Genomic DNA, 111255 nt, shown 5'->3' on the forward strand with positions numbered 1-111255 from the left:
CGATCAGGGGCAGCCCAACTTCCCCAAGCATATCCTGCCCCAATACCTCAGCGGTATCGGTGTGCCGCATCGCATCGAATACAGGGACACCTATTCGATCGTCACCTCCAAACTGCCGATGGGGGCGACCTATTGCTCACTCTGCTCACGGCTGCGTCGCGGCAATCTCTATCGCATTGCGCGTGAAGAGGGCTGTACCGCGCTGGTGCTGGGCCATCATCGCGACGATAGCCTCGAGACCTTCTTCATGAACCTGTTCCATGGCGGCAAGGTTGCGGCCATGCCGCCGCGCCTGCTCAATGACGAGGGCGACATCGAAGTGTTGCGGCCACTGATTTATTGTGGCGAGGACGACCTGCAGCGGTTCTCCGATGCGATGGCGTTTCCGATCATCCCCTGCGATTTGTGCGGCAGTCAGGATGGCCTTGAGCGCAATGCAATGAAGGCCATGCTGGCCGATATCGAAAAGCGCATGCCGGGCCGCAAGGATGTGATGATCCGGGCGATGGGCAATATCAATGCCAGCCATATGCTCGATACGAAACTGTTTGATTTCAACGCCCTGTTTGACAAGAGGACTGCGACTTGACCTTTGACGTGATGGAACTCGCCAATATCCTGCGTGACGCTGCGCGTGCCGAAGCGCTGCCGCGCTTCCGGCGGCTGGACGCGTCAATGGTGACCACCAAGACATCGGCTATCGATCTGGTCACCGAGGCTGACGTGGCGACTGAAGAGGCCATCAAGGCTGCCGTCACGCAATGGATGCCCGAAGCGCTCTTCGTCGGAGAGGAATCGGTGGCTGCTGATCCGGCGCTACTCGGGCGATTGGCCGACGCAGATCTGGCGGTGGTGGTTGACCCGATTGATGGCACCGCCAACTACGCGGCTGGCCTGCCACTGTTTGCGACCATGGCGGCAGTTGTGTCCAAGGGCGAGACAATTGCCGGCATCATCTATGACCCGATGGGCGATGACTGGATGATAGCAGAAAAGGGCAGTGGCGCCTGGCTGCGCCGACCCAATGGCGAAGCAGTGCGGATCAATGTGGCGCAAAAACTGCCAATGGCCGAAATGGTAGGCACGGCCTCGGTCGGGTTCATGCCGCCTGAGTCGCGGGCGGAAGTGCTCGGCAATGCGATCAAGGTGCGCATGATCGTCAATTACCGGGTGGCGGGGCACGAATATCGCACCTTCGCCTCGGGCCACACGCAGTTCGTTTGCTTCAACAAGCTGATGCCATGGGATCATCTGGCTGGTGTGTTGATCAGTCAGGAGGCCGGGGCCTTTGCGGCGCGGCTGGATGGTCAACCCTATCTACCTCACCATGTCGATGGTGGACTATTGGTGGCAATTGATCGTGATAGCTGGGACGAATTGCGCCGCGAGGTCTTCACCTACTAGGTGGCCCAAACGATCAGGATCGAAGGGTCTTGCAGCTTACATAAGTCTGTGCTTATGTAATGAAATGAGCGAAACAGACATTTTTAAAGTTCTGGCCGATCCGACTCGCCGCGCCGTGCTGGAGCGTCTGGCCAGTGATGAACTGACGGCTACGCAGTTGCGAGAAGGCTTTGCCATTTCGCAGCCGGCGATGAGCCAGCATCTGGCCGTGCTGCGCGGGGCTGGACTGATCAGCGAGCGCCGCGAAGGCCGCTTTGCCCACTATCGCGTGGCGCCCGAAGGGCTGGCGCCGCTGCATGCGTGGATTGCGCGCTATCGTGCCTTCTGGCCCACCCGGATCGACAATCTCAAAGACCTGCTCAAGGAGATGGATCAATGACGTCGGAGACAGACGCGTTGGTGTTTGAATGCAGTCTGAACGCGCCGCCGGAGAAGGTGTGGCGGGCATTGACCATTCCTGAGTATTTGTCGCGCTGGCTCAAGCCCGCTGACGATATCGAACTGGCGGTGGTGACAGCAGAAGAGAACAAGAGCCTGACCTATCGCTGGCGCGAGGCCGGGCAGGGCGCAGTGACCGATGCCGAGGACAGTCTGGTGACGTTCGAACTGACACCGAACGACGATGGCGGCACATGGTTCAAGCTGACCCATGCTCCGATGATCGTACCGGTTGCTGCCAATAGCAATTGCGTCAATGCGCTGCTGATGGCCGCCTAAACCTGAATCAAATCAATGCTGAACGGAGGTTCGCCAATGCGCGACATGATGCAACTCGTCCCTATGGTGGTGGAACAATCGAGCCGCGGGGAGCGGAGCTTTGATATCTATTCGCGTCTGCTGCGCGAGCGGATCATTTTCGTTAATGGCCAGATTGAGGACAATATGGCAGCGCTGGTCTGCGCGCAGTTGCTGTTTCTGGAAGCCGACAATCCCAAAAAGGAGATCTATCTCTATATCAATTCGCCCGGTGGCGTGATGACGTCGGCCTTTGCCATGTACGACACCATGCAGTTTATAACCGCGCCGGTTGGCACGCTGTGCATGGGAATGGCCATGTCGGCGGGTTCGTTCCTGTTGATGGCGGGTGCGCCCGGTGCGCGAGCCTGCCTGCCCAATGCCTCGGTGATGCTGCATCAGCCCAGCGGCGGGTTTCAGGGGCAGGTGACCGACATCATGCTTCATGCGCAGGAGAGTGAACGGGTGAAGCGCCGTTCCAATGAGCTCTATGCCAAGCATTGTGGGCGTAGCTATGAGGAGGTTGTTGCCGCGTTGGAGCGCGACAATTTCATGACGCCGGAACAGGCCAGGGACTGGGGAATCATCGACCACGTCTACCGCGACCGCAGCGAGATCGAGGCGCTGACGCGCCCCGATGCCGAGTAGTACTGCTCCGATTAGTGAGCCATATCGGGGGCTGTGTCGGCATTGGCATACTGCTCGCCAACGCCGAACAGTCTGCCGTTCTCGGCTATCAGAATGCAAATCAGCGACAGGATACCCATGCCGGCATAACCGATGGCCACTGGTATCGTTGTGTTGTTGAACATCTGGCCGACATAGCCTCCGATCACAGCACCGCCGACGGTCTGGATGAAGCCAAAGACTGCTGAAGCAGAGCCCGCAACGGCGCCCAAAGGCTCCATGGATAGCGAGTTCATGTTGGGGGCGGCCCAGCCAAAGCTGAACATGATCACTGCCAGCAGCGGGAAGAACAGCCAGAGCGGCATGAAGCCAGTCAGAGCAAAGCCCAGCCAGATAATGCTGAAGCCCGTGAACGACAGCATGGCGCCGTGTGACAGGCGTCGCATACCAAACCGGCGCACGATGCGTGAATTGGTGAAGGAGGACACAGCCATCAGGCCGGCCATGGCTGCGAACGCCACGGGGAAGTACTCACCCAGCCCAAAGATATCGACATAGATTTGCTGGGACGAGCTGATGAAGCCGAACAGGGCGCCGAACAGGAAGGTGCCCGCCAGGCCATAGGAGATGGCCATCCGGTTTGTGAAGACGATGCGAAAGCCACCGACAATGCCCTTGAAGGTGAGCGGACGACGTTTGTCGAGCGGCAGGGTTTCGGGCAGGCGGAAAAAGGTCCAAAGCCAGGAACCCGACGCCAGAACCGCCATAAAGATGAAGATTGTCTGCCAAGGCCCGGTCATCAACAGCACCTGCCCAATGCCGGGCGCGATGATGGGGATAGCCATGAACACCATGAAGGTGAGCGACATGACCTCGGCCATTTCGCGGCCTGAATAGCGGTCACGCACAGCGGAAGTGACGATAACGCGCACGCTGGCAGCCCCCAGACCCTGGATAAAGCGCAGGACCAGCAGGGTGGTGAAGTTCGGTGCGAACACCGCGATGAAGGCAGCGATGACATAGATGCCCATGCCGACTAGCAGCGGTGCACGGCGGCCAAAACGGTCGCTGAGCGGTCCAAAGACCAGCTGGGCCATGCCCATGCCGATCATGAACGCGGAAATGACGAACTGTCTTTCGTTCTCGCTCGCGACGCCGAGCGCCTCACCCATATAGGGCAAGGCTGGCAGCATCACGTCGATGGCCAAAGCATTGAGGGCCATCAAGGCCGCCATCAGGGCAATGAATTCGGGGCGCGAGAGGACTCGCGTGAAATGATTGGACATGAATTGATCTCGGGAAAGCTGCCGCAGAGCCGCAGGCGCTGTGAGTGTGGTCGGAACATGAACCCGCAAAAGGGCTTTGGCAAGGCTTGATCGTCAGGAAACGATGGTTGCCTGGCGATCTGGTTTTCAGGCGGGCTTCAATGCAAAGCTGGGTGCAGCGCGCTCGTTGATGGGCAGGTGCATGGCCGCCGAAGCCAGGCCCAGCATGATGCCCAGATACCAAACCAGACTATAGGAGCCAGTCATGTCAAACACATAACCACCGAGCCAGACACCAACAAAGGAGCCGATCTGGTGGCTGAGAAAGGCAATGCCATAGAGCATGCCGAGATAGCGGGCGCCGAAGAACATGGCCACAAGTCCTGCCGTTAGCGGCACGGTGGAAAGCCAGAGTACGCCCATAGCAGCCGCGAAGGTGTAAGCCGTCAGTTCGCTAACAGGGAAGAGAAGGAACAGACCGATAGCCAGTGCACGCAGAAAGTAGATAGTGGCCAGCAGGATTTGCCTGGGGAGGCGACCGCCCAGATAGCCGGCCAGCAGCGAGCCGACAATATTGAACAGACCAATGATTGCGATGGTCCAACTGCCCGTCGCTGGCGACAAGCCGCACTGCACCAGATAGGCGGGCATGTGGACGTTGATGAATGCCAGGTGGAAGCCGCAAACGAAAAAGCCGACGACCAGCAGACGATAGGAGCCGTGCCCCCAGGCCTTGGCCAGGGTTTCCATGAATGGCAGATCGGCTTGGCCAATCGGGTTTTCGGTGCGACCGCGCAAGGCGTAGCTGAGTGGTATAATCAGCAGCAATGCCATACCGAGATAGAGCAGGGCAGACTGCCAGCCAAAGGCGTTGATGAAGCCCTGACTAATGGGTGCAAGGGCAAATTGCCCGAAAGACGACGCCGCGGTGGCGACACCGAAGATCAGTGAGCGCTTCTCGGGTGGAACAGCACGGCCAAAAGCGGCCATGACCACGCTGAACGAGGAAATGGCAATGCCCACGCCGGTAATGATGCCGGCGGTCACAGCCATGATGCTGGCATTGGGCGAGATGGTCATCAGGACAACCCCCAACGCGTAGATCGCCGCGCCGATGGCGATTGTGCGGCCCGTGCCCACGCGATCGGCATAGGCGCCAGCAAATGGCTGGGCTATGCCCCATGCCAGGTTCTGGATCGCCATTGCCATGCCCCAACCTTCGCGAGACAGACCCAGATCGGCTGTCATGGGCAGTGTGAACAGGCCAAAGCTGGTGCGGACGCCGTTACCGATCGCGGCGACGGCGCAACCGGCGATGATCAGCACGAGCAGCGGCACGGCTGGGCGAAGGGCTGAGGTGTTCATGACGCACGATCCAATTGCTCGGGCGAATCTTGTACGCCCGCCAAGTCATCACGCAAAACAATAATGCGGAATGGGATGGATCAGCATCATTGATAGCTCGGGAGAGACAAGAACGCCGGACACGAGGCCCGGCGTTGCTGAACAAGTCCGAAGTGCATCGATCAGGCGGTCTGTTTGACCGCTATGCCTGCCGATTCCATGTGGGTCTGCAGTTCGCCTGCCTGGAACATTTCGCGGATGATGTCGGCACCACCAACGAATTCACCCTTTACATAGAGCTGGGGAATGGTTGGCCAATTGGTGTAGGTCTTGATGCCGTCCCGCAGTTCATCGCTCTCGAGAACATTGGCGCTGTCATACGGGACGCCGAGATAGTTCAGAATCTGGACGACCTGACCGGAAAAGCCGCACTGCGGAAAATCGGGCGAGCCTTTCATGAAAAGGAACACGTCGTTGTTCTTCACCTTTTCGTCGATGAAAGCATTGATGTCGGTCATAGCAGAAGCCTTTCTGGAGCCAGGGGGCGGGCCCGAAAATTGTTGGCCCATAAATAGGAGCTTGGTGTGGCGCTGTCGAGGGGTGCATCGGCAATCGCCGATCAAGCTTGATTGTGTGCTTCAATCCAGCCTCGCGGCAATCCAGGGATGGCTGGTGAGGTCTTGAACGGTATCGAACTGGATTGCCTCCCAGCCCGCACGGCGGGCACCGTCGATGACCTTGGGGGTGTCATCAAAAAGGAGCGGTGGTTCGATTTGTGGACCGATGCGTTTTTCTATGAAGTCGAAATAGTCCTGATGTGGCTTCAGCGCGCCTATGCGGGCCGAATAGAACATGTCCTCAAACAACGCTGCAAAGCCCAAATGACTCCAGAGCCAGTTGGCGCGCAAATGCTCCTGATTGGTGGCGATGTAGAGCCGCAGATCAGACCGTGCGCCGAGCTGTCTTACAACGTCGAGAACAGGCTGATTGATCGCGCTGTCATGGCTCAGCCAATAGTTCAGCACGGTCATAGTTGAGCCGTTATAGCCCAGGGCGGGGAGACGCCGCTCCAGCGCCTCGACCAACGAGGTCTGGCCGATGATTACCTTCTTCATGAAGATGTCGTAGATGAACTCTTGCTGAAAGCGCTCCGGATCTATGCCCAGATCTGCCTGTAGGTTGGCGTTCCAGCGATGCTGCTGTGCCTCTGGTCGGGCGTGGTATCCGTCAACCAGCACCCCATCGACATCAAAGAATACCGCCCGCGTCACTGGCGCTTCTCGATTGCGCCAAGTCCGGCAATGACTTCGGGTGGTATGTTGAGGCTTTGAATCACCTCGGTGTGTTGGCGGAAGCCAATAAGCTCGCGTTGTACAAAATAGGCCCAAACCACGCTACGGCCGTGGGCCAATGCTGTGGTGTTGTCGGTGCCTGCTGCGGCCAGAGCGGACATCGCGGCTATGACTTTAGCTTCTGCGGCGCCCAGCGACGAGGCGCGCTCCGCCATGATCTCATTGTCGAGGGCGGCGGTGCCGGCCTCGGGTTTGACCATGGCTATCAGATCAAGCGAGTCCCGGAGCGACACTGGGCTGGCCCGGCTCTAGTCGGGCACGCCGGTTTGGAGCGCGAGCGCATGCAGCGCCCCGCCCATATCGGGCTGCAACGCGGCATAGACCAACTGGTGTTGCTGCACGCGTGACTTGCCGCGGAACTGTTCAGAGATAACCGTGGCGGCCCAATGATCGCCATCGCCGGCCAGATCGCGGATCTCGATATTGGCGTCCGGAATGGCGGCCTTGATGCGACGTTCGATTTCGGTGGCTTCCATCGCCATGGCGCTACTCCTTGAGTGGGTGGCCGTCCGGCCGATTCAGTGAAAGATAGGCCACGCCAGAGGCGGCTTCAATACGGCGCGTTGCTGCCGGCTATTGGGTCGCAGCCGGGGTGAGTTCGGTGGTCACTCCCACGCAGCATTCAGCATCCGCTTCGGTTGAAAAATTGGCGATGATGAAATCAACAATCGGACGGGCCTGCTCGGCCATTGTTGTGTCGAACAGACAGTCGAGGGTGTAGCCGAGGCCATTGGCGACGGTTTCGGTGTGAACAATGGTGAGGGGAATGCCCATTGGCGAGTCGGTGCTGGTGCCCTCATAGATAAGGGCGGCATCACTCTGATATGCGGTGGTGCCCTTGGCCCCCATGAGGAAGCCCGGGAATGTCTCACTCCAGCCCGCCTCGAGATCGGCATCTACCAGCGAGGCGAGGGCGCCTTCAGGTGTCCAGCCGCTGTCGTCAACCGGCACAAAGCTCATATTGCACTGCAGCGGGGCATTGGTATGGTTGATGGTCAGCGGTTTGTCGACGCCGCCCGAGGCTTCCATGGTGTCGGGATAGCTCAGCGTATAGGGCTGATCGGGCAGCACGGATCGCGTGATGTTGATGTTCTGCGCGAAGGCGGCGCTCGGCGCCAGGACCATCGAGAGGACTGCCAGGCAGCCCATTGCGGGTCGAATGATCATTGTAGTCTCCAAAAATAGCAGCGCCGCTCCCGAGGTGCCAGAACACCCCAAAGAGCGGCGATCATAAGGCAGATGCACCGATTAGGCTGCAGCGCCGTCCATGAAATCGGGGAACCAGCCTTCATAGGCTGATTTGAGATCGGCAACCGGGAGCGGTTTTGCTGCACCAAGCACCAGATCGGTGCCGCCTGTGCTGCCGATCCACGGGCAGAATACACCCAGTTTCTCGCCTTCGTTCCAAAGCGCCAGCATCTCATCGCTTTGCGGATCGATATTGACGGTCACCAGGTAGCGACCCTGATCCTCGCTGAAATATTGCAGGATGGGATCGTGGCCTTCGAGATCAACAATCTGTGCGCCGATACCCGAGGCGACGGCCATTTCCGCCAGACCCACGCCCAGGCCACCATCGGAGAGATCGTGACAGGCGGTGACCACGCCGGAACGGATCAGCTTACGCACGAAATCGCCAGTGCGACGTTCATGGGCCAGATCGACAGGCGGGGCGGCGCCATCGCGGCGGTTGAACAGATCGCGCAGATAAATCGACTGACCCAGATGGGTGCCGCGCTTGTCGGGGGAGCCGATCAGCAGGATAGGCTGGTTTTCTGCAGCAAAAGCGATGCGCGCCATACCGGTCCAGTCGGGAAGAAGGCCGACGCCACCAATGGTTGGAGTAGGCAGAATGCCCTGGCCGTTGGTTTCGTTGTAGAGCGAGACATTGCCCGAAACGATCGGGAAGTCGAGCGCGGTGCAGGCTTCCCCAATGCCCTTGATAGCATGGACCAGCTGGCTCATGATTTCGGGGCGTTCGGGATTGCCGAAATTGAGATTGTCGGTTGCGGCTAGAGGTTCAGCACCCGTTGCGGTCAGATTGCGCCAGGCTTCGGCCACAGCCTGCTTGCCACCCTCATAGGGATCAGCTTCGCAATAGCGCGGATTGACGTCAGAGGTGAAGGCCAGCCCCTTGGTGGGGTGGCCCTCAACCCGGATCACGCCGGCGTCACCGCCGGGCAATTGCATGGAATTGCCCTGGATCAGGGTGTCGTACTGCTCATAGACCCAGCGACGTGAGGCGATCTGGTGGCCGCCCACCAGCTTGAGCAGGGCCTCAGCCACGTCCAACTGTGGCACATCATCAGCTGCCAGCGCGGCTGCAGGCGCGGCCGGGGTCCATGGACGGTCGTATTCCGGGGCTTCGTCGCCGAGTTCCTTGATCGGCAGATTGGCGACTTCATCACCCTGCCAGAGCACGCGGAAGCGCAGATCGTCTGTAGTCTTCCCCACGGTGGCGAAATCGAGTTCCCATTTCACGAACACGGCCCGGGCTACCGCTTCCTTTTCGGGATGCAGGACCATGAGCATGCGCTCCTGGGATTCCGAGAGCATCATCTCATAGGCGGTCATGTTGGTTTCGCGTACGGGTACCTTGTCGAGATCCAGCTCGACGCCCAGATCGCCCTTGGCGCCCATTTCGACTGCCGAACAGGTCAACCCTGCCGCACCCATGTCCTGAATGGCAATGACGGCGCCGGTCGCCATCAGTTCTAGGCACGCTTCAAGCAGACGCTTTTCAGTAAAGGGGTCGCCAACCTGCACGGTAGGGCGTTTCTCTTCGATGTCATCGCCAAATTCGGCAGAGGCCATGGTCGCGCCACCGACGCCATCGCGGCCGGTCTTGGCGCCGAGATAGACGACGGGCAGGCCAACGCCCTTGGCTTCGGAGAGGAAGATCTTGTCGGTATCTGCGAGGCCCGCGGCGAAGGCATTGACCAAGATGTTGCCATTATAGCGCGCGTCGAACTCGACCTCGCCGCCAACGGTGGGGACCCCAAAGGCGTTGGCATAGCCGCCAATACCAGCCACGACGCCCGATACCAGATGGCGGGTCTTTTCGTGGTCGACAGCGCCAAAACGCAGGGCATTCATTGCGGCGACCGGGCGTGCGCCCATGGTGAAGACGTCGCGCAGAATACCGCCCATGCCGGTACCGGCACCCTGATAGGGTTCGATGAAAGATGGATGGTTGTGCGATTCCATCTTGAAGACCACAGCCTGACCATCGCCGATATCGACCACACCAGCGTTTTCGCCAGGGCCTTGAAGTACGCGCGGACCCGTGGTGGGCAGGGTCTTGAGCCACTTCTTGGACGATTTGTAGGAGCAGTGCTCATTCCACATCGCCGAGAAGATGCCCAGCTCGGTATAGGTCGGCGTCCGCCCGATCAGATCGAGGATCTTCTGATACTCGTCGGGCTTGAGGCCGTGGTCGGCGACGAGTTCAGGGGTAATGACGATATCGTTGGGAATGCTCATCAGGCTGGGGTTCCGTAGGGCGGCTCTGGAAAATATTCCATGTGGTTCTGGGTGGAGTGGGCGGTGTCTTCGCCGAACAGATGTCCGACCAGCCACAAGGCCATGTCGATGCCGGCCGAAACGCCCGCGCTGGTCACAACATTGCCGTCGTGCACATAGCGCTGGTCGAGAATGTAGGTGTGCGGTGCATGGGCACGCAGGAAGTCGAGCGCGCCGCGATTGGTGGTTGCCCGCCGGCCTTCCAAGAAACCTGCACGTGCCAGCAGGGCAGCCCCCGTGCATACCGAAGTCTGCCATTTTGCCTGGGCCAGGTAGGCGCGCAGTTCGGCGTTGAAACTATCGTCTTCAGCCAGTTGGCGCGTGCCCTTGCCTCCAGGGACAAGAACGACGTCAGCGCGTGGTTTACCGGCAAAGTCATAGTCAGCAATGATCTTGAGACCCTTGGCGCAGTTAATGGTCGTGCCGGGCCAGCCGACCGTGAAGACCTCAAGCGGTGCGCCCAGTTGTTTGGCGATAGAAAACACTTCCCAGGGACCAACGAAATCCAGCTCTTCAACACCATCAAAGACCACTATGGCTATGCTGGCGCGGGGGGCGGCATCAGACATGGCGAACCCTCCAGAGGTGGGACAGGGTGAAGGTGTGGCGCTGCAGACCCGAAATGATGGGCGTGCGGCGCTGGATCATTTCAGGCTGCCTGACCAAGCAGGCCCGCAAACAGCGCTCTGCCATCATCGCCGCCATGTGCGGCTTCAATAAGGTTCTCCGGGTGTGGCATCAGACCGAGAACGTTCTTTTGGTCGTTCAGGATACCCGCGATGTCGTTGAGCGAACCATTTGGATTGGTGCCCTCAGCATAGCGGAAGGCGACCTGGTTTTCGCCTTCAAGCCGGTTGAGCGTTTCGGTATCGGCGAAGTAATTGCCGTCGTGATGGGCCACCGGACAGCGAATGATCTGGCCTTGGCTATAGCCACGGGTAAAATCGGTGTCAGCATTGGTGACTTCGAGCTTGACCTCACGGCAGACGAATTTGAGCGACTGGTTGCGCATCAGGGCGCCGGGCAGCAGGCCCGCTTCGATCAGGATCTGAAAGCCGTTGCAGACGCCGAGCACCTTGGTGCCCTTGGCGGCGCGTTCGCGAACGCGATCCATGATGGGAGAGCGCGCAGCGATGGCGCCGCAGCGGAGATAGTCCCCATAGGAGAAGCCGCCCGGAATGACGACCAGATCGACATCGGGCAGATCGGTGTCCTGGTGCCAGACTATGGCCGGGGCAGTACCCGAAATTTTGGTCAGGGCCGCAATCATGTCGCGATCACGATTGAGACCAGGGAAGACGATGACGGCGGATTTCATCGGCTAGTCCTCGCTATGTCAGGAGTTGCGAGGCTCTTTTGGTGAGTCTTGGCGCAAAAGGCAAGGGCCGAGACATGCATATCCCGGCCCGATCGATTCCACTGCGTTTCGCTCGCTACTCGGCAGGGTTGGCCTGCAGCTGGTCGCGGGGCTTGGCCGTGCCAGGCAGGTGGGCCCAGCGGGGCCGCTCAAACAGGAACTTGCCCAAGCCCGTGCGCTGCACCAGCCAGTACAGAACCAGCGGTGAAGTGATGGCGACAGCCATGGTGATGAAGGTCAGTAAGGTGGGTTCAAGGACGCCGAACTTGATCAGCAGCGTACGCGCAATGCCCATCGGGAGGACGAAGGCCACGTAGATGATCAGCGACTTGCTGCCCATCCAGCGCAGCCAGTCCATGACGGGCAGTCGCGTCAGAAGAGCGGCTATGACGCACAGCGCCGCTGTGCCAGCAAGCGCCAGCACCAGGTGAAGACCGGGCAAGCCAGCCAGACCTATCACGGGGTGAATGGGGTCCATTGCGAAGCCGGGCGAGAAGACCAGCGCTGTGTTCAATATGGCCCAGATCAGCAACCCCACAAGGGCCAGGGCATTATTGGAGGTTGCCCAGGCTGTCAGACGGAACAAATGGGGTGCGAGTACAAAGCCAGCATAGAAGAACACGAAATAGGCGGCGAACTGATCGATGGCATAAGCGCCAGTGTGAATGGCGGCCATTTGCAGAATGGCACCGACGGCGAAGACACCCCAGACCGGCGCTCGCAGCATATGCAAAACCTTGGTCACCGCGCTAACAACGGCCAGCATGTAGATGAACCAGAGCACGCCATATGGCTGCACCACCGCCCAGCCAAGCTGTTCGAGTGCGCCGAAGGGGTTGGTGGCTAACAGCCCGACTTTGAAGACGATATGGATGATTGCCCAGAGGGCGTAGAAATACAGGTAGTGAACCACCCGACGGTCGGCAAAGCCACGCCAGGGGCGATCGATGACCTGAGAGAGAAACAGGCCTGAAATCAGAAAGAATTCGGGCATGCGGAAGGGGGTGGCAAAGGCAATCGCCCAGTGGAAAAGGCTGATGCCACCAGTGTCTTCACCCACGCTGGCTGCCGCATACATCATGACTACCAGAAAGATGGACAGGCCCTTGGCCATATCCACCCAATCGAGACGCTTTTGTAGGATTGCCATTGTCCACACTCCGAGAATTGTGTGGCGCAGCCTAATCGTGCGTCCTCTCAGCGAGGTTACCAGCCGCAGATGGGTTTGAGATAGATGCGCGAGTGGTAAGCATTTGACTAAGCCCGGTCAGTCCACTCGGTAGGCAATCTGCATGCCGTCGTCGAAGTTTTTGGAGCGGGCCAGTTCCGTCGTGGCGCGACCCGCCTCAGCAATGGCGGCCAAGGCAGGCGCGCATTCATTGCAAATCAGCCAATAGGGTGTGGGGGTCGTGCCGAACACCGGATCCACCGCGCCTTCGCTTCGATAACGCCAGTCAACGGGCCCAAGCAGAGCGCCGTTGTTGCCGCTGATATAGGAGATATCGTAGGCAGCAGCGATCGGGGAGAGGTTGTAGTCCTGCCAACCGATCAACTGTCTCGATGGATCAAAGCTGGCGCCGGCATCGGACTGGATTACGGCGTAGAGGTCCGGGCGGTCCCAGACCGGATTTTCCAAGCGATTTTTGACCATGGCAATGCCGGCGACTGCCTGTGGTGTCAGCAGGGCTATTAGGACCCAGCGCTTTGCGCCGGGACCGGCGAGGAGGAAGGCCATGACAGTCATCACCATCATAAAGGCCGAGTGCCAGGGGATTCGCCGTAGACGGCGGCGGCCCCCACGGCAAATAGGATTGTCAGGGCCAGCAGGGTGAGCAGGATGGCGCGCTGGTGCCACAAACCATAGCAGAGCAGCGCAAGGCTGAGAATCGCAGTCGGCCAGGTACGCAGGACTGGCCAGGTCAGCGGCCAGGCAAGGTTGTAAGCAATCATGTCCGCCAGGTGCGCGCTGGATGGCGCACTTTCGGGATTACCCAGACCAGAGACCAGCGCGCAGGCGCCAAAGAACAGGCCCAGTGCTGCGGGCGCCAGCAGGGTGGGCAACCGGGCGCCGCGCTGCAACTGGACAAGCAGCCACAAGGCGAACGGGAAGCCTGCGTAGAAATGGAAACCACAAGCGAGTGCCATGACCCAGCTCGCGGCAGTGGAGCGCCCGTTTCGCTCCAGCAACAGGGCGCCCAGTACCGCGGTCAAGACGAGGCTGTAGGGGCGAAAATGATAGCCCCAGTACTGCATTACAACATGCGAACAGAGCAGCAGCGCCAGGATCAGCACATCGCCACGCAGCAGGCGCGCCAACAAAACAGCGTTCACGATGGCGACGACTAGCGTGAAATAGCGGGCCTGCGAAAAATCAAGGAACAGCGAGAGACCGCGCAGGATCCAATACCACAGCGGCGGGTGCCCCTCGCCAGGTATGATGAGGAAATCGGGCAGGCCCGACAGGTTTTGCGCCCATAGCCAGGCTTGGGCTTCGTCGCGCCAAGGCTGATGGCCAACGGCCAGAACACACTGCAACGCAATGTAGAGCAGGACGATAATGATCGCCGCGACGCGGTCGCCCCGGCTGATTGGCTGGCTGGTTGAGCCAGCGGTCAGGTCAGGCGATGCGGCGTGGGACAAGGCGTTCCTCGATCTTATCGTCGCCGGCAGAGCCGCCCTCATGATACTCGGCATCCTCGTTGACGCCCCAGACGTCGTGAACACTGCTGCCAGCGATGATGTTCTTGGCGGTCAGGATGCCGGTCATCATGGCATGGTCCTGATTGTTGTACTTGTGCATGCCGTTGCGCCCGGCAAGGTGCAGATTAGTGAACTGCTCCTCGAGCCCTTCGGTGATGGTGTCGACATTGATCTTGTAGGTATCGTCATAGACCGGATAGGCCTTGGGCTGGCGAACAACCGAGCCATCGATGATGTCCTGAGGCGCTGCCAGGCCGAGTTGACCGATTTCCTGCTTGGCGCGGGCGATAAGGTCGGCGTCGCTCATGTCCCAGGTGTCGTCGCCGGCATTGCAGAAGTATTCCATGCCGTAGCAGGCCGTATTGGGGTCCGGCACCATATCCGGCGACCAGGATTTGAAGTTCTGAATGCGGCCGACCTTGACGCTGGGATCGTGGATATAGATCCAGTTATCATCAAAGCTCTCTTTGCCGCGCGTGATCAGCCCGATGATCAGGAAGTCGCGATAGCGCAGGCCCTTGGCGGCCGCGGCCACAGTGGGGTCTGCATCTGCGCCCAGCATGCGCACCAGTTCATTGACCGCAGCGGTCGAGACCACATGATCGGCTGTGATCTTGGTTTCCTTGCCCTGGGCATCGGTAACAATGGCGATCCACTTGCCGGTTTCGGCGTGCTGGCTGATCGCCGTGATGGTTGAGCCCATCATTATGGTGCCGCCTTGATCGACAATCTTGTCGCGGGCGCGTTCCCACATCTGACCGGGGCCGAGGCGGGGGTAGCGGAAACTGTTGATCAGGGTTTTGATTACCCCGTCACTGCCGGATGGTTTCTTGCCCAGACCGAAGCTCTGGATGATGGCCTGATAGAGATTGAGGCCCTTGATACGCTGGGCGGCCCAGTCGGCCGAAATGTCCCCGCAATCCATGCCCCAGACCTTTTCGGTATAGGTCTTGAAGAATATCTCAAACAGACGGCGGCCAAAATTGTTGACCACCCATTGTTCAAAACTGACCACATTGCGGTGGGGGCGGATCTGCGCCCAACCATAGGATATTACGCAGCGTAGTGCTTCGACCGGCCCAAGCTTGGCCAGTGCGTCGCCGGCTCGCAGCGGGTAATCAAAGAGCTTGCCGTTGTAGTAGATGCGGCTTGAGCGGGGACGCTGCAGCATCTCGTCGCCCATGATCTCGGTCCACCAGGCCTCGACTTCAGCGCTTTTGGAAAAGAAGCGGTGCCCGCCGATGTCGAAGCGATAGCCCTTGTAGTTCACCGTGCGGGAAATGCCCCCGACATAGACGGGATCGCGCTCGACGATAGCGACGCTATGACCGGCCTTGGTCAGCTCATAAGCTGTTGTCAGACCGGCAGGGCCGGCACCAATGATCAGGGTTTCGACATTCATGGGCGCACCGCCGCCTTGTTTGCGAGAAAAGCCAGAACGCCACCGGCAAACGAAACATGCTTGTGGGCGAGGAATGAGTACAGGACGACTAGTCCCACAGCGCCAAGATGGGCGATGCGTTCCTGTGGTGCGGCCACAGGGAGCTGGTTGAGCCAGTCAAAGATGGACAGGGTGAACAGCATTACCAACGCAAAGGCCACGAGCAGTCGCAGCAGCAGTGTGGTCAGCGAAATGACAAGGAAGCTGGTGAATTGCTCATGGGCGGCGCGATCGTCCGGGGCAAAGACAAAGCGCCGGGAAATGACAAAATTCACGCCCATGCCGCATAGAGCACCCAATGCGATGGCCGCGGCATACAGCGTATGCGCGCCAGCGAACCCTGCCGTCAGTAAAAACTGCACAAGCGCAATGTCGACACACGTCGCTGCGCCTGCAGAGACCAAGTAACGTGGAAAAGCGCCCAATAGAACCGCCGACAACAGCTGATAAGTGTTGTCGGAAGGCTAGCCAGTGTGGGTTAACAAACGGTCAGCGCAATCGAAATAGACAGATGTGTCAGATGATTGCGCTCGCAGTTTTGCTAGACGGGGACGGAAGCATAGGCCGCGAAGAGAAGGCCCAGAGTGGCGAAGAACATGACCGAGAGGGAGATGGTTTTGAGCATAGCAAAGGGTCCGGCGTCACTGCTTGACGCGCTCTATCTATCGCCGTGAGGCGTTAATTTGAGATTTCGATCGCGTAATTTTCGATCACGGTGTTGGCCAGCAGTTTTTCACACATGCTGGTGATCTGAGAACGCGCGGCGGCCTCATCAGTTCCTTCCACGACAAGATCAAAAACCTTTCCTTGCCGGACAGAGCCAACATCGGGGAAACCTAGACCCCTTAGCGAGCCTTCGATCGCCTGGCCCTGTGGGTCCAGAACGCCAGCCTTGAGGGTGACCGTGACGCGCGCTTTCATCCGTATCTGCTCCGGCTACTGAACGAGACGCGGACCAGTGGTCAGCGCATTTTCGGTTTCAACAAGAATGCCAAGTCGCTGAGCGACGTCGCGATAGCTTTCGATCAGTCCGCCAAGGTTTTCACGGAAACGATCCTTGTCCATTTTGGCGCGGGTCTTGACGTCCCACAGGCGGCAACTGTCGGGGCTGATCTCGTCAGCCAGCACGATGCGCATCAGATCGCCTTCATAAAGGCGACCGCATTCGATCTTGAAGTCGACCAGCTGAATGCCGACGCCCATGAACAGGCCAGTCAGGAAGTCGTTGACGCGAATGGCCAGGCTCATGATGTCGTCAAGTTCGGCCGGGGTGGCCCAGCCAAAGGCCGTGATGTGCTCTTCGCTGACCATGGGGTCATGCAGCGCATCGTCCTTGTAGCAGAACTCGATGATGGAGCGGGGCAGCTGGGTGCCAGGCTCAAGGCCCAGGCGCTTGACCAGCGAGCCAGCTGCAAAGTTGCGCACAATGATCTCGAGCGGAATGATTTCCACTTCCTTGATCAGCTGCTCGCGCATGTTGATACGGCGGATGAAGTGAGTCGGGATGCCCAGGCCGTTGAGCTTGGTGAACACGAACTCAGAGATTCGGTTGTTCAGAACACCCTTGCCGTCGATGACTTCATGACGGGCGCCATCACCTGCGGTGGTGTCGTCCTTGAAATACTGAACCAGAGTGCCGGGCTCAGGACCTTCGAACAAGATCTTGGCCTTGCCCTCGTAGATTTTGCGTCGACGGTTCATTGGGAATCCGGACCGTTTGGAGGAGGGGAATTTGGCCGCTTCATGCGCCAGAACGGTGCAAAAAAGCAAGCTCTTTCGCATTCATTGACTGGATAGCGGCGCTGCATCGCATGTTGTCGAGCATAAGGCCGCAACGTTGGAGGGGCCGTTGATTTGGTCGTCTGAACCGCCTATGTCCAATGGCGAGCGCCTGTAGGGCGGCAATGTCAAAGGCAAGCGGGAGAGTCGCATGAGCCAGTTTGAAGATCGGGCGAAGGGGCAGGAAGCCAAGTATGCCTTTGACGCCGAGACCAAGTTCAAGGCGGAAGCCCGCCGCAACAAGCTGCTGGGTATCTGGGCCGCAGAACTGCTGGGCCTGACCGGCGACGCCGCCAACGGCTATGCCGCTGAAGTTGTCGCAGCTGATTTTGAAGAAGCCGGCGATGAAGACGTGTTCCGCAAAGTTTCGGGCGACCTCAAGGCCAAGAACATTGCCGTTGGTGACGACGTGATTCGTGCCAAGATGCTGCAGTTGGCCCAGCTCGCCAACGAGCAGGTCGCTGCCGAGGGCTGATCGGTTCAAGAGCCGGCAAGCACTGTTTAGGGAGCTGATCGCAAGATTGGCTCCCTTTTTGATTCCACTTCTACGTACGGCGCTCCGTAGTGTTCCGAGTTACAAAGTGCAGCGGGGATGGCCTTAAATCCCTCTAGAGAGCAGCCGAACGTTGAGTCCGGCGGACTTGAGGGGGATGGTCATGCAGCACGGGGTAAAGAATTTCGAAGTCGTCGCACCGCGATCGCGGTTTTATCAGGGCGGGTTTGGGCGGATGTTCCCCGATCTCAAGCCGTGGAAGCCAGAACTTGCGGCCGAGACAGCGACCGCTCTTGAGCAACACATGCTCGATTTCGCAAATGCGAAAATGACAGCCGCAGATAACGAGGACACGGACTCCACCCTGCCGGCCGGTTACACCTATTTCGGCCAGTTTGTTGATCACGACATCACGCTGGACGTCACGCCCCTCAGTGATGCGGAGGTCGACCCAAACAGGTTGCACAACTTCAGGACGCCTCGGCTCGATCTGGACAATGTTTATGGATTGGGGCCAGATGCTCAGCCTTATCTGTATGAAAACGTGGCAGGGCGGATCAAACTTCGCGTCGGCAGTATCGACAGCAGATTCAGGGATCTAGCGCGCCTCTCACGTGCAGAGGGCGAAAGTCAGACAGCGCTAATCGGGGACCATCGGAATGACGAGAATGCTGTGGTCGCGCAGGTGCAGTTGGCGTTCATCATGGCGCATAATAGTCTGGCCGACGCGGCTTTCGATCTGGGTCTGCAGGGAATGGCCGGGTTTCAGGCTGCACGCAACACGTTGAAATGGCTCTACCAGTGGGTGGTGTGGAACGACTATGTCGCCCGCATCTGTCAGGCGGAGGTGCATGAAACCGCTCTAAGGCATCATCCAGACGCGGTTGGCGAGGCTGCGTGGGAAGCAGGCTATAAGCACGTCTTTGACTGGCGTAATACGCCATATATGCCGCTGGAATTTTCCGTCGCGGCCTATCGCTTCGGACACTCGCTGGTGAGAGACCGTTATCAGACCAACGTGCTGCATGGATTTGGCAGTTTCATACCGATCTTCGCGCCGAACGGCGCGACCCTGATGGGTTTCCGGGCACTGGAAGCAGATCGGGTGGTGCAATGGGACTGGTTCCTGCCGATGACCAGCTCCAGCAATCCATTTCCCCAAATGACGCGGAAATTTGACCCGCGGCTGGCTCAGGCCCTGACCCATCTGCCGGAGGACCCCGAGCGACCAGGCGACAGTGCCAAGATCCTCAACGTACTGGCGGCCCGCAATCTGGTGCGCGGCGTGCGTATGGAACTGCCGGCGGGCACAGCAGTTGCTAAGGCGCTCAATGTGGCGCCGATTTCCCTGTCGGACACCGAACCGGACGCTCTGTGGTACTATGTGCTGCGCGAGGCCGAACTCGATGGTGGGAATTGCCTGGGAAAAGTGGGTTCGATAATCGTCGCGGCGACATTTGCCGGGCTGCTCAAGGGTGATCCGCTATCGTATTTCAATATCGAGCCCGGGTGGACACCCGCCAAGGACACCCTGCTGAAATCGCTGCAGAAAAAGCTGAGCGCGGCCAATAGATCCGCATTGAATGCGGATGCGCACGTTGAGCCGCGACCGGTGGGACAACCCGACTGGACATTCGCTGCGATCATTCGCCTGGCTGGGTTGCCGGTTCAGGCCGACGATTTCGCTCAGCAGTGACTGACCCTGCCGTCACAGCCGCTGCATCAGACGGGTAAACATCAGCAAACCCTCAGGCCAGGGACCATGACCGGAGTCCAGATTGATGTGTCCTGCGTCGCCTGCCTGATGAAAATCGGAGCCCCAGCAGGTGGCAAATTCAACGGCGCGATCGACTGTGCAGAGGGGGTCGTTGTTGGATGTCACCAACATTGAGGGAAAGGGCAGCGGGTCGCGCTGGATGGGGCGAAAGGCATGCATGGCCTCGGGTGCGGCAGAACTAAGGTCAATATCGGGTGGCGCCACCAGAAACGCCCCACGCACGTTGTCGGGCAGGCGGGTGCCAGCCTGAGCCACAGCAATAACCGCCAGAGAGTGTGCCACCAGCACGACAGGTCGCGCCGTCAGGCGGCATGCCTGATCAATGGTAGCGACCCAGTCATCCAGGTCCGGCTCATCCCAGTCGGCCTGTTCCACGATGGCGGCAGTGCCCATGCGTTCGGCCCAGCGCAACTGCCAGTGGCCGTCTGCCACATTGCCCAAACCGGGCAGGATGAGGATATCGCAATCCGCGAGCTTCATGGACTGATCAGTCCTTGCCGGTGCCGAACACGCGGGCGAAGATCGTGTCGACGTGCTTGAGGTGATAGGCGTCATCGAACATGGCATCGATTTGCGCATCACTCAGAGTCACTTGCGGGTCTTCCTTGAGGTTCTGGGCAAACTGACCAGCGCGATCGCCGCGCATTTCCCAAACCTTCATGGCATTGCGCTGGACGGCGGCATAGCTGTCTTCGCGTGAGTAGCCGGCCTGTGTCAGGGCCAGCAGCATGCGCTGGGAATTGTGCAGGCCGCCAAGCAGGTCGAGGTTCTTGCGCATGTTTTCGGGATAGACCACCAGTTTGTCGATAACACCTGTGAGGCGACCCAAGGCAAAGTTCAGCGTCACCGTGGCATCGGGACCAATCATGCGCTCAACCGAAGAGTGCGAAATGTCACGCTCATGCCAGAGAGCGACGTTTTCCAGCGCGGGCGTGACCATGCCGCGCACCAGGCGGGCGAGACCGGTCAGGTTTTCGGTCAGTACCGGGTTGCGTTTGTGCGGCATGGCCGAAGAACCCTTTTGGCCGGGGGAGAAAAACTCCTCGGCTTCGAGCACTTCGGTGCGCTGGAGGTGGCGGATTTCAACGGCAACGCGCTCGACCGAGCTGGCGACAACGCCCAGCGTGGCGAAAAACATGGCGTGGCGGTCGCGCGGGATCACTTGCGTGGAGACCGGCTCAATGCTCAGGCCCAGCTTTTCGGCAACATATTCTTCGACCTGCGGGTCGATATTGGCAAAGCTGCCAATGGCACCGGAAATGGCGCAGGTGGCGATTTCGGCGCGGGCAGCGACCAGACGGGCGCGGTTGCGCGAGAATTCGGCGTAGGCTTCGGCCAGCTTGACGCCAAACGTAGTTGGCTCAGCATGGATGCCGTGGCTGCGGCCAATGGTGATGGTGTCCTTGTGCTCATAGGCACGACGCTTAAGCGCGGCGAGCAGTGCATCGATATCAGCGATCAGCAGATCGGCAGCGCGGGCCATCTGCACAGACAGCGTGGTGTCCAGAATGTCCGAAGAGGTCATGCCCTGGTGCACAAAGCGAGCGTCTGGGCCGACCAGTTCGCTAAGATGGGTCAGAAAGGCGATGACGTCGTGCTTTGTGGTGCGCTCGATCTCGTCGATGCGGGCGACATCAAAGCCGTAATCGCCGTGCTCGGCCTTGCGGGCGTTCATCACCTTCCAGATGTTTTCCGCCGACTCCTTGGGCACCACACCCAGTTCTGCCAGCTTGGAAGTGGCGTGCGCTTCGATCTCGAACCAGATGGCGAAGCGGGTCTCAGCGGACCAGATGGACACCATTTCGGGGCGGGAATAGCGCGGGATCATGGCTTTTGGCTTTCAGGTTCGAAGAATAAGATCAGGCGAGGCGGGTAGAGGCCGCCGCGCGAATGGCGGAAATGCGGGGAGCGTAGGTGGCAGCATCATTGCCGCCATAGACCGAGGAGCCTGCGACAAAGACGTTGGCGCCTGCTTCGGCTACGGCGCGGGCATTGTCGGCGGTGATGCCGCCATCGACTTCAAGATCAATGGGGCGCGCACCGATCAAGGCGCGGGCCTGGCGCAGCTTGTTGAGCGTCTCGGGAATAAAGCTCTGCCCACCAAAGCCAGGATTGACCGACATCACCAGCAGCAGATCGATGTCTTCGAGAACATGATCAAGCGCTGAAACAGGCGTTGCCGGGTTGATCGCCACACCGGCCTTCTTGCCCTCGGCCTTGATGGCCTGGAGCGTGCGATGCAGATGCGGGCCGGCTTCGGCATGGACGGTGATGATGTCGGCGCCAGCTTTGGCGAAGGCCGGGATATAGAGGTCCACCGGCGCGATCATCAGGTGTACGTCAAAAGGCTTGGTCGTCACCTTGCGCACCGAGGCCATGACCAGTGGGCCAAAGCTGATATTGGGGACAAAGTGACCATCCATCACATCGACATGGATGTAGTCAGCTCCCGCCGCATCAATGGCCGCCACTTCCTCACCCAGGCGGCTGAAATCAGCTGACAGGATTGAGGGGGCGATACGGATCGGGCGCGTGGTCATGGAGATTATACCTCAGCCGAGCAGGGATGGGGCTGGAATATAGCGGGCGGGGGGCGAGGGCAAGGGCGCGGTGTCGCCCTGAGCGGTACCATCGCGGAATTTGAAGAAGGAAGAGGGCACCCTCCGCTGTGCAGGCAGCGGCTTGGATCGATACCGATCCAGCCGAACTAGGCAGTGTCGAGCGCAGGGGACAAATGTTCGGCGGCGCTGCGAACCATGTCGAGATCGGTTTCGAACTTGAGGCGCTCGGTCTCGCGAGCCGCCTGGTCGGGAATGCGCAGCAGATAGGATGGGTGGTTGGTCACAAAAAGGATGGTTCCGTCTGTCATGGGGATAGGCGCGCCGCGCAATGCCGAGATCGTCACCGGCTTGCCAAGCAAACTCTGTGCGGCCGTTGCGCCCAGGGCGACGATGATTCTGGGTCTGACTTGTGCGATCTCCAGATCGAGCCAAAACTTGCACGCCTGAACTTCCCCGCCGTCGGGACGCTGATGGATACGCCGCTTGCCGCGTGGGATAAACTTGAAGTGTTTGACGGCATTGGTGAGGTAGACGCGGTCACGGTCAATACCGACCTTGATGAGCGCAGCGCCGAGCACCTTGCCCGCTGGTCCCACAAACGGTTGGCCGGCCAGATCCTCGTGGTCGCCTGGCTGTTCGCCTACAAACATCAACTGGCCCCGTTCGGGGCCATGGCCAAACACGGCTTGTGTCGCGTGCTCGTGGAGCGGGCAGCGCTGGCAGTTCTGCACCGCGGCCAGGGCGTCGGCGAGGGTGGTGAGCGGCGCAAACGGGGCGCCTGGCTCAGGTAACCTTTCCAGTTTCTGGAGATGGCGAGACGGTGGCTGGCTGGCGTTTCGTTCGATCATCTGCTGCACCGACTCTCTGGCGCCCCGTATCAGTGGGGCAATGAGTTCGGCTTCGGGCAGATTGCGCCAGTATTTGACGGGCATCTCCGATTTCATCATGGCAACCTTGAGCCGGGCGGGGTTGAAGATCGAACTGAAATAGGTCTTCCAGTCATCCTCGACGGCGTCCTCGCTAGGCACGTCCGCTTTGCTGCCACCCTCGCCGAAAGTCAGCTGATTACCGTCCCAGGCGGCAGACCGATAAGGCGTGACGATCGCCCAGTTCATGCCGTCAAATCGGCGAGCGAAGAAGGGGGCCGTTATCTCAAGGCTGAAATGGTCGGGTTCGAACCAAGCCGCGAACCGCGCAATGCCGCTATCGTCCGCAACGGTTTTGAAGCGAACAAAGGCCTTCATCTTGTGACTGTCGCGGCGCACTGCGCTCGCCATTTTGTTCAGCCGTGCCACATCGACATCGGTGGCCAGATCGAGAACATGACGATCGCGCTGCAGCCGCCATAGAACGCTGTAGAGCAGGGCAAAGCGCTGCGGGTCTGAGTGGCTGACAACAGTCTGCGCCAACGCGAGGAAAGCCGGCGGGACTGCATTGACTGGCCGATTGCCATCGGGAAGCGGATCCGCTGTCTCGAACAGTTCCGGTTCGGCATCAGGATCGCGCCATACCACTTCATCTGGCTCTAGTCCGGCGCGCAGTAGGCGCCGCGCCGCCAAACGCCACTCGTCGAAGTCGTTGAGCGCATGCAGGTGAACCAACTGCATCAGAACAGGCTCAATTGCTGTGGCGGTGGCACCAGTCGCGCGCGCAGTTTGCTGTCATCGGTCAAGTGGCCGGGGGACCAATCAGCCGCCTCGATAAACGGGCGCACCTTATCGATTGAACCTGCGATGCGCGCCACGTCGTCCAGCCGCAGGCGGTGGTGACGGCGGGTCACAAGTATACGATCGACGCTGCGCGTACCCAGTCCGGGTACGCGCAATAGCATCTCGCGGTCGGCGCGGTTCACGTCAACGGGAAACAGGGCGCGGTTGCGTAGAGCCCAGGCAAGCTTGGGATCGATATCAAGATCGAGCAGGCCATCGTGGCCGCCAGAAATGATCTCCGGGACATCAAACCCATAAAAGCGGATCAACCAGTCCGCCTGATACAGGCGATGCTCTCGCATCAAGGGCGGCGCCTTGAGCGGCAAGCGAGAGCTGGCGTCGGGGATTGGTGAAAATGCCGAATAGTAGACGCGACGCAATTTGTAGCCGGAATAGAGACCTGCAGCGCGATGCAGGATCGCCCCGTCATCGGCGGCGTCGGCGCCTACGATCATCTGTGTTGATTGTCCGGCCGGGGCGAATTTGCGTGGTTTCGCCTTGGCCTTGCTGTCGGGCGCAGCCTCTTCCAACTTGCCACGCACACGTGCCATAGCCGTACGGATTTCGGCGGGCCGTTTCTCAGGTGCCAAAGCTTCGAGCCCCAGATCGGTTGGCATTTCGATGTTGGTCGAGAGCCGATCCGCCCATAGTCCTGCCTCCGCCAGTAATTCGGGCGTAGCGTTGGGGATGACCTTGAGGTGGATGTAGCCGGCGAAGTGGTGATCCTGCCGCAGGCTCCGCGTCACGCGTACCAGTTCTTCCATTGTATAATCCGGCGAGCGGATTATGCCCGAGGAGAGGAACAGGCCTTCGATGTAGTTTCGCTTGTAAAAGTCCAACGTCAGTCGGACAACTTCTTGTACAGTGAAGCGTGCACGCGGGACGTTGGACGAGGAACGGTTCACGCAATAGATGCAGTCATAAACACAAAAATTGGTCAGCAATATCTTGAGCAGGCTGATGCAGCGACCATCTGGTGCATAGGAATGGCAAATACCGCTGCCTTCAGTTGAGCCAATGCCGCCCGTGCCCGCGCTACTGCGCTTCTCGGTACCGCTTGATGCACAGGATGCGTCATATTTCGCGGCGTCAGAGAGTATTGCCAACCTTCGGCGCATGGTGAGCGCAGCCATAGATGTTCCCTTTATGTTCACATGCAGGGATAGCTGATCCATTGCGACAGCGCGTTAAAAAAAGACATGTGACGGATCTGCAGCGCAAACACTTTTTGGCGAGCGTCACGTGCGCCCGCCTTGCAGTCGTCTCGTAGGTCGATTTCAGGGGTAAGATGCCTTTTGGCGCAGAATTTTGTCTATTGCCTTCCCCTTGGCCAGCTCGTCTATCAGTTTGTCGAGATAGCGGATCTCGCGCATGGTGGGCTCGGCGACTTCTTCGACGCGTACCCCGCAGACCACGCCGGTAATCAGGGTGCGGGCGGGGTTCATCCGCGGCGCTTGGGCGAAAAAATCCTCAAAGCTGGTTGCGCGCGCCAACTCGTCGTCGAGCGATGTCTGGCTGTGGCCGGTCAGCCAGCAGATGATCTGATCGACTTCCGCCTTGCTGCGTCCCTTCTTTTCCGCCTTGGCGCGGTAGAGCGGATAGACGCTGGCGACGCTGACGGCATAGAAGCGGTGGCTGCTCATGACTTTTCTCAGCGCTCCAGAATTCTTTAACCTCAGAGTAGCCGAGTTCAGCGAGCCCGCAAGGTGGCGTTAGCAGGCTCGCGGGATCATCACATCGCGGCGAGGCGACAATGGTGCGCATTGCTTTGTCGGGCCGGCGCGGTAGAACTGCGGCGCAATCGGGGAGCGTGAGCGTTGGAATTTTCTTTGCCTCTGGTGTTTGGCGCGGGCGTGCTGAGCTTTCTGTCGCCGTGCGTGCTGCCGCTGGTGCCGCCCTATCTGACCTATATGAGCGGCGCGAGCTTTGATCAGTTGCGCGATGAAGGCACCAGTGCTGGGGCATTGCAGCGCCGCGTGGCATTCACATCGCTGTTCTTCATTCTGGGTTTCACCGTGGTGTTTGTCGCGCTGGGTGCCACAGCGACGGCGTTTGGTCAGGCATTTCGTCAGTTACTCCCCATCCTGACACCGATTGCGGGTGTGCTGATCATTGCAATGGGGCTGCATTTCCTAGGTGTTTATCGCATTGGACTGCTTGATCGGCAGATGCGCCATCAAGGCCCTGGCGTGGCGAGCGGGCCGCTGGGCGGGTTTCTGCTTGGTCTTGCCTTTGCCATTGGCTGGACGCCCTGCATCGGGCCCGTTCTGGCGGCGGTGCTGAGCGTTGCTGCGAGCAAGTCAACTGCTTGGGAGGGCGCGGGACTGCTGGGCATTTATTCGCTGGGACTGGGTGTGCCATTCTTTCTGGCGGGCATAGCGGTGGGGCCGTTCCTCGCTTTCTTCCAGGGTTTCAAACGACATCTGCATACTGTTGAACGGGTGATGGGCGGTCTGCTGGTGCTGACAGGGGTGCTGTTCCTGACGGGCAATTTCACTCGGCTATCCTACTGGTTCCTCGAAACATTCCCGGTGTTGGCCAATTTTGGCTAGGCCGTAAGACCTGCTTAACCGTGGTCACAGAAGCGTGAATTGTTCTGGTCAAGTTCAGTACTGGTTTACCGGTCCACGGCACACTGCGGCTCATGAGTGGAACCCTGACGCCAGCGCTGGCAAATACGACACCGGTAGCACCAGATATGGCGCCGCGACCGGTGCCTGTCGCCGATGCGCATGGCGCGATCAGTGTCGTGGTGAGCCACGATCTGGCTGAAGTCGAAGCGGTCTGGCGCGAATTGACCGACAAGGCCATCGAGTCGCCCGGTCAAAGTTTTGATTTCATTCGCGCCTGGGTGGCGCATCGCAAGATAGCATCGGCCGACCAGCGCTACGTCGTGGGCCGTGTCGAGGGGGCGGCGGTAGCGCTGTTGCCTCTGCATCGCAAGCGGGTGCATGGCCTGCCAATCATGACCTGGTTTCCCGGCGCCAATGCGGGGTGCTACGCCCCGGTGGCTGATTCCGACAGGCTTGCGGCTTTGGGGTCGGCGGGTCGCTGCGCGTTGTGGACCGAGATGACGAGCGCCCTGGATGGTGCCGATGTGGTCTATCTGCGGTCGATCCCCACCGAGGTGGGAGGGCACCAGGGCCTGTTTGATGAATTGGGTGCCACCCTGGCGGTGGAAACGCTTTACCGTAGCCAATATGGCAGCTGGGAAGAGTGCGACAAGCTGCAGCGCAACAAGTCGCGGCGCAAGCATGACCGGCAGCAGGGCGACCGTCTCACGGCGATGGGGGCGGTCAGCTTCGCCGAGATCAACAATGGCGACGATACCCAATGCGCGATTGAGACCATGTTCCGGCAGCGCTCGGCGCGTTTCAAGGCACAGGGAATTCGCGATACTTTCGTGCAGGATGGTCTGATCAGCTTTTACCACGATCTGGCAGCGGCCGGATCGGGCGTCGATGTGCGGTTGCATGTGCTCCGGTTGGACGACCAGATCGTCGCTGTGCGTTACAATGTGGTGCACAATGAGCGTATGTTCTGCCTGATTTCCTCGATGAGTGACGACGTGGCAATCCAGAATGGCTCCCCGGGCAAGCAGTGCCTGTTGCGGGTGATGCAATCGGTGTTCGACAATGGTACCGCTGTATTTGATATGGGCAGCGGCTTTACCGACGAGAAGCGCCATTGGTGCAATGTGCAGATCCCATTGCAGCAGCACTATATCGGCCTAACCCGACAGGGTGCCCTGATCGTCAAGGCGCATCAGATTTTCCAGAAGACGCGTGCTCGCATTAAGGCAAGCAAACGCCTCAAGTCGGCTTTCCGAAGCGGTCGGCAGCTTTTTGAGCGGCTCAGCGGCGCAGTCCGACCGACCGGTTCGGCAGGTAGCTCAGATTAATTTGAGCCCACGTAGCGACGCGTGCCCGGTTTTGCCAATAATGATGTGATCATGCAGCGTAATGCCTAGTGGCTTGGCGATGTCGTGGATTTCCTTGGTCATCCGCACATCGGCAGATGATGGCGCGGGGTCGCCCGATGGGTGGTTATGTACCAGAATCAATGCCGTGGCTGACAACTCCAGCGACCGCCTAATCACCTCGCGGGGGTAAACTGGTGTGTGGTCAACCGTGCCGGTCTGCTGCACCTCGTCGGCAATCAGCCGGTTCTTCTTGTCCAGAAACAGAATTCGGAACTGCTCGATGGATTCGTAAGCCATCTGGCTTGAGCAGTATTCAATCAGTTGCGACCAAGACGACAGGATAGGCTGCTCGGCATCAATCCTGTCACGGCCAAAGCGTGCCGCGACTGCCTGGATAACCTTGATATGGGCAATGGTGGTATCGCCCAGCCCCTTGATCTTGGCCAAGCGCGCGTGGCTGGCGTTGAACACGCCTGAAAAGGAGCCAAACTCCCGCAATAACGTCTTGGCCAGCGCCTTGGTGTCACGCCGGGGGATCGCCAATTGCAGGGCAAGTTCGAGCAGTTCGTAATCTTCGAGCGCGTCGCCGCCGATTTTCAGAAAGCGCTCACGAACGCGTTGGCGATGGCCAGCATGATCATCGGGAGCAGCGTTGAGCGCTGGGAAACCGGCCTCGGCGAATTCGTCGGGCCGGTCGCTCATCATGCGGCCCGTACGGCCAGCGGGTTGAACAGACCGCCGGGGGAGAGGGTGAATACCTCATTGCCGGTTTCAGTGATGCCGATGGAGTGCTCGCACTGGGCTGACAGGGTTCGGTCACGGGTGACCGCCGTCCAGCCATCGGAAAGAATTTTGACGTCCGGTCGACCCAGATTGATCATTGGCTCGATGGTGAAAATCATCCCGGGCTTCAGCGGCACGCCGGTGCCGGGCTTGCCGAAGTGCAGGATATTGGGCTCGTCATGGAACAGCTTGCCCAGACCGTGACCGACAAAGTCACGCACTACGCTCATGCGTTCGCCCTCAGCCAAGGTCTGGATCGCGTGGCCGATGTCGCCGGTGGTGTTGCCCGGCTTGGCTGCTTCGATGCCAGCAGCGAGGCTGGCATAGGTGACCTCAATCAGGCGTTCCGCCTTGCGGGATATTTCGCCGACCGGATACATGCGGCTGGAATCGCCATGCCAGCCATCGACCACCAGGGTCAGATCAACATTGACGATATCGCCTTCGCGTAGTGCCCGGTCATCAGGGATACCGTGGCAGACCACATGGTTGATCGAGGTACACAGCGAGTGGCGGAAGCCCTTGTAGAATATGGTCGCGGGGACCGCGCCATTGTCGCGCGCAAACTCATAGGCCACCTTGTCGATAGTGGCGGTGGGGACGCCGGGCTCAACATACTCACTGAGGATATCGAGTGCCCTGGCAGCGAGTGCGCCAGCCTTGCGCATGCCCTCAAACCCTTCCGCGCCATGCAGCGGAATGACGCCGGGTGTGCGGCGAGCTTTGGCAGGGGCGTCGACAAAGGTAATCATCAAGAACTCCGGTTGGTGCCAACGAAAATAGTCGCACCGGCGCGCGATTGGAAGGCCAACAGCGTCGCTTGACGTGCTAATCGCTGCGGGGCATTGCTGATCCCCCACCACAGTCAGGGAAATTCCATGTCCAGCGCAGACAGCGTAACCGCCGGCCTTCTGGTAATCGGTGATGAAATTCTTTCCGGTCGTACCAAGGACGTCAATATCGGCGCTACAGCCGATTTTTGCACCGATCTGGGTATCGACCTGATGGAAGTGCGGGTTGTCAGCGACGTAACCGACGACATTGTCGACGCGGTCAACGCCCTGCGGGCACGCTATACCTATGTGTTCACCACCGGTGGCATCGGCCCCACTCATGACGACATCACAGCCGATGCTGTCGCCAAGGCGTTCGGTGTAGCGCTGCCAATCAATGCGCAGGCGCGTGAGATGCTGGAATCGCGCTGGAAGCAGACCGGAACCGAGGTCAATGAAGCACGTCTGCGCATGGCCCGCATTCCCGAAGGCGCTGACCTGATCGTCAATTCTGTCAGTGCCGCGCCGGGCTTCCGTATCGGTAATGTGCATGTGATGGCCGGTGTGCCGGTAATCATGCGCGCCATGCTTGAGGCATTGGTGCCGACGCTTCGAGGCGGCAAGAAGGTACTCTCTGTCACCATCAAGGCTGCGGTCGGGGAGGGGACAGTAGGTGGCCCGCTGGGGGTATTGCAGGAACAGTATCCCGACGTAAAGATGGGCAGCTACCCGCAAATGGGGCATGATCGGGTGATGACTGAACTGGTCTTGCGTTGCTCGGATGCGGCTCAGCTCGAAGAGGCCGCCAACAAGGTTCGGGCCATGGTAGCTGAGGCACATGCCAAGGCTGGTATTGCCGCACCCGCAGAAGACTGATTGGCGTGGGGCGTCAGCTTTGCTAAACAACGCCCTTCCAAATTCAACCGGGCGCACGGCGTCGGTGCAGGAGAGATGATTTGAGCGATCCCAACCAGAAGTCGTTCCCGGTGACATGGGACCAGTTCCATCGCGACAGCCGCGCCCTGGCGTGGCGTCTTGCGGCGCTGGGCCCCTTCGATGCCGTTGTGGCGATTGCACGTGGCGGTCTGGTGCCCGCGGCCATCGTGGCCCGCGAGTTGAATATCCGCACCGTCGAGACTGTCGCCGTCAAAAGCTATGACCACCAGAATCAGGGTGGCATCAAGGTGCTCAAGGAAATCAGCCAGTCGGTTCTGGATCTGGCCAAGACCGGCGCCAAGGTGCTGATCGTGGATGATCTGGTCGACACCGGCTCAACCGCTCGTGTGGTCCGCGAAATGCTGCCCGGCGCGCATTTCGCGACGGTCTATGCCAAGCCAAAGGGCAATGAGATGGTCGACACCTTCATCACCGAAGTCAGCCAGGACACCTGGATTTTCTTCCCGTGGGATCTCGACGTTGCCTACGTCGCCCCGATCAGCGGTGGGACCGACTAGCCGACCCTGGACCCGTGGCGGGCGTGGTGGAATGGTAGACACACCGGACTTAAAATCCGGAGGGGGTATCCCCGTGCGGGTTCAAGTCCCGCCGCCCGCACCAAGGATTAAGAAGCGCTATTAGGCGTGGGCCTGCAATGGCCGGTCGAACGGAAGAATCTCGGCACACTCAAAATCGGCGTCTGCGTCATCTGGAATGTCCAGAATGGGCGCAAGCCCGGCGATTGCGGCGCGCAGGATGACCTCGTCGGACTGGCCCAGATTGCCAAAATCGAGAAGATACAGCATCGCTGCGGCTACATCGTCCAGCGAACGGGCTGGCGGTGGGGTCTGCAGGGCTTCGAGCAGCGGACCGTACGAGCTGCGAACGGCTTCAGCACCATTGGTGCCCTCGCGCATCAGAATGGCATAGCTTGCGACCTCGTCACGGAAGTCGGAGATCAGTTCCGAGAGGTCTTCGTTGATTGGTGCAGTCATGTCGTATCCACCTTTCCTGGTGCGATATTGGCTGTCTCGATGGTCTCGCCAGTAGCCCTTGGAAACAAGTCAGGAAAATCCCCCGCTCCCGGCATGGGCATAGCGGCAGCAAAGGGCTAAAATCAGCCCGAGAATTGTATCGAATTGGCATGCAGCAACAGGATAGCGATCAGATGATTGAGCGGATCGAAACGGGAATTGCGCCATCGTCGGCGCCGGTCAACGACGCCATCAGGGCTGGAAAACAGGTCTGGTTGGTGGCCATTGCCGAGGACCCTGCTAGCGGTGAGATCGTTAGCGGCGGCATTGCAGAACAGACGCGACGCACCATCCAGAACCTGCAGATTGCCGTTGAGGCGGCGGGTGGCTCGCTGGCCAATATTGTTCAGGTGCAGGTTTTTCTAACCGACAGTGCCGATGCCAAGGGCATGAACGCAGTCTATGCCGATTTCTTCAAGCAGCCATTCCCCGTGCGTGCCACGGTCGTGGTCAAGGAATTGCTGGCGGAAGGGCTCAAGGTCGAGATGTTGGCAACTGCGGTGCTGGGCTGATGCTACTCAAGGCTGCGCTTCTCGAGGATATCAAGGCCGGTAGGGTCGATCTGATCTTTCGACGCTGGAGCCGTCCAACGGTGAAGGCCGGTGGGACGCTCAAGACAAAGGTGGGGCTGTTGGCGATCAAGGCGATTGACGACATGTCGCCCGAAGATGTCACTGAGGCAGAAGCCAGACGCGCCGGGTTTGAGGATGTTGCCGATTTCCGCAGATGGCTCGACACGATGAAGCCGGGACATTTGTTCCAGCGCATTGAGGTGGGTTATCTTGGCGAAGCCTAAAAGGGCGTAGGCGCCACGAAGGTCATGAATTCGCCTGATGTGGGATGTGTCAGGCCCAGTTCAGCTGCGTGTAGTTGCAGTCGATCTGCGGCGGCCAGGGTTTCCGCATCCGCATAAAATGCATCGCCCAGAATCACATGGCCGATCGCCTTCATGTGAACCCTGAGCTGGTGGGTTCGCCCCGTGAGTGGGTGGAGGCGAACGCGGGTAGCGTTTGCCTCGCGCTCAAGAACAACCCATTCGGTCTGGGACGACTTGCCGTTCTCATGGTCGACGCGCTGACGCGGCTTGTTGTCCCAATCGGTCGCTAGTGGCAGGTCAACCACCCCGCTATCGCTCTCAATGATGCCGGCAACCCGGGCAATATAGGATTTGGTGGTCTTGCGGTGTTCGAACTGGCTGCCGATGCGGCCATGGGCGCGCTTGTTGAGCGCCATCACCAAAACGCCCGACGTGTCCTTGTCCAGCCGGTGACACATGCCCGCGGTAGGCCAGGTCTTTCTCGCCCGGTATTCCAGGCAATCCCATAGCGAGGGATCCTTGCCCGGCACACTGAGCAAGCCGCTCTGCTTGTCGAGCACCAGTATGTCGTCATCCTGATGCAGGACGTTGAGATAGGGCTCCATGGGCGGGGTATAGTTCAGCAGGGGGGCATGGGTCCGGACATGGCGGCCCTGTAGCAGACCGTCCGGGTTTTGACCAATAGGCTGGTTGGTTTGCGTGACCACAAATTGGAACGTCTTGTGTGCTGGCCCGTTGTGAAAGCAACAACAGACACAGGAGACTCCCATGCACAAAGATGAAGTTGAAGGCGCTGGCAAGCAGGTCAAGGGTTCGGTCAAGGACGCCGTTGGCGGTGCGACCGACAACGAGAAACTCCAGGCCGAAGGCAAGCTCGACAAGGCTGAAGGCAAGCTGCAGCAGAAGGCCGGCGAGCTCAAAGACGACGCGCGCGATGCGCTGAAGAAGTAAGTATCTGCAGATGCGCATATGAGCCGCCCCATGTGGGCGGCTTTTTTGTGCCTGGTGGTTGCAAGGCGCTGGTGTGGCCCTGGCCGGGCACGATAGGATCGCCCGATGGAAACTACGATCTTTCAAACGGCTTTGGGCGCGTTCGGCATTGGCTGGACCGACACCGGCCTTGCGCGACTGCAATTGCCGGGGCTTGAGCCTGATGAACTGGCGACGCGGATCAACCGCGATGGTGGCGTTCCGGGTGTACCGAGCCGGGCGGTCGAAGTGCTCATCAACCAGATTGAAGACTATGCCGACGGCGCTGCGGTGTCCTTTGAGCAGACACGGTTGGATCTGACGGCTGTGCCGTCGTTTCACCGCGCGGCCTATCAGGCGCTGCTGGCCTGCGGATGGGGTCAGACCACCACATATGGCGCTCTCGCCAAGACGCTGGGCGATGCGGCGCTGTCACGCGCCGTGGGACAGGCAATGGGTGCCAACCCCATCCCACTGGTCATCCCGTGTCATCGTGTGCTCGCCAGCAATGGCAAGGCCGGTGGCTTCTCAGCGCCGGGTGGTGCTTTGTCCAAGCTACGGATGCTGGCACTTGAAGGCGTGTCGGTAGGCGCGCCAGTGGGGCAGATGGGGTTTGGATTCTAGCGATGGGCATCGAGATTGAACGAAAGTTTCTGGTGCGCTCGGATGGCTGGCGCGACGGCGTGACCAGTAGTGCAGCACTGCAGCAAGGCTATCTGTCCTCGAACGCCAAGGCGACCGTGCGGGTACGCACCAAGGATGATGCGCATGGCATTTTGACGCTGAAAGGAGTAGCAGAAGGGCTCTCCAGATCAGAATTTGAATATGCCATTCCGATCGAAGAGGCCCGTGAGCTTCTGGAGATGGCGCGACCCCATGTGATCCAGAAGCGTCGGTTTCTGGTGCCGCATGCTGGCTTTGTCTGGGAAGTCGACGTGTTCGAGGGTGCCCATAGCGGCCTGGTAATGGCCGAGGTCGAACTGGAAGCGCCCGATCAGCCTGTTCCCCTACCGGACTGGGTCGGCGCTGAAGTCAGCCACGATGACCGCTATGCCAATGCCAGCCTGTCACGTACGCCCGGCGTTCCAGCATGTGAAGAGGACGTTTTGGCGCCTTCTGACCTGAGCTGAGCGGTACTCTGCGCGCGTAGGAAACGTTATATCAGCGCTGTTGCATCAGTTTTATGTTGCATGGCAATGCGTTGGCGTCGATAGAGCCCAGATGCCCGCATCCAATTCCCGCCTTGCCCTGTTGCTCGCCACATGTGGCCTGTTCTGCCTGATCGCAATGTCGACGATCATCCATGCGGCGACTTCGTCGGCCACGCTCGGACAATTGATCTTCTGGCGCAGTGCTGTCGCTCTGCCGCCCATCGTCATCTATCTGGCACTGCGGGGCCAATTGGGGGTGGCGTTGCGGACCAAGCGGCCTGGCAAGCATCTGTTGCGCGGCGTATTGGGTTGCATCGTGATGGGCCTCAACTTTACGGCACTGGCCTATCTCTCGGTCAGCGTTGCGACCGCTCTAAGCTATTTGACGCCCATCCTGTCGATGCTGGCTGCAATTGTGATCCTGCGCGAGCGCCCCAGTCTGATCGTTGTCGCGGGTGTTGCGATGGGGCTGGCCGGGGTGCTGTTGATGCTTTTTCCAGAGCTGACGGGTGCCGAGATGCGCGACGGCACACTGATCGGCATAGCCGCCGGCGTAGGCATGGCCGCAACGAGTGCCTTGTCGCGTGTGCAGGTCAAAGACCTGACGCGCACCGACCCGCCAGCCAGTATTGCATTGTCTTTTGGGGTGCTCAGCACGCTGTTTGGTCTGGCGACGCTACCATTCGGCTGGCCTGAGCTGCATGGCCAAATCCAGTTGCTGCTGGTCGGCGCTGGTATCCTGGGCGGGCTTGGACATGTGTTCATGACGGAGGCCGTCGCGCGGGCGCCGGTCACGTTGCTGGCCGGCTATGAATATACCGGCATCCTGTGGGCTTTCATGTTCGATGCGGTGCTGCTCAGCGTGCATCTGGATATCTGGACGATCGCAGGTGCTGTTGTGATCGTGTCAGCCGCCCTGACCGTGGCCTATGGCCAGGGCGCCTTCCGGCGCCCCTCTACTGCCAGCGTTTGAAGCTCTTCAGGTGCGTCAGGGACTTGGTCACCGTCTGGGTAATCTTCTCGACGCTGTCGGTGACCGGCACGATGAACACGTTCTCAGTAGTCGGATCAGGTGCCTCAAGCGTGGCGAATTGGCTGTCGAGCAGGCTGGTGGGCATGTACTCATGGCTGCGTCTGGCCATGCGCTCACCGATCACGTCGCGGCTGCCGTCCAGATAGACGAACAGAATTGGTTCGCCCGCTTTCTGGGTCAGAAAATCGCGATAGCTGCGTTTGAGGGCTGAGCACGCGCCGACAGCAGCATCCTTCCGGTCGGCCGCTTCATGCAGTGCGAGGGCAAGCCGTTCGAGCCACGGCCACCGATCCTCATCGGTTAGCGGCGTGCCCGCCCGCATTTTTTCGACATTGGCGTCGGGGTGGTAGCCGTCACCATCCAGAAACGGCACATGCAGGCGGCGGGCGATGGACTGGCCAACGGTCGATTTGCCCGAGGAGCTGACGCCCATGGCAATGATGATGCGGGCAGGGGGCTGGCTCATGGATCAGGCCGTAGCCGAGAAGGCGCCATCCACATACAGGATGTGGCCGTTGATGAAGCTGGCGGCTTCCGATGCAAGGAACACAACTGCGCCGCCCAGTTCCTCGGGCCTGCCCCAGCGTCCCATCGGCGTGCGGGCTTCTAGCCAGCTGTTGAATTTGGGGTCCTTGGACAGACTCTCATTGAGCTCGGTCGCGAAATAACCGGGGGCAATGCCGTTGACGTTCAGACCGTGCGGCGCCCAGTCAACTGCCATGCCGCGGGTTATATTGGCCACTGCCGCCTTGCTGGCCGCATAGGGGGCGATGGCGGCACGGGCCATGCCGGACATCAGGGAGCAGGTATTGATGATCTTGCCCTGGCCGCGCGAGATCATGTGGCGTGATACTGGCTGGCTGACATTGAACACGGAAGTCAAATTGGTAGCGATGAGCTGATCGAACTTTTCGGGCGGGAACGACTCAAGGCTTGAGCGGAACTGCATGCCCGCATTGTTGACCAGAATGTCGATGGGCCCGATTTCATCCTCAATGTGGTTGATCGCTTCATTAATGCTTTCGCGATTGGTCACATCAAAGGCGACGGCGTGCACAGTGGCACCGGTTGCTGCCAGATCCTGCGCAGCGGCGCCCAAGGCAACGGCGTCGCGCGCGTTGAGCACTACGGTAGCGCCGGCCTCGGCCAGAGCCTTGGCCATGGCGAGGCCAAGGCCACGACTGGAGCCGGTAACAAGGGCGCGTTTGCCGGTCAGGTCAAAGGGAGAGGGCATCAAAAATGTCTCCGAACAGAGGACGAGGCGAGAGGGCTTGCTTCAACTAACAAGAAAAACTACCATACAAGAAGGTGAATTTGCCCAAAAATTGCTTGAAAACGGCTTTCTTCGAACGCCGGATTGTGGTCAGGTTCGCCGCCGCGCGGCAGGCGTTGCGCGCATCTTATGCGAAAAATCTTCGGAAGGACTGCTAGTATGTCGACAGCGGATATCGGCCTGATCGGCCTTGCTGTGATGGGCTCAAACCTGGCCCTCAACATCGCCGAAAAAGGCTACACCATTGCTGTCCACAACCGGTCGTCCGGGCGCATTGACGAGTTCGTGGAAGAAGCCAAGGCGCAGGGACTGGATGGCAAGACTGTCCCCAAATACGATCTTGCAGAGTTCGTCCAGGCCGTGAAGAGCCCACGCTCGATCATCATCATGGTCAAGGCCGGCAAGCCAGTCGACGACATGATCGAGCAGTTGCTGCCGCATCTGGACAAGGGCGATGCGATCATCGAGTGCGGCAATTCGCTGTTCACCGATACGCAGCGCCGCTTCGACTATCTCAAGCCCAAGGGCATTGGCTATCTCGGCGCAGGTGTGTCGGGTGGTGAAGAGGGTGCCCGTCACGGCCCATCCATCATGGTGGGTGGCTCCAAAGAACAGTGGCACAATGCCGAGGCGGTGTTGACGGCAATTGCCGCCAAATTCAATGGCGAGAGCTGCTGCGCCTATCTGGGCGAAGGCGGCGCGGGCCACTTCGTCAAGACCATCCATAACGGCATTGAATATGGCGATATGCAGATGATCGCTGAAGTCTATGGCGTGATGCGTGACGGTCTGGGCATGAGCCCGAGCGAATGCGCCGACGTGTTCAAGGAATGGAACAAGGGTCCGCTGAATTCCTACCTGATCGAAATCACCGGTCATGTGCTGGCGGCGGTCGATGGCGACACGGGCAAGCCACTGGTTGAGTTGATTCTCGACAAGGCTGGTCAGAAGGGTACTGGCGTGTGGTCGGCAATTGCCGCGCAGCAGATGGGCGTGCCGGCAACAGCCATCGAAGGCGCCGTGGCTGCCCGTTCGATCTCCTCACGCAAGGAAGAACGCGTCGCGGCTGAAACCATTTATGGCAAACCGAACCGTGCCAAGACCGAAGTGACGCTGGCCGATCTCGAACAGGCTCTGCTGGCTGGCAAGATCGTTTCCTACGCACAGGGCTTTGCCGTTATCGCCAAGGCATCGGAAGAAAACGGCTGGGCCTTGCCACTGGCAACCATTGCCAAGATCTGGCGCGCCGGCTGCATTATCCGCTCGCGCTTCCTTGACCAGATGTCTGCTGCCTATGCCAAGGGTGGTAATGTCAATCTTCTGGTGGTGCCTGACTTCGTGTCGCTGATGAAGGATGCCCACCCATCGCTGCGCAAGGTTGTTGCAGCTGCTGCTGTTGGCGAATTTCCGATGATCTGCCTGTCGGCCGCGCTGAGCTATTTCGACAGCTATCGTCAGGCCCAGGGTACCGCGAACCTGATTCAGGGGCAGCGCGACTTCTTTGGCGCGCATGGCTTTGAAATCGTTGGACGTGGTACCGATCTGCACGGAACCTGGCCATCAACGCTGGGCAAGTAAGCCTCAGGGTGATTAAACGAAAGGCGCTGATCTCCGGATCGGCGCCTTTTGCATTTTGACTGGAACGACCATGGCGACCCGCAGCTTCAAACAGGCGCTCAATCTCCGTTGGCGTCGAATCTGGCTGCCGCGCTTGCGTCGTCGAGCGCTGTTTGTGGTGGGTGGCGTGTTCGTCGGGCTGGCGGCAGTCGCCATGGCCTTCATGGCTGACGGGGCGCAACACCTGTTCCGCATGGCGCAGCACCAGTGGCCCTATTTGCCGTTGCTGATAACGCCCGCCGGTTTCGCCCTTCTCGCCTGGGTAACACAGCGCTATTTCAACGGTGCGCAGGGCAGCGGGATTCCACAGGTAATAGCCGCGCGCCAGATGACGGATCTGAAGGCCAAGCAAAAGCTGGTTTCGCCCAAGCTGGCGGTCGCCAAGATGTTCCTGCTCAGCGCCGGGCTGCTGCTGGGGGCTTCGGCTGGCCGCGAGGGACCCACCGTGCAGGTTGGGGCATCGGTAATGTTCTGGTTGGGCCGGTTCGCGCCGCACCGTCAACCGGGCCTGCTTCTGGCGGGTGCCGCCGGCGGTGTGGCGGCAGCGTTCAATGCGCCATTGGCCGGGATTGTGTTCGGCATCGAAGAGATGAGCCGCTCGTTTGAGCTGCGCACCAGTGGACTGGTTCTGGGCACGGTGATCGTGGCCGGGCTGACGTCACTGGCGATACTGGGCGATTATACCTATTTTGGCCGGTCGGCCGTGACGCTGGAAATCGGGGCCCAGTGGATTGCTGTGCCCGTGGTCGGGCTGGTGTGCGGGCTGGCTGGCGGCGGTTTCAGCCGTGTGGTCATCGCGTTTGCAGTAGGCCTGCCCGGACGCGCCGGCCGTGTGATCAAGAAGCATCCGGTACTGTTTGCCGCCATTTGCGGCATGATCGTCGCTGTTGCGGGTGTGCTGACAGGCGGGGCTGCTTTCGGCACCAGTGCGGAAGAAGCCAAGGCCATTCTGGCAGGTGAAGACATCACGGGTCTGTTTGGACCGCTCAAGTTGATTGCTACCATTGCCACCGCCATCAGCGGCATTCCGGGTGGTATTTTTTCGCCATCGCTGTCGATTGGCGCGGGGTTTGCCACCCTTTTGCAGGGTATGCTGCACATTCCGATCGGCGCCCTGGCGATCATGTGCATGGCGGCCTATCTGGCAGCGGTGTTGCAGGCACCGATTACCGCTTTCGTGATTGTGACAGAAATGACCGGCAATCACGCGTTGATCTTTCCGGTCATGATGTGCGCGGTGATCGCGTCATTTGTGTCCAAGAGCGTGTGCAAGGAGGGCATTTATCATGCCCTGGCGCATCAGATCCTGCGCAAGTCTCACAGTGAACGGAACATCACGTAGCTGTCGACATAGCCATGCTCTGGGTGACGGAACGCCTCGGGCAGGGTGCCGACGATCTCAAAGCCCAGCTTGCGCCAGAGCGCGATGGCGCCGGTATTGGTTGAGACCACATGGTTGAACTGCATGGCGCGGAAGCCACGCTCGCGTGCGCGTTCCAGAGAGTGTTCGCACATGGCCCGTGCGATGCCTTTGCCGCGCGCATTGTGGGCGGTCATGTAGCCGCAATTGGCAACGTGGTCGCCGCCGCCCTGCTGATTGGCCATCAGATAATAGGTGCCCAGGATATTGCCGTCGCATTCGGCCACGAAAACCTCGTGGGTCGGGCCCAGCCAATAGGCGAGAACGGCGGCGTCATCGAGATCGGAGCGGACAGCGTAGGTATCGCCAGCGGCCAGGGTCGGCGCGACGATATCGAGGATGGGATAGGTGTCGTCCTCAGTTGCGGGGCGAATCTGGATTATTGTCATCATCTTCGTCTTCATCGATTGGCGGTACCCGGATCTGACCAGGCGGTGCCATATCCGGAACAAGCGGTTTGTTGGCGATCGAGGGGCGGTGGCCCAGCTCGAAACGCCATGCGGCAAATGCGAAGATCGCCAGAGCCACAACGACGCAGATCGCTGCCGCAAGGAAAGGCGCGCCGGGATAGTAGTTGGCGGCGGTCGGGCTACTGGTGAAATAGGAGAAAATCTGAGTAGCGGCGAGCGGGCCAATAATGGTGGCCAACGAATTGGCGGCGTTGACCGCGCCCTGCAGTTCCCCCTGCGCATTGTCGGGGACCTGACGCGATAGAATGCCGTTGATGGCAGGCGGAGCCAGACCGCTGATCGCGCCGATCATGATGAAGACGTAGAGGTAGAAGACCTCGTCCGTGAAGGCGACGCCTGCAAAGGCTACGGCGGCAGCCAGCAGGCCCAGCATGGCCACGGGTGGTTCGCCCATGCGTTTGACCATGGGCCCGACCAGAACAGCCTGGCTGATGGCAAAACCGATACCGAAGGCACCCAGCGCGCGGCCAATATTGGATGAGGTGAACTGGAACACCTCAACTGTGAAATAGCTGAACACCGTCGGCAGCGCCTGCGCGGCCAGCGAAAAGGCGAACAGCACGCCCAGCAGCCAGACGACCAGCGGATACTGGCGCAGGGCGATGATGGCACCGAATGGGTTGGCGCGCCGGATATCGAACTTGCGGCGCGAATGCTTGGGCAGGCTTTCGGGCAGGACCAGCAGGCCAAACAGGAAGTTGGCGAAGGCCAGTCCGGCGGCGGCCATGAACGGCACGCGCGGGCCGATTTCGCCCAGCTCGCCACCAATTACGGGGCCGATGATAAACCCCAGGCCGAAAGCGGCGCCGATCAGTCCAAAACGATGGGTCCGCTTATGGGGTGGGGTGATGTCTGCCATATAGGCTGTGGCCGTGGCGACGGCGGCGCCGGCGATACCCGCGATAATCCGACCCACAAACAGATACCAGACGACCGGTGCGATCGACATCATGGCATAGTCAAAGGTCAGGCCCAGCAGGGATGCCAAGAGGACCGGGCGGCGCCCGAAGCGATCAGACAGATTGCCCAAGACTGGCGAAAAGACGAACTGCATGAAGGCATAGGCGAAGATGAGATAGCCGCCGATGACCGCGGCATTGGCGACGCTGCCGCCGGTCAGTTCTTCCAGTAGTTCAGGCAGTACCGGCACAATGATGCCAACACCGATCATATCAAGCAGGATCGTCACCAGGATGCAGGCGAGAGTCAGGCGTGAGCGGGTCGCAGCTTGCATACTTGGGCGCTTACTTGTGAAATCCGGGAGGGCCAGTGGGTGTGTCGCGCAGTTGACACAGCCGGTGCGACCAAAGCAAGGCCGAAGGACGCAGGGTATCGATTGTGAGGGCGCGCGGCGCTCACTTATCGAGTCGTTTCAGGCCCTTGCGGTGCGGCGTTGACAAGGTGATTCACTTCGATTTTTGGATCGGCATCATGACCATACAGCCAAGCCAGTCGGCGCAGATGGCCGTGGCTGCCCTGCGCAGCAATCACCAGATCGCGTGCTATGCTCAATGGCCAGGGCATGTGGAAAATCCGGCCATTGGTCGTGCTGGCGGCCGAGACACGAGATACGCGCGGCTGGCGAATGGCTTGATAGCGCGCGAAGGCTTCGTCGGCGCTGGGTTGGCTGATCAGTAGGGGAGCCAGAACTGCGGCGTCTTCAATGCCCATCGCTGCGCCCTGTGCCTGAAAAGGCACCATGGCATGGGCGGCGTCGCCGATCAGGCCGATATTGCCTTCATACCAGTGGGAAGCGTCGACAGTGTAGAGCGGCCAAGGTGTCCAAGTCTCGCCAGCGGCTTTGACGATGGTGGCTATATGGCGGCTGTCGACATTTGTCAGCGGCAGTGGTGTCGCCTTGGTTGGTATGCGTGGCACTCTGGCAAAAAGGGCGACATTGACCTGTCTGCGGTGCGGCAACGGGTAGCAGACCATGTGGTAACCCGGGCCGAACAGAACCGAGACGCGATCGAGCGCCAGTTCATCGGCAACCGAATCGAAAGGCAACAGGGTCCGCCAGGCGACTCGCTTGCGGTCCTGCGCGTGAGGCCCGCCGAGCAGATCAAGGCGGGTTTGTGAGCGGACACCATCGGCGCCGATGAAAGCGTTGCCGCGACTGGTGCGGGTCTGCCCATCCGCTTCGTCGATGGAAACCGTCACGCCGCGCGCGTGGGAAACCACGTCCCAGTTGCGCACGCCGAACAGGATATCGATATTGGCGAAGCGTCGGGTTGCCTTGTAGAGCGCATCCGCCAGATCAGCGCGATGCATGATCACATAGGGAGCGCCAAAACGCTCCTGCATGGTCTGACCGAGCGCCAGCGTGACCAAGGGCCGGGTTTTTCGATATGGGTAGATGTCGATGCCCGCAGGCTCGAGGCTGCGTTTGGCTATGGCCGCTTCCAAGCCGAGTTGGTCGAGAACCCTGCGGGCGTTTGGGCTGACCTGCAGCCCCGCGCCAAACTCGGAGATAACGGCATTGCGCTCGAGTACCACAACAGTGGCGCCAAATTTGGCCAAGGCCAAGGCCAGCGTCAGACCGCTAATGCCGGCGCCAGCAATGTAATAGGTCCTGCCTGTGCCCGGCATTTGCGCGCCGACTTAGGCAGCGTCGGCCTGATAGACAGCCGAAAGCGGGTTCGAGGTGCCTTCGTCCAGACGCGAATTGAACACGTAGTGGGTCGAGCAATATGGGCAGACGATCTCGCTGTCCTTGCCCATATCGAGATAGATATGAGGATGGTCAAACGGGGGCAGGGCGCCAATGCACTGGAATTCCTTGGACCCGACCTCGATCTGACGAAGACCTTCGGTATTGTGGAAGTGAGGCGTTGTGCCGTGTGCCATCGAAAAGAACCCGGTGCGATGATTTGATTTGGCCGGACCTTAGTCCAAGCCTTGGGGCAAGGGAAGGCTCGGACAAACCAATCAGCTATTGATTTCGTGCTTCATTCCCGCGAACAGACCCTAACGGTTCGCACGCGCAGCATCTGGTGAGAAACATGCCCACTTTCCAATCCGACGGCCTGACCCTGAATTACGAGATTGTCGGCGAGGGCCCGCCCGTGCTGTGCATTCACGGATTTGCCTCGAGCGGGCAGGTTAACTGGGTCGATGTCGGCTGGGTCGAGACGCTCGTTAACGCGGGATATTCGGCCATCACGCTGGACAATCGTGGCCACGGCAAGTCTGACAAGCCGCATGATCCCGAGCGCTATCATCCGCAGGATATGGCCCGCGACGCGGTGGCGCTGCTGGATCATCTGGACCTCCAGCAAGCCGCAGTGCTCGGCTACTCAATGGGCGCCCGCATCGCGGCATTCATGGCCTTTGAGCACGAGGAGCGCGTCGCGTGTGTCGTCTTCGGTGGCATGGGGATGAACCTGATCAATGGTCTCAGCGACGGAAATGACATCATTGCCGGTCTGCGGGCGCCCTCACTGGAGGCGCTGACACACCCGACCGCGCGGCAGTTCAGGATCTTCGCCGATCATACCAAGTCGGACCGTGAAGCCCTTGCTGCATGCATGGAAACCTCCCGCGCACCGATGGCGCGTGCCGATGTGCGGCGCATCAATGTGCCGGCCCTGGTGGCTGTGGGCGAAACGGACGCCATGGCCGGGCCGCCAGAGCCACTGGCAAAGTTGATGCCTCAGGGCGAAGCCTTTGTGATTCCCAAGCGCGATCACATGCGCGCCACCGGGGACAAGGCGTTCAAGGCAGCGGGACTGGCATTTTTGAGCAGAACGTTCCCCTCGAACAGCCATTCGTGAACCAAATGGTGTGCCCGGGCTTTGTCTTGCAGGACGAATTGGCCTATATCGGTGCCAGACGATAAAGCGGAGCCCCGCCATGACAACCAGCGCCAAGACAGCAGCCAAAGCTCGAGCAGCGATCAAATCGGTCGATCCGGTGTGGGAGGCTGTGCGGGCAGGGGCGCGGCAGATTGTTGAAGCCGAGCCGTCACTGGCTAGTCTGGCGGTTTCGGCTGTGCTCAACCACGAGACTTTTGAGCAGGCGCTGGCGCACCGTCTGGCGGCGCGCCTTGATCATGAAGACGTTTCCTCGGATCTGATCCGACAGGCCTTTGCCGAGATCCTGCAGGATTTCCCTGAGATCGCCGCCAATGCGCGCGCAGACCTGGCGGCAACGCTGGAGCGTGATCCGGCCTGCCATCGTGCGATCGAGCCCTTGTTGTTCTTCAAGGGTTATCAAGCCATTCAGACACATCGCTTTGCCCATGCCATGTACAAGGCCGGACGACGCGATTTTGCGCTCTACCTGCAAAGCCGTTCAAGCCAGGTCTTCCAGGTAGACATCAACCCGGCCGTGGTGATCGGCAAGGGGATCATGCTCGATCATGGTACCGGTCTGGTGATTGGCGAAACAGCAGTGGTTGGCGACAATGTATCGATCCTTCAGGGCGTTACCCTGGGCGGTACGGGCAAGTCCGATCAGGATCGTCACCCCAAGATCGGCAATGGTGTGCTGATTGGCGCGGGCGCCAAGGTGCTGGGTAATATCAAGATCGGGGACTGCTCGCGGGTAGGCGCTGGTTCGGTAGTGCTCAAGGAAGTGCCGCCACGGGTGACTGTCGCCGGTGTGCCTGCCAAGGTTATCGGCACCGCCGGATGCGCCCAGCCAGCGCTGGTGATGGACCAGATGGTGCTCGTGCACGACGCTGGCAGCTAGCGCTGCAAGGCGGCGCTGGCAGTTGTCACCGCTAAAATGCCATTTATCAGGGGTTGTATGCAGGGCGTTGGTGACTAGATTGCCGGCTCAACCCAAACCAGCAGGACATCGACAGTGAACCAACCCGAGATCATCAAGCTGCAGAAGTTCCTGCAGGTGAAGTTCAACAATCCCAATATTGATGTGCGGCCCCGCCCCAAGCTCAACGACTCGGTTGAGGTCTATATCGGCGAGGAATCGGTGGGATTGATTCACCTGGACGACGAAGACGGGGACAAGTCCTACATCTTCAACATGTCGATCCTGGATATTGATCTGGACGATATCGAATAGCGATCAATATGCGCCGATGGTTGTGAGCCAGCGCTCGATCTCGGCATCAAACTGGCGCCACGATTGCAAAACCGTGGCGTCAAACGCGTAAATGGCGGCCATGCCGCTGGGCAGATAGACGGTGCGCACACATTGCTGCGTGCCCTCTGCCGCCACAGCCTCAAGACATTTTGCCACGAACGGGTTGGGTGAGATGGCGTCATACCAGACGCTCTCGCCGGAAAAGCCATTGCTGTCTTGCATGGGCTTGCCCACCAGTCCGGGCACGCCAGTCAGCGTCTCATCGGTAAATTGATGCAAATACACGCCGTCGAGCAGGCTGGCGCTGGTGCGCGCCCGGCTGCGTGGCAGCAGGGTCACGTCCACGGGCATGGCCGCGCCATCGTTGCCGGTGAGCATGACGCGCAAATCAATCTGATTGGTGAAGCCGCTGCGGATCTGCTCCCCGAAGCGGAACCACGCTGTGGGAATAGCCAGTTCGCGACCGGATATGGTTTGGGTGATGGTGTTGCCGTCGCTAAGGCTTGGAACGTGGGGGCGTGTTGATCGGCTCAATTCATCGATCAGATAGGCCATGCCCACGGCGATCAGCAGCACCAGAACGGCGATGCCAGCCATGTTGTAGGCCAAGCCGTGTGGGGCGTGAGCTTGAGGCGCTGGGACGTGTGGAGAACTCATTACCAGCGTTAACCAGATTCGGTGTGGAGAGGTGACAGACGATTGGGCGGTCAATATGCTTAATTAAGGGTTAAGATTTGCGGGTTGCGTCTAGCGCCGCACATTAAGGGGTCGAACGTCATGACCAAGGAACTGATACTGGCCGCGTTCTTGATTTGTGTGGGGCTTTGCCTGGCGGGAGCGGGGACCCATGCCTATCAGTGGTTGTCGAAACAGCAGGCTGCGCTGCGCTATGACGGCAACAGCTTTGTTGGCTCCATGGGCAATCTGGCCATGAGCTTTGTTTGCGGCCCCTACATCATGCTGCAGCTGGGCTGGCGCCATGAAGATGATGGCACCATGTCGATGACATCGATGCTCGTCTCGGCGGTTGTAGCCTTTGGCTGGGCGTTCGTTACGGGCTTGATGTTCATGGGCGCCTACGTCGCCATTCGGTATTAGGCGCGCTTGCTGCCGGACGTCACCCGGCAGCGCTTATGCGCCGACGCAATGAGGCCAGCTTCGCGAAACGAAGCTGGCCTCATTCATCAGACCCCTATCAGGGATAGGCTTGGGGCGGGGTCCGGAAACTGGTTGTTGCGCTAGTTGATCCCGGCGGTGGCAAACACCACTTCGCGGTTGTCGATCATGTCGACCCACTGGCCGGCATTGGCCTGAGACTGACGCTTGATGAATTTGTAGGGGGTGGCGTTCCACAGATCGACTGAGCCGATCTGGTTGTCGAGTACCAGGTCGCCGCGATCGGTGCGGGCGATCAGCACAGCGTGGCCTTCGCCATTGGCCTGCTTGACCACAGCAATCAGCAAGGTGCTGGCGGGCCAGCCGGCATTGATCAGCTCGCGGCGTTTGGCCAGTGCGTAGTCTTCACAGTCGCCATAGCCGTTGGGATAGGTCCAGAATTCGTTGACCCGATAGAGGTCCTGATCGGTCACAGGCACCACTGTGCCGTTCACATGAGCGTTTACTGTGAGCAATTGCTGCCAGAGGGCTTCATTGAGTGCGACAGCTGGCACGAGCTGCGCATTGGCGCGGCATTCACTGGGCCGCTGCTGGCAGAACTGGGCGTGGCCAACCGGAATGCTGGTGGTGCCGGACAGCGTCTGCACAAATGCAGCGTTGTTGGTGTCCAGTGCCTGGGCGGGGATGGCGAGAAGAGCCAGCGCGATCAAAGCGCCGAACAGTGCCGTTCCCAGTCCCTTTTTGTTGGTGTTCATCGAGTGATCTCCCTGATGGAGACCACGTTAGAGAGGCCGACTTGCCCCGATAGAAAAACTGCCGTGTAGTTTTTATGCGTGTTTTATCGATTGAATTCCGGATCGATTAACCATGCATTCCAGCAGCTTAGCCTGCGCTGTTCAGGAGGAGAGTCTGGCGAGTACAGATTGATAGACATCGTCGTCCTGGCTGCGGCCTTCGCGGCACTGTTTGGAGCCCAGATGAATCGTCGTGGCACTCGCCAAACGCTCAGAATGGTAGGTGAAGTCTTCCTGCATGGTGGCGTTGCGTCGCGCGAGCCAGTTCTGGTGATGCGCAATCAGGTTCTGCCCGGCCGCATCGACCACGATCACGGTGACGCAGACATGGTCGTAATCATACTCGTCATTATTGGTCAGACGCTGGCTGAGACCCAGCTTGCCGCTGGCAGGGTTCAGCGTAATGGCGATGTCGACCCATTGATCGCGCTTCCAGTCCCATTTTTCGTGAAATGGCGGGCAGGCGAGCGCAGAGCCTCCCGGATTGCATGAGCTGATATCGATGCTCTGCCATGCATAGTTGCGCCAGTCTGCGCGGCCGTCGGCGCTGGCTGATTGAACCAGTGTCAGCGATAGGCATACGGCCAGGGCAATAGCGATGGGGCGCAGGATAGCTGTCATGGCGGTGTGATAACCGGCGATGACCGATCCTGCCAATGGCATCGCTGCGGATCTCAGGATCGCCAGGCGATCAATTCATGCGGAGGTTCTGCTGCACGACGGTGAGCATTTCCTGGGCCGAAATGAATTCGACGCCGACACCGTTCTGGAAGTGACGCGCCACGCGGGCCCGCATGCGACCCAGGGTGACAGCTGTGCCGATGGCTGGGCGTACATCGAGTTCAACGGCGGCGCCGGAGAGCGAAATATCGATGATCTTGCAATTATAGCGCCGGCCATCGTCCAGGGCGACGGTAGAGTGGCGAATATCAGGCACCACGCGTTCGTGCCGGCGATCTTCGGGCAGATTGAGCGCGTCCTTGTTGGCCAGCCAGGTCAGTTGGGCGGCCATCTTGTCACGCTTCCGCGGCGAGGCGGCCAGATCCATGACGAAGCCGCCCTCGATCTGGCTGAGAATGGTGCCTTCGATACGGCCGATCAGGTCAAGATAGGCGATGACCTTTTCGCCCACGCCACCAGCGGCAGGCGCGATGGCGATCGCATCACCCGGTGACATTTCGAGAACCTGACAGGGAAATTCCCGGCGATCGGCCAGCATGTAGCGGCCAAGTACAGAGACCTGGACGCGCTGAAATTTTCCGGCCGTCGCAGCGGTGCGGACTGGGGCAACAAACTGCGGTGAGGGGAGATCGTCGCTAAGCATTCTCTGACCGCTAAACCCATTGTGTTTCTACCTTAAGCTAGCGGCTCTTGGTTAACGCATGGTTTTGCATGTCAGCAGTTTGCGCGGCAAATGCCGCGCAAATTGAATTGGTGTTGTTGGCGGCTTGCTTACTGACGTCCGCCGTCGATAACGGCGAGATGGGCGTAGCGCCGTGCGGTGCGGCCAAAGACTGTCGCTGGCATGGCGCTAGGCGCCGTGTGACTGGCATAGGTGACATCGCTGCCGACATTGGTGGCGACTTCGCGCACCTTGTCTTCGAGCGCAATATCATCAGGCCAGATCAGGCGCAGGCCAGTGATGCGCTGTTCCATGATGGGCTGAACGCCAAGCCAGTAAGGCTCATCGAGCGCAGTCATGGCGCCGAGCAGGCGCGTATGAGTGGAGCCATTGTGCCGCAGGGGCATCAGGATGGTCTCGAAGTTCACCTTGGTGTGCAGGGCAGTGGTGCCCTGGAAGGTAACCAGCGCGACAGCATGATCTTCGGTTACTGCACGGATCAGGGTGTCCATGGCGTCGCCGTCGCGTTCGTGCCAGAGCGCTGAGAAAGAGCGTCCCTTGAGTTCACGGCAATAGCTGGTGCACAAGTGCGAGCCGGCCAGACGGAACGAAAACTTGTCGCTTTCGTCGAGCTCAAGAATGAATGTATTGGCCAGTGCAGAACGGATCTGCGTGGGATCAATGTCCTTCCGTTCCGGCGCGCTACGCGAGCCGCGGATGGAGTTCCAATAATCATAGAGCGTCTTGGTGCTCGTTTTCTGCATGTTCTGTGACCCGCCATTCGAGCATCCACGTTCCCCCCTGATGGAACGCTTCTGCGATGAGGAGACTTTCGCAAAACCTGACGGCAAAAGCGCTCTTAAAGAAAGGTTAAGGTTAACGTGGGTGTGCCAATGTGGAAAAGAGAGCTGGAAGCCGCAGGGCGCCAGCGAGTCGGAGTGAAGTGATGTCTGAACAAGGTTTCACACCAGAGAACACCCCGCCTGCCGGGCGTGAGCCGGTGTTCCTGTTGCCCGGCGCGGTGACAGCCATGATCGGTGTTCTGGTGGCGATTCACCTCGCGTCAACCTTCGTGCTTAACCCGGACGGCATGGCGCAATTGGTGTTCTGGTTTGCGTTCCAGCCCCTGCGAATCCTAGCTGGTGCCAGCGATATTGCCCTGGCTGTACCGCTGATCTGGACGCCTTTCACCCATGCCTTGATGCATGGCGGGTGGGAGCATCTGCTATTCAACGTAGCGTGGTTCGCCATCTTTGCGACACCCGTGACCCGCCGCTATGGGGCAGGGCCGATGCTGGCCATCTTTTTTGTGTCGGCAGCGGCGGGCGCTGCTTTCTTTGCAGCAACGACCTTGACCTCCGGTGCCTATCTGATTGGAGCGTCCGGCGGGGTTTCAGGTCTGACCGGTGCGGCCGTGCGCTTTATTTTCCAGCCGGTGATCGTGGCGCAACATCCAGAAACCGGTCAGCGGGTGATTGTCGGGCGCAAGCTGGCGAGCTTTGCTGACATGTGGCGCGATACGCGCACGCGCAGTTTTGTGTTGATCTGGGTGGTGCTCAACGCGGCAGTGCCGCTGCTGCCCCTGTTTACCGGCGCCTCAGTTGCTGTCGCTTGGCAGGCGCATTTGGGCGGCTTTATTGCAGGTATCGCAATGGTTGGACTGTTTGAGCGGCGTAGCTAAGCCTTGCTGGCGTAGACCTGCTTGGGATCAAACAACCGGGGCAGGCCCGTATCTTCAAGCGTAGCAACGCCGTCATGGACCGCCGCACGCCGATAAAAGCAGGATTTTCGCCCCGTGTGGCAGGCTGCGCCGCGCCCGGTCTGATTGACCACGAGAACAATGGCGTCCTGATCGCAATCGGTGCGCAGTTCGACGACCTGCTGGGTTTCGCCTGAGGTTTCGCCCTTCTTCCACATTTTGGCGCGCGAGCGTGACCAGTAGTGGGCGATGCCGGTTTCCAGCGTCAGCGCCAGAGCCTCGGCGTTCATGTGGGCGAGCATGAGCACGTCTTTGCTGCCCGCTTCCACGGTCACGACAGTCACCAGGCCCGCCGCATCAAAGCGCGGGGCAAAGCTTGTGCCTTCTTCAAGCTGGTCATGGTTCAGGGCGGCGGGGTCGGCGAAGGATATGCTCATGGCATTCTTCTAGCGCCACCCGGCAGTTTGATCCAGCTGCTTAGCGCTTGCCGATCATGGCCAGGAAACGGTCCTGTTCGACCCGGTCTTCGGCGAACACGCCGGTGAAGCGATGGGTGATGGTGGATGCGCCGTGTGCCCGAACCCCGCGCATCGACATGCACATATGCTCTGCCTCAAGCATAACGGCGGCACCGCGGGGATTAAGGTGCTCATTGATGGCGTCGACGATCTGGGCCGTAAGATTTTCCTGAGTCTGGAGGCGGCGCGCATAGACCTCGACCAGCCGTGCCAACTTGGAGAGGCCAACCACGCCATCATGGGGCAGGTAGGCGATATGGGCCTTGCCCACGAACGGCACCATGTGGTGTTCACAGTGGGAATTGAACGGAATGTCGCGCACCAGCACGATGTCGTCATAGCCGCCGACATCCTTGAAGGTCTTGGACAGCACGGTGCCCGCATCCTGATCATAGCCGGCAAAAAATTCGCCATAGGCACGCGTCACGCGACCGGGGGTCTCCAGCAAACCTTCACGACCGGGATCGTCGCCGGCCCAGGCGAGCAGCGTGCGCACAGCGGCTTCTGCTTCTTCACGGCTGGGGCGGCGAATTTCTGTGGTGCTAGCGAGAACGGCGCCGACTGGCTTGGTGTGGGCATCCATGGTGGCGGCTCCTTTGCGCGACGACCCTTGTTACGCAGTCGACGCGATTTTGGACCAGTTGGCCCGACGACCTGACAGTCCGCATTTCAGCCCCTATATAAGGGGCGCCTCCAGAGGCGACAAGAAACAGAATTGTTTGGTTGATGGAACTCAGCGATCTCTATTCTCAGAAGATCCTCGATCTTGCGGGAAATGCCCAACAGCCGCCGCGGCTGGCGGCGCCGCATGCCAGTGCGCGCAAGGTGAGCCGCGTCTGCGGCTCAGTGATTGAGGTTGATCTCAACATCGAAGACGGTGTGATCGTCTCCTATGGTCACGATGTCTCCGCCTGTGCGCTCGGCCAGACTTCTGCAGCAGTGGTGGCGCGAGAGGTTGTCGGTACTCCGGTGGACCAATTCCGGGCGTTGCGCGATCAGATGCATGCCATGCTCAAGGACAATGGCGCGCCGCCAGCCGGCAAATGGAGCGATCTGGGCTATCTTGAGCCGGTGCGGGAGTATCGCGCACGACACATGTCGACCCTGCTGGTGTTTGATGCGGTAGTTGCGGCAATCGAAAAAGCTGAATCCGCAGAATCGGTTGAGATGGTTCGCTGATGAATGGATTCATTGCAGCGGTGTGGCGCTTGATTGATCTGCCGTTCAAGTTCGCGGCGGTCCTGCTGATCACCATATATCGCTACACGCTGTCGGCCTTTGTTGGTCGAACCTGTCGGCATTTGCCCAGCTGCTCAGAATACACCGGCAACGCGATCTGGAAATTCGGGTTCTGGCCCGGCGGCTGGATGGGGCTGGCGCGCTTTGTGCGGTGTCGTCCTGGCGGGACGGATGGCTATGATCCGGTGCCAGAGGCGATGCCGGAACGCGCATGTTGGTATCGACCATGGACGTATGGGCGCTGGAAATAATTGTCAGGCATGCTAGACAGGCGCCCGTGCTGCAATAATTGCGGCATTATTCCTATTTCTGGAGATCAAAAATGACGATCAAGGTGACGTTTCCCGACGGTGCAACTCGCGACTATCCGCGCGGCACCACTGGGACCACCATCGTCGAGGGTGTCTCCAAGAGCCTGGCCAAGAAAACCGTCGCGATGCGGTGGAATGGCACGCTCAGCGATTTGAGCGACGCACTCGAGGCCGACGGCAAGATCGAGTTCGTGACCCGTGACAGCGGCTCCAAGGATGTGCTGGAGCTGATCCGGCACGATGCCGCTCACGTGCTGGCTGAAGCCGTTCAGGAATTGTGGCCCGATACGCAGGTGACGATTGGCCCGGTGATCGAGAACGGCTTCTACTACGACTTCAAGCGTGACGAGCCGTTTTCGGAAGAAGATTTCCCCGCCATCGAAAAGAAGATGGCTGAGATCATTGCGCGCGGCGCTGCCTTTACCAAGGAAGTGTGGACGCGCGATCAGGCCAAGGACTTCTTTTCGGCGCGGGGCGAGAACTTCAAGGTCGAACTGGTCGATGCCATTCCGGCTGACCAGTCGCTGAAAATGTACAAGCAGGGGCAGTGGATCGACCTTTGCCGTGGCCCGCACATGCGTTCGGTCAAGGACGTTGGTGTTGCTTTCAAGCTGACCAAGGTGGCCGGCGCCTATTGGCGTGGCGATAGCAACAACCCGGTATTGAGCCGCATTTACGGTACCGCCTTCGCCACCAAGGATGAGCTGGACGGCTATCTGCACATGGTCGAAGAGGCTGAAAAGCGCGACCACCGCAAGATCGGGCAGGAAATGGATCTCTACCATTTCCAGTCCGAGGCGATGGGCAGCGTCTTCTGGCACCCGAAGGGTTTTGTACTGTTTAACCAGATGGAAGGCTATATCCGGCGTCGTCTGGATACGGCTGGCTATCAGGAAGTGAAGACGCCGCAGCTGATGAGCTCCAAGTTTTGGGAGCAGTCGGGCCATTGGGGCAAGTATCGCGAAAACATGTTCGTGGTGCCCGATGAAGTGCCCGGCACGGAGGATGAAGGTCCCGTGCTAAGCGGCAAGGGCGATCTGATGGCGCTCAAGCCGATGAACTGCCCGGCGCACGTGCAGATCTTCAATCAGGGCATCAAGAGCTATCGCGACCTGCCGCTGCGCATGGCGGAGTTTGGCTGCTGTCACCGCAACGAGGCGCATGGCGCCTTGCACGGCCTGATGCGTGTGCGTCAGATGACCCAGGACGACGCGCACATTTTCTGTCGCGAAGACCAGATTCAGTCTGAGACCGAGCACTTCGTGCACCTGCTCTACTCGGTGTACGGCCATATGGGCTTTGACAATGTGATCATCAAGCTGGCGACGCGCCCCGAGAAGTTCGGTGGCACGATCGAACGCTGGGATGCGGCCGAAAAGGCGCTGGGCGATGCTCTGCGCGCGACGGGTTATGATTTCGAGATCGCAGAAGGCGAGGGCGCGTTCTACGCGCCCAAGCTGGAATTCCACCTCAAGGACGCCATTGGCCGGTCTTGGCAGGTGGGCACGCTGCAGCTCGATTATGTCCTGCCCGAACGGCTCGATGCGACCTATGTCGCCGAGGATGGCTCACGTCAGTATGCCGTGATGCTGCACCGCGCGATCCTGGGCTCGCTTGAGCGCTTTATCGGCATGCTGATTGAGAACTATGCCGGCAGGATGCCGATGTGGCTGGCCCCAACGCAGGTTGTGGTGGCGACCATTGTTTCGGAAGCCGACGATTATGCCGAAAAGCTGGTGCGCCAGCTCAAGGCCGCCGGTATTCGTGCCGAGCTCGACGTGCGCAATCAGAAGATCAACTACAAGGTGCGTGAGCACTCGGTAGGCAAGGTTCCGCTGATGTTTGTCGTGGGCAAGCGCGAGGCTGAGGAGGGGACTGTTTCGGTCCGTCGCCTGGGCACTGAAGGGCAAAAGGTCGAGCCGTTCATGGACGCTTTGGTAGCCCTGATGGCGGAGGCCACCCCGCCGGACCTCAAGGAAAAGGCAGCCTGAGCCATGCCGCAACGGCCGTCCAACCGTGAAATCAAGGTCATCACCCATATGGGTGAGGACAATCTGCTCGGCCCCGATGACTTCAAGGATGTGGGCGAAAAGGTCTTTGCCCGCATGCTCGCAAAAGGCTGGATTGAGACCACCGCCATTGAGGGCAAGTACAAGGCGACCCTGAAGGGTCTGATCATCCACGAAGGCGAAATCATCTACGCCGGACGTTTGCGCAGCTAACCAGAGGAGCGGGACATGGCTGATCCCATCGTCATTACCCGCTCCGTCTCCATCGATCCCGGTGAGATCGAAGAGACATTCGTCCGCTCCGCCGGACCGGGCGGGCAGAACGTCAATAAGGTGTCGAGCGCTGTCCAACTGCGCTTTGATCTCAAGAACTCGCCATCAATTCCCGAAGCGATGAAGCGCCGCGCAGCGACGCTGGCTGGCAAGCGGCTGACCAAGTCGGGTGTCATTGTGATTACCGCCAATTCGCACCGCGACCAGCCGATGAACCGCGCCGATGCGCAGGAAAAGCTGGTCGCCTTGCTGGTTGAAGCATCGCATGTGCCCAAATACCGGGTGGCAACGCGCCCGACCCTGGCGTCAAAACGTCGACGCCTTGAAGGCAAGTCCATCCGCTCCGGCATCAAGCGGTTGCGCGGCACGCCCTCGGACGGTCACTAGGCTGCGACTTCACGGTCTAAGTGAGCATCGCGACTTTGTCTCGCGCGCTCGCTAGTGTGGGCCGAGGCGGGGGATGCACGACCATGAAAGTCGCAATTGTCGGTTCTGGCTATGTTGGGCTTGTCACAGGCGTATGTCTGGCTGACTTCGGTCATGAGGTCGTCTGCGTTGATAATGACCAGACAAAGGTCGATAGGCTGTCGCGCGGCGAGATCTCCATTCACGAGCCCGGGCTGGGCGAACTGATCAAATCCAATCTGGCAGCAGGACGCCTGTCGTTCACCTCGGCGCTGAGCGAGGCGGTGCCCACTGCCGAGATGGTGTTTATTTCAGTGGGGACGCCCTCGCGGCGTGGTGACGGCCATGCGGATCTGAGCTATGTTTACGCTGCTGCAGAGGCTGTGGCGGGCCATCTGTCCGGCTTCACGGTGGTTGTTACCAAGTCCACAGTGCCAGTAGGAACCGGTGACGAAGTCGCGCGCATTGTGGATAGCGCCAATCCAGATGCGGATGTGGAGGTTGTGTCCAACCCCGAATTCCTGCGCGAGGGCTCTGCCATTGACGACTTCAAACGCCCAGACCGCATAGTCATTGGCATCGCGAACGAGCGCGCCAGGACGCCGATGGCGGAACTGTATCGTCCGCTCTATCTCAATCAGGCGCCGCTGATGTTCACAGATCGTCGCACTGCCGAGCTGACCAAATATGCTGCCAATGCATTTCTCGCAATGAAGATCACCTTCATCAACGAGATGGCTGATCTTTGCGAAGCGGCAGGTGGCGATGTTCAGCAGGTCGCCCGGGGGATGGGGCTGGACAATCGGATCGGTCCGAAATTTCTACACGCAGGACCCGGCTTTGGCGGGTCGTGCTTTCCGAAAGACACATTGGCGTTGGTCAAGATCGCTCAGGATTTTGGCAGTCCAATGCGGCTGGTCGAGACCACGATCTCGATAAACGATCAGCGCAAAGCTGCGATGTCGCGCAAGATCGTTGCTGCTTGCGGTGGTGAGGTGCGGCGCAAAACCATAGGTGTGCTGGGTCTTACCTTCAAACCCAATACCGACGACATGCGCGAGGCCCCCTCAATCGACATCATCGGTGATCTCCTCGACAAGGGCGCGCGGGTTGTTGCCTACGACCCGCAAGGCATGCGGGCTGCGGCCGAACTGATGGACAATGTTGAATATGCGGCGAGCGCCTATGCGGTTGCTGAGAATGCCGACGCGCTGGTGATTGTCACCGAATGGAACGAGTTTCGCTCGCTTGATCTGGCGCGGTTGCGGCGGGCAATGGCGTCGCCAGTGCTGGTAGACCTCCGCAATGTCTACAGCTACGAAGAGGTGGCCAAGCATGGCTTCACCTATTTCAGTGTGGGCCGACCCGATGGGCAGGACGCTGATCCGACCGTGGAGACGGCCGCCGAATAACGACGGCGATGCCGACCACGAACGCCAGAAAGAGGACGTATTGCAGGTCTTTGTCACGGGAACCGCTGGGTTTATCGGGTATCATCTGGCCAGGCGGTTGCTCGAAGATGGTCATGTGGTCACCGGCTTTGACGGTGTCACCGACTATTACGATGTGTCTTTAAAGCGGTCGCGACTGGCGGCTTTGCAGCAATATCCGCAATTCAGCGCAATCGAGGGCCGACTGGAAGACGCTGGTCTACTCAGCGAAACGCTGGAGCGGGCTCAAGCCGAAATCGTGGTTCATCTGGCTGCCCAGGCCGGCGTTCGCTACAGCATTGAGCAACCTCAGAGCTATATCAGCGCCAATCTGGTGGGGACGGCGAACCTGCTGGAAGCCGTTCGCGCCCACAAACCGCGCCACCTGCTGATGGCGTCGACCAGTTCGGTCTATGGCGGTAATACCAAGCTGCCATTTAGTGAACGGGACGCAGCAGACGCGCCTATCTCGCTCTATGCCGCGACCAAGAAGAGCAATGAGGTAATGGCCCATTCCTATGCCCATTTGTTCGATATCCCCACCACCATGCTGCGGTTCTTTACGGTCTATGGTCCGTGGGGCAGGCCCGACATGGCGTTGTTCAAATTTGTGTCCGCAATTTTGGCAGGGCAGCCCATCGAGATATTTGGCGAGGGGAAGATGCGACGTGATTTTACATTCGTCGACGATCTGATCGAGGCCATGATCCGGATCATGCCGTTAAGGCCGGAGCTGGGGCAACCGCTGCAGGGGGATTCGTTGTCGGCCGTTGCGCCCTACCGGGTTGTCAATCTGGCCGGTGGGCACCCGGAGTTGCTGATGGATTTTGTTGCTGCCATCGAGACGGCGTTGGGCCACAAGGCTGCGTACACGATCAAGCCCATGCAGGCCGGAGATCCGCGCGAAACAGCAGCCGATACCGCGTTGCTGCGGGAATTGGTGGGTGACCTGCCGCGGACGCCGATCAAGGCTGGGGTGGCCAGTTTTGTGGCATGGTACCGGCAGTATTATCGCGTGTGAGTGCAAACGTTGGTTCGGGGAGCTTCCTTGTGGCGCAGAACAGCCTGAAATTTGGAACCAGTGGTCTAAGAGGACTGGCTGTCGAGCTGGAAGGGCAGGCCGCGCGCCGCTATACCAGCGCCTTCCTGCAGCACCTTGTAAACATTGGGCAATCTGGGGCGGGGCAGGTCTATCTCGGACGCGACTTCCGGGCATCCAGTCCGACAATTCTGACCGATTGTGCCGTTGCCATTGCCCGGTCTGGACTCGAGCCTGTCGATTGCGGCGCCATTCCCACACCTGCGCTGGCGCTGCATGCGATGGCGGCGGGGTGCCCGGCGATCATGGTGACGGGTAGCCACATCCCGGCCGACCGAAATGGTCTGAAATTCTACGCTCCACGTGGCGAGATCAGCAAGGCTGATGAGGCGGGCATCTTGGGGGCCCTGCGCGCTACCGACATTGCCGACGCCGCGCCGGTACTTGTCGATGAGAGCCATGAGGCGACGGAACGCTATTTCGCGCGATGTGCAGCTATTGTAGCTGCTGGCGCCCTGACCGGGTTGCGCATCGGGGTATTCGAGCATTCCAGTGTTGCCCGAGACCTGTTGGGCCGCGTTTTGAGGCACGCGGGAGCGGAAGTGGTTAGTCTGGGGCGCAGCGATGCGTTTGTCGCGGTGGACACAGAGGCGTTCAGTGACGCTGTCCTAGCACCGCTGAAAGACTGGGTGCGTGACAAGAAGCTTGATCTGTTGGTTTCGGCGGATGGGGACGGGGACCGTCCCCTGATGATGGATGCTCGGAGTGCCTTCGTGCGCGGTGACGTGCTGGGTTTGCTCACGGCGCAATATCTGGGCGCGCAGACCGTGGTGACACCGGTTACGTCAAATTCAGCCATTGAACGCACCGGCTATTTCAAGAAGGTCATTCGCACCCGTGTCGGATCGCCATTTGTCGTTGCAGCCATGGAGCAGGCGCCAGACGGCGTTGTCGGCTTTGAGGCCAATGGCGGCACGTTTGTTGGTGCTGCCATATCAGTGGAGGGACAGCCCCTGAAGGCATTGCCCACCCGCGATGCAGTGCTGCCGCTTTTGTGCACGACGGCACTGGCGGTGCTGCGCGGTGTTACGGTGGACCAGTTGGTAGCAGAACTGCCGCTGCAGATTGCCATGGCCGACCGGCTACAGGACGTTGCTGCAAGTAAAAGTGCGGACTTCCTGACGCGCCTCGTTGAGGAGGACGGCTTTGCTGCTGGTGTATTCGAACCCCATGGCATTGCCAGCGTGTCCGTTACCGATGGCGTGCAATTCCACACGGCGTCAGGCGATATGGTCCATTTCCGGGCATCGGGAAACGCCCCGGAATTGCGCTGTTATGTAGAAGGGCGGACATCGGAAATCGCCCGGTCCCTGCTTGATTGGGCTATGGGGGTCGCGGCAGAAAACGTGCGCTAAAACAAGCGGGGCCGCCCGAAGGCGACCCCATCAGGTTAGTTAGACGCGTCGATATTGACCTTGCCGAGCAGCACAACCGGGTCATCCTGGGCGGCCATGAAATCCATCATGCCCAGGCCTGGCGCCTGTTTGGCCACAACATCAATGGTGAGCCGTTTTGCCTTGCCACTGACGAAGGCACTGACTGCACCAGCCACTTTCTGTGCTTCGGCAGCACCAGCGAGCATGCCAACGACGGTGCCCTCCGCGAGACCAGCAAAGATCGGCCGCATGGTGGCTGCATCGGAGCCCTGGTCGGCGGCGACCATGGTCATGATGATGTCGGACAGCCCGGTATCGTCGACGTCGAGTTTGAGATCGCCAACTGCCAGACCCATTGCTGCGGCCATCATCATGTTCTCATTGCTGCTGAACAGCGCGTCGGTGGCGTTGTTAATCGTGCCGGCCAGCGTGACGGTCGCGAGATCAACACCGGTGACGGAGACTTCGTTGATGGCGATGGCGTTTTCGGCCTCGTTCCAGTTGGCGTCGAGGGTGAAGCCGGCGTCGATGCTGGAGATGCCCAGCGCCATCAGAAGCTGCAACTGCTCGTCGGATGTGTCGGCGGGCAGGTCAAGCTTGAGGTTGCTCGCCGTGGTGAGCAGGTTTGTCGGAATACCGTTCAGGTAGTCGCCCAGCGACAGATCGAAGGCGCCGATGCTGGCCACCAGCCGGCCGCCGGGTGTTTCTGGGTCGGGAATGTCGATAGCGACGTCGCCGATGGAAAAGCCTGCAAACGCAGGTATCAGCGCACGGAGATTGGCCTCAAACCAATCATCGTCCAGCGCGTCCGGCGCATTCTGAATGGCAGCGATTGGTGCTGAAAGGTCGATTTCCTTGAAGCTCAGACTGCCAATGGTGATCGAGCCGTCGCCAGTGACCTCAACGGCCATGTCGGTCAGATCAATGGAGGGATAAATGCCAGGGCTCATACCGCCCATGGTCATGCCAGCGACCGAGACATTGACCGGATTGCCCTTATCGTCGGTGCCGTCGCAATCAAAGCCGTCAAACTTGACTGGGGAGGATTCGATGGCGGTCAGCATATCGGCATAGGTGCGCATCAGCTTACCCAATATCTCGGGCGAAGGAGCTTCGTCCTGTTGCTCAAGGGCGGTGCTAAGCGCCATGATTTCAGCAAATGACATACTGATCGGGCGCGCCTTGAACTCCGTCGCCGTGGCGGCGCCAATGGTGCAGGTGACATCGGGAGCGGTAAAGCTGCCACCGGCAAAGACAAAGTCGGAATAAATCGTCTTCATCTCTGTCTGACCGCCGCCGTCGACTACACCATAAAAGCGCAACAAGCCGCCGATATCGAAGGTTTTGGCAGACATCTCGCCGAAATGACCATCGGTGCCCGTGCTGCTACCCACCGTCATGCCGCCAACCGATGCGGTGGTCGCGACGCCATCTGTCACATCCTCAAGGACGATGTTCTCAAGCACAATTGTGCTGTCTGCAAGACTGTCCGTTATCGAGATACGGATTGTCGGGATGGTGATGCTGGTCGCGGTCAGCGATGCCAGGGCATCGGCGTTGGCTATCAGATTACCCGAGAGAATGTCGCGCAACGTCGCTTCATCGACATTGGCGCTGAGGGCGTTGATGGTGGGAACATCGACGCTGACAGAAGGTGCAGGCTGGGACGTGCTTGCTTCCGCGACGGTCCCAGGCTTGGTCTTGGTTTTCTGGGCCCATGCAGGCGCTGTCGGCAGCGCGACACTCAACAGGCAGGCCGTGGCAATGGCGCCAAGGCGGCGCTTGGTTGATGTCTTGGTCGGCATGGTCGTCTCTCCCCTTATCCAAACCCTAATCTGGGGCATTGGCGGTCGCGCTTCAATGGTCAAACAGGCCACATTGCGTGCGAAGCAACCGGAGGGGGCGGCCAGCGGCTAGTAAATGGAGGTCAGAACTTCGATTTCGCGGGCGGAGCCGGGGCTGACCTGGAACTCGCGATTGAACACCTGATCGCCCTGTTTGGCGAAGACCAGATAATCGCCCTCGGCCAGCACGGTTGAGGGAAACGCCCCCAGATCGGTGAAGATTGTGGCGCCGTCGGCGGTCTTTACCGTCCACTCGACGTCAGCGATTGCCTCACCGCGCTCTTCGGACACCAGCTTGAAGGAAATCTGACCGGCATGATGGTAGAGCGTTGCGTCGGTCAACTGTCCTGGTTCGACCCGCAGGTCGGCCCGGACCACGGCGTTGATGGTGCCGAAATGCGAGATGATGTGGTAGGTGCCGGCATTAAGCGTGATGATATCGTTGGGCAGTAGCCCCTCTGCCAGCATGACACGGCTGGCGTCATCGCCGGTAAAAATATCGAATTTGAGCATGTTTGGCGGGATGGGAATGTCCCCGGTTACCGCTGAATTGAGCCGCAAGGCGCCAGCCTCAAGCACGAAGTCAGCGGTGTTGTTGCCGGGCACAACAGATATGGGCTCGCTGATCTGGGCCCGTCCATAGGCTACGTGCACCACGTATTCACCTGGCGGCAATTCGACCTGGGCAGTGCCTTCATCGGATTTCGCCACCAGTGCCATTTCGCCATTGGTGTCAGTGCTGCTCTCAAATATTCGCCAGACCAGACCATCCGGGATGGGGGCGCCTTCGGCGGTGATGCGCGCGGTCAGGCTTACCGGCTGCGGCACGGAGGTGACCTGCGTGATGGCCGCTGCGGCTTCGCTGGCAGCGGGCTGTGCGGCTGGCTCGGCAGGCACGCCAATGGGGCGAGGGCGCGGCATTGGCGGCATTTCGGCCGTGCTGGCCTGCGCCAGAACCGATGTCGTCTGCAGCGGAACAGCAAATCCCACAAAGGCCAAAGCGAGCAGCAGGGCTAGTCTCTGTCGCAAACGCATCTGGTCTCCTGTACCGGCTGTGTGGTGAATCACTACGCGGGAATAACCGACAATTGGGGAAAAGCTGTGTCACAGAGCCGCCCCGATGAAAACAGGACAATGCCGTGAGCGCCCAGTTTTGCGCCTCCCCAACCCCGGGTTCTGGTGCTGTGCCGTCAAACTGGGTATTGCTGCGCCGACAATAGGAGTTTGCCCATGCCTGCCAATCCCGCCCTGCGCGACTATCTGCTGACCCGCCGTTCAGTCGGCATGGCCTTTTTGCAGGCGCCCGGTCCCGATGCGGCCGAGCTTGAGCAGATGCTGACCATTGCCACGCGGGTGCCCGATCACGGCAAGATCGCGCCCTGGCGGCTGGTGGTGATCGACGGTGAAAACCGCGCCAAGGCCGGCGCTGCGCTGGCCGAGATTGCCGCGCGCAACAAGCCGGAGCTGGACGAGGCAGGGCTTGAGATTGAGCGCCAGCAATTTCTGCCAGCACCGCTGACAATCGGAGTGATTTCCTCGCCCAAGGCGCATCCCAAGGTGCCCGAGTTCGAGCAATTGCTGTCGGCGGGCAATGTGGCGTTCAATCTGGTTCACGCCGCCTATGCCCTGGGTTTTGCGGCGTCATGGATTACGCGCTGGTATGCCTTTGATGCCGAAGCGGCATGCATGCTGGGCGCGCGGGATGGTGAGCGGTTTGTGGGGTTCATTCACATCGGCACGCCCAGCACGGTGATCGAGGACCGGCCACGCCCTGCGCTCGATGACATTGTTAGCCAGTGGCACCCGCAAGACGCCTAACGGCGGCGTATGGTTAACGGAAGGTTAACCTTGAGGTGTGCTAGTAGGCACCAACTAGTCGATTCCTGCAGGGGTGAGCCCGCACATGGGCGTACAGCCGATATCAGTCCCGCAAAGTCTGGCCTATGTTCTGACCGCCGCCGGCGACCGGAACGGGGTTGATTTCGACTATCTGCTGCAAACGGCCATGCGCGAGAGCAGTCTCAATCCGCAGGCCAAGGCACAGACATCGTCAGCCGTGGGGTTGTTCCAGTTTCTCGAAAGCACTTGGCTGCAGGTGCTCAAGGAGGACGGGCCGCGGCTGGGTTATGGCGACATCGCCCAGAATATCGAACGTAGTGGGGGCGGGGATTACGTTGTCCGCGACCCGGCGATGAAGGCCAAGATTCTCAAGATGCGCGAGGATCCGCAAATGGCAGCCGATCTGGCTGCAGCCTTCACCAAGAGCAATGGCGATTACCTGCATTCGCGGTTTGGGCGCATGCCCAGCGCGGGTGAGCTCTATATCGCGCACTTTCTGGGTGCGCAGGGGGCAGAGCGCATGTTTACGGCGGGGTTGAAGGATCCTGACCAGATTGCGGCCAATCTGTTTCCGAAACAGGCCTCGGCCAATCGCTCGATCTTTTATTCCAATGGCCAGCCCCGCACGATCCGGGATGTCTATCGGGTGCTGGTATCCAAGCATGAAGCCGGCGATACCAATGCCAGCTTTGCGGCCCAGCAGATGGTGGGCGGCAGCCCTGCCGAGCCGACGCCGGTAGTGCCTTCGCGGTTTTCGCCGGCCAATATGTCGTTTACCGGCCTGTTCAAGAACGAGCCCGACTCGCCTGCGTCAACGGTGACCGATGCAGGCGATGGTGGGGCGTTCTTCACCCAGCTTTACGCCCGATAGAGCGGTTCTGCTGATCCGGGGTTTACCAATTGGTGGCCATTCGGGGCTTTGCGCGACCGGCAAATGATTGGCAGGGCGATTGCAACGGCATTTGTTTACACTCGTTTAACACTCTGGACGCGTAATCAACATATCTGAAGTTGGTTCGGCTCGTCCCGAGGAGACCGCTATGCGTACGACAGCGATGACACCACGGACTTCCACTGTTGCGGGCCTGCCGCGCGGCTGGACCATTGTCGGCCTTGCGCTGGCAAGCTGGCTGGTTCTGGCGGGTGCCTGGGTTGGCATTTCTCAGCTTTTCGGCTTTGTCGCCTCCGCGCTCTAGCAGTCCAACAGCGACCCCTTCCACATTTCACTGACGTTCTCTTGCGCCTGCCGGGGTTGGACGCTCATGCGTCTGTCGTGTGAGGTGGAGAGATGAGCATTTCGAACCTGAACGCGCTTGTAGCCGACATTGCTGCGGCTCAAGTGCCGCCGCCAATGACAACCCGGATTATCGGAATTGATGGCTGTGGCGGTGCCGGCAAGTCCACACTGGCCGAGCGATTGGCCACCCCGCTTGATGCCCGGATCATTCATACGGACGATTTTGCCAGCTGGGATAATCCGTTGAACTGGTATGATCGGCTGCTCGCGCAGGTGCTCATACCGTTATCGCGCAACATAACGGGGCGTTATCAGCGCTATGACTGGCACACGCGCCGTCTGGCCGAATGGCACGATGTGCCGGTCGGGGGCACTGTGATTGTTGAAGGGGTGACCGCGACGCGCGCTGTTTTCCGCCCCATGCTGAGCTACACGATATTTGTTGAGACACCGCAGCCGACGCGGCTGGCGCGTGGACTGGAGCGGGACGGGGCGCAGGCGCTTGAGCTGTGGCAGGCGTGGCAGAAGTCCGAGGATGACTACCTGGCCACCGAACGCCCGGCCGATTTTGCCAATATTGTGCTGGACGGTACGCGAACCCTGCCATGAATGTGGCGCGACGGTTTATGGTGAACCGTTCCTTAAACCTTGGCACTTAGTGTGATCTCTGCCGGTGTGCGGAGAAGAGTATGGTTGCGTATCAGGAGTTTGTATCACTGTCCCGATCGATGGACAGCGAGGAGCGCGGCAGCGCGGCTCATCTGTCCGCGCTGGCCTATCTGAACCATACCGGCCCGGCCGATGAACATGCCGCGCTGTATGCCGCGCTGATCGGGTTTCTCGACGATCCGTCGGTCAAGGTGCGGGCTGCACTGGCCTATGGCCTGTTACATTCTTCCATGGCGCCGCGTCCCATCATGCTGGCGCTGCTGCACGACAGTGCGGTGATCTCGCGCGCCGTGCTGCAATATTCGCCGGTGCTGATCGACGCCGATCTGATCGGGTTGATCAAGACACTGGACGTGTCGATGCTGACCTCGATCAGCCAGCGCAAGCAGATCAGTCCCCGGCTGGCGGCCGCGCTGATCGCCCGGCAAGATGGTCCACTTACCCTGCGCCTGCTGCGGCGTCATGACGTCGCCCTGAGCGCCGATCTGCTAACGCATCTGGCTCAAACCCATGGTGACGATGCCGCGATGCGCGGGGCCCTTCTGGCGCGCCGTGATCTGACGGCATCGGCGCGCCTGCTGTTGGTCCAAAAGGTCACCGAGGCCTTGCGGGGTACCCGGATCGTCAAGGGCGCGCTGGCCAGCGACAGGCTGGGACGGGTGCTGCGCGATAGCGGCGATACCGCGCTGTCGGCAATTGGCGAGCGCGAAGCGGGCAAGGCCAATCCCGACTATGTTGCCGATCTGATTGTCAGTGACCGGCTCAATACCCGCGTGTTGATGCACGCAGTGGTGACCGGGCATGTGATGTTTTTTGCAGACTGTCTGGCTGAACTGGCGCAGGCACCGCGCTCCAAGGTCTTTGCGCTGCTCGAGCGAGGCAGCCGCTCAGCGCTCAATGCGCTGCTGGTGCGATGTGGGCTGGGCCATGGTGTGCGCAATCTGCTGACCCGGCTGGTGATGCACGCACGAGCCAGCGATCTGGCAGATGATGCTGGTGCGCGCCATTATGTGGTGACGGCACTGACCGAAGAACTCATCGCCGAGCATCAAGGTGATATTCCCCAGGAACTGGAGGAGGCGTTCGCCTATCTCAGCGAGCAGAACATCGTGCTGGCGCGCAAGGCGGCGCGTGGGGTGATGGCGGCTTTTGCCGTAGAGGCGCGTGCGCCCATGGCGGTGGCGCTTGATGCGCCCGAGCCAAGGCTGGCCTTGCCTGCGGCCTAGAAGCGGAACTGCTCGCTCAGGACGCGCTCTTCCAGGCTCGTGCCTGGATCAAACAGCAGGGTGACGCCATGGGAGCGGTCCTCAAACACCGTGACTTCAAGAACGTTCTGGAATTCCACATTGTCGGCCACAGCGCTGACCGGGCGCTTGTCGGATTCACGCGTGATGAACTTGACCACTGCCCGGTTGGACAGAATTGCCCCGCGCCAGCGCCGCGGCCGGAAGGGCGAAATCGGGGTCAGGGCGAGCAGCGGCGCTTCGATCGGCAGGATCGGGCCATGCGCTGAGAGATTATAGGCCGTGGAGCCGGCGGGCGTGGATAGCAGGGCGCCGTCGCAGATCAGCTCTTCGAGGCGGTTTTCTCCATCCACGACGATCTGCAGCTTGGCGGCCTGATAAGTTGAGCGGAACAGCGAGACTTCATTGAGCGCCAGCGCTGTCTGGGTCTGGCCGGTGGTGCTGAGGACCTGCATGGAGAGCGGATAGATCCGCGTGCGCTGCACCGCCTGCAGGCGTTCCTGCAGATTGTCCTCGGAGAAGGTGTTCATCATGAAGCCGACCGAGCCGAAATTCATGCCATAGACTGGCACGCCCAGTCCCATGACCCGGTGCAGGGTCTGCAGCATCAGGCCATCGCCGCCCAAAGCAACCACGACATCGGCTGATTCAATGGGGAAGTCGCCGTAACGCGCCCTCAGGCGCGCCGCAGCGGCGTCGGCCTCGGGCGTGTCATTGGTCACAAAGCAAATGCGGTCAGCAGGTTGGCTGGACACGGGCGTCTCCGGAAACAATCGCGTTTGCCTAGCATGGGTGGGGGGCAGGGGCCAGCCGCATGGCGCGGCGCTGTGGATCGACGGCATTTGAGGCAAATTTGCTGCGCGCTTGAGTCAAAATGCACAGCCCGCAGCAACGGGGCGGTGCTCCAATAGGGGTATCAGCCGCTCATAGCCGCGGCAGAAATCTCGGCAATTGAATAAAATTGTATCGAATTTTCGAATTCGACAGCAATCGGCTGCGTGCATCCTGATGACAACAACTCATCAGGGGATACGTCCATGAACACCAAATTTGCAGCAGTCGTGACTGGCCTGACATTGGCCGCTACTCTCTTCTCGGTTGGCAATGCAGCCGCATTTGCCAGCTCCCGGTCGGTCGTCAGCTCGGAGCTGGTTACCCGCACCGCAGCGGTAACGCCACTGGCGATGCAGTTCTTCTGCGCCAAGAACAAGAGCGAATGCGCCAGCAGCGGCCGTAGCCAGGTGACGATGTCGCCCAATCTGATGGCTGTGCTCAAGACCATCAATATCCATGTGAACCGCAGCATTCGTCCAAAGCGCGACACCGCCGATGTCTGGGAGTTGAACCCAACGGCCGGCGATTGCGAAGACTATGTGCTGTCCAAGCGCAGCGCGCTGATCAGCAAGGGTGTTTCTTCGGGGGCCCTGCGCATCGCCTATACCCATACCCGCCGCGGCGAGCCGCATGCCGTACTGGTGGTCAAGACCAGCCAGGGCGATTACGTGCTGGATAATCTGAGCAACACGGTCAAGAGCCTGCGCGCATCTGGCTACAAGATCCGCTCGATGTCTTCGTCGAACCCAAATCGCTGGATCGCTGGCTAAGTCACGGTTTCAGCGTACAAAAAACAAGAACCCCCAGGGCCACGGCCGTGGGGGTTTTTTATTGCATTCGGGCCATGCAGCGAATGCATGCCGATCGAGCGTTTACTTGGGGCGTCAAGATAACAGCAAATTGTCGAATGAATTTGGTGACTTGGCGATGATGGACTGGATTGTCACATTTACCAATTGATTGGGATGGCTGTTGCTAGAAAGGTAAATGAAGTCTAAACGTTCGCTTGACCGCACGACTAGGCAGGACTAGTAATTCGAGTGCGGGATCAATGTGAGGATTTGAGATGCGTAAGCTGATCACGACTATTGCAACGGCTGGTGTGCTTGGTATGGCAGCCATCTCCGCTTCGAATGCAGCTCCGGTATCCGGCTATGAAGGCCTCTACTCGGCAGTGTTTACATCGTGCACCATTCCAACGGGAACCGTGCCGACCTGTGAAACAGCGATCAATGCCTATGCGGGCGCTCTGGCGTCGGCTGTTGATCTGGAAGTGGCCAACGCGTCATTTACCGCCCTTCGCTCCGAAGTCTTTGCCGCAAACGCTGCGGATGAAGGATTCCAGGCTGAAATCGACGCGCTGTTTGAACTCTTGCTGCCAGGCTCTGGCGCTCTGGGCAATCCAGCCAGCCCACTCTAGTCCAACGCGACCAAGCGAGCGCCTCAGAGTTTTCTGAGGCGTAGTTTGCTTGGTGTTGAAAGACCGGTTGGTGGTATGGCGCATCGTTGATGCGTGATGCCGATTAGCGTGGCCACGCCCCATAGGTGCGATAGTACGTGCTTTCTTGCTGGTTCCGGGACTGGATGCGCGGCGAGCTCAGTTAGTGCTGGCGCCAAATATTGCTGGCGCTTTTGCTGGGTGCGAATCCCATTTTGCGAGTAAAGCTCGCGTCTCGAAAATTCGTTAGTTCATTTTGATGCGTTGCCTGCACTAGAGTGCGGCGGCGTATTTTTTTGATGTGAACGGACTGCTTTTCAAACTGCGTTATATTTCGGCCTTGTGACTAGTTGTTCGGCATTTCGACAATTAACTGCAATGCCAGCTATGCAATTTTTGTGATTGGTCTTTCGGCCTGTTTTGTTATGATGGCGGGGCGGCACTAGTAGAGCGACTACCATACTGTAATGTATAGGTGAGTATCCCGATGGACAGATACGAGCGTGCGGATTACCGGGTCGTTAGTGGTCGTGACCGATTTGGTTACAGTGGTGCCGGTGCATTGGCGTCCGCCATCGAGCTGGACACCACGGAAAAGCCCGCGCGCCGTCAGGTGACCCTGCAGTCCGGCTTGCCGCTGACAATGATGGGCAATGATCCTGCCCCTCAACCCGAGCAGCCGCGCCGTCAGGTCGCGCTGGCAATCAAGAGAATTTTCGATGTTGTGGCCTCGGCTCTTGCGCTGGTGTTGCTGGCGCCGCTGGTGCTCATGGTGGCCATTGCCATCCGCATTGAGAGCCGGGGACCGGCGCTGTTTCGTCAGAAGCGCGAAGGGCTTCATGGTCATGCCTTCATGGCCTTCAAGTTTCGTTCTATGCGTCTGGAAGTGTGTGATGCCTCAGGGGTTGCCCATACCGTCAAGGGCGATCCACGCATTACGCGGGTGGGGGCATTTCTGCGCAAGACCAGCATTGATGAACTGCCGCAATTGCTCAATGTGCTGATCGGGCAGATGTCGATTGTGGGACCGCGGCCGCACGTGCCGGGCATGCTGGCGGGGCCGCAGCCCTATCGAAGCCTTGTGCCCTATTATGATCATCGGCTGAGCATGCTGCCCGGGATTACCGGCTGGGCCCAGGCCAATGGGCTGCGCGGTGATGCGTCCGATCCGGTACAGGCCCGGGCCCGTATCGACCACGACCTAGCCTATATTGAGAACTTCTCGCTCATGCTGGATCTGCGCATTCTGGTGAAGACCATTCAGCAGGAGTTTTTCGGGGGAACAGGCAGCTAATCGTTAAAGTCAGCTGCGTGGGGCCGTTGCCCCAAAGACCAGATTGCATCATGCCCTGTTTACGCAAACCCATCATGATGGCGCGGCACCTGCTGGCGGCGCGGTTTTGTGGTGCGCCCGGGTGCCGGTGGACAGAATTGACGATGTGAAGATGGCAGGGGATCGGGCGGCTTTGCGGTGGCCCGGCCTGGCCAGAGGGCCGACAGTCTTGGAGTTGAGTATGGTTGACGTTGTGAAGTTGCTGGATGCGGCCATTGCCGCCGGGGCGGAAATTCTGCGGATTTACGAGACGGATTTTGCGGTCTCGCACAAAAGCGACCAGTCGCCGGTGACCGAGGCCGATATTGCGGCCGAGAAGATCATTGTCGCGCAACTGCAATTGATTGCGCCGGATGTGCCTATCGTGGCCGAAGAAGCGGCCGCGGCCGGGCAGGTGCCGGCGACTGCCGAGCGGTTCTTTCTGGTGGACCCGCTTGATGGCAGCAAGGAATTCATTACCAAGAATGGCGAGTTCACCGTCAATATCGGGCTGATCGAGCACGGCGTGCCGGTGCTGGGCGTGGTGTATGCGCCAGCGCTGGGTCGTATCTGGTGGGGGCAGCGCCAGGAGGGTGCCCATTGCGCCCAGGTGGTGGATGGAGCGTTGCAGGGGCAGCGCAAGATCAGCGTGCGCGAAGCGGCCGAGGCCGGCATTGACGTGGTGGGCAGCCGTTCACATGGCGCCAGTGACACCGATGCGTGGCTGCAGCGCTTTCAGGTTGCCAATTTCGTGCCGGCTGGCTCCTCGCTCAAATTCTGCCTTGTCGCTTCGGGGGAGGCCGATCTGTACCCTCGTCTTGGGCGCACCATGGAGTGGGATACGGCCGCCGGAGACGCGATCCTGCGGGCTGCCGGTGGCCGGGTGCAGACGGTGTCCGGCGATGTGCTGTGCTACGGCAAGCGCAATCAGGGGCATGACACGGACTTTGCCAATCCGCATTTCGTCGCGTTTGGCGATCCCAATCTGGCTTAGGCCACACTGATCTCCGGAGCATTATCATGGCGCATGAGCGGATGACCCATTTGCAGTCTCTCGAGGCTGAGAGCATTGAGATTTTGCGGGAGGTTGCCTCGAGTTTTGAGCGGCCGGTGATGATGTATTCGATCGGCAAGGATTCCAGCGTCCTGCTGCATCTGGCGCGCAAGGCGTTTTATCCCTCCAAGATCCCGTTTCCGCTGCTGCATGTAAACACGACCTGGAAGTTCGCCGAGATGATCGCGTTTCGCGATGCGATGGCGGACAAGCATGGCTTCGAGCTGATCAGCCATACCAATCCCGAGGGTCTGGCGGCCAATATCAATCCGTTCGAGCATGGCTCCTCGCGCTATACCGACATCATGAAGACCCAGGCGCTGCGTCAGGCGCTCAACGCCGGGCAGTATGATGCCGCGATTGGCGGGGCGCGGCGCGACGAGGAGAAGAGCCGGGCCAAGGAGCGCATCTTCTCGCACCGCAATGCCAGCCATGCCTGGGACCCCAAGAACCAGCGGCCCGAGCTGTGGCGGGTGTTCAACACGCGGCTGAACCCCGGCGAGAGCATGCGGGTGTTCCCGATCAGCAACTGGACCGAGCTGGACGTGTGGACCTATATCTATGCCGAGGGGATCGAACTGCCCTCGCTGTATTTTGCCAAGCCCCGCCCTGTGGTGGAGCGCTCGGGCACGCTGATCATGGTCGATGACGCGCGCATGCCACTGGAGCCGGGCGAGACTGCGCGCATGGAAATGGTGCGGTTCCGCACGCTGGGCTGCTATCCGCTGACCGGGGCTATCCGCTCCGATGCGGCCGATCTGGCCTCGATCATCATGGAGATGCAGGCCAGCCGGACCTCGGAGCGCGAAGGGCGGCTGATCGACAGCGACAGCGTGGGTTCGATGGAAAAGAAGAAGCAGGAAGGGTATTTCTGATGGATATCTCAGTGACACCCGATACCGATATCGCCCTGTGGCTGCGCCAGCAGACCGACAAGTCGATGCTGCGCTTTCTGACCTGCGGCAGCGTAGACGATGGCAAGTCCACGCTGATCGGGCGGCTGCTCTATGACAGCCAGCTGATCCTGGATGACCAGTTGGCGAGCCTGAAAAAGGAAAGCCATAACCGCCATGTGGGCGATGAGGGGATCGATTTCTCGCTGCTGGTGGACGGGCTGACCGCCGAGCGCGAGCAGGGCATCACCATTGACGTGGCCTATCGGTTCTTTTCCACCGACAAGCGCAAGTTCATCGTCGCCGATACGCCGGGCCATGAGCAATATACCCGCAATATGGCGACCGGGGCGTCCAATGCCGATCTGGCGCTGGTGCTGATCGATGCGCGCAAGGGCGTGCTGACCCAGACCCGCCGACACAGCTTCATCCTGTCGCTGATCGGGGTCAAGCATGTGGTGCTGGTGGTCAACAAGATCGATCTGGTCGATTACGATCAGGGCGTGTTTGACCGTATTGTTGCTGAATATCGCGCCTTTGCCGCGCCGCTGGGGTTCAAGACGCTGGAGGCCATTCCGGTCTCGGCGCTGCGCGGCGACAACATGCTGAGCCAAAGCCCGCGCACGCCCTGGTATGATGGCGCAGCGCTGGTGCCCTATCTTGAAGCCATTGATGTCAGCGAAGACCGCAGCGCCCAGCAGTTCCGCTTTCCGGTGCAATGGGTCAACCGGCCCAATCTGGATTTCCGCGGCTTTTCGGGAACGGTGGCGTCAGGCGCCATTGCCGTGGGCGATGAGGTGCTGATTGCCTCCTCGCGCAAACCGGCCGTGGTCAGTCGCATCGTTACCATGGATGGTGATCTGGACCATGCCCAGGCGGGGCAGGCGGTGACGCTGGTGCTTGATCGCGAGGTCGATATCTCGCGCGGCGATGTGCTGTCGCGTCCCGGCGAGACGCCGGAATATTCCAACCAGTTCCAGGCCCGCGTGGTGTGGATGGCCGAGGAATCGGCGTTTGTGGGGCGCTCCTATCTGCTCAAGGTGGGCGCGCAAATGGTGCCGGCCACCATTACCGATCTCAAATTCCGCACCAATGTGAACACGCTCGAGCAGACCGCAGCGACCAAGGTCGACCTCAATGAAGTGGCCACGCTGACCATTGCCACGGACAAGCCCATCGCCTTTGACAGCTATGCCAGCAATGGGTTGACCGGCGGGTTCATTCTGGTGGACCGGCTGACCAATGCGACGCTGGGGGCCGGGACCATCGATTTTGGTCTGCGCCGGGCGCAGAACCTGACCTATCAGTCGTTCGATGTGAACCGCGATGTGCGCGCTGCCATGAAGGGGCAGACCGCCCGCATCGTCTGGTTTACCGGACTGTCAGGTTCGGGCAAGTCCTCGATCGCCAATCTGCTGGAAAAGCGGCTGACCGCCGAAGGCCGCCACGCCTATATTCTGGATGGCGACAATGTGCGGCACGGGCTGAACCGGGATCTGGGCTTTACCGAAGCGGCGCGCGTGGAAAACATCCGCCGCGTGGCCGAAGTGGCCCGGCTGATGGCCGATGCCGGCCTGATCGTGCTGGTCTCGTTCATCTCGCCGTTCCGCAATGAGCGGCGGCTGGCGCGCGAGATTGCCGGCGATATCGACTTTGTCGAGGTCTATGTCGACACGCCCATCGAGGTGTGCGAAGCGCGCGATCCCAAGGGACTGTACAAGCGCGCCCGCGCCGGGGAGATCGCCAATTTCACCGGTATCGACAGCCCGTTCGAAGAACCCACCCAGCCCGAACTGATCCTGCACGGCGCCGAACACGACCCCACAATCCTGGCCGACCAGCTCCACGACTGGCTCGCGGGGAAGGTCTAGGCCAGGCCGGCGAAGTCGCTCTGGTCGATATCGTTGAGGGTCTTCATCATCAGGCCCTGAAAGATGGGTTCCTTTTCGTCGCGATGCGCGACGATTTCGGGCATGCCGTTGACGCGGCAGATCAGGGCACTGCTCAGTGCGGCGCTGATCTCGGCCTGCATCAGCGGGAAGGCGCGCGCGCCGGGTCCGACAATCAGGATGTGGGCGGGGTCAAAGACGGCCATCATGCGGCTCAGGCCAAAACCGATGGCGCGTCCGGCCTGATTAAAGGCGTGGGTGGCACTACGATCACCGCTCTGGGCGCGGGCGATCAGGCCTTCATATTCATGGGCCGGGACAGCGGGGGCCGGGGTGGCGGTTTCGGGGACCGAATAGGCGGCACGCAGCACGCCATAATCGGCGGCATAGGCCTCAACGCAACCGCGCATGCCGCAGCGGCACAAGGCGCCATTGGGAATGTGGTTCATGTGGCCGAATTCGGTCGCACCCTCATCGCTGCGGCCCAGGATCTGGCCGCGGAAGGTCATGCCCATGGCGACCGTGGAGCCAACAAAGACGGTGGCAACGCTGGCATCGTGCAGGGCAGGGTCGAGCCAGCGCGCGCCTTCCGCCAGCAGCCGTCCGCGCTTGTAAAGCGTGACGGGCAGGGCGAGGCGGTCGGCCAGTTCGGCGCCGAAGGGTTTGCCCGCAAGGTGAGCGATGGGTGACCACTTCAGACCATGGGCCGAGCGGTCGAGAATTCCCTGCACGGAAATGGCGATCCGGCGAATCTCGGGGCCTTCTTCGGCATTGCGGCTTCTCAGGTGCTCCAGGCGTTCGGCGAGATAGTCCGTTGGCGAGGTCTCCAGGAAGGTGGTGGGGGTGATCGGGTTTTCGATCCGGTCGATCAGCACCCCGCCGTAATCGACCAGCGACAGACGAACGCGATTGACGTCGAGTTCGAGCAGCGCGGCCGCGCCGATAGTGCGATTGAAGCCCACCAGGGTGGCTGGACGACCACGCGCGCGCGCATCCGTCCGTTCGACCGCCGTCAGTTCGGTGATGACGGACTGGGCAATCAGGTCGTGGGTGATCGCGGTAATGCTGGCGTGACTGAGCCCGGTTGCCGCCGCCAAAGCGGTGCGCGAGAGCGGGCCCTGCACGCGCAGGGCGCCCAGCACCAAGCCCCGGTTCTGTCGCCGGACGCTGTCGCTATCGCTGACGTTTCGCGCCAAGCAATCGTCTCCTCACCTCAGGTCGCAACACACCATTCCTTGTCCGATATCGCAAACTGTATTTATTTCAGGTTGCGAAATTGATGTTGACTCAAATGCCGTGCCTATGCGACTTCTTTTTTCGAGCAGTGAAATTAATGCTCAGGGCGCCGGTGGAGGGGGCCCGCTGGGGTCAAACCACCGGCACGAATGTGGGCAGGAGGACTGGCCCACGAGGGAGGACTGACATGAATAAGTTTCTAACGGTAATGCTGTGCACGACCGTCATCTCCGGCTTTGCCGGCATGGCTCACGCAGCCGACGTTGTCGTCGGTGTGTCGTGGAACAATTTTCAGGAAGAACGCTGGAAAACTGATGAGGGTGCCATCAAGGCTGTGCTCGACGCTGCTGGCGCCAAGTACATTTCGTCTGATGCCCAGTCGTCCGCTTCCAAGCAGCTGACTGACATCGAAAGCCTGATCAGTCAGGGTGCCAATGCCATCATCGTGCTGGCGCAGGACAGTGAGGCCGTTGGCCCCGCTGTGGCTGCTGCTGTCGCCGAAGGTATTGCCGTGGTTGGTTACGACCGGCTGATCGAAAATCCAGATGCGTTCTACCTGACCTTTGACAATAAGGAAGTGGGCCGTCTGCAGGCTGCCGGCGTCGCCGCTGTCCAGCCTGAAGGCAATTACGTCTTCATCAAGGGCAATTCGGCAGATCCCAATGCGGATTTCCTGTTTGCCGGTCAGATGGAAGTGCTGCAGGCCGGTATCGATTCCGGCGCGATCAAGAATGTCGGCGAAGCCTATACCGACAACTGGAACCCAGAAGTCGCTCAGGCGAACATGGAACAGTTCCTGACCGCCAATAACAACGAAGTCGATGCTGTCGTGGCATCCAATGACGGAACTGCTGGCGGCGCCATTGCTGCGCTGGCCGCGCAGGGTCTTGCCGGTTCGGTGCCGGTTTCGGGTCAGGATGGCGATCACGCCGCTCTTAACCGCATCGCATTGGGCACCCAGACGGTGTCGGTCTGGAAAGACGCTCGCGAACTGGGCAAGAAGGCCGCTGAAGTGGCACTGGAGCTGGCCGGCGGTACCGCGCTTGATGGCGTGACTGGTGTCGTGCCGTTCGCTGGTGGGCCCAAGGGCGTGGCGATGAATGCGTTCTTCATCGCGCCTGTTGCCGTCACCAAGGATAACCTCAACGTCGTTATCGACGCTGGTTGGGTGTCCAAGGATGTCGTGTGTCAGGGTGTAGCAGCCGGTTCGGTTGCTGCCTGCGACTAAGCCCGAGGCGCAATAGTCTCAAATAAGGTAGTGCCGCGGCGTTCGCGCTGCGGCACTGTCATACAGGGTCGGTGCCGCCCGTAACGGGGCCGGGCGCCTTGCCTTTGGGGAGAATTCTCTTGGCTGATCAGTCTGCCATTCAAAATACCGTTCATCCCAGCTCCAATGTGCGCAATCCGCTGCAGCGGTTTCTGCTTGCGACCGAGCTGGATACGCGCCTGCTGGGCATGGTCGGCGCGCTGGCCATCATCTGGATCGGCTTTCATGTGTTTTCCGGCGGGTTGTTCCTAACACCCCGCAATCTCTGGAATTTGTCGGTACAGACGGCCTCGGTGGCCGTGATGGTCACCGGCATGGTGCTGGTGATCGTCACCCGCAATATCGACCTGTCGGTTGGCTCCATTCTTGGCCTGGTGGCCATGGTGATGGGCGTGATGCAGACCGATATTCTGCCCAATCAATTGGGGCTAGGGCTGGGGCATCCGCTGATCTGGGTGCTCTCGCTGGGCATGGGCCTGCTCACCGGCGTGGCCATTGGCGCCTTGCAGGGCAGCATTATTGCCTATCTGCGCGTGCCTGCCTTCATCGTGACGCTGGGTGGCTATCTGGTGTGGCGCGGCGCGGCCTGGTGGGTGACCATGGGGCGGACCGTGGCACCGATGGATCCGACCTTCCAGTTGATGGGCGGCGGACCGACCGGTTCGGTGGGCGAGCTGTGGAGCTGGGTCGTTGGTGTGCTGGCCTGTGCTGCCATTCTGGTCATGCTGTATTTTGGTCGTCGGCAGCGCCTGCGGTTCAATTTTCCGCTGCGTCCGGTCTGGGCCGAAGCGTCACTGGCCGTCATGGGCTGTGGCCTCGCCATCGGCGCGGTGTGGGTGGCCAATTCTTATCCCTGGCCGATCCGGATTGCCGAGAACTATGCTGAAGCCAATGGCATGGCCGTGCCCGAGGGCGGGCTGTTCATTGCGCATGGCATCGCCATTCCGGTGCTGATCGCGCTGGGCGTGGGTGTGGTGATGACCTTCATTTCGACCCGGACGCGCTTTGGCCGTTATGTGTTCGCCATGGGTGGCAATCCCGAGGCGGCCGAATTGGCCGGCATCAATACGCGCTGGGTGACGGTCAAGATCTTCATGCTGATGGGGGCGCTGTGCGCCATCGCAGCGGCGATCTCGTCGGCCCGCCTGAACGCGGCGACCAATGCCATGGGCACGCTTGATGAGCTCTATGTCATCGCTGCGGCAGTGATCGGTGGCACCTCACTGGCAGGCGGCGTGGGCACGATTGCCGGCGCTCTGCTGGGTGCGCTGGTCATGCAGTCGCTGCAGTCCGGCATGGTGCTGATGGGGCTCGACAGTCCGTTGCAGTCGATCGTGGTCGGCATGGTTCTCGTCTTTGCGGTGTGGCTCGATACGCTCTACCGCCGTAACAAACACTAGGAGTCCTTGAGATGCTGGACACCAGAACGCCGCTTGTGGAAATGAACGACATTTCCATCTCCTTCGGTGGCATCCGCGCCGTGGACCACGCCTCCATCGACCTGTTTCCGGGCGAAGTGGTGGGGCTGCTGGGCCATAATGGCGCCGGCAAGTCGACACTGATCAAGATCCTGTCGGGCGCCTATAAGCGCGATGCCGGCTCGATCCGGATCAATGGCGAAGACGCCACGATCAACAATCCGCGCGATGCCAAAGGCTATGGGATCGAAACGATCTATCAGCAGCTGGCCGTGGCCGACAATGTCGATGCCGCTGCCAATCTGTTCCTGGGGCGCGAGATCACCACAGCCATCGGCACGCTTGACGATGCGGCCATGGAATCCAAGGCGCGCGAAGTCATGGGGCGGCTCAACCCCAATTTCCGCCGCTTCAAGGAGCCGGTAAAGGCGCTGTCGGGCGGTCAACGCCAGTCGGTGGCGATTGCCCGGGCCATCCTGTTCAATGCGCGCATCCTGATCATGGATGAGCCCACGGCGGCGCTGGGCCCGCAGGAAACCACCCAGGTGGGTGATCTGATCAAGCAGCTGAAATCGGACGGCATCGGCATCTTCCTGATCAGCCACGACATTCATGACGTGTTCGATCTGGCCGACCGCGTGGTGGTGATGAAGAACGGGCAGGTGGTGGGCAGCGCCAAGACCAGCGACGTGACCAAGGATGAAGTGCTCGGTATGATCATTCTGGGCAAGGTGCCCGCAGGCGCGATGCCGGGGCCGGGGGCCTTGCAGGACTAGGGCAGGGCTGGACAAAGGCCTGAGACTGGCGCTGAAGTCAGTCCAGGTCCTTGTCCGGAGTGTCGCATGTTCCACCACCGCCACCGCGTCTTCTACATCGCCATGCTGGTGGGTGTTGTGGTGGCGGCATTGACGGGCTGGCTGTTTCCAAACTGGGCCGTCACGGCATCGGCTGTGGCGTTTTTCGGCAGCTATCTGGCACAGGCTGCGGTGCGCCTGCCAGGGTTGAGCGCTGGCTATCTCAAGGCTCACGCCGACGAGGCCGATGTGCCGATGGGCGCGATCTTCCTGATTACCGTATTGATCGTGGGGGTCTGCGTGGTGTCACTGTTTCTGGTGATCAATTCACCGCAGGAGCACGACACGGCGCAGCTGGTGCTCAGCATGATCGCCGTGGTGCTGGGCTGGTTCGTGGTGCACACCATGGCGACCTATCACTATGCGTTTGAGTACTATGAGGGCGGGCAGGACGGTGCTGTCGCGGGCGGGCTGGATTTCCCCGGTGGTGGTGAGCCCGATGGCGTGGCATTCCTCTATTTCGCCTATGTCATCGGCATGACGGCGCAGGTGGCCGACGTTGCGATCACTGCAAACCGCATGCGGCGGCTTGTACTGATCCACAGCGTGTTCTCGTTCTTTTTCAATACGGTGATCGTGGCGGCGACGGTCAATGTCGTGGTTTCCATCGGCGCGAATTGAACACTGGCCGGTTGCCGCCAAGGCGCCGGGCGTGCCAAACCTTGGGTCAATTGATCCAGGGAGAATCTCATCATGAAGACCCGCGCCGCCGTCGCCTTTGAAGCTGGCAAGCCGCTCGAAATCGTCGAAGTCGATCTTGAAGGCCCCAAGGCTGGCGAGGTTCTGATCGAGATCAAGGCGACCGGCATTTGCCACACCGATGACTTTACCCTGTCAGGCGCCGACCCCGAGGGACTGTTTCCCGCCATTCTGGGCCATGAAGGCGCAGGCGTGGTGGTCGATGTCGGGCCGGGGGTGACCAGCCTGAAAAAGGGTGACCATGTCATTCCGCTCTACACGCCGGAATGCCGTGAGTGCTATTCCTGCCTGTCGGGCAAGACCAATCTGTGCACCGCCATCCGCGCGACCCAGGGGCAGGGGTTGATGCCCGACGGTACCTCGCGCTTTTCACTCAATGGCAAGCCGATCTTTCACTATATGGGCTGCTCGACCTTTTCGAATTTCACCGTGCTGCCCGAAATTGCGGTTGCCAAGATCGACGCGTCGGCGGCGTTCGACAAGGTCTGCTATGTCGGCTGCGGTGTGACCACAGGCGTAGGTGCGGTGATCAACACGGCCAAGGTCGAGATCGGGTCGACCGCCGTGGTGTTCGGATTGGGCGGCATTGGTCTGAACGTGATCCAGGGTCTGCGTCTGGCGGGCGCGGACATGATCATTGGTGTCGACATCAACAATGACAAAAAGAGCTGGGGCGAGCGCTTCGGCATGACCCACTTCGTCAATCCCAAGGAAATCGAGGGCGATGTGGTGCCCCATCTGGTCAACATGACCAAGCGGCGCGGCGATCTGATCGGCGGGGCCGATTACACTTTCGATTGCACCGGCAATACCACGGTGATGCGCCAGGCGCTCGAATGCAGCCATCGCGGCTGGGGCAAGTCGGTGGTGATCGGCGTGGCCGGCGCGGGCAAGGAGATCGCCACACGGCCGTTCCAGCTGGTCACCGGCCGCACCTGGATGGGTACGGCCTTTGGCGGCGCCAAGGGTCGCACCGATGTGCCAAAAATCGTCGACTGGTATCTCGACGGCAAGATCGAGATCGATCCGATGATCACCCATACGCTGCGTCTGGAAGACATCAACAAGGGCTTTGAGATGATGCATTCGGGCGAAAGCATCCGTAGCGTCGTGGTGTACTAGGCTCGGCGCCGATCCGTTACGTTGCTGTCCAGTGCAGCGTGACGGGTGTTGTTTTGGAAGAGCCGGACAACCCAGCCAGCCGCTCAGACCAGATTGGAAACGCCTTGCCTGACCCCACCATCTTTGTTGATGCCGATGCCTGCCCGGTCAAGGCGGAGGCCATGAAGGTGGCCGAGCGGCTGGGGCTGGTCGTCACGCTGGTCAGCAATGGCGGGATCCGGCCATCGCGCGACCCCATGATCAAGGTCGTGGTGGTGCCTGCGGGTGCTGACGCCGCTGATGACTGGATCGTGGAGCAGGCGGCGCCCAATGATATCGTGCTTACGGCCGATATTCCGCTGGCCAGTCGGTCAATCGACAAGGGGTGTCACGTGCTGGGATTTAGCGGCAAACCTTTTACGCCAGCCTCGATCGGCATGGCGCTGGCGATGCGCGATCTGAACCAGCATCTGCGCGAAACGGGGAGTCCAAGGGCTATAATGCCGGCTTCACACCCGCTGATCGCTCAGCGTTTCTGAGCGCTCTGGACACGCTGGGGCGACGGGCTAAGTCGTTGGCAGGTAAGTAATCCTTAAGATTTCGCGAGGGGAATGTTAACCATAATGGGCAAGAACTAAGTGTAATTTCAATTACACCGAGTTCAGTTCGTGTCCCTTTCCCGTTTTGCTATGTCGCTGGTGGTGTTGGGCGTGATGCTGGGCGGGTGTGCCAAGCCACCGGCGGACAAGAGCCTGATGGCCTATTCGGCCAGGGCGGTTTCCAACGAGGTAACCGGCTCGATTATCCAGGCCTCACAGCCCATCACCGCGCAGCCCATGCCCGAGCGGATTTTCGCCTCGAGCCGGCTGGGTGGGCGGACACTGGCTGTTGGGTCCACGGCCGATATCATCCTGCGCCCGGGCGAGGTTGTGCTGACCTTTGACGATGGCCCGCGCGCCGGCAAGACCAATGAAATCCTGGCAACGCTGGACGATTTCGGGGTCAAGGCGACATTCCTGATGCTGGGCTCGGCCGCCCAGTCCAATCCTAAGCTGGCGCAGCAGGTTGCGCTTAATGGGCATACGGTGGGCAGCCACACCTTCAACCATGTTGATCTGGGCAGTCTGGACCGGCAGGAAGCGCTCGACGAGATCGCCAAGGGGGAGCGCGCAGTGTCGCGGGCCCTGGCAGGTGCAGGGCAACGCCTGTCGCCCTTCTTCCGGTTTCCCTATCTGTCCCAGACCGGTTTCCTGCGCACCAATCTGATGCAGGGCAGTACCATCGTTCTGGATGTCGATATCGACAGCAAGGACTACTATAAGGATAGCGCCGCCACGGTGGCCCAGCGCACGCTGGAGCGGCTCGAGAAGCGCGGTAGCGGCATTGTGCTGTTCCACGACATTCATGCGCGCACCGTGGCCATGCTGCCCGACTTTCTGTCGGCGCTGGAGCAGGGCGGCTATTCGGTGGTGCGGCTGGTGCCCAAGGATACCGGTGTGTTCGGGCGTGACGTGATCACGGCTGATGCGCCCGAACTGCGCGGCGCGCTCTAGTCTTCCTCGGCGTCCTCAACATCGGTCAGATAGACCGAGATTTCGATATCAATGCCATGCGCGGCAATTGCCGCTGCAGCATGGGCGGGCAGGCGGGCCGACATGGCCTCGCCGTGCTCGGGATAGTCAAAGGCGATATCAAGAACTGCCTTGCCGATGCGGCGGTCATGGAGCATGGCGGCGATGGTCGGCCCCGAGCGTTCGGCCAGTTCGAGCAGGCCGCGCACCGGGTTGCTCACCGGCACATCCACCTGCGCGTAATGGCTGGCCTCGGCGTCTTCGGGCTCAAAGCGGCTGGTGAGCTGTTTGAGCGCGGTGTCGAGCTCGGCCTGGGCCAGTGTAACGCCAGACAGGCGCAGGGCGATGGCAAAGGGCTCAAATGTGCTCATCAGGACCGTCCGGCAGTGGCCGCAAACAGAGCAATGGCGGCGGCGTTGGAAACGTTGAGCGACTTGATCGGGCCGGGCATGTCGAGCTTGACCATCTCGTCGCAGAGTTCGCGGGTGCGCTGACGCAGGCCCTTGCCCTCGGCACCCATGACAATTGCCATGGGCTGATTGTCGGTGCGCGGCTTGAGCTGAAGTTCTGATTCAGAATCAAAGCCGAGCACTAACATGCCGCGTGCCTTGAGCTTTTCGAGCGCGTCGCCCAGATTGCGTACTTCAATCATCGGCACCAGATCCAGTGCGCCCGAGGCCGATTTGGCCATCACGCCGGTTTCGCGCGGCGAGTGCCGGGCCGTGGTGATCACGGCATCGGCGCCAAAGGCACAGGCGGTTCGCAGAATGGCACCGACATTGTGGGGATCGGTGATCTGATCGAGCACCACCACCAGTTGCAGCGGATTGACGTCCTCAAGCTTGAAGCGGCTGACCGGATCAACTTCAAGGGCAGCACCCTGATGCACAGCATCTTCGCCCAGCAGGCGGTCCAGTTCCTTGGGCGTGGTTTCCTTGACGGTCACCTTGCCGATTTCCCCGGTTTCCTTGAGACGGTTCAGCGCATTTGGCGTTGCCAGCAGCACCTTCTTGATGCGGTCAGCATTGTCCAGCGCGGCGCGCACGGTGTGCAGGCCATACAGATAGACCGGACCGTCATCGGGATTGTAGCGCGGCTTGGGCGGAAATTTATTGAAGCTCATGAGCTTTGCGTAGCGCCTTTGCGCGATGCCAGCAAGCGGCTCGCCTGCGCAGATGCGCCAGGAAGCTGATTTTGGCCATTCTGGAGGGAAGGGCGTTGGTGGAGGGGACTGGATTCGAACCAGTGTACGCTAAGCGGTCAGATTTACAGTCTGATGGATTTAACCACTCTCCCACCCCTCCACAACAACGTCGCTTGGGTAGGATGACGCTGCGCCGAGGCGCGTCGTCGGGGCGGTTTATGGTGGTCTGGCGAGACAGTGTCAACTCCCCACACGCAATGGGCTGTAAAAAACCGCTTCGTTGCCAGATCGCTGCGCATTCTGGCGCGGCAATACCAAGAAGGTGTGACAGCCGTCAGGGGGCGGCCTCGCGCCAGTTTTGCTGGATGAAGGCCAGCGACTCGGTGCTCAGCGTATCGAAATCGGGGAAAAGCGGGCGCCAGACCCGCGTGGCGGCGGCCAGTTCGGGCAGGCCGGCGCCAAAGGCCTCCAGCGTTACCCAGCCATCATAGCCATTGGCCCGCACGGCGCTAAAAATTGCGGCAAAATCGATCTGGCCACGGCCGGGAATGCCGCGGTCATTTTCGGACACGTGCAGTACCCCCATATGCTGGCCCAGCGTGGCGATGGCCCGGGGCTGGTCCTGCTCCTCGATATTGGCATGGAAGGTGTCGTACATGATGCGGCAGGCGGGGTGGTCCACCAGTTCCACATAGGCGCGCGCCTGCGCCATGGTGTTGAGGAAATAGGTCTCGAAGCGATTGAGCGGCTCAAGGCTGAGATAGACCCCGTTGCTGGCGGCCCGCTCGGCGAGGGCGTGGTGGATTTCAGCGCCCCGCTTCAATTCGTCCAGCGTTGCCCCCTGACCGGTAAAATGGCCGATGGGGGCGTGAATCGGGCCGCCCACGCTTTCCGCGCCCAGGGCGATGGCGCAATCGAGGGTCCAGTCGAGATGATCCTTGCCCGCGGCGCGTTCGGCAGAATCAGCGCTCAGCGGATTGGCATGGACGGAGGGCACCACGGACGTCGAGGTGCGGCGCAGGCCGATGCGGTCGAGTTCCTGCCCCAGCCAGGCATAGTGTTCGGGCGCGCCGCGCAGCACGGGGATTTCCACGCCGTCATAGCCCATATCCTTGAGCTGGCGCAGCCGGCCAAGATGTTCAGCCTCGATAAAGCCGCTCAGGCACAGCAGATTGATACCCAATTGCATGCGCGTCCTCCTTGTCGACACCGCCATCCTTGCGCCAGCGGACCGCTTGCTGCAATGCGGGGGTTGCAGGCGCGCCGCTGTCGGGCTAATGGCTTGGCATCGGTCATTGACCGGGCGGGTATAGCTCAGTGGTAGAGCAGCAGCCTTCCAAGCTGAATATGCGGGTTCGATTCCCGCTACCCGCTCCAATATCTCATGTGCCGAATTTCCTAAAAGTCTGAAAATGCTCTCGTTTCCGTGTGATAGTCGCGTGAATGCGTATTTGACGGCGAAAATCGTGCTGCAAAACGGTCAGAAGATTTGCCACGTCGTCTGTCAGGAGACATTTGCGAGATGGACGGGCGAAGCCGCCGAGTACGCCACGTTCGCTTACCAGACTCACATTTTGGAGAACGGTGAGCCTCGGTCAAATCAGCGATGCGCGAGAAGCGTAGGGCGACCCAGACCGGCGAAATTCTTCGAGAGGGGACAATCTGGGGAGCTACCGCCCAATGGGAGCGGTGGCTGTCCCGGGAACAGAGGCTGAAGGGCAGGATAGGCGTCGCACGATCCGAATGGACGCCAATCAATGCACTTGCTGTGATGTCTTCGCGCCTTCGGACGTGCCTGTGACCCCTTCGGGGTTAGTCCGATTTCATATGCCGCGGTTTACCAGACGACGGGGTGGGTTTGTCCTGTGGCGACATTTACCAGGCCATCAGGCGCCAGTGGTGACGGGGCAACCAGTACCCAGCGCCACGGCGCACAGGTGAGGGTTGCAAATGCCAGCCGCTCGGGGAATCCCGGCCACCAGCGTGGTGAGAAGGTGGGCTCATACATCCAGTCGATTGTTTCTCCCTGGCGATAGAGCTCCTGCATCTCGGCATCCAGCTCGGCTGGCGGGCGTTGCGTCATCAGGCCACCAACCTCATAGCGTACCGTCGCCAGCACCACACCATCGCGTACCAGCGCCCAGCCGCCCTGGGTCTCACGCAAAGCGTTCACTGCCTGCGCCATGGCGTTGTCCGACGAGCCGACCACCCAGATATTGTGCTTGTCGTGGCCCATCGAACAGGCCAGCGCCACATCAGCTGTACTCGGTCCGGTGCCCAGCCAGAACATCTTTGACGTTTTCCCGGCGCCAGAGAAGCGGTCGACAATGGCGAATTTGGTGACGTTGCGGTCACTGTCGCGTTGCACCGCACCATCGCGCACCGACAGGTCCATGGTGATGAAGTCATCATCCCAGTGGAACGGGCGCAAAACCGCCGCATGCATGGTGTCGCGCCCGGGGACGGCAGGAATGGCGAAGTCGTCGGCCGTCATCTCCCGCTCGATACTGATCGTCTGGGTTGCCCATTCTGGCCAGGCAATTGACGGCACCGGCCTGAGGAATTTCGTGCCGGCCGAGACCTGCTCGCCATCGGCCCAGACCTGATCGATTGCCAAGGTCTGCACATCATCAAGCAGCACGATATCGGCAAAGCGCCCCGGCGCAATGGCGCCCACCCACGGGGTCAGCCGCATATGGCGTGCCGGGTTGATGGTCACCATCTGAATGGCAATTTCCGGCGCCAGCCCGGCCTGGATGGCCAGCCGGACATTGTGGTCGGTGGCGCCGATTTTCAGTGTGTCGGAACAGGAGCGGTCATCGGTGCACAGGGCGAAATTGGACCAGTCGGTTTGTCCGGCAGCCCGCAGCCCGGTGACAATCTCGGCCAGTGAGTGCGGGCGCAGTTCAATGAACAGGCCGCGCCGCAGCTTGTCCTGCACTTCCTGGGTGGTCCAAGCCTCATGGTCCGAGGCCATGCCCGCCGCGGCAAAGGCGTTGATGTCGTCAATGGCGCGCATGCCGGCGGCGTGGCCTTCGACAACACCGCGTTGCTCGAAAGTGGCGCGGATCATGCCCCACAGACGCTCATAGGAAGGGTTTTCGGGGTTCCAGACAGCGGGCCAGTCCATCACCTCGTCGAGTCCGGCGACCATCAATTGCTGCTGGAGAAAACTCTGTTGCTCGGCATAGCCGAAATGACCGCCCCCCATTCATAGGCGGTTGGCGGCACGGCAGAGCCGGGCAGGGGGAAGATCTTCATGGGCGAACCAGCCAGGCGCGCCGTCAGCCAGAATTCGAGATTGTGGGGCCCATCGACATTGGAAAATTCGTGGCTGGCCTCGCAGGTCCAAGTATTGCCGTGCGGCAGCACAAGTGCGGCCTCGTATTCCGGCGTCAAATGGCTGGATTCGATATGTTTGTGGACTTCGCCAAAACCAGGCACGGCGCTCAGGTTGCCAGCATCAACCCGCTCACCCACTTCGCCGCTATAGGCGCCGGCCGGCCCCACCCAGGCAATACGGCGCCCGGCTATGACAATCTCCTGGTCCGCATGCCAGTTGCGGCCATATACATCGAGCAGCCGACCAACACGCACGATACGGTCAGCAGGGCGTTTGCCCAGAGCGACCAGCGCCAGGTTCTGCCGGATGCGGACTTCGTCAGCGGCGTTGATCAGCTGATCGGTCGGTAAGCTTGGTGTCATGTCAGATGCCCTTCATCCAGCTTCTTGATGATCCAGTCGCGATAGCGCTGATCCTTGTTCCTGATTTCCGGCAAAACCCGTGACGCTTCCTCCATAAAGAAGCGATAGTCGCGTCCCATCTCCTGGCCGCGCCGGGTGTGCATGTCCAGTGCAATGTCGGGAATTTCAGGCATCTGCTCGCCCAGCGCCACAGCTTGCCGGGCCCAGTTCACCATGTCATCGGAGGTGCGGTCCTTCTCCGAACCTGCCAGAACCCTGATGGCATGGGCCGCAAACAGGAAGCGGTCCCCGCCGGGCCGGGCATGACGCTGATGTTGCTGATACAGTGTCTCGATTAGCACTGGTGCCTGAGGATTGCCCATGCCGATGTCTTCAACCGCTATCACGCACAACCGGGACCACAGCACTTCCTCGAGCTCGGCACTGGTCTGGTACATTTCCCAGCCCAGCAACAGGGCATTGTCTGTCATGCCCCGGCGCAGGCTCTTTTGCAGGGCCGAAATGACCTCGTCTGCTGCCATTCCATGTTCGGTCGTGGTGCGCTGCCATGGATCGGCCGGTTGCTGAACCTTTATCATTCCAATTCTCCCATTGGCGGGTCACGATCCGCGACTCGCACCTGTCATTATCATCCCGTGCACCAGGCCCAGTTCAGACCGCTGGTGGGCGGTACCCGTGGGCTTCAAATGCTCACATGGAGCTGCCACCGGTGAAGAGGGCAACAGATCTGCGCTCGATCAGCTCAAGCGGCAGCCGGGTGACCGGCTCCACGGGCTCCCCGTTCAGCAGAGCCAGCAAGAGCTCAAAGGCGAGACGACCCATTTCGGGCACAGGCTGGCGGATCGTGGTCAGCGGTGGGTTCACCAGCTCGGCGAACGGCATGTCGTCGAACCCCACCAGGGACATGTCATGCGGTACCGAAAGCCCGGCGCGCCGAAATGCCTGCAGGACACCGATGGCCAGATTGTCGGAACTGGCGAATATCGCGCTAGGACGGAGCTTCCGTGCGATGATCTGTTGCGCCGCCTCACTGCCGAAGGAGCGGCTGTAGTCGCGCAGGAACACGTCCGAGGCAGCAAATGTCAGCCCGTCCTGCGCCATGGCGCGCGTGAACCCGGCCAGACGTTCACCGACGCTCATCAGACCTGGGGGGCCACCGATATACGCAATGTGGCGATGGCCGGCGTCAATCAGGTGGCGTGTCGCCAGATAGGCACCGCGTTCATTCTCAACAAAGACACTGGGAAGACAGATGCCGCGAACATCCTCGTCGAGCAGTACTACCTTGTCCTGATTGCCGAGCAGCTTTGCCAGTGATCCGTCATCGGGTTGGCTGGTGATCAGGACCATGCCGTCAACATGCCGGTCGCGCATCCGACGGACGGCTTCGATCTCGCGGGCTCGATCGCCATGCGTGGATGACATGTAAACGGCATAACCGTGTTTTTCGGCTTCTGCTTCAACAGTAGCCGCGAGCTGGGCGAAGAAGGGGTTGTCGATTTCTGGCGTCACCAGGCCAATGGCTTCGGCGCGACCGGTCGACAGACGCTTGGCAAGCAGGTTTGGTCGGTAATCCAGCCTCGCAATGGCCGCGTCGATGCGGTCCCGCGTGGCCTGTGGCAGGACGATACTGTTGTTGAGGTGGCGCGACACCGTCGTGGGGGACACGCCTGCCGCTGACGCGACGTCGCTTAGTGTCGGCATGAAGCTGTCTCAAATGGCATGGCGCGCCCTCCACTCACCAATCAGCCGGATATTTTCCGCCACGATTCCGGCAAACAGGGCCGCGCCCTTTTTGGCGGTTGCGCGACATGGGTCACCAAAGCCGCCGGTCCCATTGAAGGTTCGCAATTGCATCGGTTCGAGACCAAAAGTTGGCGGGAATGAAGGATATTCGGGAACGGCGCGAGACAGGTCGACCGCTTCAGGGCGAGTGGCCAGCATCATGGCGGTCTCCACTTCATCGGCGTGGTAGAATCCGGGGGCTGCCGGTTGGCTATCGCAGATTTCGGAAGCCAGCTTCGCCAGGCCGGGGTAATCCAGGTGGATGACCGGCAGGCCAGCCTGAGCCAGTGTCCGCGCTGCCAGCGCGATGGGTTCGCGATTGCCGAAATGGCCGTTGATCACCACCAGACCCTGGACACCCATGCGCAGCACGCCGTTGCCGATCTCTTCGATCATGGCGCGCAGTGTGGCTGGCGAAAGTGACAGGGTCCCGCTGAACGCCTCGTTATTCCAGGCGTCGCCATAGGCAATCGGGGGCAGGAGCAGCGCCGAAAGTGCATCGGCGGTGCGGCGGGCGACACTGCTTGCCAAATCGGTATCGGTGCTTAGCGGAAGGTGGTGGCCGTGCTGCTCGCAGGCCCCAACGGGCAGTACCGCCAGCACGCCCTCATCTACGGCCGCTGCGACATCCACCCAAGACACTTGCGCCAAATCTCGACTGCCGCTCATTCCATTGTTCTCCATATCCGCGCTCAAACTAGCGGTCGGACACCGCAATCCGCAGCTGGCAAGACGTATCTGCCCGAGCAGCTACCGCCCTATTGGCCATGCGGCAGCGTTTCTCGCCGGGGGCCGCAGCATTGCGTACAGCGCATGATCGCTACCCACCAATGTGCAGTTGCTTCCCTCTTGTGCATTTTCTCAAGCCGCATATGATTTAGGCATGAACCCAAATTGTGCATTTGACAAGACCTTGAGAAATGGCATGAGGCCGACACGTAAAGCGCTTTACAATGTCGTTGCCAATTGAGCCGGGTTCTTCTCACCGATGCCGTCATTTTGACGGTGGACGAACGCAACAGCGTCCATAGCTGCGGCTGGCTTTCATTTGAGGATGGGCGGATCACCGGTCTGGGGCCGTCAGAGGCACAGCCCGATGCGAGCCGGTTTGACCGGGTGGTCAACATGGCCGGTCATCTGGTCATGCCTGGTCTGGTCAATGCGCATACACATTCCGCCATGGTGCTGTTTCGTGGACGTTCCGAGGGGCAGAGCCTGCTCACAATGGAAGGCTGGTACAACTCCATTCGCGAACCCGAGCTTTCCCTGATTGCCGACGATATCGCGCCAGCAGTCGCGCTCTCCTGTGCCGAAATGCTGCTTTCGGGCACGACAACATTTTGCGACCAGTACTTTTTTGCCTCCGAGATTGCCCAGGCAGCCGCTCAGAGCGGTATCCGCGCCGTGGTGGCCTACGGCATCGTGCAGTTGGACGACAAGGCGCGCGGGGAGGTGGAGCTGGCCAATGCGGCGGCCTTCATCGAGCAGCAACGCACCGCCGATGGCCGCATCGTCCCGTGGTTTGGGCCCCATGCGCCCTATGTGGATAATTCGGAAGACCTGCTGCAGGCCGAGGTCGCCATGGCGGTCCACTACGGTGTGGGCCTGCACCTGCATATGGCCGCTGGCCCTGAGGATAATGAGCTGACCATGGCCCGCTATGGTCTGACAGCCACCCAGGCGCTCTTGCGCGATGGCTTTTTTGCTGGGCGGGTGCACGCAGCGCATTGTCTTGATCTGTCAGCAGACGACATCGCCATTTTTGCTGCCGCGCCAGCTGCATCGGTGGCTTACTGTGCCTCGGCCGGTCTGCGGTCTGGCCGGGCGGGGGCATGCCCCGCAGTGGCGCTCAAGGCAGCCGGAGTGACCGTTGCGCTGGGGACTGACAATGTCGCGGCCAACAATGCCTATGACATGGTGTCTGAAATGCGCGTGGCCGGTCTGGTTGCTTCACATCGTGAGGGCGTTGCGCAGCCTATTTCGAGCGCCGAACTCATCCGCATGGCCACGATTGAGGGCGCCCGTGCTCTTGGGCTGGATCACGAGATCGGCTCGCTGGAGCCAGGCAAATCAGCCGATATCATCGCCATTGATATGCGCGGATCCGGCTATTCGGAAACCCCCGACTATGAAACGCTGCTGGTCTATTCCGGCAGCGGTCGCGACGTCGATAACGTCTGGGTCGCTGGGGAACAATTGGTTGCTGAGCGGCAGCTCGTTCGGCGACCCTATCAGGATATCCGATCCGCCTATTCCGCCACTTATCGCGATTTCTGGGCGCGGGTCGAAATCAACAAAAAAGGTAACTGACTTGTCCTCGAGTAAAAATCGCCTGATCCTGGATACCGATGGTGGTGTGGACGACGCACAGGCACTGTTGATGCTTATTGCCAATGGTCGGACACCGGACGCCATCACCACGGTTTTCGGCAATGTCGGGCTGGATCTGGCAACCCAGAACATTCTCGCGACGCTGGCGGTCGCCAAGGTGGGTGTTGCTGTCCATGCGGGAGCAGGGCGCCCGCTGACGCAGCCGGTGATCGACGCAAAGTATATCCATGGCGATGACGGTCTGGGGGCGCGCCAAGGCCTGACGTGGTCGCTGATGTCGCCAGCGAAGACGCCAATGGCTTTCTGATCGAAACGCTGCACGCAGCTAGCACGCGCGGAGAAAAGATCGACATCCTGATGATTGGCCCACTGACCAATCTGGCACTGGCGCTACGGCTTGATCCGACGATTATCAACGGGATCGGTCAACTCACCATCATGGGCGGCACGGTCTATGGTCGGGGCAATACGACGCCTGCGGCTGAATTCAACATCTATGCCGACCCCGAGGCCGCCGCGATTGTGTTCGGCGCCGATATCGACATTCTCGTAGCGCCCTGGGAGCCTTGCGTGCTGCACAACATGACCGGTGAGCATGTCGATGAGCTGTTTGAGGCTGTGCCCGACAGCCCACAAAAGGCGTTCTCCACCGCCTTGGCACGCCATGCCCGTCAGACTATTGCCGGCTATGGCGGCGGCGACAATTTCCGCTTTGTCGATCCGCTCGCTGCCGCCGCAGTGATCGAGCCCGGTATCATCACCAAGTCCATCCGCGCATCGGTCGATGTCGCTCTTGCGCCTGGCATCGCCCGGGGCATGACGATTGTTGACCCTTCAGGTCGCCTGGGTACGCCCATGGTGAGCCTGATCGAAGAGGTGAAGCTGGAGCGGCTCATCGCCCTCTACGCGGCCTCGATTGCCTTCGTTCCACAACACGCCTGATCCAACCCTCCCAGGAGTACTTCCATGACGTTGAAAAATCTCTCCCGCCGTTCGGCCCTTGGCCTGCTGTCTGCCGTCGCCCTGATGGGCTCGGTTTCCTCCGGCGCGGTTCTGGCGCAGGAATATTCGGCCGAAAACCCGCTCAAGGTCGCGTTGGTGCTGCACGGTACCCTTGGTGACAAGAGCTTCTTCGACAGTGCTGCTGCGGGCATGGCCAAGGCCCAGGCCGAGCTACCTGTCGAAATCAAGATCATTGAAGCGGGCTATGACAAGACCAAGTGGCAGCCTGCCTTGGCCGATGCTGCAGATAGCGGCTATGACGTTGTTATCGCAGGCACCTACGATATGACGCCTTATATCACCGAGCTCGCTGACGAATATCCCGAGGTCAAGTTCATCGACTTCGACGATAGCCCGGACTTCAGCGGTGGTGCCTATCCCAACGTGCTTTCGATCATGTACGGCACCTCAACTGCCGGCTACCTGGCTGGTTATGCCGCTGCCAAGGTGTCCGAGACCGGCACCATTGCAACCATTCTGGGCATGGAATTCCCCACCGTCACCGATTTCAAGGTGGGGTTTGATCAGGGTGCCATGGATGCCAATCCCGACATCAATATCATCAGCACCGTGGCCGGTACGTTCTCCGATCCTGCAAAGGGCAAGGAAATAGCGCTGGCGCAGTTCGGTCAGGGCGCCGATGTGGTTTTCCCAATCGCGGGCTCCACCGGCATTGGCGCACTGCAGGCCGCCAAGGAAAACGGCAAGCTCGCCGTTGGCGTGGACAGCGATCAGGCCACGGTCTTTGCCACCTCAGATCCCGAGCAGGCCGAGGTGATCTTCACGTCGGTGGAAAAGAAGATCGGCGAGTCGCTGTTCCTGGCCCTCAAGGCCACGATTGATGGCACCCAGGAATACGGCAAACGCGAGCTGCTGGGGCTCAAGGATGGTGCGGTTGGGATCTCCAAGAACAGCTACTACGAAAAGCTCGTTTCCGCGGAAATTCGCGACGAGGTCGAGGCGCTTGAAGCCAAGATTGTCTCGGGTGAGCTGGTCCCCAATAGCGACATGGAATAGTCGCCTGGCGCCGCTGTGACGGCGGCGCCAATTCTGTTTCTGGAGGGATCATCATGGCGCCGCTACTGCAAGCGACCGGCATCGGCAAGACGTATCCGGGTGGCGTTGTCGCCAATGACGGAGTCAATCTGACGGTTTCAGCTGGAGAGGTTCACGCCGTCGTGGGTGAAAACGGCGCCGGAAAATCGACCCTGATGAAAATCCTGTTCGGCATTGAGCGACCGGACGCCGGCGAACTCACCCTGGATGGCAAGCCGGTGAGCTTTGCCAATCCCCGCGACGCCATTGATGCGGGCATTGGCATGGTTTTCCAGCATTTCTCTCTGGTGCCCTCGTTCTCGGTCTATGAGAACGTCGTGCTGGGGTCCGAACCCCGATCCGGCGCCAGGTTCGACCGCAAGCGCGCCATCGAAGAGGTGCGTGCCCTGTCGAAGCGCTTCCGGCTCAAGGTTGATCCCCTGCCTGCCGTGGGGACGTTGCCCGTGGGACAACAACAACGCGTGGAAATCCTCAAGGCGCTATACCGCGACGCGCGCATTCTCATTCTCGACGAGCCCACAGCTGTTCTTGCCCCCCAAGAGGTCGAGGAACTGTTTATCGCTGTGCGTGAACTGGTCGCGCAGGGCCGGACCGTCATCTTCATAGCCCACAAGCTGCCGGAGGTTTTGGAAATCTCCGACCGCATCACCGTAATGCGTGCCGGCAGATCGGTGGGCGAAGTGGGGCGCAGTGAGATCACCGAGCAAGGCCTGGCCACCATGATGGTCGGCCGCGACGTGGCGCTTCGCGTTGATCGTGCGGCGACCGCTGGTGCGCTGGCCTGCGAAATCAAGGCGCTCTGGGTCAGGAGCGAGAGCGGCCAACCCTTGCTGGAAGACCTAGATCTGCGTGTTCATGCCGGCGAAATCGTTGGACTTGTTGGCGTAGAAGGGAACGGGCAGGCCGCACTGATCGACGCCATATCGGGCGCCGGGCCAATGTCCGCAGGTGTCGCCTATCTCAACGGCACCAGTCTGGGGCCGCTCAGCACGCTGGAACGGCGCGCGATCGGGGTAGCCAACATCCCCGAAGACCGAATTGCCCAAGGGCTTGCAGGCGGGGCCAGCGTCGCCGAAAATCTAGTGGCCACCAAGCTGGGGGACAGGCGATATGTCCGGCGCGGACTGCTCGATCTCAGGGCAATCAAGGCAAACGCCGAGGCGCTGATTGCGCGATATTCAGTGCGGGTCGGTGGCGCGGACCAGGTCGTTGCCACGCTGTCTGGGGGCAATATGCAGAAGGTCGTGGTTGCCCGCGAACTGTCGGAGCAGCCCAAGCTGCTGCTGGTCAGCCAGCCGACACGCGGTGTCGATCTGGGCGCCACCCAGTTTATCTGGCGCTCATTGACCGATGCGCGTGACGCGGGCGCCGCGGTACTGCTCAGTTCTGCTGACCTGACCGAACTGCTCGCCCTGTCCGACCGTCTGGTAGTGTTCTATCGCGGTAAGCTTGTCGCCGCCTTCCACAACGATGACACGCTGACCCCGGAGATCCTGGGCAGCTACATGCTGGGTCTTGCCGTGCAGACTCAGGAAGAAGTGATGGGAGCTCTCCGATGAGCACGACAGCAGTCCTTGCCCGGCAGTCTCGCTGGAGCACTTTCCGAAAGGAAACGCTGCGCGCTGTGACCGCGATCGCGGTGGCCCTGCTGGTCACCATCATCGTGGTTCTGCTCACCTCCAAGGCACCATTGGAGGCACTCAACACGCTGCTGACCGCTCCAGCTTCCAAGCCCCGCACTATCGGCCTGTGGTTCGATGACGTGGCCAAGCTCACAGTGACCGGGCTGGCCTTCTCCCTGGTATTTCAGGCCCGTCAATTTGCCTTGGGCGTTCAAGGACAGATCTATGTCGGTGCGCTCGCTTCGTCCTATGTGGCGCTCTCGCCCATTGGGCCCACCTTTGCAGCCATTCCGCTGGGCATTGCTGCGGCGATGCTTGCAGGTGCCGCCTGGGGATTCATCCCTGGCATTGCCAAGGCCAAATTGGGGGCCAATGAAATCGTCTCGTCGCTGATGCTGAACTATATCGCGATTGAGCTGTGCAATTTTCTGGTCCGCGTGCAACTGCGTGAGAGGCCAGGCGTCCTGACATCACTGAAATTTCCAGACGCCGCCGTTTTCCCACCCCTAATTCCAGGCACCCGCATCGATCTGGGCCTCATTCTGGCGCTTGTTGCGACGGTTCTCGTCTGGTTTGCGCTTTATCGCACGAGCTGGGGTCTCAAGCTCCGTCTTGTCGGTCACAATGCCCGCTTTGCGGAATATGCCGGCATCAAGTCTTCGCTGATCATGGTTTCGGCCATGACTGCTGCAGGTGCTCTTGGAGGCATGCTGGGGGCAATGTTCGTGCAGGGTCAGACCTATGGCAAAATCACCGTGCTGTTTGAGGGCGGTCTGGCCTTTGAGGGCATTCTTGTTGCCATCGTGGCCCGCAGCCGGCCACTGGCCGTGCCTGTTGTAGCGATCTTTTACGGCTATCTGCGCCAAGGTGCGCAACTGATGAACATTCGTACCGACGTGCCGGCGGAAGTGATCGGAGTTGTGACCGCCATCATCATCCTGCTGGTATCCTCCTCCTTCTCGGTGCCAGGCAAGAAATGGCTATCAGCGCAGTTTGGGCGCCGGGCGCAGCCGGCAGGCCTGTCAGCCGATGGAGCGGCCAAATGATCGAACTCTTCGCCACAATCATGTCGTCAGCCTTCTTTGTCACCGTCATTCGAACGACAACGCCGCTCCTGCTGGCAACATTGGGTGGATTGATTGCCGACCTTTCCGGTGCGCTCAACGTGGCGCTGGAAGGCCAGATGCTGGTGGGCTGCCTGACGGCCGTGATCGTATCGGTCTATGCGCCCTGGTATGTTGCGGTACTGGCCGGGCTTGCGGCGGGTGCAGTGCTGGGCCTGGTGATGGCAATCTTTGCGCTGCGGTTGAAAGCCGACATCATTCTAGTCGGGTTCGCGATCAACATCATGGCGGCGGGCGGCACCGTCTTTGCCCTAGCCATGGCGACCGGCGGCGACAAGGGTACATCTATCAATCTGGCCTCCAAGGCCATTCCGCCAGTCGATCTGTCGTTCCTGGGTGTCATCCCCGGTATCGGGCCAGTGCTGGTGTCACTATTGTCGGGGCACTCTGTATTGTCGTGGGTCGCCGCTTTCCTCGTCTTCGCCATCTGGTATTTTCTTTATCGCATGCCGTGGGGGCTGTGGCTGCGCGGGGTGGGGAATATCCCGCGGCGCCTGAAGCGGCCGGTATACCGGTCAATGCCGTGCGGGCCTGGAGCTTGGTGGTGTCGGGTGCACTGGCCGGCCTTGGCGGCGCCCAACTGGCCATGTTCAATTATGTCGGCTTCGCGCGTGACATGACGGCTGGTCGCGGCTTTATCGCCCTGGGTGCCGTGCTGCTGGGCGCTCGACATCCGGTCGGTGCCCTTTTGGCGGCCCTGCTGTTCGGAGCATTCGAAGGGCTTGCCGTAGTCATGCCTGGCCTGTTCGCCGATGCACCCGCCGAACTGATCCGCATGATCCCCTTCGTCGTGACCATTCTGGCACTGATGCTGTTCAGCTACCGCGCCCAGCGTGCCCTCAAGCTCAGAGGCGTGAAATCCGCATGAACGCGCAGATCTGCAACAGCAACCAGGCAGGTGAGGCCTATTGCGGTGCCTGAAGAACTGGATCGCAATCGGTGCCGCGGCATTTACGGCACGTTCTTTCAGGCGCCAACGGCCGGCGAACTGGCAGTGCTGGAGAACAGGCTGATCCTGGTCGATGAGGCCGGTGTGATCAGCGCGGTCCTCGCCGAGGATGATCCGGCGCAGGCCACGGCGATAGCTGCGCTTGGCGAGGCGCTTGTGCGGCTGCCCGAAGGGCAGTTTGGCCTGCCGGGCTTTGTCGATCTGCACATCCACGCGCCGCAATATTCCCAGCTTGGGCAGGCGCTGGACGCGCCGTTGGAGGTCTGGCTGCAAAAATACACCTTTCCACTCGAGGCCAGTTACGCAGACCTGGGGTTTGCCCGCCCGCGCTATGAAGCGCTGGTAGCAGACTTGCTGGCAATCGGGACCACCACGGCGCTGTATTTTGCGACGCAAGACCGCGCCGCAACTGAACTCCTCGCCGAGATCTGCATGGCCAAGGGCCAGCGCGCTCTGGTGGGCAAGGTCGTGATGGATGATCCGGCCGGATGTCCGGACTATTATCGCGACGAGTCAGCTGAAACCGCCATCGCCGAGACACGCGCAGTGATCGAGCATATCCGCACGCATCCCGCAAATGCTGACGGACGTGTCCTGCCGGTCATCACGCCACGTTTTATTCCGTCCTGCACCGATGCGGCCCTGGACGGCCTGGGAAAACTGGCAGTCGAATGCGACTGCCATATCCAGTCGCATTGCAGCGAAAGTGACTGGGCTCATGGCCATGTCCTTGAACGCTTTGGCCATACCGATGCCGAAGCCCTCGACCGATTTGGTTTGCTGACGCGCAAGACGGTTCTGGCCCATTCGAATTTTCTAACCGATGCTGACATGGATCGCCTTGCCGCGCGCGGCACGGCTGTTGCTCATTGTGCGCTGTCCAATGTCTACTTTGCGAACGCTGTATTCCCGTTGCGGCGGGCGCTCGAAAAGCATTTGCATGTTGGTCTGGGTACCGACATTTCAGGTGGTCCGAGCGCCTCAATGTTCGAGGCCTGTCGCACCACAGTGCAATCCTCGCGCTTGCTCGAAGATGGCGTGGACCCCACGCTATCGGCCGCAGAGCGGGGAACGGCGGGGTCGCGGATTGATCTGGTAACCGCCTTTCACCTGGCGACGGCGGGCGGTGGAATTGCGCTGGACCTGCCGATCGGCATCCTTGCGCCGGGCTATCGTCTCGATCTGATTGCTGTCGACGCCATGGCAGAGGAGGGTACTATCCGCCTGTTTGGCGAGACGCACCCTCAGGCCGTCTTCGAGAAAATTCTCTACTGTGCCAGCCGCGCCAATATTGTCGCTGTCTGGGTCGACGGCCAGCAGGTTTGCTGACCTGCCTCAGTCCGCGGGTATCCAGCGCTTTGTGTCAACCAGCTGCAGCCGCGGTGAGCGGAGCGGCGCCATGATCCGGTCGCGCCATGCAGCCAATGGCTCCTGCCAGCGCGTGCCCTGCAACATGGCAGCGGTTATGGCCACTGGCGCGAGGTCTGCGCGCTCCAGCAGGGTGAGGACCGCCGCCATTGAGGTGCCCGAGCTGATTACATCGTCCACTACTGCGATCCGCCGTCCCTCCAGCAAGGGCAGTGAGCGGGGATCGAGAAAGATGGTCTTTTGCTGTGTCGGGCTGGTGATGGAAGATATGGGCGCCGAAAGAGCGTCCTGATACCAGAACTTGCGCGATGTGCCCAAGGCAACCATGCGCGAATGGCCCAGACGCCGTGCGATATTGTTGGCCAGCGGCAGGCCCAGCGTTGGCACGCCGATAACAACATCGACTCCGATCCGCGTGAGCATGTCCGCCATGGCCTGCGACAGCGCGTCCTCGACTGCAAAGCTGGCCTGATTGACGATCAGCGAGGCAACTGCAGAACTTCCATCGCCGGGCAATATGCGGATGGGCAGCAGGATTTCCCGACCATCGGGCAGGGCGGCCGGAACGCCATCCACCCAGCCATCCGTGACTCCCCCAACATGTGTCCCTGGCGCATCAATTGTTTGCCAGAACTGATGGGGCGCGAGCGACATGAGAGGTTTCCTTGCTGGGGCGCGGCAAATGTTGGATGCTGCAGCAACGTTGATTTTCAAGAGCTTAGCAATCCATGCCCCACAAGGACAGTGATCCATTCGAACTCGATGCGATGATCGCGTTACGTCATGATCTGCACGCCCATCCCGAGCTTGGGTTCGAGGAAGTCCGGACCAGTGATATCGTCGCGCGCCAGTTGGCTGACGCGGGGATCGCGGTGGACCGGGGGCTGGGCAAGACCGGCATTGTCGGCACGATCAGCGTCGGCCATGGTGGCCGCACCATCGCGTTGCGCGCCGATATGGATGCCCTGGCCATGCCCGAACTGGGCGAGCCCAAGTACAAATCGACCGTGGCCAACACCATGCATGCCTGTGGCCATGACGGGCACACTGTGATGCTGCTTGCCGCCGCCCGTCATCTGGCGCGAACCAGACAGTTTTCGGGAACAGTGCACTTCATTTTCCAGCCTGCCGAAGAGGGGCGGGGAGGGGCCCGGGCAATGCTGGCTGATGGTTTCCTTGATCGTTTCCCGATTGATGCCGTCTATGGCTTGCATAATATGCCCGGACTGGCAACCGACGAGATGGCGGTGGTCGCGGGACCTCAACTGGCGTCCTCCGACAGCTGGGAGGTAGCGTTCCACGGGATTGGAACCCATGGCGCCAAACCCCATCTCGGTCGTGATGGCATGACGGCTGCGGCCCACTTCCTGACAGCGCTGCATACCATCGTGGCCCGCCGCGTCGACCCGCTGCAACCTGCCGTGGTCAGCGCCTGTGCCATCAGCGGCGGAGATTTCCGGGCGCTCAATGTCATTCCCGATGACGTGCGTATCGGGGGACGGCCCGTGCTTATTCTGCCGAGGTCCGCGATCAACTTGAGCTTGAGATCGGCCAATTGGCCGCGGGCATTGCTACCAGTTTCGGCATCACGGCGAGTTACAGTTTCAAGCGCCGAATAGCGCCTGTCATCAACGACCTCAAAGTGACCGAGACGGCCCTGGTAGCGGCCCGACAGGTGACCGGCAAGCCGGTGGTTACCGATTTTCCGCCCTCCACGGCAGGCGACGATTTTGCCGAGTTCGGCAATCTGGTGCCCGGTTGCTATGTCTGGCTCGGCAACGGGCCGGCAGTTGATGGCGCGCTGCACCACAATTCTCGCTATGATTTCAACGATGCGGCTATCCTGACCGGGGCCCGTTACTGGACTGCGCTGGTCGAAGCCGAATTGCGCTAGTCGAAGGCGCTTGCGAGCAGGGCCAGGGCGCTCTCGACATCCACCCGCATGGCGACATTGACGGGCGAGCCCGTCTCGCTCAGGCGCAGGGTGCCAGCATCGGCATCAAGGGCCAGATCAACGCCCAGACGGAACCGTTCTATCTCGAACAGGCCCGGTGCCACGGCCAGCAGCATCACGCAGGGATCATGCAGCGGTCGGCTTTGTCTGTCGTCCTGCAGGTAGGCCGTGATGAGATTGGCCGCAATATCGCCGGCCGGGGTGTGGCGCAGCGCTTTGACATAGGGACGGTCGGCCCGAACACGCCGTGTCACATCAAGTGGCACGATGGTTGTCTTGATGCCCGAGCGCAACACGGTCGAAACGGCTTCGGGGTCGAAGGCAAAGTTGAATTCCGCCATAGGACCTGCATTGCCTGGTTCATGGATCGTGCCACCCATAACGATGAGATGGCCAATGCGTTCGGCGGCTGCAGGATGATGTGTGACCAACTGCGCCAAGTTGGTCAGCGGGCCGAGCGCCAGAATGTCGATCGACCCGGACGGCGCGTCCGTCAGCGTCCTGGCAAGCCAGTCCACTGCGCCGCTTTGTGGGCTCATCAGGGCTTCGGGCAGCGTGACACCGCGCAGTCCATCATCGCCGTGAATGACACTGGCATCGATATTGTCACGCAGCATGGCAGTGGCCGCACCCGAGATAACCGGGATGTCGCTGCGCCCCATTGCCGTCAGCAGCGCGCCGGCATTGGCCGTTGTCCGTTCCAGACCGATGTTGCCGGCAAGGGTGGTGACCCCGATGACGTCGAACAGACCGCTGGCCAGTGCAAACAGGATCGCCACGGCATCGTCCAGGCCTGGATCGGTATCGATGATGACGCGTCTAGTCATAGAGGGGAGCAATCACCATTTCAGGCACCTTGACCAAACCCTTGTCGGTGATGCGGATTTCGGGAATGACCGACAGGGGGATCAGGTTGAACCCCATATAGGGAATAGTGCATCCCACCGCTGACCAAGCTGTCTTGAGCGCCTGATTTTCGGCAGCAACTTCGTGCACCCGCTTGTCCGAAAGAAGACCGGCAACCGGCAGGCCGACAAAGGCAATGACCTTGCCCTGCTGCACGACCACGATGCCGCCCTTGGCGGCCTCAATGGTATCAAGCGCGAGGGCCATGTCGGCCTCATTGCTGCCCGCAACAATAATGTTGTGGCTGTCGTGACCGACGCTGGAGCCGACGGCGCCATCCTTGATCCCGAAGTCGTGCAGCAGACCATGGGCCATGCCACCATCGGACTTGCCATGGCGCTCGATGACAGTGACAAAACTCAGGTTGTCGCGCTCGAGAATTGAGGCCCAGTCATTGGCCGGTGCGATGGCCACCTTGCGGTGCGGCAACACGATACCGGGCATTTCGATACCAATGGCATTGGCCACGACCGGGCCGCTTGGCAGGTCGGGCACCAGCTTGCGTCTCTTGGGCAGATGCACGGTGTTGTAGGCGGACGCTGGATAGCGATAACGCTGGTTCAATGTCTCTTCGAGCACCGGTGCAACCTTGCGGTCATCGACCATCAGTTCGCCGCCATACCAGGTGCTGATCGGTTTCATCTCGTCATCGAGCAAGACCAGATCGGCGCGGCGACCACCACCAAGCCCGCCAATTTCATCGCCAAGCCCAAACCGCGTCGCACCATGAAGGGAGCCCATGGCCCAGGCCTGTTCCGGTTTCATGCCGCAGCGAATGGCTTCGCGCACCACCCAGTCCAGCCCGAAATTCAGCAGGTCATCGGCATCACGATCATCGGTGCAGAGGCAAAACCGCTTGTGACTGGCGCCCAGTTCGGTAATCGGCTTGATGGCCTCCACGATCGAATTCCACGGCGTCGCCGGGTTGCCACCGCGCAGGAAGACCCAGATACCGGCGTCAATCAGGTCATCAGCGATCGCCCGGTCAATCGCCTCATGCGTGTCGGTGATACCAGCAGCAGCATAGGCCGACACCAGTTCGCGACCATAGATGTGTCCCGAAACGGGCCGGTTACGCTTGAGGGCTTCCGCGATGATGGCATGGCTGCGCGGATCGCCCATGGTCACGGGCACAAAATCCATCTTTTCGCCCAGAGCAAGCGCTTCGGGCCATTTGTCGAACAGGGCGCCAATCTTGGCAGGCGTCAGATCACCGCCGGCGGTTTCCAGCTCCGGCGAGGTTGCCGGTACGGTCGACGGCACCGTCAAGAAGATCGACAATGGCGCCATGCGGGCGTCTTCGAGCATGGCCTCGACGCCGGCGACGTCCATCACATTGCCGATTTCATGACTGTCACAGAAAATCGTCGTCGTGCCGTTGAGCAGGGCCGCTTCCGCATAGGCGCAGGCCGTTACCATCGAACTCTCGACATGAATGTGTGGATCGACCAGGCCCGGCGCGATAGTGCCGCCCTTGGCGTCATAAACACGCTTGGGGGCAGGGCCGCTTTTGTGAGCGCCTGCTGGCATCACCGCTGCGATGCGGCCATTGGCCACCCAGATTTCCCGCTCAGGCGCGATTCTGCTCCGAATAGGTCGAAAGCGTTCTTGCGCCCGTGATCACGAGATCAGCCGGTGCGCGCCCACTGGCAACGGCGGCCAGGTGGATCGTGCTCTCATGCAAGGGGGCAACAGAGAAACGGGTGATGGTCATGCTGGCGTCTCCGAGAAAGCCGACAGGATCCGGACCCAGGACCGGATGCCCTTGTGAAAGCTCGACAGGTCGTATTTTTCATTGGGGCTGTGGATGCGGTTGTCGAACCGTGCAAAGCCGACCAGCAGCGAATCCATGCCCAATCGCCGCTTGAACTCGCCCAGAATGGGGATTGATCCGCCGGTTCCGGCCAGTGCGGCTTCCCGCTCCCATTCGATCGAGAGCGCGTCCCTGGCCTTGTTCAGCAGCGTGCCATCAAGCGGCATGGCCTGGGCTGCGGCCGCGGCATAGGCCTTGAAGGTCACGCTGCAATCTGGCGGCAGCAGGCTTTCAACAAAGGCGCGGAACAGGCCGCGGATGCGGTCGGGGTCCTGACCGTCAACCAGCCGAAAGCTCAGCTTCGCGCTTGCCCGGGCGGGGATTACCGTCTTGAACCCGTCACCGGTATAGCCGCTCCAGACCCCATTGATCTCGCAGGTCGGTCGCGCCCACACCTGCTCCAACACGGATCGGCCCGCCTCACCGGCAGGTGCGGTCAGGCCGACATCGGCAAGAAATTTCTCGGCGTCGAAGGGTAGCGAGGCCCATTGCTCGCGCATCACCTCCGGCAATTCGGTGACGTCGTCATAAAAACCGGGAATACCGACGCTGCCATCATCGAGACGCAGCTTGCCGATGATCGTGCCCATCACCTGTGCCGCATTGCGCGCGGCACTGCCGAACATGCCAGAGTGCAAATCGCGATCGCCGCAGACGATCTCGAACTCCTCACTGACAAAGCCGCGCCACATGGTGGTGATGGCGGGGGTATCGTGGTCCCACATATCGGTGTCGCACACCAACATGATGTCGGCCCGCAATTCGTCGCCATACGCATCAAGGAAGGGCGCAAGGCTTGGACTGCCGGCTTCCTCCTCGCCCTCGAACAGCATCGATATCTGGATCGGCAAACTGCCGGTTACGTTTTTCCAAGCGCGACAGGCTTCGATGAAGGTCAGCAACTGGCCTTTGTCGTCCGAGGCGCCGCGACCCAGAATGTGAGTTTCCCCATCCGGTTGGGGTACCAGCTTGGGTTCGAAGGGCGGGTTGGTCCACAAGTCGAGCGGGTCGACCGGCTGCACATCGTAGTGACCATAAAACAGCACATGGGGCCCGGGCATGCCGGGGCCATGACCCACCACCATGGGGTGCCCCGTCGTATTGCGCACCGAGGCATCCATGCCCAGCGCGCTCAATTCGGCGGCCAACCAGTCGGCAGCGCGCCGGCAGTCGGGTGCAAAGGCCGCTTCGGTTGAAATCGAGGGGATGGCAATCAGCTCAAACAAGCGATCCAGACTGGCGTCCAGACTCGCATCGACATGGCTCAGAATGGCGTCCAGCTGGCTCACATCGGTTCTCCATCTATGCGCGTCATTTCGGCCTTGAAGGCCTGGGCAATCTGCATGGCGTCACGCAGGATTTTCTTGGGCTCGAGCGTTTGCACGGCGCCGTCACGCTTGAGCCAGCGACCTGCGACCATCACGTCGCGGACATCGCTGGGGCCGGCGGCAAATACCAGCACCGCGTATGGATCGTAGATGGGCTGCAGGCGGGGGGAAGCCAGACTGATGCGGATCAGATCTGCCTGTTTGCCTGGCTCAACAGAGCCGGTCTGCCGATCCAGACCCAGCACGCGCGCTCCCTCAATTGTCGCCATGCGAATGACATCGCCGGCGGGAAGCGGTTTGCGCGAGCCGGCCAGCAGTTTGGCGAACATGGAAACCGGCGCAAACTGGGCAAACAGGTCCAGCGTATTGCCGCTCATCGGCCCATCGGTGCCAATGCCAACCGGTATGCCGGCCCGGCGCATGGCTTCTACCGGGGCGATACCACGGCCCGCCTTGCCATTGGACCGTGGGTTGGTGGCTGCGCCGACCCCTGCCTGCACCATCATCGCGATGTCTTCATCGCTCAGATGTAGGCAGTGGGCGGCAATCAGACCCTGCTTGAGCAGTCCGGCCTGATGCACCACCGCGACGGAGGAGCAGCCGTGCTTTTCCCGCGCCCAGTCCACTTCAAGCTGGCTTTCGGCCAGATGGATCTGCACTGGCACCGTGGAATGCTCAGCGGACCATTGCGCGATGCGGGACATTGCGTCCAGGCCGGTGGAATAGGGAGCGTGAGGCGCAATCGACGCGCTCACCAGCGGATGGTCGGCAAAGGTCTCGGCCAGTTCCTCGGTCAGCGCAAAGCCGCGGTCAAAATCCTTGTGATCGGGCGCGTCAAAATCGGCGAGCGTTTGACCAACAATGGCGCGCAGACCCGATTGCGCGACGACGTGCCCCACTTCGGTTTCGAAATAATACATGTCAGCGACGCTGGTCACGCCGGCCTCGATCATCTCCAGAGCAGACAGCGCCGAGCCCACCCGAACCATTTCCGCGGTAACGAACTTGCGCTCCAGCGGCAGGATATAGCGATAGAGCCGGTCATCGACATCTTCGGCCAGACCGCGGAATACCGACATGCCCATGTGGCAGTGGGTATTGACCATGCCGGGCATGACAATGTCTCCGCCACAATCGACGAGTTCTGCGCCTGCGATTTGGGGTGCCGCGCCGGAGCCGACGGCCTTAATCATGTCGCCCTCGACATGCACCCAGCCATTGGCATGCTCGACCATGGCCGGGTCCATGGTCAGCACCCATGCATTGGTGAACAGCGTGCTCATTCCGGCGCGAGAATGGTGCATTGCTCGGGTACTGGCACCAGCTTTGCCGCGGCACCCGGTTCCAGCGGCCGGGTGAGTGGTCCATTGGCAAGCAGCGCGCCTGCCGGCGTGTCACACTGGTATTGATAGGCTCGACCCAGATAGGTGCGCAGCCCCAGTGTCGTGGGAATACCTGCTATGGCCGGATCATCTGACACCAGCAGCCCATCGGCACGGCAGGCCAGAACGAAGCTGTCAGGAATCACACCGAACTGCTCAGGCGACAGCGAGAGCGCCACGCCGCCGTCCGTTTCAGCGGTGATCCTGGCCCCGTCGCGCGACAGCACGCGCATGGGGATGAGGTTTTCGAAGCCCACAAAACGGGCGACGAAGGCATTGGCTGGTTTCTGGTAGAGCTGCTCAGGCGTATCGAGCTGCATGATCCGGCCCTGATGCATGATGGCGACGCGATCGGAAATCGAGAATGCCTCTTCCTGATCATGAGTGACATAGACCGAGGTGGTGCCATTGGCGCGCTGTAGCTTGCGGATTTCCACCCGCATATCAACGCGCAATTTGGCATCGAGATTGGACAGGGGCTCATCAAACATCAGCAGGGGCGGCTCGATGACAAGAGCGCGCGCCAGGGCAACCCGCTGCTTTTGACCGCCCGAAAGCGCTCCGGGCAGCCGCGCGGCCAGATGAGCCAATCCGACCCGATCCAGCATGGCGTCGACACGCCGGGTCCTTTCTGTCCCCGAGATGCCGCGCTGTTTCAGGCCGAACCCGACATTGTCAGCAACCGACAGATGCGGGAACAGCGCATAGTTCTGGAACACCAGGCCAATATCGCGCTGATGCGAGGGCAGCCGGGTCAGATCCCGGCCACCCAGCGTGATGTTGCCCGATGTGGGCTGCAAGAAGCCGGCGATGAGCCGTAGCGTGGTGGTCTTGCCGCAGCCGCTGGCGCCGAGCAGTGACACCAGTTCGCCTTCCGCAACGTCGAGCGACAGGTTCTCCAGCACCTGGGTGGTGCCGTAGTGAGCGGAGATGGACTGCAGTGAGAGTGCCTGGGTCATGAATTCTACTTGGCTAGGAATGTGAGGCCGAGCGTGCGCTCGACAATGGCCATAACGGCAACGGTAAGCAGCATCAGCAGCACCGAAACCGAGGCGACAGTGGGATCAAAAAACTGCTCCATATGCGCCAGCAGCTGGATCGGCAGCGTTGATAGTCCTGGCCCGGTCAGAAAGATCGAGATCGACACATCATTGATCGAGGTAATGAAGGCGAGGATGAACGCCGCGATGACGCCCGAGCGGACATTGGGCAGCAGGATTGTGAAGAAGGTCTTGAGCGGCGGGGAGCCAAGGCTGATCGCCGCTTCTTCTATCGAAAAATCGAAGGATGCCAGGGACGCGCTGATCACCCGCACGACATAGGGGAGAACCAGCAGGGAATGGCCAAACAGCAGGGCCAGATAGATCGGTGTATCAAGCTGCACCGCCAGGTTCTTGAGCAGCGAAAAGCCCAGCACAAGTTCCGGTACCAGCACCGGTAGAACGAACAGCGTCGACAACCAGCCGGGCAATTGTATGCGGTGTCGATTAAGTGCGTAGGCCGCCGGAATACCAATGATCAACGCGATCACGGTGGACAGCACAGCTGTCTGCAGGCTGGTTACCATCGTGCGTCGAAAGGCGCTAATGGCGAAAATGTTCTCGAACCAGTGCAGGGTTAGGCCCTGCGGCGGAAACGTCAGATAGCTGGTGTCGCTGAGGGCCGCACCAAACACGATGATCAGTGGGCCAACCAGAAAGATGAATACCAGCGTGGTCGCCGCAATCAGCAGGGGATGAATGTTCCGGGTCATCAGACAGCCATGGGGTTGAGGTGGCGGGCCAGCCGGGTCATCACCAGCACGATGGCGATCGTGATCACCACCATGACCGCGGCAATGGTAGAGGCCACGACCCAGTCAAAAGTGACCATGGCCTGCTGATACATCAGCGTGCCCATCATCATGACCTGTTCGCCGCCCAGCAATTGCGGTGTCGCATAGGAGGTAAAGCTGCCTGTGAACACCAGCACTGCGCCAACGATCAACCCTGGGACGGCGAGCGGCAAGGTCACCTGCATGAAGGTCGCTATCGGCTTGGCGCCGAGCGAGGATGATGCCTGAACCAGGTCCTCGGGAATGGATTCCAGCACACCCACCAGCGTCAGGATCATCAGCGGCACAAACAGATAGACCATGGCCACGATAACGGCGCCTTGCGTGTAGAGCATGGAGAAGGGTTCGCTGATCAGGCCCAGATTGAGCAGGGTCGAATTCAGAATTCCGTTTTTGCCCAGAATGATAAGCCAGGCAAAGGAACGGACCACAACGCCGGTCAGCAGCGGGAACACCGCCGCAACGATCAGAATGGATTTCAGCCAGCTCGGCGCGCGCGAGACCACATAGGCGGTCACGAAGCCGATCACCAGGGCAATGGCGGTCGTAATCAGCGAGATCTGGATCGTGCGTACCAACACCGTGCGGCGAAACCCGCTGCCAAAAAACGACACATAGGTAGCGAACGGACCGGCGGGCGTGGTGAATGTGGTTGCGATGGTCGCCAGGACCGGCAGCACAAGGAAAACCACGACCAGCGCGGTCGCGGGAGAGGCCAGTGTCCAGCCTGCGAAGCGTTTCATAAGGGGTAGCCTTGCGCCGAAGCGAGTAGGGGCGGGGTGGGCCTGACCACCCCGCGGAAGCGGTTTACATGCCGAAGATTTCGTTCCAGCGATCAACCCAGCCGCCCTTGGCAGCATTCATCTTGACGTAGTCCACGCGCTGCAGGCCAGCCACAACGTCGGCACCATAAGTCCACAGGGCAGCCTGTTCCGGCGTCAAGGTTACCGAAGTGTTCACCGGCGCATCGACACCCTGCTCGGCCAGCTGCTGCTGGATTTCAGGAGAAAGGATGAAGTTGATGAATTCATAGGCCAATTCGGGTTCAGCGGCGCCGACCGGAATGTTGACTGTGTTTAGGGTTGCGATCGAGCCTTCGGCGAGATCAGCCCAGACCACGGTGGGAACAGCCGCCTGGATCTGGGCCAGGGTGAAATCCTGCGCGATGGCGGCGCTGACTTCTCCGGTCGAGAACAGATTGATCATCTCCGAGCCGGTATTGTAATTCTTGACCACATTGGGCCGGAGCGCAGCAACGCTGTCGAATGCGGCATCGGCGTCAACAAAGGCATCAACGCCCACGTGATCGCCGGCCTTCATCACCACCATTGGGCCGGCCGTGGTTGTGATGCCGGGCAGTGACAGCGATGAGGCCAGGTCTTCGCGCCATAGATCGTCCCACGAGGTGATGGGCGCCGAGACCTTGCTGCTGTCATAGACAATGCCGACGCGGCCGATCGAATAGGCCGGGCCATAGCCGCCCTGTGGATCCTGGGCCAGTTCATAGCTGCCGGCCAGATTTGGCAATTTGGATGCGTCGATCTTCTGGAACAGCCCGGCTTCAATGCCCTGCTGGCTGTAGCTGTCGCTGAAATAGGCCACGTCAACGCCGCCGCCATTGCGAATTTGAATCTTGTTCAGGCGTTCGCCGTTGTTACCGGTTTCAAACACTACCTCGCAGCCGCACATCTCGCGGAAGGGCGCGACGATGATCGTTTCGAGCTTTTCGCCGTTGAAACCCCACCACGAAATCGTCAGCGTCTTGTCCTGCGCCATTGTTGGCGCGGCGGACAGCAGGGCGGCTGCGGAGACCGCCGCGGTGGTAATGAGGAACTTGTTCATTGACGGCATCCTTATGATTTTTTCCTAGGCGAAATCGGCGACACATCTGATATCAGACATTTCGGGAGCAAGCCTATTTTTTCAGCGATGTCGGTGCAAGCCTATTATTTGCGCTAACCTGCTGGTGAAGCGGTTTAGTGGTGCCTTTGAGAGGTGATACGGCTGTGCATTCATCGAATTTGTACCGTCATCACGTACCGGTATGACCGGCAGGGATGGGGCCCGAAACGGCCGGTCACCTCGCTTCGCACCAACCATGGCTCATCCCGTCATTGCCGTCCGAACGACGAACGAAGCGACCAGCGTTGCGCAATGTTTAGAAGACGAGCGGCTCATAAGTATTCAGTACGTTGCCTGAAGATGGCCATATCTGTGAGCTGACTAACCTTAGTGCTGCGGTCGGACGGGTCTCGAACATGGGGGTGCCTTCACCACCGATCAGCGGGAAAGTGGTCAACTGAAGCTCGTCAACCAGCCCTTGTGCTAGCAGATCCTGCCAAAGCAGCCGGCTTAGGATGATGAGGATGTCTCTTGTCTGAGTTTCCTTGAGTATCTTCAGTTCTGAGCTTGCCGCATGGCGGCTTATCACGCGCGTATTGGACCAAGGTTCGAGTTCGTCAACCGTTATCCGGTCCGACACTACCAGTTTGGGTTTGTTGGCGATGAGTTCGGCGTAGCGAAGGCGCGCGGGGTGGGCTCGGCGCTCGTCGGCACAGTTGTCCAATACGCCTTGTTACCAAGGAAGGCGGTGTGGCTCAAAAGCAAAAAGCCTGCGCTTTCCAAGATGTTTACGTTGTAGTCGTCAAACGCGTTGTCGCCGGCATAACTGGGATGTCGGAACTTGAATAGCGCCTCCAGGTCGTCATTTGGCCCGCTATAAAGTCCATCGATAGTGATGAAATTGCTGACTATTATCCGACCCATCCTGATGCTCTCCACGGTCGTATCTCAAGGTCCAAATTCGTTGTTCCGTTTCAGGGCGAGCCTAGAGGCCCAGTCGCGCTATACGGTACGGCGACGGAAGCATTGGCGTGCCCTAGGAAAACGCCATGACTGGCCGTACCTCCACCGCCCCCAGCCGAGCCATGGGGATGTTCTGGGCAACGTCCATTGCCGCGGATTCATCTGCCACATCAATCAGTATAAAGCCGCCTACCAGCTCTTTGCTTTCAGTAAACGGTCCGTCAGTGATGGAAATATTGTCGGCGCGCACGCGGACGGTACGAGCAGTATCGGGTCCCATCAGAGCTTCAGCATGAACGTAAAGGCCACGTTCCTTCAACTCTCGATCAAACGATTGGGAGTTCTCGTTCATGATGGTCCATTCCACCGGCGTCATGCTATCGGCCATGCTCTTGTCAATAATCACTAGGCACATGTATCGCATTTCATATCCCCTTCAGATGCTATGATCCAACAACGAACCACGCTGTGCATTTTCGACCGGGAGGCGGCTTTTTTTAGATTTTTTTGCGAAAGGCACGTTCGCTGAAAAGTTGGAGTACAGGCCGCAGCTAAGCCATTCCGGTTCAGTTAAAGCTTCGGGTGAAATATGCGATTTGGCTTGGACGTCCGCTGTCGCGATCGCATGGGCAGGAGCTGCTTGTCTGCGTTGCGAAGAAAGGCAGCAGCTGGACGCAGCGGCAATGCGGCTAAAGGTTGCTAGGCCCGAGAAGGAGCGGGAGCTTCTGTCACTGCGTGGTCTCCTGAAAAAATCGGCTGAAACCTTTTCGCTCGCTGCGAGTTAGAGGACCATATTTGGTCGCCTCTGCGGAGGCGGCCCCTTTAAGTATGGGGCAAAATCCGCCATGTCGGAAAATCGTTCAACGGCAGATTTAATTCGTGCGTTTCGCTGGTCCGGTACGCCCCTTGGTGATCCAGCGAACTGGCCCCAACCACTCAAAACTCTTGTGGAGTTGATGCTGGCATCGAACCAAGCGATGTTTATCGCCTGGGGGCCGCAACGGACGTTCCTATACAACGATGCCTATGCCCAGATACTGGCTTCAAAACATCCCGCCGCGCTGGGCCGAGATTTCCTTGATGCATGGGCCGAAATCCGGTCGGATTTGGTGCCTATCGTTGACCAAGCGTATCGCGGCGAGCCGGTTCATATGGAGGATATCGAACTCCAAATGAACCGGAAGGGGTTTCAAGAAGAAGCCCACTTCTCGTTCTCATATACGCCAATACGTGATGAGCAAGACCAGGTTGCCGGGTTCTTGTGTGCGTGTGTTGAGATCACGGACCAGGTGCTTGCCGACCGTCGTCGAGTAGCCGAAAATGATCGGCTTAGTCGCATGTTCTCCCAAGCACCGGGCTTTAGAGCCATGTTGAGTGGGCCAGAGCATCGTATCGTCATGACCAACCCTACCTATATGCAGTTGGTGGGTCATCGTGACGTCCTTGGAAAAACGGTCTCGGAGACTCTTCAGGACGCGGTTGCGCAGGGATATCTCGATCTGCTTGATCAAGTGTTCGCCCGCAACGAGGCCTATGAAACGCATGGCGCGAATTATCGAGTTCAGGCGTTTCCAGGTGGCGCCGTAGAAGATCGATACGTGGACTTTGTCTACCAGCCGGTGACGGACGGCGAAGGCAACGTGACCGGCATTTTTGTGGACGGGGTGGACGTTACGGACCGTGTCCTTAATGAGCGCCGACAGAAGTTCAGACTCCAATTGGAAGATCGGCTGCGCGGTCTCACCGAACCGGGTGCCATCGTTCAGGCGACTGTCGAATTGCTCGGCAAATACCTCGACGCCGATCGCGTAGGATACGGCGAGATAA

The 111255-nt window shown here is 60.2% G+C and carries 115 protein-coding genes, 3 tRNA genes and 7 pseudogenes (2 of these 125 running past the window's edge); 62 read left to right on the plus strand and 63 right to left on the minus strand.

Features of this window, described 5'->3' with window-relative positions:
* The 5 genes and pseudogenes from ttcA to AC0L37_RS06155 all read left to right on the plus strand — a co-directional run.
* Positions 1-589 (plus strand): annotated as a pseudogene (ttcA, locus tag AC0L37_RS06135) (tRNA 2-thiocytidine(32) synthetase TtcA) (it extends 270 nt beyond the left edge of the window).
* Positions 590-600: 11 nt separating this feature from the next.
* Positions 601-1404 (plus strand): inositol monophosphatase family protein, encoded by an 804-nt coding sequence (locus tag AC0L37_RS06140; RefSeq protein WP_282223015.1) that lies wholly within the window; start codon positions 601-603, stop codon positions 1402-1404.
* Positions 1405-1468: 64 nt separating this feature from the next.
* Complete coding sequence (locus tag AC0L37_RS06145) at positions 1469-1783, plus strand: ArsR/SmtB family transcription factor (RefSeq protein WP_212657532.1); 315 nt, start codon at positions 1469-1471, stop codon at positions 1781-1783.
* Positions 1780-2121, plus strand: a complete 342-nt coding sequence (locus AC0L37_RS06150) for an SRPBCC family protein (protein ID WP_282221699.1) — start codon at positions 1780-1782, stop codon at positions 2119-2121. Before AC0L37_RS06145 ends, AC0L37_RS06150 begins: the two co-directional genes overlap by 4 nt.
* Positions 2122-2157: 36 nt before the next feature.
* Positions 2158-2787, plus strand: coding sequence for an ATP-dependent Clp protease proteolytic subunit (locus AC0L37_RS06155; RefSeq protein ID WP_282221698.1), 630 nt, complete (start codon positions 2158-2160; stop codon positions 2785-2787).
* A gap of 11 nt (positions 2788-2798) precedes the next feature.
* On the opposite strand, the gene AC0L37_RS06160 is transcribed toward AC0L37_RS06155, so the two are convergent.
* The 17 genes from AC0L37_RS06160 to purC form a co-directional block, all read right to left on the minus strand.
* Positions 2799-4052: a multidrug effflux MFS transporter gene (locus tag AC0L37_RS06160; RefSeq protein ID WP_282221697.1), complete on the minus strand. Its 1254-nt coding sequence runs from the start codon at positions 4050-4052 to the stop codon at positions 2799-2801.
* 126 nt (positions 4053-4178) lie between these two features.
* A complete protein-coding gene (locus AC0L37_RS06165; protein ID WP_282221696.1) occupies positions 4179-5396 on the minus strand; it encodes an MFS transporter in 1218 nt (405 codons plus the stop codon).
* A 161-nt stretch (positions 5397-5557) separates the two neighbouring features.
* Complete coding sequence (gene grxD / locus AC0L37_RS06170; RefSeq protein ID WP_212657537.1) at positions 5558-5893, minus strand: Grx4 family monothiol glutaredoxin; 336 nt, start codon at positions 5891-5893, stop codon at positions 5558-5560.
* Between the two features lie 120 nt (positions 5894-6013).
* Complete coding sequence (locus tag AC0L37_RS06175) at positions 6014-6646, minus strand: HAD family hydrolase (RefSeq protein ID WP_282221695.1); 633 nt, start codon at positions 6644-6646, stop codon at positions 6014-6016.
* Positions 6643-6927, minus strand: a complete 285-nt coding sequence (locus AC0L37_RS06180; RefSeq protein WP_282221694.1) for a DUF6665 family protein — start codon at positions 6925-6927, stop codon at positions 6643-6645. Before AC0L37_RS06180 ends, AC0L37_RS06175 begins: the two co-directional genes overlap by 4 nt.
* 48 nt (positions 6928-6975) lie before the next feature.
* Positions 6976-7209: a BolA family protein gene (locus tag AC0L37_RS06185; protein WP_282221693.1), complete on the minus strand. Its 234-nt coding sequence runs from the start codon at positions 7207-7209 to the stop codon at positions 6976-6978.
* 91 nt (positions 7210-7300) lie between these two features.
* Positions 7301-7894 carry a hypothetical protein gene (locus AC0L37_RS06190; protein WP_282221692.1) on the minus strand — a complete coding sequence of 198 codons (594 nt, stop codon included), beginning with the start codon at positions 7892-7894 and terminating at the stop codon, positions 7301-7303.
* Between the two features lie 81 nt (positions 7895-7975).
* Positions 7976-10210: a phosphoribosylformylglycinamidine synthase subunit PurL gene (gene purL, locus AC0L37_RS06195; RefSeq protein WP_282221691.1), complete on the minus strand. Its 2235-nt coding sequence runs from the start codon at positions 10208-10210 to the stop codon at positions 7976-7978.
* Entirely contained in the window at positions 10210-10818 is a 609-nt protein-coding gene (locus tag AC0L37_RS06200; protein ID WP_282221690.1) for a DJ-1/PfpI family protein, read from the minus strand. Before AC0L37_RS06200 ends, purL begins: the two co-directional genes overlap by 1 nt.
* Positions 10819-10898: 80 nt before the next feature.
* Positions 10899-11567, minus strand: a complete 669-nt coding sequence (gene purQ / locus AC0L37_RS06205; RefSeq protein WP_212657544.1) for a phosphoribosylformylglycinamidine synthase subunit PurQ — start codon at positions 11565-11567, stop codon at positions 10899-10901.
* A 115-nt stretch (positions 11568-11682) separates the two neighbouring features.
* The gene (locus AC0L37_RS06210) at positions 11683-12756 is read right to left on the minus strand and encodes an acyltransferase family protein (RefSeq protein WP_282221689.1); all 1074 of its coding nucleotides are present in this window, start codon (positions 12754-12756) and stop codon (positions 11683-11685) included.
* Between the two features lie 117 nt (positions 12757-12873).
* Positions 12874-13341, minus strand: coding sequence for a hypothetical protein (locus tag AC0L37_RS06215; RefSeq protein WP_282221688.1), 468 nt, complete (start codon positions 13339-13341; stop codon positions 12874-12876).
* A 14-nt stretch (positions 13342-13355) separates the two neighbouring features.
* Positions 13356-14246 carry a hypothetical protein gene (locus AC0L37_RS06220; RefSeq protein ID WP_473314635.1) on the minus strand — a complete coding sequence of 297 codons (891 nt, stop codon included), beginning with the start codon at positions 14244-14246 and terminating at the stop codon, positions 13356-13358.
* On the minus strand, positions 14224-15708 hold the full coding sequence (locus AC0L37_RS06225; protein WP_282221686.1) for an NAD(P)/FAD-dependent oxidoreductase: 1485 nt from the start codon (positions 15706-15708) through the stop codon (positions 14224-14226). Before AC0L37_RS06225 ends, AC0L37_RS06220 begins: the two co-directional genes overlap by 23 nt.
* Positions 15705-16109 (minus strand): GtrA family protein, encoded by a 405-nt coding sequence (locus AC0L37_RS06230; protein WP_473314637.1) that lies wholly within the window; start codon positions 16107-16109, stop codon positions 15705-15707. Before AC0L37_RS06230 ends, AC0L37_RS06225 begins: the two co-directional genes overlap by 4 nt.
* Before the next feature lie 316 nt (positions 16110-16425).
* Positions 16426-16668, minus strand: coding sequence for a phosphoribosylformylglycinamidine synthase subunit PurS (purS, locus tag AC0L37_RS06235; RefSeq protein ID WP_212657549.1), 243 nt, complete (start codon positions 16666-16668; stop codon positions 16426-16428).
* A gap of 15 nt (positions 16669-16683) precedes the next feature.
* On the minus strand, positions 16684-17448 hold the full coding sequence (purC, locus tag AC0L37_RS06240; RefSeq protein ID WP_212657550.1) for a phosphoribosylaminoimidazolesuccinocarboxamide synthase: 765 nt from the start codon (positions 17446-17448) through the stop codon (positions 16684-16686).
* Positions 17449-17677: 229 nt separating this feature from the next.
* Between purC and AC0L37_RS06245 the strand changes: the two genes are divergently transcribed.
* Complete coding sequence (locus AC0L37_RS06245; RefSeq protein WP_282221684.1) at positions 17678-18001, plus strand: DUF1476 domain-containing protein; 324 nt, start codon at positions 17678-17680, stop codon at positions 17999-18001.
* A gap of 181 nt (positions 18002-18182) precedes the next feature.
* Complete coding sequence (locus AC0L37_RS06250) at positions 18183-19715, plus strand: peroxidase family protein (RefSeq protein WP_473314644.1); 1533 nt, start codon at positions 18183-18185, stop codon at positions 19713-19715.
* Positions 19716-19727: 12 nt separating this feature from the next.
* Here the strand turns inward: AC0L37_RS06250 and AC0L37_RS06255 are convergent, their stop codons facing one another.
* From AC0L37_RS06255 to AC0L37_RS06280, 6 genes are all read right to left on the minus strand, one after another.
* Positions 19728-20276: an RBBP9/YdeN family alpha/beta hydrolase gene (locus AC0L37_RS06255; RefSeq protein WP_282221682.1), complete on the minus strand. Its 549-nt coding sequence runs from the start codon at positions 20274-20276 to the stop codon at positions 19728-19730.
* A 7-nt stretch (positions 20277-20283) separates the two neighbouring features.
* Positions 20284-21624 carry an adenylosuccinate lyase gene (purB, locus tag AC0L37_RS06260; RefSeq protein WP_282221681.1) on the minus strand — a complete coding sequence of 447 codons (1341 nt, stop codon included), beginning with the start codon at positions 21622-21624 and terminating at the stop codon, positions 20284-20286.
* 31 nt (positions 21625-21655) lie between these two features.
* A complete protein-coding gene (gene rpe, locus AC0L37_RS06265; protein WP_282221680.1) occupies positions 21656-22336 on the minus strand; it encodes a ribulose-phosphate 3-epimerase in 681 nt (226 codons plus the stop codon).
* 167 nt (positions 22337-22503) lie between these two features.
* Positions 22504-23964 carry a UdgX family uracil-DNA binding protein gene (locus AC0L37_RS06270; protein WP_282221679.1) on the minus strand — a complete coding sequence of 487 codons (1461 nt, stop codon included), beginning with the start codon at positions 23962-23964 and terminating at the stop codon, positions 22504-22506.
* On the minus strand, positions 23964-25199 hold the full coding sequence (locus AC0L37_RS06275; protein ID WP_282221678.1) for a putative DNA modification/repair radical SAM protein: 1236 nt from the start codon (positions 25197-25199) through the stop codon (positions 23964-23966). The genes AC0L37_RS06270 and AC0L37_RS06275 overlap by 1 nt, the downstream gene beginning before the upstream one ends.
* 144 nt (positions 25200-25343) lie before the next feature.
* Positions 25344-25709, minus strand: coding sequence for a DUF2200 domain-containing protein (locus AC0L37_RS06280; protein ID WP_282221677.1), 366 nt, complete (start codon positions 25707-25709; stop codon positions 25344-25346).
* A 174-nt stretch (positions 25710-25883) separates the two neighbouring features.
* On the opposite strand from AC0L37_RS06280, the gene AC0L37_RS06285 reads away from it, so the two are divergent.
* Entirely contained in the window at positions 25884-26618 is a 735-nt protein-coding gene (locus tag AC0L37_RS06285) for a cytochrome c biogenesis CcdA family protein (protein WP_282221676.1), read from the plus strand.
* A gap of 92 nt (positions 26619-26710) precedes the next feature.
* Complete coding sequence (locus tag AC0L37_RS06290) at positions 26711-27967, plus strand: GNAT family N-acetyltransferase (protein WP_282221675.1); 1257 nt, start codon at positions 26711-26713, stop codon at positions 27965-27967.
* Here AC0L37_RS06290 and radC read toward each other — a convergent pair.
* Positions 27959-28693 carry a RadC family protein gene (gene radC, locus AC0L37_RS06295; RefSeq protein ID WP_212657561.1) on the minus strand — a complete coding sequence of 245 codons (735 nt, stop codon included), beginning with the start codon at positions 28691-28693 and terminating at the stop codon, positions 27959-27961. The genes AC0L37_RS06290 and radC overlap by 9 nt on opposite strands.
* Positions 28690-29520 carry a type I methionyl aminopeptidase gene (map, locus tag AC0L37_RS06300; RefSeq protein WP_212659109.1) on the minus strand — a complete coding sequence of 277 codons (831 nt, stop codon included), beginning with the start codon at positions 29518-29520 and terminating at the stop codon, positions 28690-28692. The genes radC and map overlap by 4 nt, the downstream gene beginning before the upstream one ends.
* A 129-nt stretch (positions 29521-29649) precedes the next feature.
* Between map and AC0L37_RS06305 the strand changes: the two genes are divergently transcribed.
* The 3 genes from AC0L37_RS06305 (at position 29650) to AC0L37_RS06315 (ending at position 31101) form a co-directional block, all read left to right on the plus strand.
* On the plus strand, positions 29650-30420 hold the full coding sequence (locus tag AC0L37_RS06305; RefSeq protein WP_282221674.1) for a competence/damage-inducible protein A: 771 nt from the start codon (positions 29650-29652) through the stop codon (positions 30418-30420).
* Positions 30421-30500: 80 nt separating this feature from the next.
* A complete protein-coding gene (gene gpt, locus AC0L37_RS06310; RefSeq protein WP_212657563.1) occupies positions 30501-30998 on the plus strand; it encodes a xanthine phosphoribosyltransferase in 498 nt (165 codons plus the stop codon).
* Between the two features lie 17 nt (positions 30999-31015).
* Positions 31016-31101: transfer RNA gene (locus AC0L37_RS06315), tRNA-Leu, on the plus strand.
* A 17-nt stretch (positions 31102-31118) separates the two neighbouring features.
* Here the strand turns inward: AC0L37_RS06315 and AC0L37_RS06320 are convergent.
* Complete coding sequence (locus tag AC0L37_RS06320) at positions 31119-31475, minus strand: hypothetical protein (RefSeq protein ID WP_282221673.1); 357 nt, start codon at positions 31473-31475, stop codon at positions 31119-31121.
* 149 nt (positions 31476-31624) lie between these two features.
* Between AC0L37_RS06320 and AC0L37_RS06325 the strand changes: the two genes are divergently transcribed.
* On the plus strand, positions 31625-32026 hold the full coding sequence (locus AC0L37_RS06325) for a RidA family protein (RefSeq protein WP_282221672.1): 402 nt from the start codon (positions 31625-31627) through the stop codon (positions 32024-32026).
* On the plus strand, positions 32026-32310 hold the full coding sequence (locus tag AC0L37_RS06330) for an ASCH domain-containing protein (protein ID WP_282221671.1): 285 nt from the start codon (positions 32026-32028) through the stop codon (positions 32308-32310). Before AC0L37_RS06325 ends, AC0L37_RS06330 begins: the two co-directional genes overlap by 1 nt.
* Here AC0L37_RS06330 and AC0L37_RS06335 read toward each other — a convergent pair.
* Positions 32307-32936, minus strand: a complete 630-nt coding sequence (locus AC0L37_RS06335; RefSeq protein WP_282223014.1) for an RluA family pseudouridine synthase — start codon at positions 32934-32936, stop codon at positions 32307-32309. The two genes, AC0L37_RS06330 and AC0L37_RS06335, sit on opposite strands and share 4 nt — an antisense overlap.
* 163 nt (positions 32937-33099) lie before the next feature.
* Here AC0L37_RS06335 and AC0L37_RS06340 point away from each other — a divergent pair, with 163 nt between their 5' ends.
* From AC0L37_RS06340 to AC0L37_RS06355, 4 genes are all read left to right on the plus strand, one after another.
* Complete coding sequence (locus AC0L37_RS06340) at positions 33100-33282, plus strand: CsbD family protein (protein ID WP_212657568.1); 183 nt, start codon at positions 33100-33102, stop codon at positions 33280-33282.
* Positions 33283-33387: 105 nt separating this feature from the next.
* A complete protein-coding gene (locus AC0L37_RS06345) occupies positions 33388-33924 on the plus strand; it encodes a methylated-DNA--[protein]-cysteine S-methyltransferase (RefSeq protein WP_282221670.1) in 537 nt (178 codons plus the stop codon).
* A 2-nt stretch (positions 33925-33926) separates the two neighbouring features.
* Complete coding sequence (locus tag AC0L37_RS06350; RefSeq protein ID WP_269369403.1) at positions 33927-34430, plus strand: CYTH domain-containing protein; 504 nt, start codon at positions 33927-33929, stop codon at positions 34428-34430.
* 91 nt (positions 34431-34521) lie between these two features.
* Entirely contained in the window at positions 34522-35424 is a 903-nt protein-coding gene (locus tag AC0L37_RS06355) for a DMT family transporter (protein ID WP_282221669.1), read from the plus strand.
* On the opposite strand, the gene AC0L37_RS06360 is transcribed toward AC0L37_RS06355, so the two are convergent.
* Both AC0L37_RS06360 and AC0L37_RS06365 read right to left on the minus strand, forming a co-directional pair.
* The gene (locus tag AC0L37_RS06360) at positions 35408-35950 is read right to left on the minus strand and encodes a gluconokinase (RefSeq protein WP_282221668.1); all 543 of its coding nucleotides are present in this window, start codon (positions 35948-35950) and stop codon (positions 35408-35410) included. The genes AC0L37_RS06355 and AC0L37_RS06360 overlap by 17 nt on opposite strands.
* A 3-nt stretch (positions 35951-35953) precedes the next feature.
* A complete protein-coding gene (locus AC0L37_RS06365; protein ID WP_282221667.1) occupies positions 35954-36718 on the minus strand; it encodes a glucose 1-dehydrogenase in 765 nt (254 codons plus the stop codon).
* Between the two features lie 198 nt (positions 36719-36916).
* Here AC0L37_RS06365 and gndA point away from each other — a divergent pair, with 198 nt between their 5' ends.
* Both gndA and AC0L37_RS06375 read left to right on the plus strand, forming a co-directional pair.
* The gene (gene gndA, locus AC0L37_RS06370; RefSeq protein WP_282221666.1) at positions 36917-38335 is read left to right on the plus strand and encodes an NADP-dependent phosphogluconate dehydrogenase; all 1419 of its coding nucleotides are present in this window, start codon (positions 36917-36919) and stop codon (positions 38333-38335) included.
* A 70-nt stretch (positions 38336-38405) separates the two neighbouring features.
* Positions 38406-39716 (plus strand): chloride channel protein, encoded by a 1311-nt coding sequence (locus tag AC0L37_RS06375; RefSeq protein WP_282221665.1) that lies wholly within the window; start codon positions 38406-38408, stop codon positions 39714-39716.
* Here the strand turns inward: AC0L37_RS06375 and AC0L37_RS06380 are convergent.
* The 4 genes from AC0L37_RS06380 to AC0L37_RS06395 all read right to left on the minus strand — a co-directional run bounded on the left by AC0L37_RS06380 (position 39692) and on the right by AC0L37_RS06395 (position 43111).
* The gene (locus tag AC0L37_RS06380; RefSeq protein ID WP_269369462.1) at positions 39692-40174 is read right to left on the minus strand and encodes a GNAT family N-acetyltransferase; all 483 of its coding nucleotides are present in this window, start codon (positions 40172-40174) and stop codon (positions 39692-39694) included. The genes AC0L37_RS06375 and AC0L37_RS06380 overlap by 25 nt on opposite strands.
* Complete coding sequence (locus AC0L37_RS06385; protein ID WP_212657576.1) at positions 40152-41498, minus strand: TCR/Tet family MFS transporter; 1347 nt, start codon at positions 41496-41498, stop codon at positions 40152-40154. The genes AC0L37_RS06380 and AC0L37_RS06385 overlap by 23 nt, the downstream gene beginning before the upstream one ends.
* Before the next feature lie 125 nt (positions 41499-41623).
* Positions 41624-42853, minus strand: a complete 1230-nt coding sequence (locus tag AC0L37_RS06390; protein WP_282221664.1) for an FAD-dependent monooxygenase — start codon at positions 42851-42853, stop codon at positions 41624-41626.
* A 12-nt stretch (positions 42854-42865) separates the two neighbouring features.
* Positions 42866-43111 (minus strand): zinc-finger domain-containing protein, encoded by a 246-nt coding sequence (locus AC0L37_RS06395; RefSeq protein WP_212657578.1) that lies wholly within the window; start codon positions 43109-43111, stop codon positions 42866-42868.
* Between the two features lie 155 nt (positions 43112-43266).
* Here AC0L37_RS06395 and AC0L37_RS06400 point away from each other — a divergent pair, with 155 nt between their 5' ends.
* The 3 genes from AC0L37_RS06400 (at position 43267) to AC0L37_RS06410 (ending at position 45289) form a co-directional block, all read left to right on the plus strand.
* Positions 43267-44037, plus strand: coding sequence for an alpha/beta fold hydrolase (locus AC0L37_RS06400; protein ID WP_282221663.1), 771 nt, complete (start codon positions 43267-43269; stop codon positions 44035-44037).
* A gap of 79 nt (positions 44038-44116) precedes the next feature.
* Positions 44117-44956, plus strand: a complete 840-nt coding sequence (cysE, locus tag AC0L37_RS06405) for a serine O-acetyltransferase (RefSeq protein WP_212657580.1) — start codon at positions 44117-44119, stop codon at positions 44954-44956.
* Positions 44957-45070: 114 nt separating this feature from the next.
* Positions 45071-45289, plus strand: a complete 219-nt coding sequence (locus tag AC0L37_RS06410) for a DUF3126 family protein (protein WP_212657581.1) — start codon at positions 45071-45073, stop codon at positions 45287-45289.
* Positions 45290-45292: 3 nt separating this feature from the next.
* On the opposite strand, the gene AC0L37_RS06415 is transcribed toward AC0L37_RS06410, so the two are convergent.
* A complete protein-coding gene (locus AC0L37_RS06415; protein WP_212657582.1) occupies positions 45293-45907 on the minus strand; it encodes a hypothetical protein in 615 nt (204 codons plus the stop codon).
* A gap of 180 nt (positions 45908-46087) precedes the next feature.
* Between AC0L37_RS06415 and AC0L37_RS06420 the strand changes: the two genes are divergently transcribed.
* Positions 46088-46408: a DUF6949 family protein gene (locus AC0L37_RS06420; protein WP_282221662.1), complete on the plus strand. Its 321-nt coding sequence runs from the start codon at positions 46088-46090 to the stop codon at positions 46406-46408.
* 140 nt (positions 46409-46548) lie between these two features.
* On the opposite strand, the gene AC0L37_RS06425 is transcribed toward AC0L37_RS06420, so the two are convergent.
* The 4 genes from AC0L37_RS06425 to AC0L37_RS06440 all read right to left on the minus strand — a co-directional run bounded on the left by AC0L37_RS06425 (position 46549) and on the right by AC0L37_RS06440 (position 49326).
* Positions 46549-47181 (minus strand): transglutaminase-like cysteine peptidase, encoded by a 633-nt coding sequence (locus AC0L37_RS06425; protein WP_212657584.1) that lies wholly within the window; start codon positions 47179-47181, stop codon positions 46549-46551.
* 141 nt (positions 47182-47322) lie between these two features.
* Positions 47323-47883 carry a hypothetical protein gene (locus AC0L37_RS06430; protein ID WP_282221661.1) on the minus strand — a complete coding sequence of 187 codons (561 nt, stop codon included), beginning with the start codon at positions 47881-47883 and terminating at the stop codon, positions 47323-47325.
* Positions 47884-47911: 28 nt separating this feature from the next.
* Entirely contained in the window at positions 47912-48544 is a 633-nt protein-coding gene (locus AC0L37_RS06435; protein ID WP_282221660.1) for a PilZ domain-containing protein, read from the minus strand.
* Between the two features lie 128 nt (positions 48545-48672).
* Positions 48673-49326 (minus strand): PAS domain-containing protein, encoded by a 654-nt coding sequence (locus AC0L37_RS06440; protein WP_212657587.1) that lies wholly within the window; start codon positions 49324-49326, stop codon positions 48673-48675.
* Positions 49327-49508: 182 nt separating this feature from the next.
* On the opposite strand from AC0L37_RS06440, the gene AC0L37_RS06445 reads away from it, so the two are divergent.
* A complete protein-coding gene (locus tag AC0L37_RS06445; RefSeq protein ID WP_282221659.1) occupies positions 49509-50243 on the plus strand; it encodes a rhomboid family intramembrane serine protease in 735 nt (244 codons plus the stop codon).
* Here AC0L37_RS06445 and hisI read toward each other — a convergent pair.
* Entirely contained in the window at positions 50240-50698 is a 459-nt protein-coding gene (gene hisI, locus AC0L37_RS06450; RefSeq protein ID WP_269369428.1) for a phosphoribosyl-AMP cyclohydrolase, read from the minus strand. The two genes, AC0L37_RS06445 and hisI, sit on opposite strands and share 4 nt — an antisense overlap.
* A gap of 40 nt (positions 50699-50738) precedes the next feature.
* Positions 50739-51362, minus strand: coding sequence for a GTP cyclohydrolase I FolE (folE, locus tag AC0L37_RS06455; protein ID WP_212657590.1), 624 nt, complete (start codon positions 51360-51362; stop codon positions 50739-50741).
* Positions 51363-51505: 143 nt separating this feature from the next.
* On the opposite strand from folE, the gene AC0L37_RS06460 reads away from it, so the two are divergent.
* The 8 genes from AC0L37_RS06460 to AC0L37_RS06495 all read left to right on the plus strand — a co-directional run bounded on the left by AC0L37_RS06460 (position 51506) and on the right by AC0L37_RS06495 (position 58900).
* The gene (locus AC0L37_RS06460; RefSeq protein ID WP_282221658.1) at positions 51506-51958 is read left to right on the plus strand and encodes an iron-sulfur cluster assembly scaffold protein; all 453 of its coding nucleotides are present in this window, start codon (positions 51506-51508) and stop codon (positions 51956-51958) included.
* On the plus strand, positions 51958-52269 hold the full coding sequence (gene yidD, locus AC0L37_RS06465; RefSeq protein ID WP_282221657.1) for a membrane protein insertion efficiency factor YidD: 312 nt from the start codon (positions 51958-51960) through the stop codon (positions 52267-52269). Before AC0L37_RS06460 ends, yidD begins: the two co-directional genes overlap by 1 nt.
* Positions 52270-52340: 71 nt before the next feature.
* The gene (thrS, locus tag AC0L37_RS06470) at positions 52341-54320 is read left to right on the plus strand and encodes a threonine--tRNA ligase (RefSeq protein WP_282221656.1); all 1980 of its coding nucleotides are present in this window, start codon (positions 52341-52343) and stop codon (positions 54318-54320) included.
* A gap of 3 nt (positions 54321-54323) precedes the next feature.
* Positions 54324-54551: a hypothetical protein gene (locus tag AC0L37_RS06475; RefSeq protein ID WP_212657594.1), complete on the plus strand. Its 228-nt coding sequence runs from the start codon at positions 54324-54326 to the stop codon at positions 54549-54551.
* Between the two features lie 15 nt (positions 54552-54566).
* Entirely contained in the window at positions 54567-54998 is a 432-nt protein-coding gene (gene arfB / locus AC0L37_RS06480) for an alternative ribosome rescue aminoacyl-tRNA hydrolase ArfB (protein ID WP_212657595.1), read from the plus strand.
* Positions 54999-55081: 83 nt separating this feature from the next.
* Positions 55082-56428, plus strand: a complete 1347-nt coding sequence (locus AC0L37_RS06485; RefSeq protein WP_212657596.1) for a UDP-glucose dehydrogenase family protein — start codon at positions 55082-55084, stop codon at positions 56426-56428.
* Between the two features lie 40 nt (positions 56429-56468).
* Positions 56469-57467, plus strand: coding sequence for an NAD-dependent epimerase/dehydratase family protein (locus AC0L37_RS06490; RefSeq protein ID WP_212657597.1), 999 nt, complete (start codon positions 56469-56471; stop codon positions 57465-57467).
* 29 nt (positions 57468-57496) lie between these two features.
* On the plus strand, positions 57497-58900 hold the full coding sequence (locus AC0L37_RS06495; protein ID WP_282221655.1) for a phosphohexomutase domain-containing protein: 1404 nt from the start codon (positions 57497-57499) through the stop codon (positions 58898-58900).
* A gap of 35 nt (positions 58901-58935) precedes the next feature.
* Here AC0L37_RS06495 and AC0L37_RS06500 read toward each other — a convergent pair whose 3' ends face one another.
* Positions 58936-60726: a hypothetical protein gene (locus AC0L37_RS06500; RefSeq protein WP_212657599.1), complete on the minus strand. Its 1791-nt coding sequence runs from the start codon at positions 60724-60726 to the stop codon at positions 58936-58938.
* A gap of 108 nt (positions 60727-60834) precedes the next feature.
* Positions 60835-61800 carry a hypothetical protein gene (locus tag AC0L37_RS06505; protein ID WP_212657600.1) on the minus strand — a complete coding sequence of 322 codons (966 nt, stop codon included), beginning with the start codon at positions 61798-61800 and terminating at the stop codon, positions 60835-60837.
* Between the two features lie 195 nt (positions 61801-61995).
* On the opposite strand from AC0L37_RS06505, the gene AC0L37_RS06510 reads away from it, so the two are divergent.
* The 5 genes from AC0L37_RS06510 (at position 61996) to AC0L37_RS06530 (ending at position 65736) form a co-directional block, all read left to right on the plus strand.
* On the plus strand, positions 61996-62583 hold the full coding sequence (locus tag AC0L37_RS06510) for a nitroreductase family protein (RefSeq protein WP_282221654.1): 588 nt from the start codon (positions 61996-61998) through the stop codon (positions 62581-62583).
* An 85-nt stretch (positions 62584-62668) separates the two neighbouring features.
* Positions 62669-63475 (plus strand): transglycosylase SLT domain-containing protein, encoded by an 807-nt coding sequence (locus AC0L37_RS06515; protein ID WP_212657602.1) that lies wholly within the window; start codon positions 62669-62671, stop codon positions 63473-63475.
* Positions 63476-63644: 169 nt separating this feature from the next.
* Complete coding sequence (locus AC0L37_RS06520; RefSeq protein WP_212657603.1) at positions 63645-63800, plus strand: hypothetical protein; 156 nt, start codon at positions 63645-63647, stop codon at positions 63798-63800.
* Positions 63801-63892: 92 nt separating this feature from the next.
* Positions 63893-64450 (plus strand): uridine kinase family protein, encoded by a 558-nt coding sequence (locus tag AC0L37_RS06525; protein WP_282221653.1) that lies wholly within the window; start codon positions 63893-63895, stop codon positions 64448-64450.
* An 80-nt stretch (positions 64451-64530) separates the two neighbouring features.
* Complete coding sequence (locus AC0L37_RS06530) at positions 64531-65736, plus strand: DUF2336 domain-containing protein (RefSeq protein WP_212657605.1); 1206 nt, start codon at positions 64531-64533, stop codon at positions 65734-65736.
* Here the strand turns inward: AC0L37_RS06530 and AC0L37_RS06535 are convergent.
* The gene (locus AC0L37_RS06535) at positions 65733-66509 is read right to left on the minus strand and encodes an NAD kinase (RefSeq protein ID WP_282221652.1); all 777 of its coding nucleotides are present in this window, start codon (positions 66507-66509) and stop codon (positions 65733-65735) included. The genes AC0L37_RS06530 and AC0L37_RS06535 overlap by 4 nt on opposite strands.
* Positions 66510-66791: 282 nt before the next feature.
* Here AC0L37_RS06535 and AC0L37_RS06540 point away from each other — a divergent pair, with 282 nt between their 5' ends.
* The 6 genes from AC0L37_RS06540 (at position 66792) to cysN (ending at position 73156) form a co-directional block, all read left to right on the plus strand.
* Positions 66792-67358 carry a transglutaminase-like cysteine peptidase gene (locus AC0L37_RS06540; protein ID WP_212657607.1) on the plus strand — a complete coding sequence of 189 codons (567 nt, stop codon included), beginning with the start codon at positions 66792-66794 and terminating at the stop codon, positions 67356-67358.
* A gap of 296 nt (positions 67359-67654) precedes the next feature.
* Positions 67655-68008: a hypothetical protein gene (locus AC0L37_RS06545; RefSeq protein WP_212657608.1), complete on the plus strand. Its 354-nt coding sequence runs from the start codon at positions 67655-67657 to the stop codon at positions 68006-68008.
* 661 nt (positions 68009-68669) lie between these two features.
* Positions 68670-69320 carry a sugar transferase gene (locus AC0L37_RS06550; RefSeq protein WP_427857081.1) on the plus strand — a complete coding sequence of 217 codons (651 nt, stop codon included), beginning with the start codon at positions 68670-68672 and terminating at the stop codon, positions 69318-69320.
* 220 nt (positions 69321-69540) lie between these two features.
* The gene (gene cysQ / locus AC0L37_RS06555; protein ID WP_212657609.1) at positions 69541-70332 is read left to right on the plus strand and encodes a 3'(2'),5'-bisphosphate nucleotidase CysQ; all 792 of its coding nucleotides are present in this window, start codon (positions 69541-69543) and stop codon (positions 70330-70332) included.
* A gap of 26 nt (positions 70333-70358) precedes the next feature.
* Complete coding sequence (cysD, locus tag AC0L37_RS06560) at positions 70359-71267, plus strand: sulfate adenylyltransferase subunit CysD (RefSeq protein WP_282221651.1); 909 nt, start codon at positions 70359-70361, stop codon at positions 71265-71267.
* On the plus strand, positions 71267-73156 hold the full coding sequence (cysN, locus tag AC0L37_RS06565) for a sulfate adenylyltransferase subunit CysN (protein WP_282221650.1): 1890 nt from the start codon (positions 71267-71269) through the stop codon (positions 73154-73156). Before cysD ends, cysN begins: the two co-directional genes overlap by 1 nt.
* Here the strand turns inward: cysN and AC0L37_RS06570 are convergent.
* Positions 73153-74370, minus strand: coding sequence for an ROK family protein (locus AC0L37_RS06570; protein WP_212657612.1), 1218 nt, complete (start codon positions 74368-74370; stop codon positions 73153-73155). The two genes, cysN and AC0L37_RS06570, sit on opposite strands and share 4 nt — an antisense overlap.
* 227 nt (positions 74371-74597) lie before the next feature.
* On the opposite strand from AC0L37_RS06570, the gene xylF reads away from it, so the two are divergent.
* From xylF to AC0L37_RS06605, 7 genes and pseudogenes are all read left to right on the plus strand, one after another.
* Positions 74598-75638, plus strand: a complete 1041-nt coding sequence (xylF, locus tag AC0L37_RS06575; RefSeq protein ID WP_282221649.1) for a D-xylose ABC transporter substrate-binding protein — start codon at positions 74598-74600, stop codon at positions 75636-75638.
* 119 nt (positions 75639-75757) lie between these two features.
* Positions 75758-77077 carry a sugar ABC transporter permease gene (locus tag AC0L37_RS06580; protein WP_473314721.1) on the plus strand — a complete coding sequence of 440 codons (1320 nt, stop codon included), beginning with the start codon at positions 75758-75760 and terminating at the stop codon, positions 77075-77077.
* An 11-nt stretch (positions 77078-77088) separates the two neighbouring features.
* Positions 77089-77871, plus strand: coding sequence for an ATP-binding cassette domain-containing protein (locus tag AC0L37_RS06585; RefSeq protein WP_282221648.1), 783 nt, complete (start codon positions 77089-77091; stop codon positions 77869-77871).
* A gap of 66 nt (positions 77872-77937) precedes the next feature.
* Positions 77938-78570 carry a DUF1345 domain-containing protein gene (locus AC0L37_RS06590; protein WP_282221647.1) on the plus strand — a complete coding sequence of 211 codons (633 nt, stop codon included), beginning with the start codon at positions 77938-77940 and terminating at the stop codon, positions 78568-78570.
* Between the two features lie 72 nt (positions 78571-78642).
* Positions 78643-79770 carry an S-(hydroxymethyl)glutathione dehydrogenase/class III alcohol dehydrogenase gene (locus AC0L37_RS06595; RefSeq protein ID WP_212657616.1) on the plus strand — a complete coding sequence of 376 codons (1128 nt, stop codon included), beginning with the start codon at positions 78643-78645 and terminating at the stop codon, positions 79768-79770.
* A 104-nt stretch (positions 79771-79874) separates the two neighbouring features.
* Positions 79875-80338, plus strand: a pseudogene (locus AC0L37_RS06600) (YaiI/YqxD family protein).
* Between the two features lie 79 nt (positions 80339-80417).
* Positions 80418-81302, plus strand: a complete 885-nt coding sequence (locus AC0L37_RS06605; protein ID WP_269368804.1) for a polysaccharide deacetylase family protein — start codon at positions 80418-80420, stop codon at positions 81300-81302.
* Here AC0L37_RS06605 and AC0L37_RS06610 read toward each other — a convergent pair.
* The 4 genes from AC0L37_RS06610 to AC0L37_RS06625 form a co-directional block, all read right to left on the minus strand.
* A complete protein-coding gene (locus AC0L37_RS06610) occupies positions 81299-81691 on the minus strand; it encodes a hypothetical protein (RefSeq protein WP_282221646.1) in 393 nt (130 codons plus the stop codon). The genes AC0L37_RS06605 and AC0L37_RS06610 overlap by 4 nt on opposite strands.
* Positions 81691-82443 (minus strand): 23S rRNA (guanosine(2251)-2'-O)-methyltransferase RlmB, encoded by a 753-nt coding sequence (rlmB, locus tag AC0L37_RS06615; RefSeq protein ID WP_212657619.1) that lies wholly within the window; start codon positions 82441-82443, stop codon positions 81691-81693. The genes AC0L37_RS06610 and rlmB overlap by 1 nt, the downstream gene beginning before the upstream one ends.
* Before the next feature lie 96 nt (positions 82444-82539).
* Positions 82540-82624, minus strand: a tRNA-Tyr gene (locus tag AC0L37_RS06620).
* Positions 82625-82798: 174 nt separating this feature from the next.
* On the minus strand, positions 82799-83653 hold the full coding sequence (locus tag AC0L37_RS06625; RefSeq protein ID WP_282221645.1) for a sugar phosphate isomerase/epimerase family protein: 855 nt from the start codon (positions 83651-83653) through the stop codon (positions 82799-82801).
* A 114-nt stretch (positions 83654-83767) separates the two neighbouring features.
* On the opposite strand from AC0L37_RS06625, the gene AC0L37_RS06630 reads away from it, so the two are divergent.
* Positions 83768-83841: transfer RNA gene (locus tag AC0L37_RS06630), tRNA-Gly, on the plus strand.
* A 460-nt stretch (positions 83842-84301) separates the two neighbouring features.
* Here the strand turns inward: AC0L37_RS06630 and AC0L37_RS06635 are convergent.
* The 4 genes and pseudogenes from AC0L37_RS06635 to AC0L37_RS06650 all read right to left on the minus strand — a co-directional run bounded on the left by AC0L37_RS06635 (position 84302) and on the right by AC0L37_RS06650 (position 88596).
* Positions 84302-86169 (minus strand): annotated as a pseudogene (locus AC0L37_RS06635) (adenine deaminase).
* On the minus strand, positions 86166-86747 hold the full coding sequence (locus tag AC0L37_RS06640) for an AAA family ATPase (RefSeq protein ID WP_249327580.1): 582 nt from the start codon (positions 86745-86747) through the stop codon (positions 86166-86168). The pseudogene AC0L37_RS06635 and the gene AC0L37_RS06640 overlap by 4 nt, the downstream one beginning before the upstream one ends.
* Before the next feature lie 112 nt (positions 86748-86859).
* A complete protein-coding gene (locus AC0L37_RS06645) occupies positions 86860-87873 on the minus strand; it encodes a LacI family DNA-binding transcriptional regulator (RefSeq protein ID WP_212657622.1) in 1014 nt (337 codons plus the stop codon).
* A gap of 9 nt (positions 87874-87882) precedes the next feature.
* The gene (locus tag AC0L37_RS06650) at positions 87883-88596 is read right to left on the minus strand and encodes a creatininase family protein (protein WP_282223012.1); all 714 of its coding nucleotides are present in this window, start codon (positions 88594-88596) and stop codon (positions 87883-87885) included.
* Between the two features lie 324 nt (positions 88597-88920).
* Between AC0L37_RS06650 and AC0L37_RS06655 the strand changes: the two genes are divergently transcribed.
* The 8 genes and pseudogenes from AC0L37_RS06655 to guaD all read left to right on the plus strand — a co-directional run bounded on the left by AC0L37_RS06655 (position 88921) and on the right by guaD (position 97367).
* Positions 88921-90264, plus strand: coding sequence for an amidohydrolase family protein (locus AC0L37_RS06655; RefSeq protein WP_473314726.1), 1344 nt, complete (start codon positions 88921-88923; stop codon positions 90262-90264).
* A 1-nt stretch (position 90265) separates the two neighbouring features.
* Positions 90266-90592, plus strand: a complete 327-nt coding sequence (locus AC0L37_RS06660; RefSeq protein ID WP_282221641.1) for a nucleoside hydrolase — start codon at positions 90266-90268, stop codon at positions 90590-90592.
* The gene (locus AC0L37_RS06665) at positions 90550-91227 is read left to right on the plus strand and encodes a nucleoside hydrolase (RefSeq protein WP_282221640.1); all 678 of its coding nucleotides are present in this window, start codon (positions 90550-90552) and stop codon (positions 91225-91227) included. The genes AC0L37_RS06660 and AC0L37_RS06665 overlap by 43 nt, the downstream gene beginning before the upstream one ends.
* A gap of 24 nt (positions 91228-91251) precedes the next feature.
* Positions 91252-92304, plus strand: a complete 1053-nt coding sequence (locus AC0L37_RS06670; RefSeq protein WP_269368724.1) for a BMP family lipoprotein — start codon at positions 91252-91254, stop codon at positions 92302-92304.
* Between the two features lie 53 nt (positions 92305-92357).
* Positions 92358-93902: an ABC transporter ATP-binding protein gene (locus AC0L37_RS06675; RefSeq protein ID WP_282221639.1), complete on the plus strand. Its 1545-nt coding sequence runs from the start codon at positions 92358-92360 to the stop codon at positions 93900-93902.
* A complete protein-coding gene (locus AC0L37_RS06680; RefSeq protein WP_282221638.1) occupies positions 93899-95011 on the plus strand; it encodes an ABC transporter permease in 1113 nt (370 codons plus the stop codon). The genes AC0L37_RS06675 and AC0L37_RS06680 overlap by 4 nt, the downstream gene beginning before the upstream one ends.
* A gap of 20 nt (positions 95012-95031) precedes the next feature.
* Positions 95032-95957: pseudogene (locus tag AC0L37_RS06685) on the plus strand (ABC transporter permease).
* Positions 95958-96002: 45 nt separating this feature from the next.
* Positions 96003-97367 carry a guanine deaminase gene (gene guaD / locus AC0L37_RS06690; RefSeq protein WP_282221635.1) on the plus strand — a complete coding sequence of 455 codons (1365 nt, stop codon included), beginning with the start codon at positions 96003-96005 and terminating at the stop codon, positions 97365-97367.
* A gap of 6 nt (positions 97368-97373) precedes the next feature.
* On the opposite strand, the gene AC0L37_RS06695 is transcribed toward guaD, so the two are convergent.
* The gene (locus AC0L37_RS06695) at positions 97374-98060 is read right to left on the minus strand and encodes a phosphoribosyltransferase (protein WP_282221634.1); all 687 of its coding nucleotides are present in this window, start codon (positions 98058-98060) and stop codon (positions 97374-97376) included.
* 74 nt (positions 98061-98134) lie between these two features.
* Here AC0L37_RS06695 and AC0L37_RS06700 point away from each other — a divergent pair.
* Positions 98135-99300 (plus strand): annotated as a pseudogene (locus tag AC0L37_RS06700) (M20 aminoacylase family protein).
* Here the strand turns inward: AC0L37_RS06700 and AC0L37_RS06705 are convergent.
* The 10 genes and pseudogenes from AC0L37_RS06705 to AC0L37_RS06750 form a co-directional block, all read right to left on the minus strand.
* Positions 99297-100187, minus strand: a complete 891-nt coding sequence (locus AC0L37_RS06705; RefSeq protein ID WP_282221633.1) for a nucleoside hydrolase — start codon at positions 100185-100187, stop codon at positions 99297-99299. The pseudogene AC0L37_RS06700 and the gene AC0L37_RS06705 sit on opposite strands and share 4 nt — an antisense overlap.
* Positions 100180-101980: pseudogene (locus AC0L37_RS06710) on the minus strand (adenine deaminase). Before AC0L37_RS06710 ends, AC0L37_RS06705 begins: the two are co-directional and overlap by 8 nt.
* Positions 101977-103368: a M20/M25/M40 family metallo-hydrolase gene (locus tag AC0L37_RS06715; protein ID WP_282221632.1), complete on the minus strand. Its 1392-nt coding sequence runs from the start codon at positions 103366-103368 to the stop codon at positions 101977-101979. Before AC0L37_RS06715 ends, AC0L37_RS06710 begins: the two are co-directional and overlap by 4 nt.
* Entirely contained in the window at positions 103365-104690 is a 1326-nt protein-coding gene (locus AC0L37_RS06720) for an amidohydrolase family protein (RefSeq protein ID WP_282221631.1), read from the minus strand. The genes AC0L37_RS06715 and AC0L37_RS06720 overlap by 4 nt, the downstream gene beginning before the upstream one ends.
* Positions 104687-105748, minus strand: a complete 1062-nt coding sequence (locus AC0L37_RS06725) for an ABC transporter ATP-binding protein (RefSeq protein WP_282221630.1) — start codon at positions 105746-105748, stop codon at positions 104687-104689. Before AC0L37_RS06725 ends, AC0L37_RS06720 begins: the two co-directional genes overlap by 4 nt.
* 5 nt (positions 105749-105753) lie before the next feature.
* Complete coding sequence (locus AC0L37_RS06730; protein ID WP_427857082.1) at positions 105754-106545, minus strand: ABC transporter permease; 792 nt, start codon at positions 106543-106545, stop codon at positions 105754-105756.
* Positions 106542-107366 carry an ABC transporter permease gene (locus AC0L37_RS06735; protein WP_282221629.1) on the minus strand — a complete coding sequence of 275 codons (825 nt, stop codon included), beginning with the start codon at positions 107364-107366 and terminating at the stop codon, positions 106542-106544. The genes AC0L37_RS06730 and AC0L37_RS06735 overlap by 4 nt, the downstream gene beginning before the upstream one ends.
* 64 nt (positions 107367-107430) lie before the next feature.
* On the minus strand, positions 107431-108465 hold the full coding sequence (locus tag AC0L37_RS06740) for an ABC transporter substrate-binding protein (protein ID WP_269368712.1): 1035 nt from the start codon (positions 108463-108465) through the stop codon (positions 107431-107433).
* 316 nt (positions 108466-108781) lie between these two features.
* On the minus strand, positions 108782-109189 hold the full coding sequence (locus tag AC0L37_RS06745; protein ID WP_282221628.1) for a dihydrofolate reductase family protein: 408 nt from the start codon (positions 109187-109189) through the stop codon (positions 108782-108784).
* Positions 109190-109501: 312 nt separating this feature from the next.
* Positions 109502-109816 (minus strand): YciI family protein, encoded by a 315-nt coding sequence (locus AC0L37_RS06750; protein WP_473314743.1) that lies wholly within the window; start codon positions 109814-109816, stop codon positions 109502-109504.
* Between the two features lie 457 nt (positions 109817-110273).
* On the opposite strand from AC0L37_RS06750, the pseudogene AC0L37_RS06755 reads away from it, so the two are divergent.
* A pseudogene (locus AC0L37_RS06755) lies at positions 110274-111255 on the plus strand (PAS domain S-box protein) (it continues 2307 nt past the right edge of the window).

It is taken from the genome of Devosia sp. J2-20 (assembly GCF_055808475.1).

Bases quoted from the DNA above. Each gene is read 5' to 3' on its own strand.
- cysN (WP_282221650.1), top strand. From the start codon at position 71,267: ATGGATATCTCAGTGACACCCGATACCGATATCGCCCTGTGGCTGCGC.
- AC0L37_RS06255 (WP_282221682.1), bottom strand. From the start codon at position 20,276: ATGAAGCTCGCGGATTGCGATATCCTCATCCTGCCCGGTTTGGGCAAT.
- hisI (WP_269369428.1), bottom strand. From the start codon at position 50,698: ATGAGCATATCCTTCGCCGACCCCGCCGCCCTGAACCATGACCAGCTT.
- AC0L37_RS06595 (WP_212657616.1), top strand. From the start codon at position 78,643: ATGAAGACCCGCGCCGCCGTCGCCTTTGAAGCTGGCAAGCCGCTCGAA.
- arfB (WP_212657595.1), top strand. From the start codon at position 54,567: ATGGCTGATCCCATCGTCATTACCCGCTCCGTCTCCATCGATCCCGGT.
- AC0L37_RS06160 (WP_282221697.1), bottom strand. From the start codon at position 4,052: ATGTCCAATCATTTCACGCGAGTCCTCTCGCGCCCCGAATTCATTGCC.
- AC0L37_RS06190 (WP_282221692.1), bottom strand. From the start codon at position 7,894: ATGATCATTCGACCCGCAATGGGCTGCCTGGCAGTCCTCTCGATGGTC.
- AC0L37_RS06530 (WP_212657605.1), top strand. From the start codon at position 64,531: ATGGTTGCGTATCAGGAGTTTGTATCACTGTCCCGATCGATGGACAGC.
- AC0L37_RS06460 (WP_282221658.1), top strand. From the start codon at position 51,506: ATGGAACTCAGCGATCTCTATTCTCAGAAGATCCTCGATCTTGCGGGA.
- AC0L37_RS06150 (WP_282221699.1), top strand. From the start codon at position 1,780: ATGACGTCGGAGACAGACGCGTTGGTGTTTGAATGCAGTCTGAACGCG.
- AC0L37_RS06640 (WP_249327580.1), bottom strand. From the start codon at position 86,747: ATGATAAAGGTTCAGCAACCGGCCGATCCATGGCAGCGCACCACGACC.
- yidD (WP_282221657.1), top strand. From the start codon at position 51,958: ATGAATGGATTCATTGCAGCGGTGTGGCGCTTGATTGATCTGCCGTTC.
- AC0L37_RS06270 (WP_282221679.1), bottom strand. From the start codon at position 23,964: ATGCAGTTGGTTCACCTGCATGCGCTCAACGACTTCGACGAGTGGCGT.
- folE (WP_212657590.1), bottom strand. From the start codon at position 51,362: ATGGATGCCCACACCAAGCCAGTCGGCGCCGTTCTCGCTAGCACCACA.
- AC0L37_RS06290 (WP_282221675.1), top strand. From the start codon at position 26,711: ATGAGTGGAACCCTGACGCCAGCGCTGGCAAATACGACACCGGTAGCA.
- AC0L37_RS06305 (WP_282221674.1), top strand. From the start codon at position 29,650: ATGTCCAGCGCAGACAGCGTAACCGCCGGCCTTCTGGTAATCGGTGAT.
- AC0L37_RS06335 (WP_282223014.1), bottom strand. From the start codon at position 32,936: ATGGAGCCCTATCTCAACGTCCTGCATCAGGATGACGACATACTGGTG.
- AC0L37_RS06180 (WP_282221694.1), bottom strand. From the start codon at position 6,927: ATGGTCAAACCCGAGGCCGGCACCGCCGCCCTCGACAATGAGATCATG.
- AC0L37_RS06325 (WP_282221672.1), top strand. From the start codon at position 31,625: ATGCAGCAACAGGATAGCGATCAGATGATTGAGCGGATCGAAACGGGA.
- purS (WP_212657549.1), bottom strand. From the start codon at position 16,668: ATGAAAGCGCGCGTCACGGTCACCCTCAAGGCTGGCGTTCTGGACCCA.
- cysQ (WP_212657609.1), top strand. From the start codon at position 69,541: ATGGTTGACGTTGTGAAGTTGCTGGATGCGGCCATTGCCGCCGGGGCG.
- AC0L37_RS06520 (WP_212657603.1), top strand. From the start codon at position 63,645: ATGCGTACGACAGCGATGACACCACGGACTTCCACTGTTGCGGGCCTG.
- AC0L37_RS06590 (WP_282221647.1), top strand. From the start codon at position 77,938: ATGTTCCACCACCGCCACCGCGTCTTCTACATCGCCATGCTGGTGGGT.
- AC0L37_RS06675 (WP_282221639.1), top strand. From the start codon at position 92,358: ATGGCGCCGCTACTGCAAGCGACCGGCATCGGCAAGACGTATCCGGGT.
- AC0L37_RS06375 (WP_282221665.1), top strand. From the start codon at position 38,406: ATGGCGACCCGCAGCTTCAAACAGGCGCTCAATCTCCGTTGGCGTCGA.
- AC0L37_RS06145 (WP_212657532.1), top strand. From the start codon at position 1,469: ATGAGCGAAACAGACATTTTTAAAGTTCTGGCCGATCCGACTCGCCGC.
- AC0L37_RS06320 (WP_282221673.1), bottom strand. From the start codon at position 31,475: ATGACTGCACCAATCAACGAAGACCTCTCGGAACTGATCTCCGACTTC.
- AC0L37_RS06475 (WP_212657594.1), top strand. From the start codon at position 54,324: ATGCCGCAACGGCCGTCCAACCGTGAAATCAAGGTCATCACCCATATG.
- AC0L37_RS06610 (WP_282221646.1), bottom strand. From the start codon at position 81,691: ATGAGCACATTTGAGCCCTTTGCCATCGCCCTGCGCCTGTCTGGCGTT.
- purQ (WP_212657544.1), bottom strand. From the start codon at position 11,567: ATGAAATCCGCCGTCATCGTCTTCCCTGGTCTCAATCGTGATCGCGAC.
- AC0L37_RS06280 (WP_282221677.1), bottom strand. From the start codon at position 25,709: ATGAGCAGCCACCGCTTCTATGCCGTCAGCGTCGCCAGCGTCTATCCG.
- AC0L37_RS06695 (WP_282221634.1), bottom strand. From the start codon at position 98,060: ATGTCGCTCGCGCCCCATCAGTTCTGGCAAACAATTGATGCGCCAGGG.
- AC0L37_RS06210 (WP_282221689.1), bottom strand. From the start codon at position 12,756: ATGGCAATCCTACAAAAGCGTCTCGATTGGGTGGATATGGCCAAGGGC.
- AC0L37_RS06705 (WP_282221633.1), bottom strand. From the start codon at position 100,187: ATGACTAGACGCGTCATCATCGATACCGATCCAGGCCTGGACGATGCC.
- AC0L37_RS06505 (WP_212657600.1), bottom strand. From the start codon at position 61,800: ATGCGTTTGCGACAGAGACTAGCCCTGCTGCTCGCTTTGGCCTTTGTG.
- AC0L37_RS06515 (WP_212657602.1), top strand. From the start codon at position 62,669: ATGGGCGTACAGCCGATATCAGTCCCGCAAAGTCTGGCCTATGTTCTG.
- AC0L37_RS06360 (WP_282221668.1), bottom strand. From the start codon at position 35,950: ATGAGCCAGCCCCCTGCCCGCATCATCATTGCCATGGGCGTCAGCTCC.
- AC0L37_RS06365 (WP_282221667.1), bottom strand. From the start codon at position 36,718: ATGCCCTCTCCCTTTGACCTGACCGGCAAACGCGCCCTTGTTACCGGC.
- AC0L37_RS06585 (WP_282221648.1), top strand. From the start codon at position 77,089: ATGCTGGACACCAGAACGCCGCTTGTGGAAATGAACGACATTTCCATC.
- AC0L37_RS06395 (WP_212657578.1), bottom strand. From the start codon at position 43,111: ATGGCACACGGCACAACGCCTCACTTCCACAATACCGAAGGTCTTCGT.
- AC0L37_RS06415 (WP_212657582.1), bottom strand. From the start codon at position 45,907: ATGGCTGGCATCGCCGTTCTGGTGCTGCTGATCGCCGTGGGCATGGCC.
- AC0L37_RS06525 (WP_282221653.1), top strand. From the start codon at position 63,893: ATGAGCATTTCGAACCTGAACGCGCTTGTAGCCGACATTGCTGCGGCT.
- AC0L37_RS06385 (WP_212657576.1), bottom strand. From the start codon at position 41,498: ATGCAAGCTGCGACCCGCTCACGCCTGACTCTCGCCTGCATCCTGGTG.
- cysD (WP_282221651.1), top strand. From the start codon at position 70,359: ATGGCGCATGAGCGGATGACCCATTTGCAGTCTCTCGAGGCTGAGAGC.
- AC0L37_RS06720 (WP_282221631.1), bottom strand. From the start codon at position 104,690: ATGAGCACGCTGTTCACCAATGCATGGGTGCTGACCATGGACCCGGCC.
- AC0L37_RS06245 (WP_282221684.1), top strand. From the start codon at position 17,678: ATGAGCCAGTTTGAAGATCGGGCGAAGGGGCAGGAAGCCAAGTATGCC.
- cysE (WP_212657580.1), top strand. From the start codon at position 44,117: ATGACAACCAGCGCCAAGACAGCAGCCAAAGCTCGAGCAGCGATCAAA.
- AC0L37_RS06625 (WP_282221645.1), bottom strand. From the start codon at position 83,653: ATGCAATTGGGTATCAATCTGCTGTGCCTGAGCGGCTTTATCGAGGCT.
- AC0L37_RS06225 (WP_282221686.1), bottom strand. From the start codon at position 15,708: ATGAATGTCGAAACCCTGATCATTGGTGCCGGCCCTGCCGGTCTGACA.
- AC0L37_RS06185 (WP_282221693.1), bottom strand. From the start codon at position 7,209: ATGGCGATGGAAGCCACCGAAATCGAACGTCGCATCAAGGCCGCCATT.
- gndA (WP_282221666.1), top strand. From the start codon at position 36,917: ATGTCGACAGCGGATATCGGCCTGATCGGCCTTGCTGTGATGGGCTCA.
- AC0L37_RS06485 (WP_212657596.1), top strand. From the start codon at position 55,082: ATGAAAGTCGCAATTGTCGGTTCTGGCTATGTTGGGCTTGTCACAGGC.
- purL (WP_282221691.1), bottom strand. From the start codon at position 10,210: ATGAGCATTCCCAACGATATCGTCATTACCCCTGAACTCGTCGCCGAC.
- AC0L37_RS06550 (WP_427857081.1), top strand. From the start codon at position 68,670: ATGATGGGCAATGATCCTGCCCCTCAACCCGAGCAGCCGCGCCGTCAG.
- AC0L37_RS06725 (WP_282221630.1), bottom strand. From the start codon at position 105,748: ATGACCCAGGCACTCTCACTGCAGTCCATCTCCGCTCACTACGGCACC.
- AC0L37_RS06200 (WP_282221690.1), bottom strand. From the start codon at position 10,818: ATGTCTGATGCCGCCCCCCGCGCCAGCATAGCCATAGTGGTCTTTGAT.
- AC0L37_RS06215 (WP_282221688.1), bottom strand. From the start codon at position 13,341: ATGGCCTTCCTCCTCGCCGGTCCCGGCGCAAAGCGCTGGGTCCTAATA.
- AC0L37_RS06510 (WP_282221654.1), top strand. From the start codon at position 61,996: ATGCCTGCCAATCCCGCCCTGCGCGACTATCTGCTGACCCGCCGTTCA.
- AC0L37_RS06155 (WP_282221698.1), top strand. From the start codon at position 2,158: ATGCGCGACATGATGCAACTCGTCCCTATGGTGGTGGAACAATCGAGC.
- rpe (WP_282221680.1), bottom strand. From the start codon at position 22,336: ATGACCACGCGCCCGATCCGTATCGCCCCCTCAATCCTGTCAGCTGAT.
- radC (WP_212657561.1), bottom strand. From the start codon at position 28,693: ATGATGAGCGACCGGCCCGACGAATTCGCCGAGGCCGGTTTCCCAGCG.
- AC0L37_RS06400 (WP_282221663.1), top strand. From the start codon at position 43,267: ATGCCCACTTTCCAATCCGACGGCCTGACCCTGAATTACGAGATTGTC.
- AC0L37_RS06500 (WP_212657599.1), bottom strand. From the start codon at position 60,726: ATGCCGACCAAGACATCAACCAAGCGCCGCCTTGGCGCCATTGCCACG.
- AC0L37_RS06355 (WP_282221669.1), top strand. From the start codon at position 34,522: ATGCCCGCATCCAATTCCCGCCTTGCCCTGTTGCTCGCCACATGTGGC.
- AC0L37_RS06390 (WP_282221664.1), bottom strand. From the start codon at position 42,853: ATGCCGGGCACAGGCAGGACCTATTACATTGCTGGCGCCGGCATTAGC.
- AC0L37_RS06350 (WP_269369403.1), top strand. From the start codon at position 33,927: ATGGGCATCGAGATTGAACGAAAGTTTCTGGTGCGCTCGGATGGCTGG.
- AC0L37_RS06735 (WP_282221629.1), bottom strand. From the start codon at position 107,366: ATGAAACGCTTCGCAGGCTGGACACTGGCCTCTCCCGCGACCGCGCTG.
- AC0L37_RS06340 (WP_212657568.1), top strand. From the start codon at position 33,100: ATGCACAAAGATGAAGTTGAAGGCGCTGGCAAGCAGGTCAAGGGTTCG.
- AC0L37_RS06430 (WP_282221661.1), bottom strand. From the start codon at position 47,883: ATGCCATTGGCAGGATCGGTCATCGCCGGTTATCACACCGCCATGACA.
- AC0L37_RS06440 (WP_212657587.1), bottom strand. From the start codon at position 49,326: ATGCAGAAAACGAGCACCAAGACGCTCTATGATTATTGGAACTCCATC.
- AC0L37_RS06165 (WP_282221696.1), bottom strand. From the start codon at position 5,396: ATGAACACCTCAGCCCTTCGCCCAGCCGTGCCGCTGCTCGTGCTGATC.
- purC (WP_212657550.1), bottom strand. From the start codon at position 17,448: ATGAACCGTCGACGCAAAATCTACGAGGGCAAGGCCAAGATCTTGTTC.
- AC0L37_RS06275 (WP_282221678.1), bottom strand. From the start codon at position 25,199: ATGGCTGCGCTCACCATGCGCCGAAGGTTGGCAATACTCTCTGACGCC.
- AC0L37_RS06680 (WP_282221638.1), top strand. From the start codon at position 93,899: ATGAGCACGACAGCAGTCCTTGCCCGGCAGTCTCGCTGGAGCACTTTC.
- AC0L37_RS06750 (WP_473314743.1), bottom strand. From the start codon at position 109,816: ATGGCCGATAGCATGACGCCGGTGGAATGGACCATCATGAACGAGAAC.
- AC0L37_RS06330 (WP_282221671.1), top strand. From the start codon at position 32,026: ATGCTACTCAAGGCTGCGCTTCTCGAGGATATCAAGGCCGGTAGGGTC.
- AC0L37_RS06425 (WP_212657584.1), bottom strand. From the start codon at position 47,181: ATGAACACCAACAAAAAGGGACTGGGAACGGCACTGTTCGGCGCTTTG.
- AC0L37_RS06545 (WP_212657608.1), top strand. From the start codon at position 67,655: ATGCGTAAGCTGATCACGACTATTGCAACGGCTGGTGTGCTTGGTATG.
- grxD (WP_212657537.1), bottom strand. From the start codon at position 5,893: ATGACCGACATCAATGCTTTCATCGACGAAAAGGTGAAGAACAACGAC.
- purB (WP_282221681.1), bottom strand. From the start codon at position 21,624: ATGATCCCGCGCTATTCCCGCCCCGAAATGGTGTCCATCTGGTCCGCT.
- xylF (WP_282221649.1), top strand. From the start codon at position 74,598: ATGAATAAGTTTCTAACGGTAATGCTGTGCACGACCGTCATCTCCGGC.
- thrS (WP_282221656.1), top strand. From the start codon at position 52,341: ATGACGATCAAGGTGACGTTTCCCGACGGTGCAACTCGCGACTATCCG.
- AC0L37_RS06420 (WP_282221662.1), top strand. From the start codon at position 46,088: ATGACCAAGGAACTGATACTGGCCGCGTTCTTGATTTGTGTGGGGCTT.
- AC0L37_RS06345 (WP_282221670.1), top strand. From the start codon at position 33,388: ATGGAAACTACGATCTTTCAAACGGCTTTGGGCGCGTTCGGCATTGGC.
- AC0L37_RS06645 (WP_212657622.1), bottom strand. From the start codon at position 87,873: ATGCCGACACTAAGCGACGTCGCGTCAGCGGCAGGCGTGTCCCCCACG.
- AC0L37_RS06140 (WP_282223015.1), top strand. From the start codon at position 601: ATGGAACTCGCCAATATCCTGCGTGACGCTGCGCGTGCCGAAGCGCTG.
- rlmB (WP_212657619.1), bottom strand. From the start codon at position 82,443: ATGAGCTTCAATAAATTTCCGCCCAAGCCGCGCTACAATCCCGATGAC.
- AC0L37_RS06445 (WP_282221659.1), top strand. From the start codon at position 49,509: ATGTCTGAACAAGGTTTCACACCAGAGAACACCCCGCCTGCCGGGCGT.
- AC0L37_RS06740 (WP_269368712.1), bottom strand. From the start codon at position 108,465: ATGAACAAGTTCCTCATTACCACCGCGGCGGTCTCCGCAGCCGCCCTG.
- AC0L37_RS06250 (WP_473314644.1), top strand. From the start codon at position 18,183: ATGCAGCACGGGGTAAAGAATTTCGAAGTCGTCGCACCGCGATCGCGG.
- AC0L37_RS06670 (WP_269368724.1), top strand. From the start codon at position 91,252: ATGACGTTGAAAAATCTCTCCCGCCGTTCGGCCCTTGGCCTGCTGTCT.
- AC0L37_RS06435 (WP_282221660.1), bottom strand. From the start codon at position 48,544: ATGCTTAGCGACGATCTCCCCTCACCGCAGTTTGTTGCCCCAGTCCGC.
- AC0L37_RS06540 (WP_212657607.1), top strand. From the start codon at position 66,792: ATGAACACCAAATTTGCAGCAGTCGTGACTGGCCTGACATTGGCCGCT.